Below are 114,839 nucleotides of genomic sequence, written 5' to 3'. Positions count from 1 at the left end.
AGCTGGCCAAGCCGTCCGGTTTGGCCGCAAATAAAAAAGCCTGAGTGCATGACACACTCAGGCTTTTTTACGTTGCGGCTCGCGTATTATGCGGCTTCAGTCTGCCGTGGTTTCACCACTTTCTTCTCTTCCTGCTCTGGCTTTTTTGCCGCCAGCTCGTCGGCTTCAAACTCGTCTACGTTGATAGAACGCAGGCGGCTCTCTTCGGCGCGGCTTAGAATTCGGGCTTCGTCCGGGGTCAGATGACCAGCATCCAGTCCTTTTTGCGCCAGAATATCCAGACGGGTGAATGACAGCTTTTTACCCATCGCGTCGGACAGACGTTTATGCACCGGCTCGGCGGCCAAAATGTCCATCAGGGCTTGTTCCAACTGACCAATCGGGTTGTGCTCGCTTGGCGTCAGATACTGGCCGCGACCAATGCGGCTGCGGGTGGCTGATGGCACTTGCAGAATGCGCGCCAGCTCGTGGTCCAGTTGGTCAGAAGGGGCGGCCTGAGCACGGCCCAGCGGGAAGATAACAAAGCGCATCACGCCCGCTACCAGTCCGTTAGGGAAGTTACGCAGCAGCTCTTCAATGGCGATTTCCGCCTGATTCAGGCAGTCCTGCACGCCCCAATGCACCAGCGGCAGGTCTTCCTTGTTGCGACCTTCCTCTTCGTAGCGTTTCAGAGTCGCCGTCGCCAGATAGATTTGGCTGAGGATGTCACCCAAACGGGCCGAAATGCGCTCGCGGCGTTTCAGGCTGCCACCCAGCACGCCCATGGAGATATCGGACAGCAGGGCCAGGTTGGCGCTCAGGCGGTTAATCTGCTGATAGTAGCGAGCCGTCGCGTCTTTGGCCGGCGTTTTGCTGGTGCGGCCGTTGGTCAGGCCCAGCCAGAAGCTGCGCACTTTGTTGCTGCCGACGTGGCCGATATGGCCGAACAGCGCGCGGTCAAAATCTTGCAGATCGTTGCTTTCTGCTGCCGCCATTTCACGCAGCACGTATGGATGGCAACGGATAGCGCCTTGGCCGAAGATAATCATGCTGCGAGTCAGGATGTTGGCGCCTTCTACCGTGATGGCAATTGGCGCACCCTGATAAGCACGGGCCACGAAGTTACTTTTGCCGAGCATAATGCCTTTACCGCCGGTGATATCCATGGCGTCCATCACGGCGCGCTGGCCACGGTGGGTACAGTGATATTTAACGATGGCTGACAGCACCGCCGGTTTTTCACCGAGCATAATGCCGTTGGTGATGAGCGTTGCCGCGGCATCCATGACATAGGCGTTACCGGCAATGCGCGCCAGCGGCTCTTCGATACCTTCCATTTTGCCGATAGGCAGTTTGAACTGGCGGCGAATATACGCATAAGCGCCGGTCGCCATCGCCAGTGATTTCAGGCTGCCGGTGGCGTTGGATGGCAGGGTGATACCGCGCCCAACCGACAGGCATTCAACCAGCATGCGCCAGCCCTGACCGGCCATTTTCGGACCACCGATGATGTAATCGATAGGCACGAAAATGTCTTTACCGCGCGTCGGACCATTTTGGAAAGGCACGTTCAGCGGGAAGTGACGGTGGCCGATTTCCACGCCTTGGGTATCCGTTGGGATCAGCGCACAGGTGATACCCAGCTCAGTGGTATCGCCCAGCAGGTGGTCCGGGTCTTTCAACTTAAAGGCCAGTCCCAGCACGGTAGCGATAGGCGCCAGCGTGATATAGCGTTTGTTCCAGGTCAGGCGCATGCCCAACACTTCTTTGCCTTCCCACTGGCCTTTACACACCACGCCAACGTCGGGAATGGCACCGGCATCAGAGCCTGCTTCCGGGCTAGTTAAGGCGAAGCAAGGGATTTCCAAACCTTGGGCCAGACGCGGCAGATAGTGATCTTTCTGCTCATCGGTACCGTAATGTTGCAGCAGTTCGCCCGGGCCGAGGGAGTTAGGCACGCCGACGGTGATGGCCAAAATGCCGGATACACCCGCCAGCTTTTGCAGCACGCGAGCCTGAGCGTAAGCCGAGAATTCGAGGCCGCCGTACTCTTTCTTGATGATCATCGCGAAGAAGCGGTGCTCTTTCAAATAGGCCCACAGCTCTGGCGGCAGGTCTGCCAGCTCATGGGTTATCTGGAAGTCATCCGCCATGCGGCAGGCTTCTTCCACCGGGCCGTCAATAAAGGCCTGCTCTTCTTCCGTCAGGCGCTGCTGCGGGTAGTCCTGTAACTTTTTCCAGTCAGGCGTGCCGCTGAACAGGTCGCCTTCCCACCAGGTGGTACCGGCTTCAATCGCCTCTTTTTCCGTGCGCGACATGCTTGGCATGACTTTACGGAAGGTGCGCAGAGCCGGCGCGGAGAACAGTGAACGGCGCAGAGCCGGAATGTTGAACGGCAGCAAGACAATCGCCAGCGGCACCAGCAGCCAGAGAGTCCACAGGTGAATTGCGCCCATGGCGGCGGTAAAAGCCAGAATAATCAAGCTACTAAGTTGTAAGTTCACGCGGTGATAGAACAACACACCGATGATAACGAGCAAGGCAACAATACTAAGAACCATCATGATGAATCTCCCCAGTTGTAGGAGGTCTGACCTGTTAGAGTGATATATTGGTTTTAGTTCAGGTCCATTTCTTTATCAATGTATTTACATCTTAATTACAACTTGGCTCACAAACCGATCGCACTAAGGGTCAAAATCACAAACATTCAGATTGATTACCGCTTCTTGGCTTCTCGCTGTTTCGGCAATCCGTTACACTGCGTGGCGGAACGTTTTATTGCTGAAAATGGACATAAAAAGAGGCTGCCATGTACCTGGATATTATCCGTAGTGAACTGAACGAAGCTGCTGACACACTGAATAAATTCATCAGTGACTCAGCAAATATTGAGTCAATTCAACGTGCTGCCGTGCTGCTAGCGGATTCTTTTAAAGCGGGTGGGAAGGTGATTTCCTGCGGTAATGGCGGTTCGCACTGCGACGCCATGCACTTCGCTGAAGAACTGACTGGCCGTTACCGTGAAAACCGCCCGGGCTATCCGGCAATTGCCATTTCTGACGTCAGCCACATTTCCTGCGTAGGTAACGACTTTGGTTTCGACCATATTTTCTCTCGTTATGTTGAAGCTGTAGGGCAGAAGGGCGACGTGCTGCTGGGGATCTCCACCTCTGGCAACTCCGCCAACGTGATCAAAGCGATTGAAGCGGCGCGCGCGAAAGGCATGAAAGTCATCACCCTGACCGGTAAAAACGGCGGCAAGATGGATGGCTCAGCTGACGTTGAAATTCGCGTACCGCACTTTGGTTTCGCGGATCGCGTACAGGAGATCCACATTAAAGTGATTCACATTTTGATTTTATTAATCGAAAAAGAGATGGCAAAAGCCTAAGGCTTTTGATGTAAAGGAGACTGGCAATGTGCGAATTGCTCGGGATGAGCGCCAACGTTCCTACTGATATCTGTTTTAGTTTCAGTGGGTTGGTGCAACGAGGTGGCGGCACGGGTCCGCATAAAGATGGCTGGGGTATTACTTTCTATGAAGGTAACGGTTGTCGCACCTTTAAAGATCCGCATCCGAGTTTTAATTCGCCCATTGCCCGTCTCGTTCAGGAGTATCCGATCAAATCCTGCGCGGTGATTTCGCACATTCGTCAGGCGAATCGCGGCGAAGTGTCGCTGGAAAATACCCATCCATTTACCCGTGAGCTGTGGGGCCGCAACTGGACCTACGCACACAACGGGCAGCTGCGCGGCTATCGCCAGCTGGACACCGGCACTCTAAGGCCCATCGGCCAGACTGACAGTGAATTCGCTTTCTGCTGGTTACTGCATAAATTGACTGAGCGCTATCCGCGCACGCCGGGCAACTGGCCTGCGGTGTTTCGCTATATTGCGTCGCTGGCTGACCAAATGCGGCAGAAGGGCGTGTTCAATATGCTGTTGTCGGACGGGCGCTTCGTGATGGCTTACTGCTCGACCAATCTGTATTGGATCACGCGCAGAGCGCCGTTTGGCAAGGCAACGTTGTTGGACCAGGATGTGGAAATCGATTTTCAGCAGCAGACGACACCCAATGATGTCGTCACGGTGATCGCTACCCAGCCATTAACGGGTAATGAAACCTGGAACAAGATTGCTCCAGGTGAATTCGCCTTATTTCACTGTGGTGAACGCCAACTGTGATCCCAGCGGAGTGGTTTGCACCGGCTGAGTCAGTACATACTTACCTGAACTGACTACCACGTTTGGCGGCGTATGATACTTCTGGAAGTAGTCATAGCCCGGCTTCAACTCGTTCCAGAAGCTGATGTAAGAAGAGTTTCTGTGCGACGCCATATTGGCATCCGTCATGCGGAACGGGTAAATGCTGATTTGCACGTTACGCTGGCCGTATTGGAAAGCCGCCTGCACATAAGTGAAAATTTCATCCATGTACTGATCGGTCATCGCATAACAGCCGATAGACTTACAGTTACCGTGGATCATTAAATATTTGCCGGAATAGCCCTGAGCCGTGTCGTAGGCATTCGGAAAACCGATGTTAATCGCGCGATAGAATTTGCTGTCAGGCTTTAAATGGTGAATATCGACGCTGTAAAAACCTTCCGGACTTTTGAAATCCCCTTCGCGGCGTTTATTTCCTAAACCGCCCGAGAAATCACAAATACCATAAGTGCCGATCAGGCGATATTCGCCCTGAAGTTCGGCATAAAGCTCAAGTTTGCGTTCCTGTTTAAAGATCTGGATATAAACCGGGGAACCCAAAAGTTTCTGTTTTAACGCTTGATCAACCGGGACAGGCTCACTGGCGGCCGCGGTGCCGAGGGTAAAAAGGGGCAAACTGAGGAGCATCGCAAGTAACAGCGCGATTCTGATCATTCTTATTCCTGCTTAACGATTCCCCTTGATAGTTGCTGTTGCTGCTGACATCGCGGCAATCTCAATTATGTGGGGTTTAGGTCTGATTATTTTGTCTACAGATACGAAGATCTTTAAGACCGCCACTGATATACAATCGGCATTAAACATGCATGATTCGATGCCATATTAATGCTGGTGGCTTTTTTAGCAATCCCACTAGGAATAAATTTACAGTTAAAGTGTGAAAAAATGATTTAGTTTACTTTTTGAACAGCTTTTTTGTGAATACCCCGACATTTCTGCCGGGGAATATCTTTAGCGAGGAATGTTTTTGAAGTCAGCCGGTGAGTTAACTAACACGCCGTCAGCCCCCAACGCTTTGGCCTGTTGATAGTCAGCCTGATTATTAATGCCGATCAGAATAATGTGCGCCTCTCCCTGTGAACGGAAGCAGTCCATCGCCTCTTTATCCCACGCCAGCGTTGCTTTAGAGCGCGCCTCACCCAAGGTGTATTTTTCCACCACTTCCACTTCACGTTTCATTTCCAACGCATACCAGCGGCTTTTGTCATCAGCTTTAATCTGGCACAGGTGCGCCATGGTGATATTAGCCAGCGCGGTGCGAGTGGTATCGCGGCTCTCAAAGCGTGGAATAGAGGCCGGAAGGGCTTCGAGATATTGGTTGTCGGTGGAGTAAATCCGCACTCTGCGCTGGCTATGCGTGTTGTCGAGCACCTTATTTAAGGCTTTCGCCATCTCAGCAGGGCTGGCGTCCGGCGTCTTGATATCAATATAGAAAGTGGTTTTTGGGAAGGCGTTGAGCACGGTTTCCAGACGAGGAATGCCGATGTTTTTACCACGATAAGGATGGTTATCGCCGCTGCCAAAGGCCCAGCCAGCGTCCATTTTTGACAATTCCAGTGCCGTGTACTGCGACACCGGCCCGTTCTGATTGGTCAGGGATTTTAAATCGGACGGGCGATACAGCACCGCGACGTTATCTTTGGAGAGCTGCACAGTGATCCAAATGGCATCCGCGCCATTTTTTAGCGCCAGTTCGATGGCGGGAACCGTGTTTTCTGGAGCATCAGCCGTGCCGCCGCGATGGGCAATGATCTGCGGCGCGCCGCTAATCGTTGCTGTAAAGCCAGTCAGCGGGAACAGAGCGCTGCATAACAACGTGGTGCATAACAATTTTCGATTAAAGCTGATCATAACTAATTCCTTTTAGAGACAATGGAGCAATTAATATACAGAGAGATTATGAAAAAAATATTAAATTCATACTCAAAAGCGATTATTTGTAAGTGTTCAATCTAAAATTGAGATAACTATTATTAGGATAAATAAGCGGCAATTTTAATATTTGTCTACTCTATGGGTTAACTCAGCAGACTTGAATTTCCATCTTGATACTGTATGCTTGTACAGTCATTGGGAGGGGCTATGCGTAAAATTATTCACGTCGATATGGATTGCTTCTTCGCGGCAGTTGAAATGCGCGACGATCCTTCATTGCGTGATATCCCCATTGCCATCGGCGGCAGCCGCGATCGCCGCGGTGTGATCAGCACGGCAAACTATCCGGCGCGCAAGTTTGGCGTCCATAGCGCGATGCCCACCGGCATGGCCCTCAAGCTCTGCCCGCACCTCAAAGTGATCCCCGGCCGGATGGAAGCCTATAAAGAAGCCTCCAACCATATTCGTGAAATCTTCTCCCGCTACACTTCGCTGATTGAACCCCTCTCGCTCGACGAGGCTTACCTCGATGTCTCTGAATCGACCCAGTGCAATGGCTCTGCAACGCTTATCGCCGCTGAGATCCGTCAGGCTATTTCTGATGAAATCAACCTCACGGCGTCGGCCGGGATCGCGCCCATCAAGTTCCTCGCTAAGATCGCCTCCGACTTAAATAAGCCCAACGGCCAGTTCGTGATAACGCCAGATAAAGTTGCCGACTTCTTGCAAGACCTGCCGCTGAGCAAAATCCCCGGCGTGGGCAAAGTGACGGCAAAACGTTTGCAGGAGCACGGCCTGATCACCTGTGGCGACGTGCAGCGTTATGATTTGGCGAAGCTGCTAAAAGGCTTCGGCAAGTTTGGTCGCGTGCTGTGGGAACGCTGTCAGGGCATCGACGAGCGCGAAGTCTCGTCAGAACGCCTGCGTAAATCTGTGGGGGTCGAACGCACGCTGGCCGAAGATATTCACAGTTGGGAAGAGTGCGTGGCACTGATCGACAGACTCTATCCCGAGCTAGAAACCCGGCTCAGCCGCGTTAGCCCTGATCTGCGAATTGCCCGGCAGGGTATAAAGCTGAAGTTTCACGATTTCCAGCAAACCACCCAAGAGCACGTGTGGCCGGTGTTGAATAAAAATGATTTGTTGAAGGTGGCGTATGAAGCTTGGGAACAGCGGCGGGGCGGTCGAGGTGTACGGCTAGTGGGGTTACATGTGACTTTGCAAGATCCGCAGATCGAGAGGCAGTTGCTGCTGCCTTGGGAGTAAGGCTGAAAACGATTTATCTTCTTTGGTTTTGGTTTTGATTCCTCCCCCTTTTCAGAGGGAGGAAAAGAAACTATTACTTACGCTCTGGGATCGCTTTCAGCAGGGCGGTCAGCAGCTTCCAGTACAGGTCAACGCTTTCGATCTCAACTTGCTCATCCGGCGAGTGTGGGCCAGTGATGGTTGGGCCGATAGACACCATGTCCATGTCTGGATATGGCTTTTTGAACAGACCACATTCCAGACCGGCATGGATAACCATGATGTTTGGCGTCTTGTCGAACAGCTGCTGGTAGGTTTCGCGTACCAGCGTCATGACCGGAGAGCTTGGCTCTGGTTTCCAGCCAGGATAGCTGCCTTTCGCCAAAGTTTTAGCGCCAGCCAGCTGGCCGAGAGAAGTCAGCATGCTGACTACGTACTCTTTGCCACTGTCGATCAGGGAGCGGATCAGGCAGTTGATCGCCACTTCGCCGTCGGTCATGGTGACAACGCCGACGTTCAGAGAGGTTTCAACTACGCCTTTCACGTCGTCGCTCATGCGGATCACGCCGTTTGGCGTGGCGTTGAGCAATGACAGGAAGTGGTGCTGGTTCTCTTTGTTCAGCGCTTTTGCGTCGCTTTGCGCCGCTTCTACTACGAAAGCAATTTTCTTCTCAACCGCAGCCAGTTCGAATTGAACCGTCGCCAGAAACTCTTGGGCAGCGGCTTTCAGCGCGTCGGCTTTGTCAGCAGCAACGGCAACGATCGCAATGGCTTCGCGTGGGATAGCGTTACGCAGCGTACCGCCAGTGAAGTCAATCAGGCGCAGGCCGTGAGCTTCAGCGTTGTCAGCCAGGAAGCGAGCAAGCAGTTTGCTGGCGTTGCCCAGACCTAAGTGAATGTCAGCGCCGGAGTGGCCGCCTTTCAAGCCTTTGAAGGTCAGTTTCAGCAGGCTGTAGCCCGCAGGAACGGCTTCGCGAGTCAGGGAAAGGGTAGAGGTGAAGTCGATGCCACCGGCGCAACCCATGTAGATTTCGCCTTCGGTTTCTGAGTCAGTGTTGATCAGAATTTCAGACTGTAACCAGTTTGGCTGAAGGCCGAATGCGCCTGCCATGCCGGTTTCTTCGGTCATGGTCAGCAGCACTTCCAGCGGGCCGTGCTCCACGGATTCGTCAGCCAATACTGCCAGCGCAGAGGCTAAACCGATGCCGTTATCAGCACCCAGCGTGGTGCCGCGTGCTTTTACCCAACCGTTATCAATGTACGGCTGGATGGGATCTTTGGTGAAATCGTGAACAGTGTCGTTGTTCTTCTGCGGCACCATGTCGAGGTGAGCCTGCAGGGCGACGGCTTTACGATTTTCCATGCCTTTAGTGGCTGGCTTACGCAATAATATGTTGCCGACTTCATCACGCTCAGCGTGAATACCTTTTTCCTGTGCCCATTCAACGATGTGTTTTGCCAGCGCTTCTTCATGATAAGAAGGGTGTGGAATCGAGCAAACTTTGGCAAAAATATCCCACAGCGGTTGTGGCGAAAGTTGAGACAATTCAGACACTATGAGTCTCCTGTAACAGTCAGCTCAGTCAGAAGGCATTGGCCGGTGAACTGATTGAGATGCTGTAGGTTTAAGGTTAATTATTCATCCGATCCAGTTGCCATCCTGTGTGGCGGCTGGTCAAACAGAATATCACTTAATCCTAAGCTGTGCGCGTAAGGCAGTGGAAAATCCTTGGGGTTTGCGGGGTTCCGGCCTCATAACCGCTGGTTTTTGTGAGCTGGACTCACTATAATCTCGCGCAACCTTTTTTCTTCCCCCCGAATACATTTTTAGAAGCCGTCATTTCACTGGCTGGGACACCTATATGAGCGAAAAATACGTTGTAACTTGGGACATGCTGCAAATCCACGCCCGCACCATGGCAAAACGCCTGCTGCCGGCAGAACAATGGAAAGGCATCATCGCGGTGAGCCGTGGCGGTTTAGTTCCTGCCGCCCTGTTGGCCCGTGAACTGTGCATTCGTCACGTTGATACCGTGTGCATCTCAAGCTACGACCACGACAATCAGCGCGAAATGAAAGTGCTGAAACGCGCCGAAGGTGACGGTGAAGGCTTCATCGTAGTTGACGACTTAGTAGATACCGGCGGCACCGCCAAAGCTATTCGCGATATGTATCCGAAAGCGCACTTCATCACCATGTTCGCCAAGCCGGCCGGTGCGCCGCTGGTTGATGACTACGTGATTGATATTCCGCAGGACACGTGGATTGAGCAGCCGTGGGATATGGGGATTGCTTTTGTCCCTCCTTTAGTCGGCAAATAAAATTCTCGTCATCCTTCGAGCCGCTCCTGCGTTGGCTGCCCTCGCGCATCCCAGTCACTTACTAATGTAAGCTCCTGGGCTTTGCTCAGTTGCCGCCTTGACGCGACTCGAATGATTTAGAGGATTACAGAGTTTGAAAACAAAACGCCCAGCCGATTGGTTGGGCGTTTTCGTTTGTCTTTCATTTCATCGCGCTTGACCTGCGTCCTGAGTTATCGCAACGTGTCCCTGTTATAATTCTCGTCCACGCAGCTGGTTAACGGAGGATTTTGCATCATGGCACCAGCCAACCTTACGGAAAAACTGTTCAAACCCACCTTCAAATATCCTGAAACCTCGACGCTGGTTCGTCGCGTGCACCACGCCGGAGTGAATACCCTGCACTCGGCGCTGGAAGGGGACTCGGCGCCTTGCTGGTATCGCACGATTAACCGTTTGATGTGGTTGTGGCGCGGTGTGGATCCGCTGGAAGTGGAAGAGGTGCTGTCGCGCATTGCCGTTTCTACCGCCAAGCGCAGCGACGAACGTTTACTGGATACCGTGATTGGTTATCGTGGCGGTAACTGGATTTATGAGTGGTCGCAGCAGGGTATGGCGTGGCAACAAAAAGCGCTAGAGGCGCAAGATTTGGCCCTTGCCAGCGAGTATTGGCTCAAAGCCGCCAACCTTTATAGCATTGCGGGCTATCCTCATCTGAAAGGCGACACGCTGGCCGAACAGGCCGAAGTGCTAGCCAACAAGGCTTTCGAGCAGTCTGCTTTAAACTCACCGTATCAATTGAAAGAGATCGACTTCGCCATTGAAGGCGGCAGTGCGATCACCGGTTTCCTGCATCTGCCCAATGAAGGCAAAGCGCCATTCCCAACGGTGTTGGTGTGTGGCGGTTTAGACACCTTACAGAGTGACCATCAGCGGCTGTTTCGCGACTACCTTGCGCCGCGTGGCATTGCCATGTTGACCATCGACATGCCGTCGATTGGCTTCTCCGCCAAGTGGAAACTGACGCAGGACACCAGCTTCCTGCATCAACAAGTATTGAAGAAACTGACCGACGTGGTGTGGATAGACTCGACCAAAGTCAGCCTGCTCGGCTTCCGCTTTGGCGCCAACGTCGCCGTGCGTCTGGCCTATTTAGAGCCGCGACGAGTTCGCGCTGTGGCCACCCTCGGCGCGTTAGTTCATACGCTATTATTTGACGCCAAATGTCAGGACAAAGTGCCCGACATGTATATGGACGTGCTGGCCAGCCGGCTGGGGATGTCCAATGCCAGCGACAGCGCGCTGAAGACTGAACTTAATAGGTATTCTCTGAAAACGCAGGGCCTGCTGGGGCGCAGAACGCCGACGCCAATTATCGCCGGTTATTGGGATCAAGACCCTTTCAGCCCGAAAGATGAATCGCGTTTAATCGTTGATTCTTCGGGGGATGGCAAGCTGTTGAGCTTTAAAAGAGAGCCGCTTTATCAGAATTTCGACAAGGCGCTCCATGATATTTGTGATTGGTTATCGGCTCACATGCGTTAAACGAAAAGGTTGCTAATTCTTAAGGGTTTGCTACAAATAAAGCCCCCAAAAAGGAGAATGTGTAATGACGTTACCAAGTGGTCACCCTAAAAGTAGGCTAATGAAACGTTTCGGCACGCTGGGGCCCTATATCAGGGAAGCCAAGTGCGAGAACGATCGCTTTTTCTTCGACTGTTTGGCGGTATGCGTTAACGTAAAACCCGCGCCGGAGAAGCGTGAATTCTGGGGCTGGTGGATTGAGCTTCAGGCTGAAGAAGAGCGTTTTACTTATGTTTATCACTTCGGGTTGTTCGACAAAGAGGGCGACTGGAAGGAGCAAAACATTAAAGATGCTGAAGTGCGTGACAAGCTGGAGACTACGCTGCGTGGCTTCCACAAAAACCTCAACGCCATGATTGTCGAGATGTCGTTGAAGCTCGAACCTGCAGAAGATTTTGGCGACGAACCTTTGAAACTGTCGGCCTAAAGTCCGCGATTTTCCCCTGTCTGAACCCTGCAATTTAGCGTTATGCCCTGCGGCATAACGCTGTTCTCCTTTTCCAAAGACAACAGTACACTTCATCATTTAAACTCTATTCAATTCTTCAAACGCAAACGGCAGAAAGATTATGAGTGGCAGCCAAACATTGGTTGTAAAACTGGGCACTAGCGTGCTCACCGGCGGCTCTCGTCGCCTTAATCGTGCTCACATTGTTGAGCTGGTTCGCCAGTGCGCGCAGCAACACGCGGCAGGGCACAGAATTGTTATCGTGACGTCGGGCGCTATCGCCGCCGGGCGCGAACATCTGGGCTACCCCGAACTCCCCGCCACCATCGCCTCCAAGCAATTATTGGCGGCGGTGGGGCAGAGCCGTTTGATTCAACTGTGGGAACAGCTGTTTTCCATATATGGCATTAATGTCGGCCAGATGCTGCTGACTCGCGCCGATATGGAAGACCGCGAGCGTTTCCTCAACGCGCGTGACACCATGAACGCGCTGCTTGATAACCATATCGTGCCGGTCATTAACGAAAATGACGCCGTCGCCACCGCCGAGATTAAAGTCGGTGACAATGACAACCTGTCGGCGTTGGCGGCGATTTTAGCCGGTGCAGACAAACTGCTGCTGCTGACCGACCAGCGCGGCCTGTTCACCGCCGACCCGCGCACCAACCCGCAAGCCGAGTTGATTCGCGAAGTGACCGCCATTGACGACGCCCTGCGCGGCATCGCGGGCGACAGCGTCTCTGGTCTGGGAACCGGCGGCATGGCCACCAAACTGCAAGCCGCCGACGTGGCGTGCCGCGCGGGCGTCGACACCATTATTGCCGCGGGTAACCTGCCGGGCGTGATTGCTGACGTCATCAATGGCGTGTCAGTGGGGACTCGCTTCCACGCCATGCAGACGCCGCTCGAGAACCGCAAACGCTGGATCTTCGGCGCGCCGCCTGCGGGTGAAATCACCATTGATGACGGCGCGGTTGCCGCCATGCTGGAGCGCGGCAGTTCGCTGCTGCCGAAAGGCATCCGTGAAGTGAAAGGCGATTTCTCGCGTGGGGAAGTGATCCGCATTCGCAACCTGACTGGGCGCGATTTGGCCCACGGGGTCAGCCGCTACAACAGCGACGCGATGCGCATGATTGCCGGTCACCACTCCCAGCAGATTAGCGAAATCCTCGGTTACGAGTATGGCCCGGTCGCCGTACACCGTGACGATATGATTGTCAGTTAAGACTGATTTTTAAGGATATACCCATGTTAAACGCAATGGGGCAGGCCGCCAAACAGGCCTCTTATACACTTTCCACACTCAGTACCGCGCAGAAGAATCACGCGCTGCAAGTGATTGCCGACATGCTCGAGGCCAACAGCCAGAGCATTATTCAGGCCAACGAATTAGACATGTCCGCCGCCCGCGCCAGCGGCATGAGCGAAGCCTTGCTCGATCGCCTGCTGCTGACCCCTGCGCGTCTGGCTGCTATCGCCAGCGATGTGCGCGACGTGTGCCGCCTGAGTGACCCAGTCGGCCAAATTATTGACGGCTCGACCCAAGACAGCGGGCTGAAGCTGGAGCGCCGCCGCGTGCCGTTGGGCGTGGTCGGGGTGATTTATGAAGCGCGTCCTAACGTCACCATTGACGTTGCCAGCCTGTGCCTGAAAACCGGCAATGCGGCAATTCTGCGCGGCGGCAAAGAGACTCACCACACCAATCAGGCGACGGTGAAAGTGATTCAGCAGGCGCTGGAGCAGTGTGGTCTGCCACGCGCGGCGGTGCAGGCGATTGAAAGCCCGGACCGCCAGCTGGTCGCCGAGATGCTGCGTCTGGATAAATACATCGACATGCTGATCCCTCGCGGCGGCGCGGCGCTACACAAGCTGTGCCGCGAGCAGTCGACCATTCCGGTGATCACCGGCGGTATTGGCGTGTGTCATACCTTTGTTGATGAGAGTGTGGATTTCGCCAAGGCGCTGACCCTGATTGAAAGCGCCAAAGTTCAGCGCCCAAGTGCCTGTAACAGCCTCGAGACCCTGCTGGTTCATCAGGCCATCGCGGCCCGCTTCCTGCCTGAGCTGAGTGCCAAAATGCATGCCGCAGGCGTCACGCTGCATGCCAGTGAGTCGGCGCTGCCTTATCTGCAAAATGGCGCGGCGAAGGTGGTGGCAGTGACGGAAGAAGATTATCAGGATGAGTGGCTGTCGCTGGATTTGAACGTCACGCTGGTGGCGGATATCGACGAGGCTATCGCCCACATCCGTAAATACGGCACCGAGCACTCCGACGCGATTCTGACGCGCTCTATCAGTCAGGCCGACCGTTTCGTCAATGAAGTGGACTCCTCGGCGGTGTACGTCAACGCCAGCACCCGTTTCACCGACGGCGGGCAGTTTGGTTTAGGCGCCGAAGTGGCGGTCAGCACGCAAAAACTTCACGCCCGTGGCCCAATGGGCTTAGAAGCCCTGACCACTTACAAGTGGATCGGCTACGGCGACGATTTAGTGCGCCCGTAAAAGCCCAAAAAAATAGCCCCGAATCACCGGGGCTATTAACAAAAACTATACAGAAATCATCATTTCCAAGCCTTCCGTCACCCGCTGTGACGAGAAAAGCAGCAGTCGATTCTTTGCCTCTTGACTTGCGACTCGGATTTCAATAATTTGTCACCCCGAAGTAACCCGCAGTAAAAATGCCGACTTAGCTCAGTAGGTAGAGCAACTGACTTGTAATCAGTAGGTCACCAGTTCGATTCCGGTAGTCGGCACCATTTCAAAGTAAGCCCCCCTCTAGATGTACCCTTACTTATTAATCACCACAGATTTGCGATGAGTAAACGCCAGATAGCTGTATTTCCCGTGATATTCGCCCATGCCCGAGTTACCGATGCCGCCGAATGGCAGATACGGTGAGCTTGCCTGCTGCATGACGCCATTGATGATGGCATCGCCAGATGGAATTTGGGTGGTGATTTTGCGGCCCTTATCAATATCATTGGTAAAGATATAAGCCGCCAGTGGTTTCGGGTGATGCTTATTCACGCTCTCGGCAATCTGCTCAATCTCAGTGAAGGTCATCACTGGCAGAACCGGGCCAAACAGCTCTTCACGCATTAATGCGTCATCCCAATTCACATTATCCACCACGGTCGCCTGCATGTGGCGCGTTGCGACGTTGGCCTCACCGCCATAAATCACTTTGCCTTTGGTCTGCTCAAGCATGCCGGTCAGTCTTTCAACCTGCTTGCTGGAAACCAGCTTACCTACAGAGTCAACGTTAGGAATGGTGCTTTTGATGCGCTCAACCAGTTTCGACAACAGGGCGTCTTTTACGCTTTCGTGAGCAAAAACGTAGTCCGGCGCAACACAGGTTTGGCCGCTGTTGGAGAACCGGCCGAAGGTCAGCATGTCCACAGCGCGGTCAAGATTGGCATCTTCCAACACGATAAATGGCGATTTACCGCCTAATTCAAGGATAACCGGCGTCAGGTTCTTGGCTGCGGCGGCCATGACAATCTTCCCAACCGCAGGGCTGCCGGTGAAGAAGATGAAGTCAAACGGCAGGCTCAGCAGGAATTCATTCTCGTCCCGGCCTCCTTGAATTACCGCAATGTACTCTTCATCAAATACAGACTGAATGATCTTCTGGATAACCAGCGCGGTTTCAGGAACGGATTCAGAAGGTTTGATAACCGCGGTATTGCCCCCGGCAATCGCCCCTAGCAGCGGGCAAAACACCAGATTAATCGGGTAGTTGAACGGGCCGATGATGTAGCTGACACCAAAGGCTTCGTGCTCAATAAAGGCTTCAGTGAAGGTGGTGCCAGGATAAGAAGGCACGGTTTCTGGCACCACCCATTCGTCGAGATGCGCCAGCGTGAAATCGAGTTCTGAGATGACCCGGCCTATCTCGGTGCGATCGACCAGATCCTTGGATTTCCCGAGGTCGCTATCCAACGCGGCATACAGGTCTTCAGTGTGACTGACAATAGACTGCTTGAGCTTTTGCAGGCTTTCCTTCCTGAAGGCAACGCTTTTGGTCGCGTCAGTTTTGAAGAAATTCTTCTGCTTAGTAAAAACGGCTTGAATGGTCGAGTTATCAGTTTTTAACATTTCAATCCTCCAGTGTTGGGTACCACTTCATGATCAATCTTAGACAGCGATGGTTCTGGCGGCTCTAAAGCCAAGTAGATTTTCGGTTTAGTGTACTGGGTGGTCATCGCGCTCGACTAGGTTCCATTTGTTACCAGTCTGTAATTAGGGTCATCTTCAGCCATACATCTCGCCCCATTCAGATGTTTGACAATCAATCTACCAACTAGTAGGTTGATTGCGTAATTCAATCAAATGATCCTTTTTGTTATTAGTGATGAGTGATTTTTGGAGAGAGTATGAGCAAAAATTCAGTGAGTTCAGCGAACCTTGGCCAAGAGCAGTGGCTGAAGCGTTATTACTATACCCGCGCGCTATTTTCAGTGTTATGGGTGGCGTCCGCCTTCACGTTGGGGCAGCACTCTTCGACCATAGGCGCGGTTTTGCTGGTGATTTACCCCGCGTGGGATGCGTTGGCAAACTACATTGATGCATCGCGCAGCGGCGGCCTCGGCAATAACCGTATCCAGACCACCAATATCATTGTCAGCGTGCTGACCACCTTAGCGGTGCTAGCGGCGCTGTCGATTAGCCGCAATTGGGTGATTGGAGTGTTTGGCGTCTGGGCCATATTGTCTGGCTTATTACAGTTGGGCGTCGCAGTGGGCCGCTGGAAAAGCTACGGTGCGCAGTGGACCATGATCCTCAGCGGCGCGCAGTCTTCACTGGCGGGCGGGTTCTTTATTCTACAAGCACAAATGCCGGTTCCCCCTTCGATTGTTAATATTGCCGGTTACTCGGCGGTCGGTGCTTTTTATTTCTTGGTTTCCGCCCTGTGGCTAACGGTGAGTCAGCGTCGTTTAAAGGCGGCTTAATGAGAGGACGGTAATGTGAATGTGATGGACTTTCCAACATACCGTAAAAATACACAGGGAAGTGAGCGAGATGATTTGATTGAGATAATTGACGAGCTTATTCACATCATCATCGAACTGAAATTTAACGCATCAACTCAATCCGATGAGAAGGGGAGTAAAGATATTCGTGAATTTGCGCTGTCTCTGGCAGTTAAAATTCTTAATGATTCCGAGTTAAATAAAAGCGCGCCGTTCTTAGTCGATAAAATGGTCATGCTGCTGATTAAAGAGTCGCGTCATTATTAATGCTAATTCAATATCTAATATCGCCAGACTTTACCTGGTCACGCTAACTGAACTATTAGCCTGAACAACCGAAGTCTGGCGAGTTATTATTTATGCCAGACCAATAAAGAACCCTGCAATGGTGGCACTCATCAAATTAGAAAGCGTTGCAGCCGCCAGTGCTCGCATCCCGAGTTGAGCAATTTCAGAGGTACGCTGAGGCGCTATGGCAGAAAATGCGCCGACCACCACGCCAATCGAGCCAAAGTTGGCAAAACCACATAGCGCGAATGAGATGATGGCGATGGTTTTAACATCTAATGTCCCGGCGGTTTGCAGATAAGGCGAAAAACTGAGATAGGCAACAAACTCATTAATCGCCAGCTTTTGGCCAATCAGGCTGCCTGCTAAGGTCGCGTCATGCCAGTCGACGCCCATCACCCAAGCGAGGGGAGCAAGGGCATAGCCTAATATGCCTTCGAGGCTTGCACCGCCTAGCCCAAACAGCCCGCCCACGCCGCCAATCAGCCCATTAATTAGGGCGATTATCGCGACAAAAGCCATTACCACGGTTGCGACACCGACGGCAATCCGCAGCCCGGTCATCGCCCCAGACGCCACGGCTTCAATGATGCTTTTTGGCGGCGTTTCGGTGAAGGAGAGGTTATCGAAAACAATCTGCGACTCCTCCGTGGCGGGGCTTAAGATACGCGCAAAGAGGATACCGCCGGGGATTGCCATTAATGACGCTGCCAGCAGATAGTCTATCGGCACGCCCAGCCCGGCATAGCCAATCATTGTCGACCCTGCGATGGAAGCCATGCCGCTACAAATCGCCGTAAACAGCTCATTGCGATTGAGGCGATGAATAAAAGGTTTAACGATCGCGGGAATTTCATTCTGGCCGAGGAAGATGGTGGTGACGGCAACAAAGGACTCAATCTTGCTGATATTCAACGCTTTTTGGAAAATGCCGCCAAGAACGCGAATCAGTAATTTCATAATGCCAATGTAATAGAGCAAGCTCACCAAGGCCGTCATAAAGATAATTGCAGGCAGAACATGGAAAGCAAAGACGAAACCCGCGCCGTTAAATACCCTATTCATATCTGGCCCGGCTAATGCACCAAATATAAATGCGCTGCCCGCATCACTGTAATTCATTATATTATGAACGCCATAGGCGACTTTTTCAGCTAACCATTTTCCTGGGGGTAAGTAGAGGATCGCGCCGCCGATGGCTATTTGTAAAACCAACGCTGCACCAATAGTCCGAAGACTGATTTTGCTTTTATTTACTGACAGAATAAATGCAATCGCCAGTAATACCACCATACCTAAAACACTTCTCATTATGTCCATAATGATTATCTCGTTATTATTAATTTTGGTATGCAGGATATCCAGATGGGCGACAGCAAACTGCCCATGAGTTTTTAGGCATGCAAAAAATAAGCATTATTTTGCATGCCTGATACAGAGTGTTTTATTTCCTTTGATTAGTTGTACATTCGCACGCAGTCTTCGACCAAATTCCAGAACCATTGGGTATCGATAGTGATCCCGACTTTGGCATTGGCAGGTTTACCAGTAACGCCCAACTCGTCGCACACGGTTCGGCCATAGCACGGGCCGCTATTCACGTCGACTTCGACATACATGTCTTGGGTTTTAATCCCATCAGGATTAATGAGATAGCCGATGCAGGTGGCGTCATGTACCGGGCCGCCTTCCAAACCGTAGTTCTCATTTTGCGTTTTCAGCGTGAAGTTCATCATGTCGCTGAATAGCTTGCCTGCAGGTCCGCCCGCTTTTTCCATGCGAGCAATCACGTCTGGAGTACAGGCTGTTTGGTTGGTCAAATCGAGGCCCATCATCACCAAAGGCGCGCCGGAGCTGAAGACAACGTGGGCTGCTTCCGGGTCAGCATAGATATTGAATTCTGCCGATGGGGTGAAGTTCCCCGTGCCGTAGGCGCCGCCCATCAGCACGATCTCTTTGATCTTAGGGATAATAGCGGGTTGCATGCGCATGGCGACTGCGATATTGGTCAGCGGAGCAACTGGCACCAGAGTGATATCGCCATCGCTCGCCATCAGCGTATCAATGATGAATTGCACGGCGTGGGTGCTTTCCGCCTTACGAGTAAGGGGGCCAAACACCGGACCATCAAGGCCTGTTTCACCGTGAATATTGTCCGCCACGATCTGCTTGCGCATAATCGGCTGTGGCATTCCGGCAAAAACGGGCACGTTGATATCTAATTGCTGGCACACGTTCAGGCCATTAACTAATGTTTTGTCCAGCGTCTGGTTGCCGGCCACAATGGTTATTCCAAGTAAATCAATTGCCGGATGTTTAGCAGCCATCAAAATTGCAATAGCATCATCATGACCGGGATCACAATCGAGTATAATTTTTCTCTGCGCCATCTCTCATTTCCTCTATTAGGGTTTAAATTGTCGATCTTTTTACATGCATGACAAAAGTGCAACGTCAACGCTTTAAACCTAACAGCGAAGATCGTATCTTAAATATGAGAAATCTCATGCTGGGAAACGATTGTGAAAGAAATCCATAATGAAAGTTTGAAACAACAATTAATAAAGAATTCTGCCTATCAGGAGCATTTTTCATTTAATGTTGAGCAGGAAACTCGGCTACTTCACATTATGGCGGGAGACTATATTGTGAAGGAGGGAGAGCGGCCGGTTTACTTGTTTTATCTCGCCCGAGGCCGGGCAAAGCTGTATGCCACCTTGGCCAATGGCCGGGTTTCGCTGATTGATTTCTTCGCGGCAAGTTGCTTCATTGGTGAAATTGAGTTGATAGATCAACAGCATGAGTCACGTGCCGTGCAGGCTATTGAAGAGTGCTGGTGTCTCGCTCTGCCTGCGAAACAGTTCCGCGCGCAGCTTCTAAATGACGCGGTTTTTTTACGCAATTTGTGCATGAGTTTAACGCAGAAAAATTATCGCAATATTGTCTCGTTAACCCGTAATCAATCATTTCCTTTGGTTAATCGTCTGGCTGCATTTATTTTGCTCACACAGCATGGTGATCTATATCACGAAAAACACACGCAGGTGGCGGAATATATGGGTGTGTCTTATCGGCATTTATTATTTGTGATTGCTCAGCTGGTCGATGACGGCTTTTTAATAAAACAAAAATCTGGCTATGCCATTAAAAATAAGCCTGCGATCATTGCACTAGCGCGGGAAATGGAACCGGATGCAACCCTATTTTCCACCTGACTACCAACTAGTAGGTTTACCTTGACAATAAAGCAGCAGATCCTTAGATTTGATATTAATTTAGTGGATATCAATCAGTTAAGTTTTCAGGAATTCTATGCCTACAGAGCGTTCGCCAAAAGCCAGAGAGATTATTTTTCACACCCGACAACTGCTGACCTCAGGCGGCTACAACAGCTTTAGCTATGCCGACATTGCAGAATTGGTGAAGATTCAAAAAGCCAGTATCCACCATCATTTCCCGAGCAAGGTCGAACTGGTGCAAGCCGTGTTGGCGGAATATCGTGAAGAGGCAAGGGGCGGGATGGCGGCGATAAGCCAGCAACTCAACGATCCGCTGGCGGAACTTAAAGCCTACGCCGGTTACTGGTCTACCTGCATTGAGAATGGCACTTCACCTTTTTGCATCTGCGTGATGCTTTCGGTGGAATTGCCCAAACTGCCACCGGAGATTTCTAGCGAAGTGACCGGGCATTTCACCGATCTCGCCAACTGGCTGGCCGCCTTGCTGCAAAAAGGGCAAAGCAGCGGCATTTTCCAACTGAATGACACGCCGGATATTCAGGCTAAATCCTTTATGTCCACGGTCCACGGCGCGATGCTGTCGGCCAGAGCCCTTGATAACACTGAACTTTTTCAAAAGATTGTGGATCCTGTCATCGACAATCTCACGTGCGCGCCAAACAAATAATCTCCTGCCGCTAGTGATCCAAATTCGCCAATAACAGCTCAATGGTTGGGTTGAGCTGGGCTTGAATGGCGTAGCAAATCCCGACGCGTCGCATCAGCGGGTGGCCGGGAAGCGGGCGTGAAGAGAGCTCACAGTGCGCCTCAACTAGCGACGCGGGTGCGATGGTTAAGCCAAAACCGGCTGCGACCAGATCCAGCGCCAGCGTGAAATTCCCCGCATTGGCGCGCGGGATCCCGCCAGATGCGCCGTAAAGCGGCAAAAAACGCTGGTGAGATTCATGCTCAGGAGACATCACCCAAGGCTGCTCGTGAAGCTGCTCGAGGGTTAATTTTGGTACTTGGCCAATCGGATGATTCTGCGGGAAAGCCAGCACATAGCTTTCATCAAACATCGGAATAAACAGCTCATCCTCGCAGAGCAGGTTTTCGCACCCCAAACGGATATCGCCGGTACAGCCCGGATCCAGCGTGACCAGCACCTCAGGCAGGACAAGGCTGATTCGGCCCATCAAGTTGCCAAGATGCGCAGCCGCAATGTCCTGCTCAATGCCGATATTGAGCTGAACTTTGTCCTGTTTTTTTCGGAATCTGCAGGCCAGCGCGCTCATGTCGCTAATCATGCGTCGGGCGTGCGGGTAGAGCACTCGCGCGTCTTCTGTTACCTCGACTCCTCGAGGTTTTCGTTCGAATAACTGGGTTCCCAGCTCCTCTTCCAGCGCCTTAATGGTGGCGGACAGGGCGGGCTGCGTCAGGTTAAGAAGGGCTGCGGCTCGGGTGATGTTACGTTCTTCAAATACGCACATGAAGGCTTTAAGTTGTCGCTTATCCATAATTTTATTTTATGACTTCGAAAGGAATAAACCATTTTTCATTAGATTTCGCCCAATTTAAAGTGAGGCACTGAATTTAGCTATCATTTTTATTTATGAGGACGAGTGATGAGTCATGCAGCCAAAGCGTTAATTGTGATCACCGGTGCCAGCTCAGGTATTGGTTTAGCGACGGCGAAATTGCTGTCATCTCGCGGCCACGCGCTGCTATTGCTGGCGCGCCGCGTTGAGCCTATGAACGCCTTAAACCTGCCGAATACGCTGTGTCGTTCAGTCGACGTCACGGACATCGACGCATTTTCGGCGGCAGTCAACGAAGCCGAGCAGCAGTTCGGGCCGGTAGACGCACTGGTGAATAACGCGGGCGTGATGCTGCTGGGGGGCGTTGATCAGCAGAACCCGGCTGAGTGGGAGCACATGCTCAATGTTAACGTCAAAGGCTTGTTGAACGGGGTTCACGCCGTCACCAAGGGGATGATTGAGCGCAAAGCGGGCACCATCATCAACATCAGTTCCGTGGCGGGGCGCAAGACTTTCCCGAACCACGTGGTGTACGTCGGCACTAAATTTGCGGTACACGGCATGTCCGAAAACCTGCGCGAAGAGCTTTCGCCGCACAATGTTCGCGTGATTGTGATTGCGCCGGGCGCGGTGGAAACCGAGCTGTTAAGTCACACCACCAATGACGAAATCAAAGCCGGATACCAAGAGTGGAAGCAAGAGATGGGCGGCAAAGTGCTGAGCGCGGAAGACGTGGCCCACGCCATTGACTATGCCTACTCCCAGCCGCAGTACGTCTGCGTGCGTGAAATTGTCTTGGCTGCGACCCGTCAGGGCGCATAACCCGAGTAATTCAAATTCAAGAGGGGCTTTGGCCCCTTTTCTAAGCTGGCAAAAAGAGGATATACCCCGATGGCTGACGACAATAATTCAGGTTTTGAGCAGAGACTTCAGGTTATAGAAGATAAATTAGCCATTTACGAGCTCATTGCCTCGCACCCGCCGAGTGCGGATACCGGCCTCGCGGAGTATACGGCTTGCGTCTATATGGAAGACGGCGTTTTTGATCGCGGTGCGGGTCTGGATGGTGCCAAAGGGGTTGACGAGATCGCGGCCTTTATCCTCCGACCGGCGCATGAAGAGGCTATCAAGAGCGGGCTGGCTCACTTTGCTGGTTTGCCGCTGATTGATTTGCGTGGCGATAAAGCGGTGGTGACTTCCTACTTGCAACTGCTACAGCTCGACAAGCAGGGCGAGCCGCGTGAAATGGCCAATCACGGCTTTTCCAACGGCTATCGGATTCACCGAGTGGTGGTGAATCGCTGGGAGTTGGAGCGCCATCAGGGCAAGTGGAAAATTCGCAGCAGAACCCTGCTGCCGGTAGATGGAACCGAGGCTCCGCGCCAGCTGTTAACCCGTGGTCTGTCAGACGTGCTTCACGGCTCGAATTGATTTTACAGGCATTATTGGCGATGAAAATGGCCGCCAGCGTTGTCGGCCATCTCACGCCCATCCTCAGTGCACCCCCTGCCTTTTTTCCGTGCAGTGCTAGCAATCATCGCCATTCACTCCGCCACTTCCCTTTGTTTCCCTCGCTGCTTCACGCCGCCAAAAACTTGTATTCAAGTCAGTATCCATAAGCCCGCTAGCTATTTCTCAGACCTGATTTTGAGAGGTGGATCAAATATTGGCCTGCTTTATGCATTTCTCACCACATTGGGTAGTCATGTGGGTTTGATAAGGCAGAGCGGCGATGAACGAGATCCTGAATTTTGATGCACACAAGCTGGCGCGGCTGATTCGCCAGCGCGAGCTGTCTGCGGTGGAAGTCACCACGGCGTCGCTTGAACAGATGCAGCAGCTTGAACCCACTCTGCACGCCTTCTGCACCCCAACGCCTGAGCTGGCGATGGCGCAGGCGAAAGCGATCGATCTCAAACTGGCGAAAGGTGAAACCGTCGGGCCACTGGCCGGGGTTCCTCTTGCAGTAAAAGACCTGATTAACACCGCCGGGGTGAAAACCACCTCCGGCTCATTCGTCTATGAACACTTTATTCCCGACGAAGACGACATCGTGGTCGAACGCGTGCGTAACGCCGGGGCGGTTATCCTCGGTAAAACCACCGCGCCGGAGTTTGGCTATAGCGGCGTGGGCCACAACCCGTTGTTCGAATCGCCGCGCAACCCGTGGGATATCAGCAAAACCCCCGGTGGCTCCAGCGCGGGTTCCGGCGTGGCGTTGGCGGCACGCATGTGCCCGCTGGCGCTGGGCAGCGACGGCGGCGGCTCGGTGCGCATTCCGGCAGCCCACTGCGGCGTCTATGGCTTGAAAGCCTCAATGGGGCGAGTGCCGCTCTATCCGGGATGCCGCGACGAACGCTATCCGGGCGTCTCTAGCTGGGAATCCCTCGAGCACATTGGCCCGATGACCCGCAGCGTGGCCGACGCCGCGTTGATGATGTCGGTGATGGCTGGCCCTGACGCCCGTGACCGACACTCGATTCCAGCAGGCGATGTCGACTGGCTGGGCGCAACCCAACGCGACATCAAAGGCCTGCGCGTCGCCGTCAGCGCCGACTGGGGATACGCCGCCGTTGACCCTGAAGTGCGCGACGTCTTTGCTCAGGCGGTCAGCGTGTTTGAACGCGAGCTGGGCTGCGTGGTGGAGTACGCCCATCCCGGCTTTAGCGACCCGCGCCGTGCCTTTATGGCGCTGGTGGCGATGGACACCGACCTAGTCGGCATGCGCCGCCTACTGCCGAAGTTCGGCGACAGGATGTCTCCCCATCTGGTGGACATGTTGAGCCGCAACTGGACGGCGGAGGACTTCACCAACGCCATCACCGAGCGCAAAGCCGTGACCAACCAGATGTGGCGCTTTATGCAGCGTTACGACCTGCTGCTGACACCGACGCTTGCCGTCGCGCCATTCCCGCTGCATATGCAGGGGCCGGAAGTGATTGAAGGCCGCATGGTCGCCAACAACGAATGGCTGAGCCTCTGCTTCCCAATGAATTTAACCGGCCAGCCAGCGGCCTCTGTTCCTGCTGGTTTTACCCCGTCTGGATTGCCCGTCGGCTTACAGCTGGTGGGGCGGCATTTGGATGATGCCACTGTTCTTGCCGCCAGTGCGGCGTTTGAGCAAGCGCAGCCGTGGAGCCACCTGCAACCCGGTGTTCTGTCGCGCTGATTTTTCATCTTATTGACCAGGAATCGCCACTATGAAAACTAACAACAAAAACGACGCAGCGGGAAAAGGGCTTGAGCAGGAGTTTGAGCACAGCCCGGTTCCGCTCACCCATCGCCACTCAACCCGCTCGGTGTCCGCCGTGTGGTTTGGCTTCCCGATGATCCTCACCAACGCGCTGTTCGGCGGCATCATCACCTGGCACCTCGGCTTTTGGCCCGCGATAGCCGCCATTCTGCTGGGGAACCTGGTGCTGTTTGGCTATGTCGGCGCGCTGAGTCACTTTGCCGGTTCAACCGGGCTGAACTTTGCGCTGCAAGCGAAAAAGACCTTTGGTACTAAGGGTTACGGCTGGGTGTCCGGTTTTCTCTCCACCGTGGTGATTGGCTGGTACGCCTTCCAGACGGGCTTAACCGGCACGGTTATTCATGAAACTTTTGGCTGGAATGAGCTGGGCGTCAGCGCCTTCGCCGCCGTGCTCTACATTGGCATCACCTTTCTCGGCGTGCGCGCGCTCTCCCTGCTGGGCATGATTGCCGCGCCGATGTACGTGATCCTCGGGCTGGTGGCGCTGTGGCTTATCTCCGGCACCCATGACTTAACGCAGATTGTGAACTGGCACGGTTCGGCGGCAGTGGCCGGTGGCATGACCATGGGGACGGCGGTGACGATGGTGGTGGCAGGCTTTGCCGACTCCGGCACCATGACCGCCGACTTCACCCGCTGGTCGAAGGACGGCAAGTCGGCGGTGATCGCCGCATTCTCGGCTTTCCCGGTGGCTAACGTGATTTCTTATCTGTTTGGGGTGGTGATTGTCGCGGCGGGCGCGGCTATCGATCCGCTGCAAAACGGCGGCAATTTCCTCTCTCTGTTGATGGGCCACGGCGCGCTGCTGGAAGTGCTGGCCTTCGTCTTCGTGTTCATCAACCTCGGCTCGGTCTGTACGCACTGCCTGTATAACGGCGCGATGGGCTTCAGCCACCTGTTCGGCAGCAAGATGCGCTTATGGACGGTGATTCTGGGCGTAATTGGCGGCGTGCTGGCGCTGATTGGCGTTTGGCACTACTTCCTCAACTGGCTGAGCCTGCTCGGCGTGGCCGTGCCGCCGTTTGGCGCGGTGATGATTGTTGACCTGATCCTGATGGGCGAAATCAGCCGCCTGCGCGCCGAGCAGCGTGTCCGCACCAGCGCCTTTGTGGCCTGGGCCATCGGTACCTGCTGCGCCACCGTCGCACATATCTGGTTCCCGTCAGTAGGCGAGGCCATTGTTGGGCTGGTGGCCGGTGCTGTCTCTTATTACGCAATCACCATGCTGGCAATTAAATCGCCGGTCGTCGCGCTGGAGAAGAAATAAATGGCCGAATTTACTGTTAACGCTGACCCGTACCGCTGGCCGTTCGACGGCTCGCTGTCTGCCGCGAACACGGCGCTTATCGTCATTGATATGCAAACCGATTTTTGCGGCAAGGGCGGCTATGTCGACACTATGGGCTACGACATTGCTCTGACTCGCGCGCCGATTGCACCGATTGCCTCGGTGCTGGCAGCGATGCGCGGGCTGGGCTTCACCATTATTCACACCCGCGAAGGGCATCGCCCGGATCTCAGCGATTTGCCCGCCAATAAACGCTGGCGCTCGAAGCAGATTGGCGCGGAGATTGGCTTCGCCGGGCCGTGCGGGCGTATCTTGGTGCGCGGCGAGCCGGGTTGGGAAATCATCCCCGAACTGGCCCCTTTGGCTAATGAAACCATCATCGACAAGCCGGGCAAAGGCTCGTTTTACGCCACCGATCTGGAGCTGGTGCTGCACACGCGCGGCATCAAAAACCTGATCATCACCGGCATCACTACCGATGTTTGCGTGCACACCACGCTGCGTGAAGCTAACGATCGCGGTTTCGAATGCATGGTGCTGTCCGACTGCTGCGCGGCGACGGAGCAAAAGCATCACGAAGCGGCACTCAGCATGATCAAAATGCAGGGCGGGATCTTCGGCGCGGTGGCGGATTCCGCCACGCTGCTGGATGCGCTCGCCACGGCGTAATCTTTTCCTGACAGCCTGGGCCAAGAATTTTAAACCTCAAAGCGTGAGCGCTTCGTTTGAATATTTTCACAATATCGAACAGAGTTGATTGAAGCGCTCACGTGAGTGAGAAAGGCCAATGTTGTCATGGAGAAGAGTCGAATGAACGCAGTAGGCTATGTCAGTAGCGATGCCATTCGCGCCAATTTTTCGCGCGCGATGTCCGACATGTATAAGACGGAAGTTCCGCTCTATGGCACCTTGATGGAGCTGGTGGCCGACACCAATCAACAGGTAATGACGCAGTCGCCGGAGATAGCCAGCAGTCTGGCGCAGACCGGCGAGTTGCAGCGTCTGGATATGGAGCGGCATGGCGCGATCCGCGTCGGCACCGCCGAGGAGCTGGCGACCCTGCGGCGGTTGTTCGCCGTGATGGGCATGGAGCCGGTGGGCTATTACGATTTGAGTTCTGCCGGAGTGCCGGTTCATTCCACCGCCTTTCGCGCGGTCCACGAAGCCTCGCTGCAAGTCAGCCCGTTCCGCGTTTTTACTTCTCTACTCCGACTTGAACTTATCGAAGACCCGGCGCTGCGCGACTTTGCCAGCAAAGTGTTGGCGAAACGCAATATTTTCACCCCACGCGCCCTTGAGCTGATTGAGCAGCACGAGCGCGACGGCGGCCTCGGGCCGCAGCATGCCGACGAGTTTGTGCAGCAGGCGCTGGAAACTTTCCGCTGGCACCCTACTGCGACCGTCACGCTGGAGGAGTATCAGCAGCTTAATGGGCAGCATCGCCTGATTGCCGACGTGGTGGCTTTTCGCGGGCCGCACATTAACCACCTGACGCCGCGCACGCTGGATATCGATCACGTTCAGGCCGATATGCCCAAACGCGGCATTCCGCCGAAAGCGGTGATTGAAGGGCCGCCGCGCCGTCAATGCCCCATCTTGCTACGCCAGACCAGCTTCAAAGCGCTGGATGAAAAGATCACTTTCAAGGGGCAGGCGGCAGGGGAGTCTGGCAGCCACTCGGCGCGCTTTGGCGAGATAGAACAGCGCGGCGTGGCGCTCACCACCAAGGGGCGGGCGCTGTATGACGAGCTGCTCAACCAGGCGCGAGAAGAGCTGGGCGCGTTTCCCAATGAGGCGAATGCGGCGCAATACGTGGCGATTCTGGAGAAGGTGTTTGCCGCCTTCCCCGACAACTACGCCGAGCTGCGCCAGCAGGAGTTGGCTTATTTCCGTTACTTCGTCGGAGAAAAGTCCGAGCAAAGTTTTGACTCGCTGGAGCAGGCGATTCAGGCCGGGGCAGTCTCTTTCGAACCTCTGGTGTATGAAGATTTTCTTCCCGTCAGCGCGGCAGGGATTTTCCAATCAAATCTGGGGGATAGCGCCCGTTCGCATTACGCAACTCATTCGAACAAGCATGAGTTCCACAAAGCGTTAGGGCGCGAAACCATCGACGAGCTGGCGCTTTATGCCGACACTGAGGGGCGCTCATTACAGGAGTGCGCGCGGGTGTTGAACCTTTCGAAGTGATCTTCTCGACGGACTCCTCATCTTACGGGTGAGGAGTTTTCGCCACATTGCTAAATGTTAACCCATTCATACTTCTCGCCATTTCACCATATAAGAAAATTCTTATCTATAACTTAAGTGATTAATTATGTTGATATTAAATCCATAATTAATGTCGCTGCTTTTCAATGTACTAAAAATCTTAGTTTACATTTTTTACAATTCTTTTATTTTTGTTGCGAGTTACTTACAGCAAGGGACGTTATCTCATGCATAAGAAAAAACCTTTATTACTTCTGGCGACATTGATTTCTACAGCCTTATTAACGGCTTGCGGTGGAGGCGGAGGCGGGGGCGGTGATGACGGCGGCTCTCAACCACAGGTGGTCGCCCCTACGCCGGTTCCTGATACCAATACCGGTAATTCGGGCAATGGCGCGACGGAGAGTGGAGAAATTCCTGCCTCTAAAGCGACATTGGGTTCAGTGTCCGGTTATACCTACGTCACGCCGGACGGCTCTTCCTACCTGATGCGTAAACCCGGCCTGATTGTCTCGGGCACGGTGACAGAAAGCCTGCAAGACGCCAACACCCGCGAGATTGTCAAAAGCACCACTTATTGCTGCGGCCGAATGAGCTACACCAATTACGGCACCTGGACGTCATACAGAGAAGATAAGCACGGCGTGTTCTACACGGGCGAAGCGACCCCGGCCAACGCGGTGCCAACACAGGGTAGCGCGACTTACACCGGCAGCGGTATGCGTGATGGTCAGCTTTCACCCGCCACTTTCCAGGTTGATTTCGCCGCCAAAACCATTAACGGCAATATCGCCGCTGGCGAAAAATTTGGTTCTGAAATCGCCATGCAGGGCCAAATTATCAATGGTGGCATTAAAGGCGCGGCACAAACTGCCGGGCAGGACGGGACCTTCGTCGGTCACTTCAATGGCCCCGCCGCGCAGGAGCTGGGAGGCTTAGCGCAGTTCGCCGATGCCAAGCTGGACGCCTCTTTTGGTGCGACTGCCGCTCAGTAAACTCGAACCCGGCGCGCTGCTACGGCGCCGGGTAATTTCTGCCTCACTCCGCTGACATGAATCTCTAAAAAAATGGAATTTCGCCGTTTCCCCTGGCTGTTGACCCTTTGCGTATGGCCCGCCGTCTCCGCGCTGGCCGTTCAGCCAGAAACGCAGGTCGTGCCCGCCGCATCCAATCTGCAAGTGCTGCAACCCATCGACCGCGCCACGGCGGGAGCCGGATCTCGAGGCCCGGTGGTGGATAACGCGATATTAAAAAAGAACCCGCAACTGGCGGGAGAGTTGCTCAATCAGGCGGTAGAAGAAAGCCAATGGCCGGTGGTCAGCGCCATCCTGCCGGTCTATGAAAATAGCCCACGGGCGGACAGGTCGCTGGTGCTGTATGCCCGAGCTGGGCTGGCGCACAGCCGGGGAGAATACCGACAGGCGATCGCTGCTTATCGCACGCTACTGGCTGCGCATCCCGAATATGTTCGCGTCAGGCTGGATCTGGCAAAAGCGCTGTTTGAAGACCGGCAATATCAGGCCGCGAGGTGGAACTTCGAGCAGGCTCGTAGCCAGAACCCGCCGCCGGAAGTGCAGAGTAACATTGACAGTTATCTCGAATTTATGGAGAAGCGCGCGGGGTGGACCGGCAACTTCAGCCTGAGCTATCTCAATGACAGCAACGTCAATAACGCCTCGAATGACAAATACATCACCATCGGCGAGCGGGTATTTCAGCGCAACCCCGACTCTTACCCGAAGCGCGGCGAAGGGCTTTACTTTGGTGGCTTAGCGCAGCGAGATTTCCAGTTCAGCGACCACCAGAATGTGCGTTTCAGAACCACGCTCAGTGGCAAATCCTATTGGAATAACCACGATTACGACGACATCACCTCGCGAGTTTATCTCGGCTACGCCTTCCTCAATGCCCGCCAGCAGCTGGCTTTATTGCCATTTTATGAGAAGCGCTGGTATGGCACGGACGCCTATTCGAAAGGGGCGGGCGTCAGGGCGGAATACAGCTATTTGCTGGCTCCTGACTGGCAGGCCAGTCAGGCGGTGGAATACCAGAAGCTTGATTATGATAATCAGGCTTATTCGGGACTGAAGGGCCACAACGGGCTGCTTTCTACCACGCTGGCGCACGCGGTCAGTGCGCGGCTTTCAGTTTTCACCGGGGTAGATTTGGGTCAGCAGAAAACCCAGATTGATGCCGAAACCAATCGGCGTCTGGGCGCACGTCTGGGGGCCGAAACGGCACTGCCTTACGGTGTTTCCATGGGGCTGATGGCGAATCTGGCACAGAAAAGGTATCAGGGGGAAAACGACATTTTTCAGGTCAAGCGCAAGGATAACGAACAAATCTACGCCTTATCGCTCTGGCACCGCGACTTCTATTTCTTCAACCTGATGCCCAAAATCAACGTGATCTACAAAGTGGTCAACAGCAATATCGACTTCTACAGCTACGATGAAACCAACCTGTTTCTGAGCTTCGATAAAAACTTCTAGTCCTGCACGAAATCACTCCCCGCCGGTGGGGAGTGTTCTGTTAATCGCGCACTTCATCCCACGTCAGGCCAAAACGGGTCAAATATTTGCGCAGTCGATCGGCGTCGTTAGGCTGCTTCTTCTGTTCCCGCGACACGGCAAACAGCCGTCTTCCCGCCTCAGAAAGCGACGCTGAGCTGCGGCACACTTCAATTACCGTCTCCATCTGGCGCTGATCGAACAGGTCGAGATGTGACAGCTTGGGGGCTGTTGCCGCTGGCTGGCCTTGCTGCCAGTGTAGACGCAGGCGTTCCATTTCCTCTTCGACCAGTGCTTGGTTGATTCGCCCCTGATCGGCCAGCGTCGCCATGCGGGCAATAGAGGCACTGAGTTCTCGGAAGTTGCCGCGCCACAGCGCCTGCGGCGAGCAGGCAAACGCCAGATAAAATGCCCGCGCCTCTTTATCAAAACGCACCTGCGATTTTTGGCTGCGAGAGAAGCGTTGCAGCTCGAAATCGATATTGGGTTCAATGTCTTCGCGGCGCTCTGTCAGCCCCGGCAGGCGGAAGGTCCACATGTTGATTCGTGCAAATAAGTCTTCGCGAAAACGCCCGGCGGCTACCCATTCCGCCATATTGCGGTGAGTCCCGGCAATCAGCTGAAAATCGCTGCTCACCTCTTTGTCAGAGCCAAAGGGCAAGAAGGTTTTCTCTTCGATGGCTTTCAGTAGCATGGCTTGCTCATCCAGCCCCAACTCGGCGATTTCATCCAAGAACAGCACGCCGCCGTTGGCCTCGCGCAGCAGACCCGCGCGGGCTTGCTGCGCGCCGGTGAATGCCCCTTTCACATGCCCGAACAGCGTCGACATGGCGTTATCGCCGCGCAGCGTGGCACAGTTCACTGCGATTAAACGGCCTTCCACCAGATGACGCGACTGGCGCAGCTCGAAAATTTTCTGGGCTAAAAATGATTTACCGGCACCCGTCGGCCCAGTTAGTAGCATCGGCGCGTTGGAGCGCAACGCCACGCGCTCGATCTGATCGATCAGGTTATTAAAGGTGTTATTGCGCGTCTCAATGCCTGACTTCAGAAAAGAGACCGAACGCTGCTGCTCGTGCAAAAAGCGGCTGGTCAGGGTGGCGTAGCGGCTGAGATCCAGATCGATAATCGAGTAGATGCCTTGCGGCCTTGGCGTGTCGGATTTCGGCCCCGGCGCTGTCTGTAATAGCCTCGCGGGAAGATAGCGTGCCTCGGTCAGTAGGAACCAACAGATCTGTACCACGTGGGTGCCGGTGGTGATGTGCACCAGATACTCTTCATTTTCTGTATCAAACGGATAGCGGCTGGAGAAATCGAGAAAGGCGTTATACACCACTTCGAAATCCCAAGGGTCACTTAGCTCGACTTCGTGCAGCACCACCTCGGTGTGCGGAGAGATTTTTGCGATGTCTTCAAGCTGTTGCTCGGCCATACCCCTGTCGCGCGGCTGGTAGAGCAACTCCAGACGATCAACCCGCAGATCGGGTTGTTGGCATAGCCCTACCGTCGGGCGCCATTTGGTCCAACGGTTTTGACGTTTGCCGCGCTTGTCGAGCGTCGTGCCCAACACGCCAATGACGACATTAGATTTCATCTTATCCCTATAAATAATCTTTTATCTTATAGGATAAGAATAAAGTCTTGGGCATGCGTTGGCTATGCACGCGCAGATAATATTTTATTGAGTATTTTCAAAATGTTGTCGATAAATAACCCAGACGGAACGAGTTTGGCACGCAATTCGCACTAGTGATAGCACCCAAACCAACAAAAAGAGTAATAAAAATGGCGAACAAACTTGTGATGGATCACCAACTTATGGCACAGGCCAACGGTGCGCCTATAAAAATGTGGACCAACGGCGTCCCGGTCTAACCTGAGGCGCGTCAGCAATTATTGAATACCGCGCAGATGCCATTCATCTTTCAACATTTGGCGGTGATGCCGGATGTGCATCTGGGAAAAGGCTCAACCATTGGCAGCGTGATCCCGACGCGTGGGGCGATCATTCCTGCCGCGGTGGGAGTGGATATTGGCTGCGGCATGATTGCCGTGCGCACTTCGCTGGTCGCCAGTGATTTGCCGGATAATCTCTCCGGGCTGCGCAGCGCTATTGAGCAAGCCGTGCCCCACGGGCGCACTTCAACCCGTTCGAAACGAGACAAGGGCGCGTGGGAAACGCCGCCGCAGGAAGTTAATCCGCACTGGGCGGAGCTGGCTCCGCGCTTTGCGCGTCTGACAGATAAATATCCGCAGTTGCTGAAAACTAATAATTATCTGCATCTTGGAACACTTGGTACCGGCAACCATTTTATTGAAATCTGTCTGGATGAGTCCCAGCAGGTGTGGGTGATGCTGCACAGCGGCTCGCGCGGCGTGGGTAATGCCATCGGCACGCTGTTTATTACACTGGCTCAGCAGGATATGCAGCAGCACATCGCCAACTTGCCGGATCGCAATCTCGCCTATTTCGAAGAGGGAAGCCAGCACTTTGATGATTACATGGAAGCTGTAGGTTGGGCGCAGGACTTCGCCCGCCGTAATCGTGAAGTGATGATGGAACGCACGCTGGCGGCCCTGTCGCGCATTGTCACCAAGCCGTTTGCTACACATCAGGAGGCGGTGAATTGCCACCACAACTATGTGCAGAAGGAAACCCATTTTGGCCAGCCGGTGCTGATCACCCGTAAAGGGGCGGTATCGGCGCAAAAGGGCGAAATGGGGATCATTCCCGGCTCGATGGGGGCGAAGAGTTTTATCGTGCGTGGCTTGGGTAATGAAGAGAGCTTCTGCTCATGCAGCCATGGCGCAGGCCGCACCATGAGCCGCACGGCGGCCAAAAAACGCTTCAACATTGAAGACCAGATCCGCGCCACGGCGCATGTGGAATGCCGCAAAGACAGCGATGTCATTGATGAAATTCCCATGGCTTACAAAGACATTGATGCCGTTATGGCGGCGCAGTCATCGCTGGTTGAAATTGTTCACACGCTGCGCCAAGTGGTGTGTGTAAAAGGATAAAAGAAAATGAAAACGGGATTAAATGGCGTGAGCGCCGAGATGCGCGACCGCGTTCAGCAGGCGCTGCGTGACATAGAAAAACGCTACAACGTGCGAGTACTGTATGCCTGTGAGTCGGGCAGCCGGGCCTGGGGGTTTGCTTCTCCCGACAGTGATTACGACGTTCGCTTTTTGTATGTCCATCAGCCCGAATGGTATTTGCGAGTGGACGAGGCGCGCGATGTCATAGAGATGCCAATAAACGCTGAGTTGGACCTGTGCGGCTGGGAGTGGCGTAAAGCCCTCGGACTGCTGAAAGGGGCCAACCCAACCTTACTCGAATGGCTGGTCTCGCCGATAGTGTATGAGCAAGATCCGTCAACTCTCGACGCCCTAAAGTCGGTGGTGCCGGATTGGTTTTCTGCTGAAAAAGCGCGCTGGCACTATTACTCGATGGCGCGGAAAAACTTTCGCGGCTATTTACAAGGGGAGGAGGTGCGGCTCAAAAAGTACTTCTACGTTCTGCGCCCTCTGTTAGCCGTGCAGTGGCTGGAAGCCGGGAAAGGCTTGCCGCCGATAGCCTTCGACCAGCTGGTGGCCGGTACGGTGACAGACTGCGAACTGCTGGACGAAATCAGCCAGTTGCTGGAGTTAAAGCAGCAGGTAGGTGAGGCGAAATACGGCCAGAGAATGCCGAAAATACACGCTTTTATCGAGCAGCAGTTGGCATCGGATAGGCAGAGAGTGCCACTTGAAGACAGCCGAAAGCGAGATGCGCAGGCTCTGGATGCTTTGTTATACCGCACAGTCATGGGTAGCAATGCCCCGCAGAATGTCGATTAAAAGGATCAATAAAATGATGCCATGGTTAAAGAAGATATTGGGTAAGAAGTCGATAGAGCCATCGGTAACAGAGTTAGTTTGGCCAATGGTGGAGGAGGTAAAGCCGCTCCCACAAGTGAGTTTTACTTCCCAGCGAACGGACCTTGATGTCTTAGATTTAAATTTGCGCACCTTACTGCGTGAAATAGATAAATTGATGGCAGAACCCAAAAATTGGGAGTTCTGGTTTCCCGAGCAGCGTGACATGGACCCGATTACGCGACTGGGAAGATTAACCTATCACTACAATGGCCATATCCGGCAGCATGCGGTGACTTGTTTAGGTATGATGCAGGGCGCTGTGGCATTGCCTTATTTGATTCATCGAGCAAATGACTGGGCTTGGCAGGTACGGGATGCCGCGCGTCAAAGCATTAGGCATTTTATGCAACCAATATATGCCGCTGATTTAGTGAATTGTCTGCCTGATTTATACAAATTGCTAAATGGCGAGCGTGATGATCACCAAAAGTTAATTAATGAAATCATTGAGTTTCTATGCCAGCTCGAAAATAGGCAGATGCTCATTTTGGGGCTAACGTTACCAACCAACAAAGTTGCTCGCCTTTGTTTACAAGTCGTGCTTGACCGTCAGCTTTTGGCTGAAGATGAGGTTTACCTAAGGGTTGAGGACCACAATGATGTCCTTCTGAGGCGTTCAGCGGTTGAGGCATTGCTGCAGAGTCCGCATAAACTCTCAGTGGAAATCGTCAATAAGATGCTGTGTGACAACTATGCCGCCATCAAGCAGTTGGCGCTCAATGTTGTGATGGAAAAGAACCTGGTTGTTCATCCGCAGTTGTTACTGCAATTGTTGTTTGATCGGAATGAAATAGTGCGCAGGCGCTCGGCAAACTTGGTTGATGCTCAGGGAATGTCTGCGACTCAGCTTTATTTAGCAGCGTTTAATGATGAATCAAAATCTGTCACCCAAAGGGGGATTGCGCTGTTGGGGTTAAGTGAGCAGAAATATGTTCATACTCTTGAGCTTGCCTTAAATCATCTTGAAAGCCAGCAGCCGAAAATGGTGAAAATCGCATTGCGCGTGGTGGTTCGTTATCAGCAAGAGGAGGCAAAACAGCACCTGCTGAATGCGTTGATTCATCCTGTTTACCCCATTGCAAAATACGCCAATCAGCAGATTGTGAAATTAAAGCTTTATGTGTCGTTGAATATGTTGCAGCACTGTTTTGATGCCGCGCCTTCTCCTAAGCATACACAACTCTGTGTTAGTTTGACTTATCGTTTGAACATTTGGGACGCCATCATTTTCTCACTGAGCAATCTTAAAACGAACAAGGCTGAATTCGCTCAAGAAACATTACTACGCAGTGAAAGGAGAATTAACCGCTTTAGTGCTCAGCCAAAAGAGGCGCAAAAAGATGAAATACAGGGGTTATTAAAACTACATCCAGAGATCACTAGCAAAGATAACGATTATTTTCAGCGGCTTTTAAGCCAGTAAGTACGTGGTGGAAAGGACTCCGCCCGTAAGCCTCACTCTTTCTTATATTGGGTCTGATCATGAACAAGACAGTTCCACAATACTTAATGGCATATAGTCAAAAACAAAACGAATATCACCCAGAGGTTACGGCTATTGTTCTTTTTGGCATGATGGGTGAGGACGGGGATATTATTTATTTGGAAATCCGCTATCAAAATTATGACGCAGGCATAGTGGAAGGAGACCACCTATTTCTTTCTTTGGGTGAGGCACTCTATTCATCCGAGACTTACTTCGGTATTTGCCGGGAGCATTGGAGAGACTTGTCTGCACATGAAATTGAGAATATTGATCAGGGGATATCCTGAGCCATCCCAACCGGAGCCATTAAATGTCTTATGACTTAAGCGTTTATTTAAAACGCAGCAATATGCCTTCTCCTGAGCAGTGGCGTCAGGCGATTCATGATGCGGGCTTTGCCGTCGATTTGGACGCGGATTTTGATATAGAGACGTTTGGTGGTTTTTTACCTTGCCCGGTAGACGGCAAGGTCTCGGGCTTTGAACTTACTTTTGCAGAGTGTGATCGTGAGGAAATCGAAGAGTCCGGTCTTCCCTCAGACCTCGATTTTACCGTGGTATTTTCCATTGGAAGTAACCCGATCGAGATGATCTCTGCGTTAATTGCTTCAGGCGTGTTGGCACAACTTAGCGAAGGTTGGTTGGTCGACCCGCAGGTCGGTCAGTCGATTCCGGCTAACGAAGCCCTTGAGCAGGGGAGACTATTACTGGCAGAGTCTTGCTCTGCAAATGAAGAACAGCCAGCGAAGACTTCATCAAATAAGAAAGTCTGGTGGAAGTTCTGGTAAACCCTCCATCAACGCGCTCAAACCCAACCCAAAAAAAGCCCGCACTGCTAGCGGGCCAAGTGTCCTTGCTTGAGATACGGCTCTTGGGCCGATGGGCTGCATTCTAAAGCGTCTGGGGAAAAACCAGCTATAACAGTGGATTAAAAAAACTAACGAACAGTGGCGGCAAATATTTGTTCACACTCGGCGGCTTCTTTTCGGCGTAATTAACGTTATCTTGATAAGAATTAGCACGCTTCGCCTTAGCAATATCAACCCCAGATGTAGCAACTAAAAGGATCATCATGTCTAAAATTTATCAGGCATTAGAAGACGCTGGTTGGGTTTTGCCGCCAGAGCTGGTTCCGCCTCCGGGCGTGGTTTTCCCGTTCAAAGCCGTGCGGATAGTGAATAACCGCGCCTACGTGTCGGGGCACGGGCCGCAAAATGCCGATGGCTCGCTGTATACCACGCTTGGCAAAGTCGGGCGGGAAGTGAGCGAGGAGCAGGCCTACAGAGCGGCGCAGCTCACCGCGCTATCGATTCTCGGTAGCCTGCACCGCGAACTTGGCTCACTGGACAGAATTGTGGCGTGGAATCGCCTGTTCGGCATGGTCAATGCCGCGCCGGGCTTCAACCGTCTGCCGCCGGTGATTAACGGCTGCTCCGACGTTATCCTGCGCGTCTTCGGTCCAGAGATTGGCGCTCACAGCCGCAGCGCCGTGGGGCTGGCGGAACTGCCGTTTGATATCCCGGTAGAAATCGAGGCGGAAGTCGAAATCCGTTAACCCTCAACTGGCCCGCGAGTTCTCCATTTTTACCACCCGATCCGCCCGGCGAAGCGTTGCCGGGCGATGGGCGATAAGGAGGATAGTGCGCTGGTGGCGCAGGCTCTCAAGCGCCCGCTGGAAAGCCAGCTCGTTAGGGTTATCCAGGCTGGAAGAGGCTTCGTCGAGAATCAAAATCGGCGCTTCGGTCAGCAGCGCGCGGGCAATGGCAATGCGCTGCCGCTGGCCGCCGGAAAGCTGCTTGCCGCCTTCGCCGCACTGGCTTTTATAGCCCTGCGGCAAGGTGCGAATAAAGGCATCTGCCTGCGCTAATCTCGCGGCTTCCACTACCTGCGCCTGACTGGCCTGCGGGCAACCAAGGCGGATGTTTTCCTCAATCGTTCCGGCGAAAAGATAGACATCCTGCGGCACCCAGCAGACGAGTTGGCGCAGCGTCGCCAGTGGCAGAGTGCGAATGTCGCGATCGCCAATGAAAATCGCGCCGCTGTCCGGGTCCCAAAAACGCAACAGCAGGTGGGTTAAGGTGCTTTTGCCCGCGCCCGACGCGCCGCTCAGCGCGACGATTTCTCCGCTTTTCACTTCAAAACTTAGCTTATCCAGAACGGCCTTTTGATGGCGGTCATAGGCAAAGCTCACCTGCTCGACGCGCAGGGATTTCTCAACCGGGGCCGATGCCTTGCCTTCATCACGGACCTGCGCCGACTGCTGCATAATGGTTAAAATCCGGGCTGCGCCAGCGCGCAACTCCCCCCACTGGCTGGCGGTCTGGGTGACGTCGACGATAGGCAGCAAAGCGCCGACGCTGAGCACCAGCACCACCGGCAGCATCAGCGTTTCAAGCTGGCCCTGCGCCAATAAATGGCCGGCTGATAACACCGTCGCCACCAACGTCGAGGCACTCAGCAGGTCAATTGCCGCCTGCTCCAGACCACTGCGCGAGCCGTATCGGCACTGGGCTTTGCTGAGATTCTGAGTGTCCCGCACCAGCCGCTGAACCACATTTTCACTTTGGCCGAAGACGGCCAATTCGCGCTGCCCGGCAATAAATTCGACCGTGTCGGCATTAAGCTGCCCGAACTGGGACATCACTTGCTTTCCCTGATGCGCCGCGAGCCGAGATAGCCATAGTGGCACGCTCGCGATCAGCAGCAGGAAAGGGGAAACGACTAACGCCAGTTGCGGATGAATGCCATACAGCACAGCCAGCGCGGCGAGCGGGACGATGACCGCGCCGACATAATCTGCCAGCGTATGGGCATAAAAACGCTCCATTAGCTCGGCATCGTGAGTCGCAATCGAGGCCAGATCGCCAACGCGCTGCCCCAGCAGCCTGCCCGGCGCGGCGCGTTCTAGCCCGTCAAAAATCCCTATCTGTAGCTTCTCAATCAGGGCGAAAGCCAAATCATGGGACGACCAACTCTGCAGCCAGCGCGCCGCGGCGGTCAACAGCACCAGGCCCAACATCCAGCCAATAATGGGGATTAAGCCGCTGACGGAGGGGGTAACGATGGCGCAGCCAGTGAGCCACGCCGCCAGCGCGATGCTCGCCAGCGTGCCGCTTTGTGCCACTATTCCCGCCAACAGGGTGAGCGCCAATAGGCCCTGTTGGCCTTTCATCAGGCGGACAAGTCCCCACATTTCGGTCTGCTTCGTGCTCATAACATCTCCTCCTGTGCGGCGAGCAGGCGGCCATAGCAGCCGCCGTTGGCGCTGAGTTGCGGATGCTGACCCTGTTCGACCAGTCGCCCCTTGTCGAACACCAGAATCAGATCCGCGTGTTGAATGCTTTCGAGCCGATGGGCAATAGCAATCACCGTGCGCCGCCCGCGAAACTGCGACAAGGCTTGGCGCAGCGCCCGTTCGCTGTCGCTATCAATGCTGGCGGTGGCTTCATCGAGCAGTAAAATCGGCGCATCTTTAAGCAATGCGCGGGCAATGGCTAACCGCTGGCGCTGGCCGCCGGAGAGCTGCGCCCCGCGCTCGCCAACCTGCGTCTGATAACCCTGCGGCAATTGTTCGATGAAATCGGCAATTTGCGCCGCTCGCGCCGCGGTGGCTAACTCCTCGTCGCTGGCATCGGGTTTGGCAATGCGCAGGTTGTCGGCAATCGAGCCGTGAAACAGAAACACCTCTTGCGATACTAAACTGATGCTTTGCCGCAGGGCCTGAAGCTCGAGTTGGCGTATATCCACGCCGCCGAGGCTAATAGCCCCCAGCTGCGGGTCGAAGCTGCGCAGCAGCAGAGCCATCAGGGTGGATTTACCGGCACCCGACGGCCCGACTATCGCCACGAACTGCTGTTCCTCAATGCGAAAAGAGACATCAGTCAGCGCGGGCTGGCCCTGCGGATAAGTAAATGACAGCTTATCGACGCTAAGTGAATAACTGTCGGCGCGCGCCTTAGGCTGGAGAGGATCAGCAACCGGCGGGCGGAGGGACAATAGCTCGGCAATAGGCCCCTGCGCGCCGCTGGCAGCCCATGCGGTATGAAAGGCATTTTCCAGCTTACCCAGCGGGCGAAACGCCTCGCGGGCGAGAAACAGGGTGAGCAGTAACACCATCGGCGAGAGCTGCTGCCCGGCGACGCGCCAGGCATTGAATGCCAGCACCAGCGCAATGCCGCTAAGGGTGATTAAGCGCGTGATGCCGCCGCGCATTAGCGTGACGTTTAGCGTCGCCATCGACGCGCATCGCAGCTCGGCGGCGTCCTGCGCCAGCTTTGCCCGCCAGCGCGGCGATGCGCCAAAGGCTTTCAGCGTGGCTAGCCCTTGCAGGGCATCCAGCAGCCGGTTGCTAAAGACGCCCATTGCGGCAAAAACGCCGGTTGCCTGCGGCCTCTGCCAGCGCATCCATCCCCAGTCGAGCAGCGGGAAAGCCAGCACAAACAGCGCCAGCAGTAAGCCCGAGGGCCAATCAATCCAGACCATCACGCCAAGCGCCAGCCCGCAGCCGAGCAGGGCGGTCCAGGCGGCAGGCAGGTAGCGGCTGTAGTAGCTTTCTATGGCTTCAACGCCGCCAATCACCGTGGCCTGTAAGTCACCGACCTTATGTACTAAGCCAATTCCCGGCCCGAAGCGCGTTAATTGTTGCAGTAAGCGTCGGCGCAATACCGTTTTGCAGGTTGCCGCCACCCGCTGGGCCGCGATTTCACTTAGCCACAACAGCCCGGCGCGAAGGGCTATCACGCCCACCAACAGCATGAGGGGAGTGGCTATCCTGGCCGAACTTCCTGCCATCATTAACCTGTGTAGCAGCAGAGCCGTCAGCCCGGCCTGAGCGAGATAACAGGCGATCACCGCCACATTGATGGTGATCGCCTGCGCCAGTGGCGGCAGGAGTGAAGCTGTTAATCCCTTAACCGGTGCTCTCATTGGGCCGGGCCGCTCCAGAAAGTGCCTCGCAGCGGGAAGGCCAGAAAGCGCTGATTTATTTCATCCAGCGTCTGAGCAGGATCCAGCTCGGCAAAGGCGCTTGGGTGGAACATTTTTGCCATCTCTTCAACGCCCACAAAGAACAGCGGGTTGTCGAAGAAGAACAGCCAGATCCCCGCCGCGCGCTGATTGCGAATTGCCGACAGGCTGGCGAGGGTCGGCTGCTCAATGATGGCTTGCAGCGAGCGCGCACTCTGCTCCGGCGTGACGTCAGGGCCAACCAGCAGCCCTTTGCGGGTGACGGTGGATCCACCGCCGGCCAGATAAAAGTCCGGCTTTTTCGCCAGCACGTATTCCAGATTCAACTTACCAATGCCGCTGGTCAGCGCTTCTGCACCTAAATTACGCCCGCCCGCCGCCGCGATAAAATCGCTCATATTGCCAGTGCCGGAGGTAAAGCAGCAGTCATCCCCGCCGGGATTAAGATGGAAAAACACCAGCGGGCGCGGCAGGTTGGCCAGCCGCTGGGCGAGGTTATCCATATGCTGCTGGTAGAACTGGGCAAAGGCTTCGGCCTCCGGCTGGTGGTCGAGAAGCTTGCCGAGCATCAACATGCTCGGCACGGTATTGATCAGCGGACGGCGGAAGAAGTCGACGAAAACATAGGGAATATGCGCCGCGTCGAGCTTATTCAGCCCCTCGGGGATGCGGCCATACAGGGTGAAAATCACCAGATCCGGCTTGGCGGCGATGGCCGCTTCCATCGAAAAGGTCCCACTGTTCAGATCACCGATTTCCGGCACCGTTGCTGCCTGTGGAAAACGCTGCTTCAGGGTGTCGAAGGTGGAAGGGGAGTAGCGTTGCAGGTCGGTACCCCACGCGACGATATTCTCCAGCGGGTCCTTTTCCAGCAAGGCCAAGGTGATGATATGGCGGCTTTCCGCCAGCACAATGCGCTTGGCGGGAGCAGGCAGCGTCACGCTGCGATTAAGCATATCCGTCACGGTGATGGGCGCGGCGGCGGCGGCGGTAAAGCTGGCGATAAACAGCAGCGAGGCCGCCAGCGCCATGAGTGATTTCAATCGGGTCATTCTTCTGTTCCTTACCAGCGATAGCTGACGGTTGCGGTGAGCGTGCGGTCAAAGCCTTGACTACAGCTGGTGGTGCCGCAACCTGAGTAATAATCTTTGTTAAACAGATTGTTAGCGTTAACCGCCAGTTTTACCCCGTGCAGCGAGCGGTCCAGTTCGCCAAGGTCATAGTGCAAGGCGGCATCAAACAGGGTGTAGTCCGGCACGCGAATGCTGTTGTTGGTATCTGCCCAGGTTTTGCCGACGTAGCGCACGCCCGCGCCGAAGCCGAGGCTGGTGAGCGGCCCCTGCTGAATGCTGTAATCAGCCCAAAGAGAAGCCATCTGCTCCGGCATGCCGGTCGGCGTCTTGCCCTGTGCGCCCGCCACCGTGCTTTTGGTGGTTTCCAAATCATTCCAGGTATAGCTGGCGATAACCTTCATGGCCGGAGTGAGATTGGCGGCGGCCGAGGCTTCAATCCCCTTCGACGTCACTTGCCCGGTCTGCACCGTATTCAGGTTGTTGTTAGGGTCAGTGGTGGAAACGTTATTTTGCTCGAGGTTGAACCACGCCAGCGTAAACAGCCCGTCAAAGCTGTCTGGCTGGTATTTCACGCCGGTTTCAATCTGCTTGCCGGTAGTAGGTTTGAAGGTTTCACCATAGAAATTGGTGCCAAGAACCGGCGCAAACGAGGTGGTGTAACTGACATAGGGCGCGACGCCGCTGTCGGTGAGCCACGTCAGCCCGGCTCGCCACGTGAAGTGGTGGTCATCCTGACTGGTTGAGGTACTTTTCAGCCGATTATCGGTGCTGACCGAGGCCCAATCCTCGCGTGCCGACAGGTCGAGCATCAGGCGCTCGGCCAGCGCCAGCGTGTTGCCCAAATAGACGCCGGTTTCATCGGCTTTTTGATAGGTCGAGGTGAAAGGCGTCGCGGCGGAGAAATTACCCCCGTAGGTCGGGTGGTAAATGTCCACCGACGGCGCTGCGCCGTAATTCAGATAGTAATCCTCCCCGGTGCGGCGATAACCCACGCCGAGTACCGTGGTTCCGGTCACCGAACCCGCGTCCCAGTGCGCTTTCACATTATTGTCCGTGGCCCACACTTTGCCTTTAATACCAAACTCATAGGCTGCGCGGTTCAGGGTGCGCATGTCCGCCGCCAGTCGGGTACCCGACCAGGTTTGGGTCAGCAGGTCGTTAGAGGTGTAGCGGCTGGCGGAGTGGAATGACCAAACGTCGTCGAAGCGGTGATCAAACTCATAGCCGATGTTGGTTTGGTTCATGTGATTGTCTAGCCCGCTGTTATCGAGATAGACATCGCGTGGCAGCTTGCCGTTCGGGTTGCTCAGCAGGGTGCCGTAAATCGGCGTGAAGTTGCGCGGCGGGCCAAACTTGTCGCGACTAAAGGAGGTCAGCAGGGTCAGCGTGGTATCGCGGTCGGGCTGCCAGGTCAGGGAAGGGGCTATGTATCCGGTGTCATCCGGCACGTTTTTAAACTGGGTGTTGCTGTCGCGACCCACGCCGACCAGCCGGTAGAGCAGGGTTTTGTCATCATTGACCGGTCCGGAGAAATCAAACTGCCCCTGATATCTGTCGTGATTGCCCACCTGTACGCCCACTTCGTGCAGCGGTTGTGCGGTAGGGTGCTTGCTGATGCCATTCACCACGCCGCCCGGCGAGCCGACGCCGTAGAGAAAACCGGTCGGGCCGCGCAGCACGTCGATACTTTCTAGTCCATAGGGCTGATAGCGCACATAGGATTGCGCGGTGGTGGAGCGCAGGCCGTCGAGCAGCGCGCCGTTCAGCGTGGCGTCGAATCCGCGCAGGCTGAAGTAGTCAAACCTTGAGCTGACGGCGGAGGTCGAGGCGAACACGCCCGGCGTATAGCGCAGCGCCTCGGTGGTGGTTTGAACGTTGCGATCGGTCAGCTCATCGCGGCCAATCACGCTCAGCGACTGCGGGGTTGCCAGCACCGACGCGTTGGTTCGGCTGCCGGTTTTACTCTGTTTCGCCACATAGCCTTCGCCGTGCGCCGAACTGCCGTCGGCGGTGACGGTCAGCGTCTCTTCTTCCCCGCTATTTTGTGCCCATCCTGGTATAGAAACGGCCAGCGAGCTTGCGCCAACGCACGCGGCCAAAAGAGTCATTTTATGTTTTTTATGCTTTAACACCGGTTATCTCCAAGGCGAATGAGAATTATTTCAGCGCTGGCTATTCTCACCCTGAGGATTTTTCTGGCAATGGCGAAGGCTTTCGCTGGCGGAACTCTTTCTTTCGATAAATAGCCTTGGGAACCTTGCGTGTAGCGCCTTGGCGCGCGATATCTGGAAGTGCAAGGCAAAGGCTGATAATGTGAGAATAAGAATTATTAGCAACAACTTGCGGCGGCGTCTCCCGCCCTTTTCAACAGGTCGTCAGATGAAAAACAGCAGCGGCGAAGTGGGTCAGTCGGCCAATGAGGCCATTTTTGAGGGTTCGATTGCCTTTAGCAGTGGTTCAATTTGCCCGCAGAACGGGGAATGGGAAACCGAACGTCTCCAGCAGGGGCTGAAAATCATTATTGTCGATCGCGGCGAATTGCTCTGTAAGTTGCCGGGCGCATCAGGCAGCCAGCGCATTAGCGGCCCCTGTCTTTGTGCGGTGTGGAACCAAGGTGAGAGTGAAGGGATGCAGCGCTTTGAGCCGGGGCGGGTGCTGGAGCATACCGCGATTTCGCTCTCGCCGTCGGCTATCGACAGCCGGCTGGCGGTTGAGGTGCAGCAGCAACTTCAGCACGCTTTCCAGCTGGAAACATTCACCGGCCCAAGGCTGATGGTGATGGCGTCCTCGCCGACGATTAAAGCCCTGCGCGCTCAGGTCGCCAGCTGCCCGCTGCAGGGGATTTCGCGGGCGCTCTATCTGTCTGGCAAAGCGCTGGAGATCATCGCCTATACGCTGGACGCCTTTGCAGCCCCTCCCGCGCTGACGGAAAACGACCTGCTGCGCCTCTCTTCGGCGGATATCGACAAGCTAAATCGCGCCAAACTGCTGTTGAGTGAGCGGATGCTCAATCCGCCGACGCTCGCCGAGTTGGCGCTCACCGTGGGGATGAACACCCGCAAGCTGACGGTCGGTTTTCGCCGCCTGTTTGGGGAAAGCGTGTTTGAATATCTGCAATCGCTGCGCCTGCAAACGGCATGGCAAATGTTAACGGCGGGGGACGTGAGCGTCTCCACCGCCGCTTATCAAGTGGGTTATAGCCCCGCGCATTTCTCCGTCGCGTTCCGCAAGAAGTTTGGCGTGTCGCCAAAATCGCTGAGGGGCTGAGTTAACCTCTAACTCACTTCTTATCCAGCGACCAGGTGGCGCTAGAGACATTCACTTTGACCGGCAGCAGGCCGATTTCACTGAATTTGTCGGCCAGAGCTTGCTGCTCTTTGAACACCTCCGGGGTCATGCGCTCGGCGCCAAACGGCATGCGGGCGACGGCTTTGGCCCAGATGGCTTTATCAAGACCGGTGGATGTCGACAAAATATCCGCCGCGCCGTCCGGGTTTTTGTTCGCCCAGTCGCTCAGCTGTTTCAGCTCGTCCACCACTTTTTCGGCGGTTTGCGGATAGGTGTCGGCAAACTTACGGCTGGCGAGATAGAAGGTGTAGTGCGGCACCAAACCTTCGGCATTCTTCACCAAGCGCGCTTTTTCATGAGTTTCCACTTCGGCCAGATACGGGTCCCAAATCACCCATGCATCCACCGCGCCGCGTTGAAATGCCGCTCGGGCATCGCTTGGCGGCAGGTAAACCGGGGTCACGTCTTTATATTTCAAACCGGCATTTTCCAGCGCGCTGACCAGCAGATAGTTGACGTCAGAACCCTTGTTCAGCGCCACGCGCTTGCCTTTCAAATCCGCCACGGTTTTGATTGGCGAGTTCTCCGGCACCACGATGGCTTCAGTTTGCGGGTTGGCCGGTGAGTGCGCCAGATAGACTAAATCCGCCTTGGCGGCCTGAGCGAACGTCGGCGGCGCGTCGCCGGTGGCGGCTAAGTCGATGCTGCCGACGTTCAGCCCTTCGAGCATCTGCGGGCCAGCCGGGAATTCCACCCAGCGCACGGTAATCCCCTGTTTGCTGAAGTCGCTGTCGAGGGTGCCACGGTACTTGAGCAGGGCGAAAATATTGGCTTTCTGATAGCCAATATTGACGGTTTTCGGGGCGTCTTCGGCCCATGCCGCGTTGAAAGAGCCGAGCAGAATGGCGGCACTCAGGCCGCTGAGCAGTAATTTTTTCATGAGGTTTCTCTGGTAACCGGATTATGTCAGCGAACATAGCAAAGGCTGAAAAAAGTGCTTAATGAGAATAAAACCTAAGCTTTGCGAATTTTTTGCTTACCGCCGCGCTACTGGTTCCACACCGCGTCGCGCACTTTAATGGCGCGAGGCAGCAGCCCCAGCGCGTAGAAACGGTCGGCGATGGCCTGCTGGTCGCGAATGATCCCCAAGTCCATGCGCTGGGTCTGGTGGCTGCGCCGCGCCAGCGCGTGCAGCAGCGAGCTGGTTTCCAGCCCCAGCTCGTCGGAGAGCAGGGCGGCGGCCTCTTCGCGGTTGGCGTCGATATAGCGCCCGGTCTGCTCCAGCGCGCGCATCAGGGTGTGCAGCAGGTCCGCCGAGCGAGCCGCAAACTCGCGGTGTGCCAGATAAAACTGGTGATTGTTGACCCGCCCACTGCCGTTGGCGATCACCCGCAGCTTGCCGCCGTGCTCGGCGTCGCTCAGCAGCGGATCCCACATCATCCAGGCGTCCACGGCGTGATGGTCGCTCGGCGTCAGCGGATATTTCGGCGGCGCGTAGACCACCCGCACGTCGTCAAGCGTCAGCCCGGCCTCATCCAAAATCTGCACTAACAGATAATGCACATTGGAGCCTTTATTCACCGCGATGCGCTTACCGCGCAAATCTTCAATAGAAACAATCGGGCTGTCCTGCGCGACGAGCAGCGCCACGCTCTGCGGCGCAGCGGGTTCCCACGCCACGTAGGTCAGCATGCTGCCGTTGGCTTGGGCGAATACCGGCGGCACTTCGCCGGTGGTGCCGAAATCGATCTCGCGGTTATTCAGCGCGTGCAGCAGCTGCGGGCCAGCGGGGAACTCACTCCACAACACGCTGATATCGCGGTCGGCGAACTGCGCCTCCAGCGACTGGCGGGCTTTTAAAATGCCGAGATTGCCAAACTTCTGATAACCAATGCGCACTTCGCGCTCGTGCTGCGGGCGCTCGGTCACGCCGCGCGGGCCGAGGCCGGTGACGCTTCGCCGGGCCTTAATCAACCCGAGATGCCCGAGGTGGGTGCGCAGGGTATTGCGGCTGACGCCAAGCAGGGCGGCGGTTTGCAGCTGATTGCTGTTACTCAGCTCAAAGGCGTTGCGCACCAGCGCGTCAATCACGCGTTGGTACAGCGGGTTGTCGCTGTTCTGCTCCTGCTGGCGGGTAAGCTGCTGGCGCATAAACTCATCCAGCCCGTCTTGCCCCGTCGGCAAGTGGTCGATACCCACCGGGCCGAGCCTTAACTGGCGCGGGGTGATCAGCGGATCTCTACTCAGCAGGACCGCGTTGTGCAGGGTGTTTTCCAGCTCGCGGACATTGCCAGGCCACGGGTATTCCATCAGTTGGTCGAGGGTGTCGTCGGCCAGCCGCAGCTGTGGTCGCCCCAGACGGCGGGCGTAGAGGGTCAGAAAGTGCTCTGCCAGCAGCGGGATATCTTCCCGGCGCTGGCGCAGCGGCGGCAGGGTGACGGCCGCCACATTGAGGCGGTAATAGAGATCTTCGCGAAAGCGCCGCTCGCGAATGGCGTGGGTTAAGTCGACGTGGGTGGCGGCAATCACCCGCACATTCACTTTGACCGGGCTGCGCGAGCCGACCCGCGTTACCTCGCGCTCCTGCAACACGCGCAGCAGTTTGACCTGCAGCGGCAGGCTCAGCTCGCCAATTTCATCCAGCAGCAGCGTGCCGCCCTCGGCCGCCTCGAACCAGCCCTGATGGCGCTCCGTCGCGCCGGTAAACGCCCCTTTCTCATGCCCGAACAGTTCTGACTCCGCCAGACTTTCGGTCAATGCCCCGCAGTTAACCGCCAAAAAAGGCTCATTACGCCGCAGGCTGTGATGATGCAGATAGCGCGCCACCACCTCTTTCCCGGTGCCGGTTTCCCCGACGATCAGCACCGTGGCGTCAGTGGGCGCAAGGCGGTCAAGCACGCTTTGAAAAGCTATCGATGCGGGATCGACAAGGGTTGGGCCGTGGCTTTGCATCTGAATCACTCCTGCGGGGTAGGGGAAGAAAACCATACCGCTGTCCAAGGGCGTCGGCGAGGGGGTAAAACCGCCAGTTGTTGCAAATGCATCAGTTTGCGTTCAACGCCTGCTGCATTTGCAGCAAAACTTCAAACAGTGAAAATATTTAACTTACTGATAATAAATAGGAAATTAAATTGTCACGATTGGCACACTTCCTGCTCATGGGGTTATAACCAAACAGTAACTTTCTATCAAATAAATTTAGATATCGTTATATAGGAAAGAGATAATGAGCGACGCAACGCAGGACAACATCAACGTATTCTGGTTTTTGCCCACTCACGGTGATGGCCGCTACCTTGGCACCACCGAAGGCGGGCGCGCAGTCGACTTGCCGTATTTACAGCAGGTTGCCATTGCTGCCGACAATCTGGGCTACTACGGCGTGTTGATCCCAACCGGCAAAAGCTGCGAAGACTCATGGCTGGTGGCCTCGGCGCTGGCCCCTATCACCAAGCGTTTACGCTATCTGGTGGCGGTTCGCCCGGGCCTCCAGCCGCCAAGCCTCGCCGCGCGCATGGCCGCCACGCTGGATCGCCTCTCCGAAGGCCGCTTGCTGATTAACGTCGTCACCGGCGGCGACCCGGTAGAAAACAAAGGCGACGGCATTTTCCTCAGCCACGCCGAGCGTTATCAGGTCACTCGCGAATTTCTTGACGTCTATTCCCGCCTGCTGAAAGGCGAAAAAGTTGATTTCAACGGCGAGCATATTCGCGTCGAAGGGGCCGAAGTGCTGTTCCCGCCGGTGCAGGAAAATGGCCCGCCGCTTTACTTTGGTGGCTCTTCCGAAGAAGCCATCGACGTGGCGGCCAACCAGATTGATACCTACCTGACGTGGGGCGAGCCGGTGGAGCAGGTGGCGGAAAAACTGGCCGTGGTGCGCCAGCGCGCCGAAGCGCAGGGTCGCAAACTGACCTTCGGCATTCGCCTGCACGTGATTGTGCGTGAAACCGAAGAAGAGGCGTGGGCCGCGGCTGACCGCCTGATCTCCCATCTTGATGACGACACCATTGCCGCCGCACAGAAGATTTTCGCCCGCATGGATTCCACCGGGCAGGCTCGCATGAGCGCGCTGCACGGCGGTTCGCGTGAGGGCTTAGTGATTGGTCCGAACCTGTGGGCTGGCGTTGGCTTGGTACGCGGCGGCGCAGGCACCGCGCTGGTCGGCAACCCGCAACAGGTGGCCGAGCGCATCCGCGAATATCAGGCGCTGGGCATCGAAAACTTCATCCTTTCCGGCTATCCGCATCTGGAAGAAGCTCACCAGTTCGCCGATTTAGTCATGCCTTTGCTGCCGCTGGCCTCCAACGCGGAGAAGCGCCAGCGCACGGTAAACACTGGCCCGTTTGGCGAAACCATCGGCGGCGACCGTCGCCCGGTTAAGCATTCCAGCGCCAGTTAAGAGGAGCAAGATCATGGCTGAACGTCACATTGTGATTGTGGGCGGCGGGTTTACCGGCACCGCGTTAGCCATTCATCTGGCCCGTCGCGGCGCGGCCGGTTTGCAGGTGACGGTGATTGAGCCGCGCCCCGCGCTGGCTCGCGGCGTGGCTTATGGCACCCAAGACCCGGCGCATCGCATCAACGTTCCCGCCTCGCGAATGCAGCTTTCTGCCGCCGAAGAGGGCGAGTTTGACCGCTGGTATCGCGCCTCACAGGCCTTTCCGGCTGACCCAGACGCCCAATGGCAGGATGGAAAAGTCTATCCGCAGCGCGGCCAGTTCGGGGCTTATATCGCCGAGCAGTTCGACAAAGCCGCCGAGCATTCGGCTGTGAAGCTCACTCACGTGCGCGACCACGCGGTGGCCCTGCGCCACGGCGGCGTGGTGACGGCGTCGGGCGCGGTTTATCAGGCTGATGAGGTGGTGCTGGCTATCAGCCATCCGCCACCGGCAGTGCCCAAGCCGATTGCCCACGCGCTGGGCCAGCATCCGGCATTGATTGCCAACCCGTGGCGCGCCGACGCGTTGGCGGCGGTGCAGCCTCAGGACCGGGTGGCAATCATCGGCACCGGTTTGACTATGTCTGACGTGGTGGCCTCGCTTTACCGGCAGGGGCATCGCGGCAGGGTGCTGGCGTTCTCCCGACGTGGTCAGCTGCCGCGGCCCAATCTGAGTGGCGATTTCCCGCTATGGACGCTGGACTATCAGCGCCCGCAGGCCGACACCGCCCGCGGCTGGCTGCACCGCGTTCGTCAGGAAGTGGCGCAGGCGGCGGCCTCCAACCTGCCGTGGCAACTGGTGTTGGATGATATGCGCGGCAACGGCCAGCACATCTGGCAGCGGCTGTCGCTGAAAGAGCAAAAACGTTTTCTGCGCCACCTGCGCCCGTGGTGGGACGTTCATCGCTATCGCATCGCGCCGCAGGTCAGCGCGGTGCTGGCCCAGTCGCAGGCCGACGGGCGCTTACAGGTCTTGGCGGCAAGGCTGCAACAGGTCAGCGCCGAAGGGGAGCAGGTGCGGCTGACCCTGCAACCGCGCGGCGCGGCGGCGCAAAGCCTGCTGGTCGATAAAATCATCGTCACCACCGGCCCGGCCCACGGCGCGCTGCTGGAAAGCGACGCGCTGCTGCAACAGCTGGCGGCCGACGGCCTGATTCAGCCTGACCCGCTGGCGCTGGGCATTCTGGTCAACCGGCACTCGCAAACGGTGAATCTGCATGGCGAGGCCAATCCGCATCTGCACGTGGTCGGCCCGGCGGCGCGCGGTCGCTTTGGCGAACTGATGGGGCTGCCGCAGGTGGCCGAACACGCCGAGTCGCTGGCGCACCAACTGCTTGAACCGCAATCACTTTCTGCCGACGGGCGATGTCCGGCTTCGCTTAAAACCTGCTGATTTATCGAATTTTCGAACTATCCCTTTAAACATAAAAATGAGGACGCGGGCGGCTCGGCCGGACCACGTCTCCAATGGAGTAACGCTATGTCATCGCAACGTGAAATTCGCCTTAACGCATTTGATATGAACTGTGTCGGCCACCAGTCGCCGGGGCTTTGGGCCCATCCGCGCGACCGTTCATGGCAATACAAGGATCTGGAATATTGGACAGATCTGGCGCGTTTGCTGGAGCGCGGCAAGTTCGACGGCCTGTTTATCGCCGACGTGCTCGGGGTGTATGACGTCTACAACGGCAGCAACGACGCGGCCATTCGCCATGCGACACAGGTGCCGGTCAATGATCCGCTGGCCTTGGTGACGCCGATGGCGCTGGTGACTGAGCATCTCGGTTTTGGCCTGACCGCCTCGCTATCGTTTGAGCACCCGTATCCTTTTGCACGCCGCCTTTCGACGCTGGATCACCTGACCAAAGGCCGCGTGGGCTGGAATATCGTCACTTCTTATCTGGAGAGCGGCGCGCGCAACATTGGCTACAAGGCGCAAACCGATCACGACGCGCGTTATGACTACGCCGACGAATACCTGCAGGTGGTGTACAAACTGCTGGAAGGCAGCTGGGAAGAGGGCGCGATTCTGCGCGACCGCGAGCGCCGTATTTTCAGCGACCCGAGCAAAATCCACCCAATTAACCACGAGGGCACCTTCTTCCAGGTGCCGGGCATTCACCTGTGCGAACCTTCGCCGCAGCGCACGCCGGTGCTGTATCAGGCCGGGGCGTCGAGCCGGGGTAAAGACTTTGCCGCCGGACACGCCGAGTGCGTCTTTGTCGCCGCGCCGTCCAAAGTGCTGCTGAAAAAGCTGGTGGCAGATATCCGCCAGCGCGCCGCCGCGCTGGGCCGCGACCCTTACAGCATCAAGATCTTCAACCTGCAAACGGTGATCGTCGGCGAAACCGACAAAGCCGCGCAGGCCAAATGGAATGAATACAAAAGCTGGGTGAGCTATGAAGGTGCGCTGACGCTGATCTCCGGCTGGACCGGCATCGACTTCAGCCAGTACCAGCCGGATCAGGTGCTCAAGCACATCCACACCAACGCCATTCAATCGGCGGTGGAAACCTTCTCTACCGCCGACCCCGATCGCCAGTGGACGGTGCAGGCGCTGGCCGACTGGGTTGGCATTGGCGGCTTTGGCCCGCTGCTGGTCGGCAGCCCGGAAACCGTGGCCGACGAGCTGCAAAGCTGGGTGGAAGAGACCGACGTCGATGGCTTCAATCTGGCCTACGCCGTGACTCACGAAAGCTTTACTGACGTGGTTGAACTGCTGATCCCCGAGCTGCAAAAGCGCGGCGTCTACAAGAAGGATTACCAGCCAGGCACCCTGCGCGAAAAACTGTTCGGCGCAGGCCCGCGTCTGGCGGCTCCGCATCCGGGCGCCAGCTACCGTCGCACTTCTAACAGCGAAATCCCGGTCGGGGGCGAGGTGGCGTCATGATTGAAATCGACAATCTGCATAAACAGTACGGCGCGCCGGGCGGCAAGGTGGTTGAGGTGCTGAAAGGCATTTCGCTCACCGTGCCCGACGCCTCAATCACCGCCGTGGTTGGCCCGAGCGGCGCGGGGAAATCCACGCTGGCGAAGTGCATCAGCCTGCTGGAAAAGCCGACTTCTGGCAGCATTCGCGTCAATGGCGAAGACCTGTCGCGGCTGTCAGGGGAAACTCTGCGCCGCGAACGTCGCGCCATTGGCACGGTGTTTCAGTCCTCGGCGCTGCTGCAACGCAAAACCGCGTGGGAAAACATCGCGCTGCCGCTGGAGTGGCTGGGCGTGGTGCCGGGCGACATCAAGCGCCACGTCGGCCAACTGCTGGACAGCGTCGGCCTGAGCGAAAAGGCGCACTACTACCCGTCGCAGCTCTCCGGCGGCCAGCGTCAGCGCGTGGGTATTGCCCGCGCCTTGGCGTTGAAACCCTCGGTGCTGCTGGCGGATGAGGCCACTTCGGGGCTGGATCCTGACGCCACTACCTCGATTCTGACCCTGCTCAAGCAACTGCGCGAGCAGTTTGGTTTGTCGATCATTTTAATCACTCACGAGATGGACGTGGTGCGCCGCGCCGCCGACGCCGTGGCAGAAATTCGCGACGGCCAGCTGCTTCAACAAGGTTCACTGCGTGAACTGCTGGCGACGCCGGGTTCACGTATCGGCCAGCAGCTGTTTCCGTTGCAGCCGCTGGCGGCCAATGGCGACCTGCAATTGCAGCTGACCTACGGCGACCGGGCGATTGCCACCGACTGGATCAGTCAGGTCAGCCAGCAGCACCAGATTCAGGTGGACGTGCTGGCGGCGCACGTCGAGCAAGTGGGGGAGAGACTGGCGGGAAGAATGCGGGTTGGCGTGCGCTTCAACCAGCGCCCGGTCGGCTTGCAGGTGCTGATTCAGCAGCTTTACCAGTTGGGAATTAATGCCGAACTGATTGAAAGCCAAAGCGAATTCAAGGAGGCAGTATGAAGCCCGCGGTGGATGTAATGAGTCAGGACACGCCGTGGAGCCAGCTGCATACGCTGATGCTCCCGGCCTATTTGGAAACCTGGCTGATGGTCGGCATCGTGATGCTGTTTGTGGTCACCCTCGGCGGGCTACTGGGCATTGTGCTGTTTAACACTTCGCGTCGCGGGCTGTTTCCGCGTCCGGGGATCAACCGCACCCTGAGCTGGATAGTCAATATGGGGCGATCGCTGCCGTTTCTGGTGCTGATGGCGGCGATCATTCCGTTTACCTTCTGGCTGACCGGCACCACCATCGGCATCCCGGCGGCGGTGATCCCCATGGTCGTGGCCGGGACGCCGTTTTTCGCCCGTCTGCTGGAAAACGCCCTGCGCGAACTGCCGTCTGAAGTCACGGCGGTCGGGCTGGTGTCCGGCGGCTCAACCTGGCAAATCATCGTTCATGCCCAGCTAAGCGAAGCCTTGCCCGCCATCGTCGCGGCCATCGTGCTCAATGTGATTTCAATGATCGAGTATTCGGCCATCGCCGGCACCATCGGCGCGGGCGGTATTGGCTATCTGGCGGTGGTGTACGGCTATCAGCGTTTCGACAACCACATCATGATCGCCACCATCGTGGTGCTGATCGCCACCATTCAACTGGTTCAATTTATTGGTGATCGTTTGGTCACCGCGTTGCAACACTCCAAGGGATCTTACGCATCATGACACAGCACGATTTTGAAATTAAAAAGAAGAAAAGCTGGCCGTGGCCAGTGGCCGCTATCGCAGTGGTGGTGATTGCCGGATTGGGTTGGCACTTCGCGTCGCAGAAGAGCGGCGCCGTGACCTTTGGCACCACGCTGAAAGTGCATTTCGAACCGGCGATGGCCGGGGAAGAGCACATTATTCAGTACGTCGGTGAGCACATCGCGCCGGATTACGGCATCAAGCTGGAGGCCGTCGGCTTGCAGGATCCGGTGCAGTCGGACCGCGCGGTGGCAGAAGGGCAGTACGCCGCGACGGTGTATCAGCACCAGTGGTGGCTCAAGCAGGTGGTGGATGCTAACAAGTTCCAGCTGACCTCGGCTCTGCCGATTTTCCAGTGGGCCTTTGGGATCTACTCCGATCGCTACCGCTCGGTGTCTGACCTGCCAAACGGCGCGCTGATCGTGGTGCCGGACGACGGTGCCAATCAGGGGCAGGCGCTGTGGTTGCTGCAGCGCATTGGCCTGATTGGGCTGGATCCGGCGGTCGAGCCGCGCACCGCCAAGCTGAAAGACATCAAGCAGAACCCGCACAACTTCAAGTTCAAAGAGCTGGACCTGCTGACCATGCCGCGCGTGCTGAACTCGGTGGACGCCGCCATTGGCTATGTCTCGGAATTCGACGCCGGTAAGGTGCCGCGCGACAAAGGCATTCTGTTCCCGCCTGCGCCGAAAACCTTCGCCTCACAGCTGGTTATCGGCACGCCTTATTTGAATGACGAAAATATCGTGAAGCTGAAAAAAGCCTTTGCCGATCCAAGGTTGCAGCAGTGGCTGAAAGAGACCACTGACCCACTGGTGAAGGATGTTTTAGTGCCCGTTTCAGCCAACTAAATTCTGGATTTTACCTTTGCTCTCACCGGATTAGCCCTAGGTTAATCCGGCTTTTGTGTTTGTTGAAATTAACATTTAACTTATTGAATTTGTTAATTTTAATAGCCATTTTTGTTGTTTGTTTTCCGCCTTTATTCCCTCTATAAATCCTCGTATCACCTGCCAATAAAAAACAAGAGGGTATGATGAGCACGATAAATCTTGACGGCGACGTAACGTCTCCGCTGTCGCATTCAACACCCGTTCGTTCCGTCAGCGACGTGGCGAATTTGATCAATAGCAGTACCAGTAAAAACAGCTACGCGCGCTGGATTGTCTTTTTGGCGCTCGGCGGCGTGTTCCTTGATGCTTATGACCTGACCACCTTGTCCTATGGCATTGACGACGTGGTGAAAGACTTCGGCCTGACGCCCACGCTCACCGGCCTGGTGACCTCTTCCATCATGATTGGCACCATCGTTGGCAACCTGCTGGGCGGCTGGCTGACCGACAAATATGGCCGCTACTCGGTGTTTATGGCCGACATGCTGTTCTTCGTGGTGTCGGCGATTGCCGCCGGATTGGCGCCCAACGTCTGGGTGCTGATTGGCGCGCGCTTCCTGATGGGCGTTGGAGTTGGGATAGACCTGCCGGTGGCGATGGCCTATCTGGCGGAGTTTTCCAAATTCACTGGCAAGGGCAATAAAGCCGCGCGCTTAGCCGCCTGGTGCCCGATGTGGTACGCCGCCTCGTCGGCCTGCTTCTTCATTATCTTCGCGCTCTACTTCCTGCTGCCAAAAGAGCATATCGACTGGCTGTGGCGCGCCTCGCTGCTATTTGGCGCGGTTCCGGCGCTGCTGATCATCGCCGTGCGCAGCAAGTTTATGAATGAGTCTCCGCTGTGGGCCGCCAACCAAGGGGACCTGACCGGCGCGGTGCGCATTCTGCGTGACTCTTACGGCATTTTGGCTCACGAGGCCAAACCGGAGCAGCCGGAAGTCGAGAGGAAAGCGCCGCCAAAAGTCAGTTTCCGCGTGTTGTTCCAGAAGCCATACCGCGAACGCACTATCGTCACCGGCGTGATGAACGTCTGCATCTCTTTTGAATACACCGCCATTGCCTTCTTCCTGCCGTCGATTCTGGCGCAGTTCCTCGGCGCGGGCGTGTTCGAAACCATTTCGGCCTCCCTCGGTCTGAACGCGCTGTTTGCCTTTACTGGCGGCCTGCTGGGTATGCGTCTGGCGTGGAAATACCCGTCGCGCCACGTGGCCATCGCCGGTTTTGCTTTGCAGTTTGTCGCCCTGGTGGCGCTGGCCTTGATTGGTCACCCGCAGGCGGCGCTCGGCGTGGTCTTCGCCATCGCCATGCTCGGCCTGTGGCTGTTTGCCGAAGGCTTTGGGCCGGGCGCGCAGTTAATGATCTACCCGGCACTCTCTTACCCAACCCACATTCGCGCCACCGGCGTCGGCTTTGGCCGCTCGCTGTCTGGCATTGGCAGCGCGGCGGCGCTGTTTATCCTGCCGATCCTGCAAGCCCGTTTCGGCACCAACATGTTCTGGATAGTTTCCCTGAGCGCCATCATTCCTATCGTCTTCCTGTTGGTTATTCGCTTTGAGCCAACCCGCCAGGATATTGATTCACAACCAGAAATTGGAGAATACCATGTCTGAATCCACCACCCCTGAATACCTCGCACTGGCGGAGCGTTTCCGCCCGATTTTCGCCCGCATCGCCGAAGGGGTTGTTGAGCGCGAAAACAGCCGCACGCTGCCGCTGGAGCCGCTGCGCTGGCTGAAAGAGGCCGGTTTCGGCACCGTGCGCATTCCGGTGGCGGACGGCGGTTTAGGTGCCACCTTGCCCCAGCTGTTCCTGCTGCTCACCGAGTTGGCCGAGGCGGATTCCAACCTGCCGCAGGCCCTGCGGGCGCACTTCGCGTTTATCGAAGACCGGCTGAACCAGCCCGACAGCGAGGAGCGTCGCGGCTGGTTCCGTCGCTTTGCCGACGGCGAGCTGGTGGGCAGCGGCTGGACGGAAATCGGCAACCTGAAACTGGGCGAAGTGCTGACCAAAGTCACCCCCGAGGAGAACGGCTGGACGCTCAACGGCGAGAAGTTCTACAGCACCGGCACGCTGTACGCCGACTGGATTGACGTCTACGCCCAGCGCTCGGACAACGCCCGCGACGTGATTGTGCTGGTCAACACCCATCAGGACGGCGTGGAGCGTGACGACGACTGGGACGGTTTCGGCCAACGCCTGACCGGCAGCGGCAGTACCCGCTTCAAGCAGGCCAGGGTGGAAGCGCCGCACGTCTACGACTTCAGCGAGCGCTTCACCTACCAGACGGCCTACTACCAGCAAATCTTGCTGGTGACGCTGGCGGGTATTGCCCGAGCCATTACCCGCGACGCGGCGCAGGCCGTCGCCAGCCGTAAACGTGTTTATAGCCACGGCAACGCCAAGCAGGTGCGCCACGACGCGCAGGTGTTGCAGGTGGTGGGGCAACTTTCCAGCTGGGCGTGGGCGGTCGATGCGGCGGTGCAGCAGGCCAGCTATTCGCTGCAAAAAGCCTTTGAGCTGCATACCAGCGGCGACCAAGCCTTGATCAAGCAGGCCAATATCATTGCCGAGGTGGAGTCCGCCAAGGCGCAGGTGATCGCCACCGAACTGGTGCCGCGCGCGGCGACCGAGCTGTTTAACGCGCTGGGGGCTTCCGACACGCGTATCAGCAAGTCGCTGGACCGCCACTGGCGCAACGCGCGCACCATTTCGTCGCACAACCCGGTGATCTACAAAACGCGCAACGTCGGCGATTGGGAAGTTAACCGCGCCGAACCGACGTTTATCTGGCAGATCGGCAACGGCGAGTGATCAGCACTTTTTCTAGCAATGTCGGCGGGCCAATACCTGCCGACTTTTAAAACAACAACACCAATCAGGGTTAACTAAGATGATGGCAAAACAAAAAACCAATAAAAAATCGTGGCTGCAACACGGCTTAAAAACCTCTGCGGCGCTGGTCGCCAGCGCCATGCTGCTGCTGACGCTCCCGGCCCATGCCGATGATCAAGACGTGCCGTCGCTGAAAGGCAAGCGCATCGGCATCACCGTGGCGGGCACCGACCACTACTGGGACTTAAAGGCTTATCAGGGGCAAGTGGATGAAGTCAAACGCCTCGGCGGTATTCCGATTGCGCTGGACGGCGGCCGCAAAGAAGCCCAGCAAATCTCACAAATTCAGACGCTGATCGCCCAAAAGCCGGACGCCATTATCGAAACGCTGGGCACGGCTTCGGTGCTTGAGCCGTGGCTGAAGAAGATCCGCGCCGCCGGGATCCCGCTGTTTACCGTGGACACCGCCAGTCCGTCGAGCATCAACGTCACCACCTCGGACAACTTCTACATCGGCGAGCAGCTGGCGCTGAAACTGGTGAATGACCTGCGCGGCGAAGGCAACATTTTGGTGTTCAACGGCTTCTACGGCGTGCCGGTGGTGGCGATGCGCTATGACCAGCTGAAAGCCGTGCTGAAATGGTATCCGAAAATCAAAATCATCGAGCCTGAGCTGCGCGACGTGATCCCGAACACCGTGCAGGATGCCTATGCGCAAATCAGCCAGCTGCTGAACAAATACCCGAAAGGCTCGGTGCAGGCGATTTGGGCCGCGTGGGACGTGCCGCAGATTGGCGCGACGCAGGCGGTGGATGCCGCAGGGCGCTCTGAAATCAAAACTTACGCCGTGGACGGCAGCCCGGACGTGGTTTCGCTGGTGAAAGATCCGAAATCCAGCGCCGCCGCCGTGGTGGCGCAGCAGCCTTACCTGATCGGTAAAACGGCGGTGCAGAACGCCGCGCGCTATCTGGCGGGTGACACCTCATTGCCGCCAGCCACCTACGTGCCTGCGCTGGTGGTGACCAAAGAAAACGCCGCCGAGGCGCAGAAAACCTTGGGCCAGACCGATGCAAAATGAGTCGCCACTGCTGGCGCTTAATCACATCAGCAAGGCGTTTGACGGCGTACCGGCACTGCGTGACGTCTCCCTCGAGCTGCGCTCGGGGGAGATCCACGGCCTGATTGGTCACAACGGTGCGGGCAAGTCGACGCTGATTAAAATTTTGGGTGGCCTACACCGCGCCGACCACGGGCAGATCTCGCTCGCCGGGCAGGCGGTGGGGATAGATTCCCCCCGCGTGGCGCAGGCGCACGGCATTGAAATCGTCCATCAGGAGCGGCTGCTCGCGCCAACCTTAACCGTCGCCGAAGCCCTACTGCTGGGGGAAGAGACGGCGTTGCGCGGCTTGCCGCTGGTCAACCGTCGTCGCCTGCGGCGCATCGCCCGCGACGCCATCGAGCAGCACTTCGGCCTGCACATTAACCCCGACAGCCTGATTAGCGACCTCAGCGTGGCGGAGCAGCAGGTGGTGCAGATCACCCGTGCGCTGCGCCACTCGCCGCGCATTCTGGTATTCGACGAGCCAACCGCCGCGCTGGCCCGCCATGAGGTGGCGTCGCTGTTCCGCGCTATCAAAGCCCTGCGCCAGCGCGGGTTGGCCATTCTCTACGTCTCGCACTATCTCGACGAAATCAGCGAGCTGTGCCAGCGCGTGACCGTGCTGCGCGACGGGCAGGACGTGGCGCGTCACGATGTCAGCCAAGTGACCACCCAGCGGCTGATCACCGACATGCTGGGCGACGAGCAAAAATCGCTGGTCGAGCGGCAGACGCATCGCCGCGACGAGGTGCTGCTCAAGGTGAGTAATCTGGCGGCGGCGGGGCGTTTTTCGGCGGTGAGCTTTACGGCGCATCGCGGGGAGATCCTCGGCGTCACCGGCCTGCTAGGCTCCGGCGGCAAGGCGCTGGTGCGCTCGCTGTTCGGGCTGGAGAGCGGCATCAGCGGCAGGATCGAGCTGGCGGGAGACGCTTTTTTACCCCGTTCGCCACGCGACGCGGTTAAACGCGGCATTGCCTTTGTGCCGGAAGACCGCCGCGCCAACGGCATCGCGCCGGAACTCAGCGTGCGGGAGAACATCGCCCTGACCAGCCTGAGTTCGCTGGTTAAAGGGCTGTTTGTCGACCGCGCCCGCGAGCAAAAACTGGTGGCGGCCAATATTGCCGATTTAGGCATTCGCACGCCGGGGCCAGAGGCGCCGCTGCGTTCGCTGTCGGGGGGCAATCAGCAAAAGGTGGTGCTGGCCAAGTGGCTCAACACTGACGCGCAGGTCTACTTACTGGATGAGCCGACGGTCGGGGTGGATATTGGCGCGAAAGCCGAAATTTATCAGGCGCTGCAACGGCTGGCGGCCAAAGGGGCGCTGGTGGTGATTTTCTCCACCGACCTGCTGGAGCTGCAATCGCTGTGCGACCGGGTGCTAGTGATGGCGCGCGGCAGGCTGGTGAAATCCTTGCAAGGAGCCGACACCGACCACCATGAAATCCTCGCCTGGGCCTCTGGCGCGGTGCTGGAAGAAGCAGTTTTGGCCTCTGAAGGAGAGGTGATATGAGTGAATTAACGTCGCGCGAGACAGTGGCCGATGCCGCGCCGCCCGCGCCGAAATCCGAGCGCAGCGCCCACTGGCTACAGGGCGGCGCGCTGCTGATTATCATCGCCGTGCTGGCGGTGTTTGTGTTTCTGTCGCCGATCTTCCTCACAGCGGGCAATCTGGGCAACGTGCTGCAACAGACGGTGGTCACCGGCACCCTGGCTTTCGGGTTGACGCTGGTACTGAGCGGCGGCGGTAGCCACTCGCTGACCGGCGGCATTGACCTGTCGGTGGCGGCCAACATGGGGCTGAGCGGCGCGGTGTTCGCCACCCAACTGAGCCACGGCGCGCCCATCGGTTCCGCCATTCTGCTGGCCCTGCTCAGCGGCGGTGCGCTGGGGCTGCTTAACGCGCTGGCGGTGGTCTGGCTGCGCATCTTGCCGCTGCTGGCCACGCTGACCACCATGAACATCGCCATCGGGCTGGAAATGGTGCTCACCGAGAACGCCACGGTACCGGTCAGCGGCCCGCTGTTTGACACTTTGATTGGCGCGGGGCCGCTGGCGCTGCCGTGGCTGGCGTGGATTTTTGCCGGAGTGGCGCTGGTATTTATCGTGCTGGCGCACTTCACCTCATTTGGCCTGCGGCTACAGGCGGTGGGCAGCCACCCGATCGCCGCGCGGGCGCAGGGGCTGTCGGTGTCGCGCTACGTGGCGGCGAGTTACGTGCTTTGCGGGCTGGCGGCGGGGATTGCTTCTCTGGCTTCCGTGACGTTACTCAGCGGCAGTTCCCCGGGAGCCAATGACAGTTTATTGATGGTGATCGCCTCGGCGCTGCTCGGCGTGGTGTTCTCACGGCGCTTGGTGCCAACCGTCGGCGGGACGCTGGTTAGCGCGCTGTTTCTTAGCCTGATTGCCAATGGTTTTCAGTTAATCAACATTTCAAGCTACTGGATAAACGGGGTCGAGGGTTTGCTGATCCTGCTGGTAGTGTCGCTGACCGCCGTGCTGCGCCAGCGTCAGCAGAGGAGAAAAGTCCGTGTCTGAGCTATCTGCACCTGTCAACCATTCCGCCACTGGCAGAGGGGGCGGCAACCTGCTGCGCACTTTATTGATTCTGACGTTTACCACGCTGCTGGTGTTTTTCAGCCTGTTCGCGCCGGGCTTTTTCACTTTGAGCAATATCGAAAGCGTGCTGCTCAATAACGTCGCGCCGCTGGCGATTGCCGCGCTGGCGATGACGCTGGTCACCTCGATGGGCGCGGTGGATTTGTCGATTGGCACCTCCATCGACTTCGCCTGTCTGGTGCTGGTGACGCTGGTGCTGCATCAGGTGGCGCTGCCAATTGCGCTGTTCGCGGCGCTGCTGGCGGCCCTCGGCGTTGGGCTGTTTAACGCCTTTTTGGTGGCGATTCTGGGCGTCGAGCCTTTTCTCGCCACCCTCGGCACGCTGTTTATCGGCCAGAGCGTGCAACAATTATCTTCCAACGGCGGCCAGCCTATCTATCTGTTAAGTCAGGTGTTACCGGATGGCTTCTCGGCCATCAGCCACGGCGCGCTGCTCGGCGTTCCTCTGCCGCTGTGGTACGTGCTGGTGCTGGCGCTGGTGCTGCATTTATTACTGCATCGCACCCGACATGGACGGGCGTTGACCTTTATCGGCACGCAGGCCAGCGTCGCGCGCTACTCGGGGATTGGCGTCGGACGCCTGACCGCCGTGGCTTTTGTGCTCGGCGCGGTGATTGCCGGGGTGGTCGGGCTGATGCTGGCTTCTAACGTTAAAGCTTGGGTGCCGCTGTCGGGGAATGCCTATCTGCTGAATGCCATCGGCGCGGCGTTTATCGGCACCACTTTCTCCAGCTCGCGCCGCGCCAACGTGCCGGGCACGCTGCTCGGGGTGATCCTGCTGAGCTTTGTCGCCAACGGGCTGCTGCTGATCGGCTGGAATTTCTACTGGCAGCAGGTGGCTTCCGGCGTGCTGATTTTCGTGGTGCTGGCGGCGGGCGCGCTCAGTGCTCGCCAGAAACATTGAGGAACAAGCCATGAGCAATCAAAGCGGCCAGCGGCCCTTTATTTTGTTTGGTTTTATGATGAATGTGGTGGGACATATTTCCGCCGGGCTGTGGCGGCACCCTGAGGATCAGGCGCATCGTTATACCGATATTCATTACTGGGTGGAAATCGCCAAACTGCTGGACGACGCGGGCTTTGACGCGTTGTTTATCGCCGACGCCCTCGGGCAGCTCGACGTCTACCAGCAGCAGCCGAACGCTGCTCTGCGCCATGCCGCGCAGATGCCAGTTAATGACCCGATGCTGCTGGTGTCAGCCATGGGGGCGGCTACTCGCCACTTGGGTTTCGGCATCACGGTCTCCACCACCTATGAGCAGCCTTACCTGCTGGCGCGCAAATTCACCACCCTCGACCATCTGACCAATGGCCGGGTGGCGTGGAATGTGGTGACGTCTATGCTGGATTCCGCCGCGCGCAATTTGGGGCTGACCCAGCAGCTTCCTCATGACGAAAGATATGACCGCGCTCAGGAGTTTCTCGACGTGGCGCGCAAGCTGTGGGAGTCGTCGTGGGAGGAGGGCGCGGTGCTGCGCGATAAAGCCGCCGGAGTCTATACCGACCCCGCCAAGGTGCACCCGATTCAACATCACGGGCGCTATTATCAGGTGCCGGACGCCCATCTGAGCGAGCCCAGCCCGCAGCGCACGCCGGTGCTGTTTCAGGCCGGGACCTCTTCGCGCGGCAGCCAATTTGCCGCCGCCAATGCCGAAGTGGTATTTATGGCCGGGCTGACGCCCGAGGCCATTCGCAAAGATATCGCCACCATTCGCACGCTGGCGACAGAGATGGGCCGCGACCCTAACTCGCTGCGGTTTATCGCCGCCGTAACCGTGGTGACGGGCGCGACGGATGAGCAGGCCGAGGCGCGGTATGAGGATTTCCAGCAGTACATCAGCGAAGAGGCGGCGCTGGCGCTGTTTTCCGCCTGGACCGGCGTCGACTGGTCAAAGTACGACCTCGACCGCCCGCTGGAATATATTGAAACCGACGCCTGCCGCTCGGCGCTTGCTAGCTTGACGCGCATTGATGCCGGTCGCCAATGGACCCTACGCCAAGCCGCGCGCTACATCGGTATTGGCGGATTACATCCCACTTTGGTCGGCGGCCCAAGCTCCATTGCCGACCAGCTAGAGAGCTTCGCAAGCCAGTCCGGCGTCGACGGTTTCAACCTCGGTTACGCCATCAGCCCCGGCAGTTTCGAAGATTTCGTGCAGTTCGTCATGCCAGAATTAACCACCCGAGGTCGGGTGAAACCCCGTCCTGCAACGCCGGAGACATTGCGGGGGAGGTTGTTTGGGGGATTGGTTTAATCATTCCGCGTATCCTGCCCGCCAAAGATATTTTCCTGGCTGCTCGAGGAGCGGCCGTCGCTGTAGCGGATATCTTGGCCGCCGAAGATATTGGCTTGGCTGGTGGAGCTGCTGCCGTCGCTGTTTTGGGTGTCTTGTCCGCCAAAAATATTCGACTGGCTGCTGGACGTGGTGCCATCGCTAAAGCGCGTATCTTGGCCGCCGAAGATGTTGGCTTGGCTGCTGGAGCTGCGCCCGTCGCTGTAACGGGTGTCTAATCCGCCAAAGATATTTTTCTGGCTGGTGGAGGTGGTGCCGTTGTCATAGGTGCAGTCGTAGCCGTCGAAAATGTTCTTCTGGCAGCTGTCGGCGAAGGCGGCGTTGGCCACGCCCATGGTAAATAATGTAGTTAGAAATATTGCTTTGAAACGCATAGCTTCCCTCTGCTCAATGAGCCTCAACACACTGATTCAGATGCTATCTCTTTCTTTAAAATCTACGATGTAATGGAATCATCAAAGTATGTAAATCTCGGTATTGAAACACCAAGATGTTTAGAACTATGGAATTTCCGTCGAAAATAATCTGAGAGATTCGTCTTATTCCGAGTGCGCTGGTGAAGGATCTGGCGGAAGGCTTACAGCTGTATGACGTGCGCAGCCTGTCCGCTGACCCGAGCCTGAAGTATACCGATGGTTATCATCAGCCGACCTCTTTCGATGCCATGAGCAGCAGCCAGCTGGCGGGGAAAATGTCGGTAGTGCGCGAGTACAACCAAAAAGTCAGCAGCAATCCGGGGCTGTATGGCCGTTTTAAAGATGTCTAAACGCCGTTGAACGCAGCAAATGTGCCGCCACGCCCGTGGCGGCATTGTGCAAACTGCTTAGGCACGTGGCTGGCGCCGATAGTGGATCAGCACGTGGCTATTGTCATCTCTGTCATTGAGCGAGCAGCCCGTGCCTCCCTGAGTGTTGGCAAAGGCGACCACAGGGCCGGGGCGCATGTCTTTAGGGCCATTTTCGAAGCTATTGACGAAGTGCCCGGTGCCCGCCCAAACCAAGGTTTTTGACGCGCCAATCGCACGCTCCTCCCTCTCCGCCGCGGCGTTCCACGCAATATTCAAGGCTAATCGCCTGTTCATGTAGCTGATGGCTTCCATTGGGTTTTTCGGCGCGCCGCCCGCCATATGGCGGTCAATCCCCGCGATGGCAATCCCGGCGTTATGCACTTCAGCGAGTGCGCTGGCGATGCTGTCGACCCAAGCCTCGCCGTGCATCGGTGCCCAAGCATTGTAGATGAAGTTTTTGATGGCGTTTTTGCCGCCAGCCAGTGCTTCGCGGAACGCCGCGTTGTCGCTATATTTAACGAATTCTATGGCCAGTAAATCGACCCCGGCCTGTTTCAGCTCTTTAGCCGATCTACCCACTAACTCGGGAATAAAACACTGGCCGTGGACATCACCCAAGTAGGTGACTTTGTTGTCTTTACACAGCGTCGCCAGCATTTTGACCGGGTCATTCACCGGCGGCCTGATTTTGATAAAGGGATGAATGCCACCGCGAACGATCTGCGGCGTGTACTGAATTCGGTTCGATTGACCGATGGAGGAAAACATAGTTCTTGCACCTGTAGGGGAGTGTCTTTGTTAGTGGCGGGTGAGGAATTTAGTTCCTTTTTTTGGCGGGTCGAATGTGTAACCTGGGTCGAGGTTTTGTGATGTCTGATGAATAGAGAGTGCCGCCGCGACAGGTCTAACGGCACTCTCAGGTGTGAAAGGATTAGAACGGCGTTGGGCCAAGCACGGTGACGGCGAGGCTTTCACCTATCGCGCCAAGGCGCTCGAAATCCTGCGCGGCGATCAGCCGCAGGGCAATTTCGACGCCCCCCGGCGTGCAGGTCATCAACAGTCGTATCGGCTGGTCAGTTCGGTTGGCCCACGCGTGGGGAATACCTCGTTTTAACAGCAGGCTGTCGCCGGTTTTGGCATCAATCACTTCATCGCCATAGGCAATGCGCGCGGTACCTTCCAGCACCAGCGCGTATTCATCTTCATTGGCATGCACGTGCAGCGGGGTACCGTCGCCGGGCTGCGAAATAATTTCGACTACTGAGTAAAGCCCGCCGGTTTCCTCAGCAGAAACGCGGATCAAACAAGATTCGCCGGGACGGGTTTGCAGCCATTCCGGCTGAGCTTCGAGGGAGGCAGAGTGTGAGGATGTGTTCAAAGTCGTGGCCCTATATGAATAAGTAGAGTGGGTCGTGAAATTGTGTATAAAACAACCCACTCTATGCTGTTACTGGCTCCGGGCTTATGGCGGCAATGTAATTATCTGCAACAAAGCGTGTGGGAGTTATTTGCGCGGGGAATATTCAAATAATAATGTTTTATCAGCAGCTTACTTTGAACACTTTTGTCACAAATCGGCAGTAAGCTGGGGAGTGGCGCTGAAGCAGTCGATTGATATACTGCGGCGCAGGCATTCGTGATGCCGACCCTACGCATAATCAAAATTTCTAAGACCTATCACCTGAATCTGGAGAGTACCGTGTCAGACATCCTTGCCAAAATCATCGCCGTGAAGCGTGAAGAAGTCGCCTCAGCGAAAAAAGCGGTTTCCGTGGCGCAGCTTACCGAGCAGGCTGCCCAGCAAAATCACCGTGACTTTGTGGCGGCTCTGCGCAGTAAGCGCGACGCGGGCGTGGCGGGGGTGATTGCCGAGGTGAAAAAGGCCAGTCCTTCGAAAGGTTTGATTCGTCCGAATTTCATTCCCCAAGAGATTGCCGCTTCTTACGAGAAGGGCGGCGCAGCCTGCCTGTCAGTGCTGACCGATGAGCAGTTCTTCCAAGGCAGCGCGGCTTATCTGGCCGAAGCCCGTGCCGCCTGTGGCCTGCCGGTGCTGCGCAAAGACTTTATGGTTGACCCTTATCAGGTGCTGGAAGCGCGTGCAATGGGCGCTGACTGTATCCTGCTGATTGTCTCCGCGCTGGAAGATGCTCAGATGCAGGAGCTGGAAGCGCAGGCCCACGAGCTGGGGATGTCGGTGCTGGTGGAAGTACACGACGCCGAAGAGCTGGAGCGTTCGCTGAAGCTGACCACGCCGCTGATTGGCGTCAATAACCGCAATCTGCGCACTTTCGAAACCACCATTGAAACGACCATTAGCCTGCTGACTCAGCTGCCGTCAGATCGCATGGTGGTCACTGAGTCGGGCATTGCGACCCGCGAACACGTGATCCGCCTGCGCGAAGCCAAGGTCAACAGCTTCCTGGTGGGCGAAGCCTTTATGCGTGCGGAAGATCCGGGCGCAGAACTGGCGAGAATGTTCTTCTGATGAAATAAATCATTGGGGAAATTGATTTTACAAGGTTATGGCTCCGCACTGCGCGGAGCCATTTTTTTATGCGGTTTTTAGGCCGCAGGAAATGGTTGGATTGTGTCTTAGCGTATGTCGGCCGGTGAGCAACCGAAACGCTGTTTAAAACGCAGGGAGAAGCGCGAACTGGCGCGATAGCCGCAGGCATCGGCGATCTGCGACAGGCTCCAGCGGGTGGTTTGCAGCAGGGTCATGGCGTGGTGCATACGGATGTCCTGCAACAGAGTGCGGAAGCTGGTTTGCTCTTCCACCAAACGCCGCCGCAGGGTGGCTTCGCTCATCGCCAACTGCTGGCTGGCACTGGCCGCCGTCCAGGCAAATTCGGGAGCGGCGGACATCAGCGCGGTCAGTTTACTGCTCAGCGGTTCTGAGGATCGCGGCATAAACAGCACGCCGCGTTCGGCCAACGCAATCAAGATGCCGGTCAGGCGATGCTGCTGCACGGCGGGGCTGGGCAGCGGCTGTGCGTCATTGCCGATGCCGCGCAGGCAGTGCTCTAAGGTGTCGCGCAGTTCATCATCCAGTGGCACAGTTTTGAAGCCCGCCAGTGGCGTAAGGCTTGCGACCAGCGCCGAGTGATCGCGGTAAAACGCGGCGATCACGGCGGGAGAAAACCCCAGATAGAGGGAAGAGAAAAAGCCTTTTTCGGCATCGGGGCGCTTACTGACGTGGGTCAGCGTGTGCTGGGCAACCACTACAAGATGCTCGGCGTTATCCAGCTGGAGGAAAGCGTTTTGCTGATGGCGCAGGGTCAATTGCCCTGAACGCACCAGCAGGATCGACGGCTCGAAAAAGCGAAAATCGGCGATTTGGTGTGGGTGCTGCAAGTAGGGCTGAGCCATGGAAAATAGCCGGCTGTGGTCAGCCGGCCACTGAACGGGCAGGGGAGCGCTGCTATTTTCTTGATTTGAAGGCTGCATTCTCTCTCCTGCCTAAAGGCTTAGCGCACGTTCGGGTTCAGGCTGTAAGTGCCGGTCAGGCTGGCGGAGGCCAGAACGTGGCCTTCCAGCGCGGCCAGTGCGTCCGGGCCGTAGAACTTGGTTGGCAGTTCCAAATGTGGAATGTCCAGTGCGTAAAGGGTGAAAACGTAATCATGAACGATTTCATCATTCCACGGCGGGCAAGGGCCGTCGTAACCGTGGTAGTCGCCCCCCATGTTTTCGTCATCGCCGAACCACGCGGTGTAGCCATTAATGCCGTGGCGCATTGCCGACTCGGCAGGCAGCGCCGGTTTACCTTTTGGCGTGACGGCGTCGCTGTGGCTGCCTGCGGCAATGTCTCGCAGGTCGGCAGGAATATCGACTAACACCCAGTGGAACAGGTCGGCGCGCGGCAGGGAGGCGGGCACCACTTTGCCTTCCTGATTCACATTGTCGAGGCTGGTCGGCACGTGCGGATCAACACATACCAGTGCGAATGACTGGGTGTTGGCCGGTACGTCGCTCCAGGCCAGATGCGGGTTCTTATTGCTGGAAAGCGTCAGATGAGTAGCGGCATCCGGTACGGCAAAAGCAAATTGGCCGGGAATAGCGGCACCATTCTCAAAACTTTGGCTGGTCAATTTCATGGGTAAATCCTTTATAAGCCGGGGGCGAGACTTCCCCGACAGAGCGTGACTGTGAGCCATGAGTATAAAGAGAATGCCGCCGACGTGAGTCACTTAACCCGTCAGATTACTCACCGTTTCACTCAATATGACGGGAAAGGTGATTTTGCCCGGCTTATTCCAGCGATCTACGCCAAAGATAGAACGCCAGCGCCGCCGGAGGCAGGAAGATCAGCAGCATAATGGGTAACTCTTCGCCCACGCCGTAGCCCGCTTGCAGCACGCCGCCCAGCATGTTCGCCAGCGCCACGCCCAGCCACACCACAATAAATGTCCACAGCCCCCAGCCATTCAGGGCGGGAGTGCGGCGCGAAAATAATTTAACCACCAGATAAAACAGTGCCAGCAGCAGGTAGCCACTCAGCAAAAACAGCAGGGTGCGCATCGATAGTTTGACTCATTGTGAATTTGAATAATTCCGTTTGTAACTATATTGCCACTGAATGAAAAATACGGGAATGGGGCGCAACATCTTTCTTCGCTATCAGCGTGATAGAAGGGACGAATTCAAGTTAATCTGATTGCTGCCGTTATCTACTCTTTAGAGAGTGCTCACTTTATTTGGAATGATTATGAAACCTCACAGCCTTTTGGTGATTGCCGCCTGCCTGCTGGCGGGCTGTTCCAGCATTGATAAGCCAGTGGGCGCGTCGGTTTACCGGCCACTCAACGCCAGCGGCATCACCGGCGAAGCCAGTTACACCACGTCAATCCTGCCGCCGCTAGAGCGTAGCCGCCGACAGGACACCTTTAAGAAAGTCCACGACTTCTGCGGCGGTAAGTACGACATCACCGGCGAAAGCAATGACGGCCACGACGTGCACCTGGCGTTCTTGTGTACCAATAAGGTCAGTTATCAGTAGGCCTCGGCAGCCTCTTTTTATGCAGTGCGTGATCGTCCTCATACGATTAATCTTAGGTCCATGCTTTTGTTTAAAAGTTTGTAATACTAAGAGCATCTTGAGGTTGAACATGTTTGCAGTGAAAAGGAAAAACCATGTCCGAACAAAACGTTAGCCACAGAGGCCACTGCCGCTGTGGCAAGGTGGAGCTGACCATCACCCACCCGCCAATCATGACCGCCGCCTGCCACTGCACCGGCTGCCAGCGTATGACCTCTAGCGCGTTTTCCATGGGAGCTTTAGTCCCCGCCGACGCCTTTGCCGTCACGCGCGGTGAGCCTGAGATTGGCGGCCTACACGGAGAGTCCAATCACTATCACTGCGGCCATTGCAAAAGTTGGCTGTTCAGCCGACCAACCGGCTTTGAAACCATTGTGATTGTCAAAACGGTGATGTTCGACGACCTGCGAGATTTGCCACCCTTTATGGAAACCTGGACCAGCGAGAAGCTGCCTTGGGCCAGCACGCCTGCCGCCCACAGCTACCAGCAATTCCCGCCGCCAGCCGACTTACCTAAGCTTATCCAGCAGTTTGCCAGCCGTTAATCGGCTGCGCTAAACGCGCCAAACAAAAAGGGCGCAGCCGGAATTGCCGACTGCGCCCTTGTTATTGCTGCTAAACACTTACATTACAGCACCGGATCATCCTGATAGCGCGAGGCGAACAGTTTCTTCAACTGAGCCAGCTTCGGCATATCGTTGATGGCGATATAAGGGTTGTCCGGGTTGAGCGTCATGTAGTTCTGGTGGTAATCCTCTGCCGGATAAAAGTGATTTTGGCTTTCGATTTTCGTCACCAGCGGCTTAGAAAACGCATGGCTGGCGTCTAACTGGGCGATGTACGCCTTGGCGACTTTCTCCTGCGATGCACTCAGTGGGAACAGCGCCGAGCGATACTGCGGTCCGCTGTCCGGCCCCTGACGGTTCAACTCGGTAGGGTTGTGCGCCACGGAGAAAAAAACCTGTAGCAGGTCGCCGTAGGAAACCTGCGTCGGGTCGAAGGTCACCTGCACCGACTCGGCATGCTCGGTTTTGCCACTGCTGACAGTTTCATAATCTGCCGTTAACGCCGTGCCGCCGGTGTAACCCGCCACCACGTTGGTTACGCCTTTCACATGCTGGAATACCCCTTCGACACCCCAGAAACAGCCACCGGCGAACAGCGCGGTTTCACTGTGCGAGGTGGTAGCAGGCGCTTCGTTTTGCACCGGCGGGGCAATGGCGACGGCCTCTTCCGCGCCGCCAAAGGACCAGGCAATGCTGCACCACATCAGCGCGGTGATGGCGATAAAGATGCCCCAGACACCGGATCGGCGCAGGGAAGAAAATCGTTTATGAGTCGTTTGCATTCGGGTTGCCTCGCAGGTTTTTAACCAAAGGTGAAGGCGTAAGCCGCCACGCCGCTGTCTAAGAATTCAATGGTGAAGCTGTGGTCGCCCTGATTATCCGACTGGCGGATCAGCTGATATAAACGCTGGTCAGTCACCACGCCGTCACCTTCTGGAGAGATATCCGTGCCGTGCATCGCGCCCGGCGCTTTGCCGTCGAGCAGCACTTTGAAATGCACCGGCTTGCCGTTTTTCCCCGGACCCAGCACAAAGTGCAGATCACGCGCATGGAACTGGTAGGAGATGCGCCCGGCCGGGCCATTCAGTTGAATGTTCTCGCCGCCGATGGTCCAGCGACCTGCCAGCCCCCACGAGTTCAAATCCAGATGCGTTGGCAGGGTGTAATCCGCCGGGGCATCGCTCACCGCGCTCTCTGAGACAAAGTTCTCGGCGCGCATATAACCCAAATAAGTCTCTGGAGAGAGTGGGGCGCTGTTCTGGTCAGCCGCCTGCTCGACGCCTTGACCCTGCACCTGACTGAGGGTGGTGGTGACGTTTTTGGCTCCCGCTTCGCGCAATAGCTGTTGGATCACCTGCTCGGACTGGGCGTAATCCCCTTCACCGAAGTGGCTGTGGCGAATCTGCCCCTTGGCGTCGATAAAGTAGTGCGCAGGCCAATATTGGTTGTTGAAGGCGCGCCAGATGCTGTAGTTGTTGTCGATAGCAATCGGGTAGTCGATGCCCAGCTTCTGCGCTTCTTTGGTGACATTATTGATGTCGCGCTCGAAGGCGAACTCCGGCGCGTGGACGCCAATCACCACCAGGCCCTGATCGCGATATTTGTCCGCCCAAGCTTTAACGTAGGGCAGGGCGCGCAGGCAATTGATGCAGGAGTAGGTCCAGAAATCGACCAGCACCACCTTGCCGCGCAGAGACTCCGCCGTCAGCGGCGGCGAGTTCAGCCACTGTACCGCGCCGTCGAGGGAAGGCATCGGGCCTTGGTTATCCAGCAGCGGCGCGCCGTTTTCAGTGCTGACCGAGGCGGTTTTAACAGGGCCATTGGCGCCGAATTTGTTGATTAAGCTCTGCTCGAAGCCCCCCGTAGAGGCGGTGGAAATGCGCGCCAGCACGCCGGTATCCAGCCCGAGGGAGATTGCCACCACGCCGAGCAGCATTGCGGCACCCAAGCCCCGGCGGATCCACTCGCCTGCGCCCAAAGAGCGTTTCATGGCGCTAAACACTTTGCCGCCAATCAGCAGGGCCAGCGTCAATGACGTCACGGCCCCCGCCGCGTAGGCCAGCAGCAGCAAGGTTGAGCCAACGTTAGCCCCTTGCAGCGCCGCGCCGGTCAACACCAAGCCTAAAATCGGTCCCGCGCAGGGTGCCCACAGCAGGCCGGTGGCGATGCCGAGTAAAAATGATGTACCGACCTGCGGCTTCTTGCCGACGGTCAGAGCATTGGTCATGCGATTTCCTGCTGATACCAGCGGGTGCATCATGCGTTCGCCAATGCTTGGGAACAGCAGCGTGACGCCAAACACCGCCATCAGCACCAGCGCCAGCCAGCGACCATATTGGTTAGCCTGCACCACCCAGCCGCCGCCCACTGCCGCCAGCGTCGCCACCAGCGTGAAGGTCAGCGCCATCCCCGCCAATAAAGGCAGGCCGGTGCGGGCGAAGGATTGGTCTGAACGCGCAAACACGAAGGGCAGCACGGGTAAAATACAGGGGCTGGCGATGGTCAGCACGCCACCGAGGTAGGCAAGGATAAGGATCAGCATGGTGTTTCCTCACAGCAGGATAAGGGCACAAATTTTTATTGTTTTGGACGGTGACAGCTTCGCACGCTGTTATCCTGCCAAACCAACAAGGGCCAATGAATGACGGCTGAATGACAAAAATGTCATAAACACCGCTCTGATTTTATTCTGCCTGCAATTGAGGTGTTAAAGGGGGGGGGCACGAAAAGTTTAAGGTTGTCACTGATGTATAAACGGTTGTTTTTGGAGTTGTTTGTGGCGCGAGGAGTGGGGCAGAGAGTGATCGAAGGAGAGGGAGGATTAAACAAAAAACGCATCCCAACATTGTCCAAAAATGGCTAATGTTGGGATGCGTTTACAATAACGCTGGGCTGCGCCCGCGATTAAAACACCGCGTCGTCAGGCGTAATGCCGACCACCAGTTCCAGCGCGTTGCGCAGGATGTCGAGCTGAACAACATCGTTGGTAGTTTCAAGCTGCATGATCAGATGCAGAATAATGTCTTTATTCGTCACTTTGCCGCGCTGGGCCAAGATGGCGCGGATGGCGCCGCCCAGCGCTTCAGTTTCGGAGGAGTACATATCTCCTGATTTAGCAAAGTGTTGGTAAACATGGTGCTGTGTGACTTCGTCGGAAATTGACCCCATGCCTCGCGTGGCGTTGGTGTCTTGGTGCTCAAGCATATCCAAATCGGTGGTGTTAGTGCTTTTTACGTTCATCGGATGGCCCTTCAGCATTAAAAAAGTGTCGCACGTTGTCCGTGCTGTAGATTTCGTAAGTGAACCGCCCCTGCTGGTCTTTCGCACCGTGGCGGATCTCGTTTATGACCTGTTCGCACATCCGTTTCCGTTGAGGGTCATTCTCGCGGCCAGCCATAAATTGCAGCTGGGTGAGAAGACGCTCAATGGAAATGGCGCTCTTAGACTTGAGCAGGGCGACGACGGCTTCGCCCAGAAGCAGGTCCGTCAGTTTTTCATCTTCACTTCTAAACATAGTAATGACCTCTAATGCCTTACCTGGACAAACGCATATCGGTGTCAGGCTCAGAGTTGCTCTCTAGCCCCTCTCCCTAAACGCACGTGCGTTAATGGGGAATGACGGTGCATCAAGAGGAAATACGGTCGTGCCAACATCTCAAAGTGGTTTGATTCTAGGCGTCGCGCTCAAGTACCAGCTGCAGGCAGGCTAAATAGTGTTTTTCCTGCTCGCCAGACTTGGCGGTTTCAATTCGGTTTAACAGCTTATCGCACAGTGCTTTACGGTTAAGATTTCTGCCAGCCGTTAAAATCTCAACGACGATCTGCCCCATGGTTTCTTCTTCTGAAAACAGCACCTCGGTGGAGAAGTGTGCCGCATCCATTACAGACAGATTTTGCTTCGAATTTGATTGCTGCATATGTTCCCTCACCCTTCAAATATATGGCTAATAGTCACCTGCGTGACGACAAAGCTATACAAGAATCTAAAACCTGTACAGGCTTGGTCGCACTAAATGATCAAGAATCGCGCGAGGGTGGGAAGATTTGTAAGCAAAGTAACTATTGTATCTTTATGAAATCATTCATTTATTTTTGAAGGATACAGAATAGTCTTAAAGCGGGGAACCGACCTGAGGGGCCTTCTCCTTTTTAGGGAGAAGGCTGAGATACGCTGAAATAGGGAAAGTGAATTACTCTGCCAGCCAGACCTCCACCTGATGATTTACGCCATCATCCCGCGCGGGGATCATACCGTCAGATACAGGTTGCCCGTCCATCACCACCTGATAGCCATTTTCGCCGCGTTTCACCGTGATGTGGTACTGGCTGCTGCCCTGTTGATAGGTCAGGCTGACCTGCGGCCAGTCGGCGGGCAGGCGGGTATGGATGGAGATAAACTCGCCGTGGCGCTTAATGCCCAGCAGCGACTCGGTGATCAGGCGATAGGTCCAGCCCGCTGAGCCGGTGTACCAGCTCCAGCCGCCGCGCCCGTTGTGCGGATCGACGGTGTAGATGTCGGCGGTGATGACGTAAGGCTCGACCTTGTAACGGTCTACCCCTTCGGCATTCAGGCTGTGGTTGATCGGGTTGATGAGCGACATCAGCTGCCACGCCCGTTCAATATCGCCCATTTCGGCGAAGGCCATTACGGCCCAGATCGCGCCGTGGGTATACTGCCCGCCGTTCTCCCGCACGCCCGGCAAGTAGCCGCGAATGTAGCCGGGGTTTGGCCCGTCGCCGTTAAACGGCGGGGTGAGCAGGCGAATCAGCCCGGCCTGATCATCCACCAAACGGTTATCCAACTGTTTCATCGCCAGCTGGCTGCGTTCGGGGTCGCCCGCGCCGGAAAGTACCGACCAACTCTGGGCGATGGCGTCAATCTGGCACTCATTGTTGAGATGAGAACCCAAGGTTTCGCCGCTGTCGAAGTAGCCGCGCAGGTACCATTCGCCGTCCCACGCGTTATCGTGCAGGTTCTGTTTCAACGTCGCCGCCTGCTGCTGGCACAGGGTGACGATGTCGGATTTGCCCAATCTTTCGGCCAGTGCCGCAAAGCGCTGCAACACGTTGTAGAGGAAGAAGCCCAGCCAGACGCTCTCTCCCTGCCCCTTAATGCCGACGTTGTTCATGCCGTCATTCCAGTCCCCCGCGCCCATCAGCGGCAGGCCGTTTTTGCCGAAGTTCAGGCCATGTTTGATGGCGCGCATCCCGTGTTCGAACAGTGATTCATTGAGGTTGCTGAGGGTCGGCTGCTCGTAGAAAGACTCCTCTTCCGGTGCCAGCAGCCGCGCTTCGATATAGCCCACCGGCTGGTCGGCAATCGCCACGTCCCCCGTCACTTCAATGTAGTGGCACATCGCCAGCGGCAGCCACAGATAGTCGTCAGAGCAGCGCGTGCGCACGCCGTTGCCTGACGGCGGATGCCACCAGTGCTGGACGTCACCCTCGGCGAACTGGCGGGACGCACAGAGCAGGATCTGTTCGCGCATCCGCTCCGGCGCGGCGTGGGTCAGAGAGAGGGTGTCCTGCAACTGGTCGCGGAAACCAAAAGCGCCGCCGGACTGGTAGTAGCCGCTGCGCGCCATAATGCGGCAGGCCAGCGTCTGGTAAATCAGCCAGCCATTGGTCAGTAGGTTGACGGACGGCTCCGGCGTGTGGATCTGAATTTTATCCAGCACCTGATGCCAGTGGTGGTGAATGTTGTCCAGCTCGCGGCGGGCCGCGTTTTCATCAAGGAACTGGCGGATCAGCTGTTCAGCGTCCTGCGCGTTTTGCCCAAGGCCGAGGGTGAAGACGAAGGTGCGCTGGTCGCCGTCAATCAGCGTGGTGGCCGACTGCACTGCGCCACAAGGGTCAAGCCCAGCGCCGGTTTTGCCGGACAGACGCTGAAGCTGCATCGCCGCCGGGGCGCGCGGAGAGCCGTTGAGAGCCGTTGCGCCCCAAGAATTCGCGCCGGTCGCCACTCACCGAGCAGTGAACGCCGGTGACGGCGAAGAAGGCGGTGCGCTCCGAGCCATTGCTGCCGTAGTAGTTGGTCGCCAACACGCCGCAGCCTTTGTCCACCGAGGCGCTGCGCGTCATCACGTGCATGGCGGATTTCGCCCGCAGATCGGCCATGATCCATTCGACATAGCCCGTAGCCGACAGCTTACGCGGACGGCCCGAGCTGTTGCTCAGAGTTAGAATAAACAGTTTCACCGGCGCGTGTTCCGCCACCAGCACGGTTAACTCGCTGTCGATGCCACTCTGGCGATGCTCAAAGCGGCTGTAACCAAAGCCGTGGCGGGTTAAATAGTCGCCGTCGCCGCGAACTGGCAGCGGCATGGGCGACCAAACTTCGCCACTCTCTTCGTCACGCAGGTAGAAAGCCTCGCCGGAGCCGTCGGTCACCGGGTCGTTTTCCCACGGCGTCAGGCGATATTCGTGGGCGTTTTCAAACCAGGTGTAAGCCTGCCCGCTTTCGGAGATCACCGTGCCGAAGTTGGCGTTGGCTATCACGTTGGACCAAGGGGCAGGGGTGTTTTTGCCCTCTGGCAGCAGGATTTGGTACTCGCGGCCATCCGGCGAGAAACCGCCCAGGCCGTTGAAGAAGCTCAGCGAGTGAGTGTCAAACTCGCGCGGCGCGTGCAGGTTCTTCGGCAGAATCGACATCGGCACCAGCAGCGGCTGAATGTTCTGCGGCTGCTGCATTTTTTGGTTGAACTGGTCAAGCAACCCGCCGTGGCGGTCGTCGAACCAAATGCTGGCGACGCTCATCAGCAGGGTGCGGTCTTCCGAGGTCATGTGCTCGCCTTTGCGCACGAAGATGCCGCCCGGCTTGTCCATCAGGCTCGACTCGGCACCGGCCGCCACGCGGCTCATGATCTCATTGTGCAACTCTTGCTGATAGCCGCCCTGATCGTTACTCAGGATCACCAAATCCACGCTCAGCCCTTTTAGACGCCAGTAGTTATGGGCACGAATCAAATGCGTGACCATCAGGATGTTCTCCGCACTGGTGATCGACAGCAGCACGATCGGCAAGTCGCCGGAGAGCGCGTGGCCCCACAGGCCGGACTGCCCGCGACGGTTCCGACCCAAGGTTTGGGCATCGGCGCGCAGTTCGGCGCTTGGGAACAGCACCGCGCTGGCCAGCCGATTGTAGAAGTTGGCGTCATCCTCATTGGCGTTTATCTGGCGCAATGTCACCTGACTGTGCGACCAGGCCAGCTCGAACACGCGGTCGGCGATGTTGTGGTCACGGTATTTCTCCATCATCGCCAGACTAAGGTGGCGCTCAGGGGTGATGCCGTAAACCATATCGATCACCAGCGGCACGCCGGGCTTGAGCACCACCCGCTGGCGGATAGCGACGATAGGATCCAGCACCGGCCCCGCGCTGTTGCCGAGCGGGCCGGGGTTGGCCAGCGCCTGTGGGTCAGCGGAAGTATGCCCACGGCCAATAAAGGCGGCGCGGTCAGTTTCAAACGAGGTTTCGCGGTCGGTCGGGCCATGAATAGCCAGCATGTGGAACAGCCACGGGCAGGCCTCGTTCTCCTCACGCGGGCGGCGGTGGCACAGAATGCCTTCGCGATCGGCCACCAGCTCGGTCTGGATAAACAGGTTGCTAAAGGCCGGGTGGGTGAGGTCATTGGCGGCCGGGGCCAGCACCACTTCCGCGTAAGTCGTTATCTCAATGACGCGCGGCTGGCGGCCTCGGTGAGTCAAGGTCATGCGGCGAAGTTCGACGTCATCTTCCGGCGATACCACGATTTTGGTGTGCATGATCAGCTGGCCTTCGGTGCGCTTGAACTCCACGCTGGCATCGGTAAACACTGCCTGATAAAGACTGGCCTTTTGCCCCATCGGCTGCCATGCGTTGCTCCACACCTCGCCGGTCTGTGGGTCACTGATATAGCAGAAGGTGCCGCGCTGGTCACTAGTGGCATCTTCGCGCCAGCGGGTCAGCGCGAGATTGTGCCAGGTGCTGTAGCCGCCGCCCGCCTGCGTCAGCATCAGGTGGTAATGGGTGTTCGACAGCAACTGTACTTCGGGAATAGGGCTGTCCACATTGTTGAATTCGCGAATATCCACATTCACCGCCTGTAGCGAACCCTCCACCGATTCAAACTGGCGGCGCGGGCTGTAGAGATCTACGGCGTCAGGCACGCGCTCTTGCAGCAGCAGGCGCGCCGACTGGAATGAGGTATTGGCGGCGAAGCGATCGACCATCGGCGCGTCGAGCAGCAAATGCGACAGCGCGAGGAAGCCCATACCCTGATGGTGCGCCATATAAGAGCGCACAATCACGTAGCTTTGCCCACGGTTGAGGCGCGACGGGGTGTGGTCCAACGCCTCGTAGAAGCCATACTGGCCGCGCGCGCCCAGCGCCTCCAGTTCCAGCAGGTTGCCGCAGGCTTTTTGCGGCTCGACTACCAGCGCCATCAGCGTGGCATACGGGGCGATCACCATGTCTTCGCCCAAGCCGCGCTTCAGGCCCAGGCCCGGCACGCCGAACGCGTGATACTGGTAGTTATGGTTGGGGTCGAAGGAGGCGTAGGCCGATTCAGAAATCCCCCACGGCACGCCGTGCTCGTTACCCCAGTCAATCTGGCGTTTCACGGCGGCGCGGCACATCTGCACCAGCAGGGTGTCGGGATAGCCCGGCATCACCAGCTGCGGCATCAGATATTCAAACATCGAGCCGCTCCACGACATCAGCGACGGCTTTTTGTCTATCTGGGTAAACAGCCTGCCGAGGGCAAACCAGCTTTTCTGCGGCAGTTGGTTGGTGGCAATGGTGAAGTAGTTGGTGAGGCGAATCTCCGAAGGAAGCAGGTCGTAATGGCCGCTATCCAGCTTATTAATGTCGCAGTTATAGCCGACACTCAGCAGGCTGGTGGTGGTGTTGTAGAGGAATTTGAAGTCCATCCGCGCATGGTCGGCGAGGCGTTTTTCCAGTTCGCTAATCAGCACCAGCCGCTTGCGCGCCAGGGTGACGGTCAGCGCGATTTTGGCCCGGTTCAGCCCCGGCACCTTGCCTTCCAGCTGAGACAGCCAGACCAGCGAAGGCAGCACTTTGCCCCTTGGCTCTTGCTGCATCCAGCCATAAAGCAGCGCCCACTCTTGGCAAAATTCGCTCAGTTGTACCTTGAGCGCACTCAGCCAGCGCATGTCGCCATTGGGTTCTAGCAGCAGCGTCGAGGTCAGAGTCAGCATGGCATTTAGCTCATTGAACACCTGATGCTGCGGCAGTCCGCTGGCGTTAAGCCAGTGCTGACGCAGCGGCTTGAGGGTTTCCCGTTTGCCGGTCCCCGCGCCGCTTTCCACCAGATAGAGGGTGTCTTCGATCCCCGCCAGTACCTGTTTGATGTCAATCGCGGGCAGATGGCGCAAGGCCGCCAGCCCGGTGCTCAGAGTGAGCAAGTGCCCGGCCAGATTGCCGCTATCGACGCTGGAGATATAGCGCGGATTGAGCGGCGCGAGGGTGCGGGTGTCATACCAGTTATAGAGGTGGCCGCGATAGTGCTCGAGCTTGTCCAGCGTATCCAGCGTATTGGTGGTGCGCAGCAGCAGATCGCCCTGCGTGATATAGCCGAAGTCCATCGCCGTCATGTTGGCCAGCAGCGACAGGCCGATATTGGTCGGCGAGGTGCGGTGAGCAATCACCGGCTCCGGCACCTCCTGATAGTTATCCGGCGGCAGCCAGTTCTCGTCTTTATTCACGAAGGTGGCGAAGAAGGCCCAGGTTTCGCGGGCGGTCTGGCGCAGGAAGCGGCGCTGTTTCAGGTTGATATCCGCCTGAGGCTTGCCCGGCGTTTTGCTCATCCAGCTCAGCAGGCGCGGCGCGAAGAACCACAGGACGCCCAGCGGCACGGCGAGCGTCATATACAGCGGGTTGAAGTGCAGGGTCAGCAGCACAAACAGCACTCCGGCCAGCGGATTGACCCACATGGCGCGGTAGAAGTTTTCCGGCGACAGCGAATAGCGGGTTTTACTGGCGTCGAAGCTGGCCCACTCGTTGAGATGCTTATGGCTGACAGCCAGTCGCCACAGGGTGACCACAATGGCTTTCAGGTTGTAATAGCTCTCGTGCGGCAGCGTGCTGAGGGTCAGTAACAGGTGCGACAGGCGGGTCAGCGTCGAGGCCAACACGGTTTTGACATGCTGCAACAGCGGGCGTCGCGGACCTTTATTCAGCAGGTCTAACAGCAGCGCCACCGCCGTCGGGAATAGCAGCAGCGTGGCGATAAAGCCCAGCCAGTAGGCCGGATTGGGCACTATCGTGATAGTGCAAAACAGCATCACCAGCAGGCTTGGCGCCACCAGACTGCGGCGCAGGTTGTCGAGCAGTTTCCAGCGCGACAGGGTACTTAGCGGGTTGGCGTGGCGCGTGCCATCGGCCCGCCGCACCCGCAGGCGCAGCCAGTTGAGCAACTGCCAGTCGCCGCGGATCCAGCGCGAACGGCGCGCCGCGTCCACCAGATAGTTGGCCGGATATTGCTCATACAGCACCACGTCGCTCAGCATGCCGGAACGGGCGTAGCAGCCTTCCAACAGGTCGTGGCTGAGCACCAGATTTTCCGGGCAGGTGTTGTGGGTGGCCTGAGTGAACATATCGACATCGTAGATGCCCTTGCCGACAAAAGATCCCTCGCCAAACAGGTCCTGATAGATGTCTGACGACATGGAGGAGTAAGGATCATTGCCCGGCTTACTGCTGCTCAGGGCGGCGTAGCGCCCCTGACCGTAGCGCGGGATCTCCTCGGCCAGTCGCGGTTGCAGGATGGCGTAGCCCTCGACCACTCGACCAAGTTCAGCGTCAAAAATCGGATGGTTGAGCGGGTGGGCCATGGCGGCAACCAGCTGATGGGCCGTGGCGCGGGGCAGCACGGTATCGCTGTCGAGGGTAATGACGTACTTCACCTTGGAGAGCTGTTGCTGAGTGGCACCAATCACGGTGGAGAAGGCGTTGCTCTGGCCACGCAGCCAGTGGTTAAGGGCGCTCAGCTTGCCGCGTTTGCGCTCATAGCCCATCCATACGCCTTGCGACGGGTTGAACTCACTTTCGCGATGCAGCAGGCTGAACAGTCCGTCGGGTGCCTGCGGATAGCGGCGATTGAGCAGCTCGATTTGCGCCGTGGCGTATTCAAGCAGGCGATCGTCGGCGTCGCGATAACGGGTGTTACTGTCGTGAAAATCGGCGATCAGGGCGAAATAGAGGTGAGCGCGGGTGTTACCGAGATAACAGACTTCGAGGCTGTTGACCAAGGTGTCAATCCCCGCGCGGCTGCCGAGCAGGCAGGGAATGGCCACCAGCGTGCTGAAGCGTTCGGGGATCTCTTTGGAGAAATCCAGCCGTGGCAAAGGGTGCGGCGTGCGGCTGCGGGTGGTGGCTTCGCTCAGTAAACTCATCACAAACTGGCTACAGACAATCACAATCGGAATAGCCAGCAGCCACAGCGGCCAGGTCATGCCTCGATCGTGGGTGTGCAGCAGCAGATCGGCGGTGAGGGCGGTGATTAGCAGGCTCAGGCTGCCCAGCCATGAAAGCAAAGGGGTTTTGTTGAGCTGCTGGCGAAAACGGCTGAGAGCTGAATAGCGGATATCCAGATGCTTCTCGAGCGCGTCGCGGCCTTTATCCACCAGAAAATAGCCGACGTGGCGCATGCGGCTGTCCGGCGGCGCGGCTTGGGTCAGGGCAATCACCTGCCGGGCAACGCCGGCTTCATCATAAATACAGTGGCGCGCCAGCATCTCAATCACGTGGCGATAATTATCGCGGGTGTCGAAGTGCATGGTCGGATAAATGCCCGCCGGGTCCTGGTGCAAGATGCTCTCCACCAGACTCATGCTTTCGGCGAAGTCCGCCCAGTCCATCTCATTCAACTGGCGCAGGCCAATAATGCTGTTACTGACGGAGAGCTGGCTGACGGCTAACTGCTGGTTGAAACGGGCAATCAGCTCAGAGGTGGTCAGGCCGACCTCGGTCAGACGCTGCTCAATCCAGGTCAACGGCAGGGCCAGCATCGAGCCGTGGCCTTGCAGTCGGCGCACTAACTCGGCGACAAAGGCACTGGTGCGCGGCGGGTTGGTGCGCGCCATGTCGGCGATCACGATGATCAAACGCGCCGGGTCGTTTTCGGCGGTGTCCTGCATTTTGTTCACCCAGCGGTCGGCCAGATTGCGCTCTTGCTGGGCCTTCGCCACGTCGATACTCACTCGCCGCAGATTCTCAATCAGCGCCAGACGCAGCATGCCGGGCAGCGCCCACAGCTCGCCCAGTTTCAGCGGCGTGACTTTCTGGTAGGCGGTCATAAAACGCGTCAGGGTGGTGGCATCCCAGTGGCCGTCGCTGTGGGCGATAACCTCGGTAGCGATGTCATAGATGCGCGGGCAGTTGTGCGGCGCAGCCAGCGCGGGCAGGCCTTTACCGAAGTTTTTCGGCAACAGCTGACGCACCAGGCGAATCTGTTCTTCAATCAGATAAAAGTTATCGAGCAGCCACTCGCCAGCCGGGGCGATGCTTTTTTTGTCGCCCGTGCTGAGGATCTGACAGTTACGCGTCAGCATGGTTTCATTGGCATCCAGCCGTTTGAGCAGGTAATAAGGCGCTTTTTTGCTCGACAGCTTATGGGATTGCGCCAGTTTTCGGCCGTAGCGCTCCATCTGATCTACTGAGAATAACTCCGCTTGAATGGCGGAAGTTTCCTGATTTTCTTTCGTACTACCGGCTGAAACCGGCTGATCTTTATGACTTTTAAACCAATCACTGAACGGGATTTTCACGCAAACATTCCTTATGCGTACGCAAAAGGACAGGCTTAGACACGACGATGTGGGTACGCAAATTGAGTGAAGAAATAGCGAGGAAGCTTCACGGATGAACGGTGTAGAAAATAACCGGTTGGTTTAAGCTTAGCAGTGTTCTGCGTGGTGCTGAGTTTATATTACAGAGTTGCGAATGGGCTTGGCTTTGCCTTTGACGATTTTCAGAGCTTTATCCGGGTCGCCCGCCACAAATTCAAAGGTCGGTGAATAGTAAAAAGGCAGCCAGCCGCCGTAGCCGCTTTCCCATTCCCAACGGACCGGGCAAGGCCACAGAATATCTTCATACATAATGTAGTAAGTCCATCGTCCGTGAGGGCGACGTGGTTTGGGTGTTTTCATAAATTGGCCGGGCGGAGTTCCTACAGGACACAGGTTATATTTTGAACCCCTGAGCCCTAGGTTTCAAGCCTTGTACCGCGCGCGGCGTCAGACGATCGGACGCGTCCCTCGGGCTTAGCCCACCGCATCAGTGCCTGTGAGCTTCAGGGTAAGTCGAACAACGAGATCAGCCAAATTCTCAATCGAAGCCCGAAAACAACCAGTGCGCAGAAGAAAAGCGTGCTGCAAAAACTCAACGTAGGCAGCATTGCCGAACTGATTTCCGTCAGCGCTATTAATCAGCGGGTGAATCCGCTCTGAAGTTAAAAATGCTATCCTTATCTGACTCACTTAACCGTCAGTCTGATAGAGGAGGGCAAACGATGCAGGGCGTACCGGAGCTTTTTCCCTACGATAAGGACTGCGCGCAGTTTAAGACCTTGCCACAGCTGCCCGGCGTGGAGCTGTATCACGCGCACATTGATCGCTATGCTTTTGAGCCTCATTCCCACGAAGCTTTTGGCATTGGCGCCATTGAACAGGGTGCCGAGCGTTTTCGCTATCGCGGTGCCGAGCATCTGGCGTCGGCGGGTTCGCTGGTGATGATGAACCCGGATGAGATTCACACCGGCCAGTCGGAAACCGAAGGCGGCTGGCTCTATCGCATGATTTACATCGAGCCGCAGGTGTTTGAAGCGCTGTCCGGCGAACGCGCTCGCTGGTTCACCGACGCCGTGCGCCACGACCCGCGCGCTGCGCGGCAGCTGTCGCAACTGCTCTCCGGGTTGTGGGAAACCGACGATGCCCTGACCCGCGATGGCCTGATGCTGGCGGTGACTGACCTGCTGCGCCCGCACTCTCACGTCGGGCATCGGCTGCGCTCCGAGCCTGCCCACCGTTTTGACCGAGTGACCGAGTATCTGCGGGAAAACTTCGCCAACAGCATCACCCTGGATGAGCTGGCGTCGCTGGTGAGCCTCAGCCCGTACCACTTCCTGCGGAAATTCAAACAGCAGATGCACGTTACCCCGCACCAGATGCTGATGGCGATTCGCCTCAACGAAGCCAAGCGCATGCTGAGTTTTGGCATCCCTGCCGCGCAGGTGGCCTTCAGCGTTGGCCTGACCGATCAGGCGCACCTGACCCGCGCCTTCTCCAACCGCTATGGCTCGACCCCGGTGCGTTATCAAAAGCAGGTCGCGGCCGGTAAATAACCCTCCAATGCGTGAACTCCTCGCTTTACCCTTCTTCGCCAAGTGCGCAATTTCCTACAATACAGCCCCGACGCCTCTCTTTACCCTGACGGCATGTAAATGTTTTCTAGAGGTTAAAAATGTTAAAAGGCGTCCTGTTCGCCCTGGCTTCGGGTTTAATGTGGGGACTGATTTTTGTTGGGCCGATGATTGTGCCGGACTATCCGGCGTCGATGCAGTCCACCGGCCGTTACGTGGCTTTTGGCGCGATTGCGCTGGTGGTGGCGTGGATCAAACGCGACGCGCTGCGCGAGCTGTCGCGCGCCGACTGGATTGAAGCGCTAAAGCAGACGGTGATCGGCAACCTGATCTATTACTTCTTCCTCGCCAGCGCCATTCAGCGCACCGGCTCGCCGATTTCCACCATGATTATCGGCACGCTGCCGGTGGTTATCTCGGTTTCGGCCAACCTGTTTTATGGCCAGAAGGAGGGCAAGCTGTCGTGGCGTAAGCTCACGCCGGCTCTGCTGGTGATTGCGTTGGGTCTGGGGTTGGTCAACGTGGCCGAGCTGAAAGGCAATACCGAGCCGTTTGACCCATGGCGCTACGGCACGGGTATCGCCATGGCCTTAGCCGCGCTGGCCTGCTGGACCTGGTTCCCGCTGCGCAATGCCCGCTGGCTGCGCGAAAACCCGGACAAGTCGCCAATCACCTGGTCGGCGGCGCAGGGCCTCGTGACCCTGCCTCTGGCGACGGTCGCTTTCCTGCTGGTTTGCGCCCAGCTGTCGATCAGCCACTCCGGCATCGCGCTGCCGTTCGGCCCGCGCCCGTGGGTGTTTATCGGCCTGATGATCGCTATTGGCGTGTTCTGCTCATGGGTAGGTGCACTGTGCTGGAACGAAGCTAGCCAGCGCCTGCCGACCGTGCTGCTCGGGCCGCTGATAGTGTTCGAAATTCTGGCCGGTCTGGGCTACGCCTTCCTGCTGCGCCAGCAGTGGCCGCCGCTGATGACCTTAGCCGGTATCGCCTGTCTGGTGATTGGGGTGATTGTTGCAATGCGCATCAAACCTGAGCCGGTGCAGCCACTGGCGCAAAAGAATCTGCATACGCCATAATTAAGCGTCAGCCCGCTTGCGCCCTGATGTCACCTTGCTGTCAGGTCGCTGTCGGGCTTCTGTCGTGTTGCTTTTTCGCGCCAGGCGGCATGCTGTTGCGGTGTCCTGCATTTTCTAAAGGTGAAATGATGAATCAGAACCGTATTAAGCAATTAAGACTCTCCCGCGCCTGGTCACAGGAGCAGTTGGCCGAGCTGACCAGCCTCAGCGTGCGCACCATTCAGCGTATTGAGAATGGCGAGCAGGCCAGCCTAGAGACGCTGGGCGCGCTGGCCGCCGCCTTTGATATTAAAGTGGCCGAGCTGGTGGGGGAGCAGGGGGCTGCGAGTTCGCCCGACAACGCGCTGGACCTGAATATCGAAGCCGCGCGTCATCAAGTCCGCAGTGAAAGTCGCTTTTACCGAGGCATGATTATTTATCTGCTGGTCAGCGTGCTGCTGATTGTGATTTGCCGCGTGACTTCGCCCGAGTACAACTGGTTCTGGTGGCCAGTGGGTATCTGGGGCGGGTTGATGGTGATTCGCGGTTTGCGGGTATTTGTCCTGCGCGGCTGGTTCAGCCGCTGGGAGCAGGCGCGATTACAGAAAATTTTGCGTAAATAGCCGCTTTTTCCACATTTCCTCCCTGCTTTTTTTCTCATTCTGCATAAACTGCTGACAGGGCAGTGAGTTAAATAACGGGGGAGAGATGGCAGCAGAGAGCAAAGTGACGATAGCGCGGTTCGAACCGGAGGATTCTCCGGCGATCACCGCGCTTATTTTACCGATTCAGAATCAAGAGTTCGGCGTGACGATCACCGCCGAACAACAGCCCGATTTAAGCGATATTCCCGGCTTTTACCAGCAAGATCACGGGGATTTTTGGGTCGCGAAGGTTGAAGATGAGGTTGTCGGCTGCATTAGCCTGAAGGATATTGGCCAGCAGCAGGCGGCGCTGAGAAAAATGTTTGTAGCCAAGCCGTGGCGGGGCAGCGAATATGGGGTGGCGAGTCGCTTACTTGAGGCTCTGCTGGACCACGCGCGAACGCAGAAGCTGCGGGATATTTATCTCGGGACTACCGAAAAATTCCTCGCCGCACATCGTTTCTATGAGAAGAAAGGTTTTGTTGAAGTGGATGCGTCAGCACTTCCGGCGACTTTTCCCCGCATGTCCGTGGACGTGAAGTTTTATCATTTTTCAATTTGAGAATTGAGTGATGTTAAGTTGGCGTAGGATTCAGGCAAGAAAAGCGTTGTTGTTGCTGGTAGGAGCCATGATGTTGACGGGGTGCGTGGCCGATAGCCGTTTGTGGGGATTGATCCCTAACTCGTCGGATGTTTGCGCGCACGGCAAAGACAGTATTACCGGCAATTGTCGCGATTAATCGCGTAAAACGTCAGGCCAGCAGTAAAGCGGCCTGACGTTTTTTATGCGTCGCAATAGCTTAGGCTTTGGTGCCCGGCAGCAGGGATTGCGCACATTTGAACACGTCGTCGCGGAATTTCTTCGAGGCGTCGTCGAGATCTGGCGTGTTGGCCAGCTCGGCTTTGCCCGCGTCAATCGTCTCATTAACGGCGATGGTGAAGGCATTTTCACTCTCTTGGTTAATGACGCTGCCTGCGACGCCAAACAGAATGCGCATGGCAGAAATCTGCACCAGCAATTCGCGGTTCACGCGCTCGAGTTGGTCAATACGTTTTGACTGAATATCGTCGCTCATGGTGTTCTCCTTCAAAGTAGTGGCGCACACCTTAACAAAATTGCGCGGCCAAAAAAAACCGCCATGGGCTGCCAGACCCCGGTTGCGCGATTAATGCACCATTTTCTGCATTTCGCCGCTGAGCTGAATCAGGTCGGCATTCAGCGGGACAAGTTGCTGCTGAATGGCATTGTATTTGTCGAGCGTGGCCTGTTTATCGAATTGCAGCCGATTGCCAGAAATAGTGACGTTTTTGCCCTGCGCCTTGATGAAATCTGCCTTGGCGACCACCAGAGTCAGTACTTTTGGCAATAAGGTGAAGGCCTGCTCGGCCACGGCGCTAGGCTGGACCACCACTTTTTCATAAGCCTGGTCATAGACCTTTTTCAAATCATCCGGCTGCTTCAACGCGGCGTGACGGGTGTCCGCCTGTTTGCGCAGCACCACCAATTTTTCCCGCCAGTTGCTGCTGCTCTCCGCCATTTTTTGCAGCTCATCGCGTTTTTCCAGCAGCTTATTCACCGTCACGGTTTCATTCAGGCTGGCAAACACCGGCCCCAGCGACGCATTCATCTCTTCACTCATCTGGCGATGAAAATCAGTGATCAGCCCATAGTCATCACTGTATTTGCCGAAATCTTTACGCTCTTCTTCGGTCAATTGCGGCACGGCGACGGTTTGCACCGCCAGAATCCGAGTCTGTAAGAAGTCGATAAAGGCTTTGCGCTGGGCGGGCTCTTTATCGCCACAGCCGCTGAGGGCAAGCAGCAGGGCCAGCATAATTAAAGGCAGCAGCAGATAACGCAGGGCGATGCCCCGACTTGATGAAAAGGGCAAAGATGACGTGTGCATTGAAATTTTCTTCCTTATTTGAAACATTTCAACCTACAAACATAGACTATAACCTCTGCAACGCGTATTGCGTTGCGCATTCCTGCCAGTGGGTAAAGCTCTTCACCTGCTCTCGGCGGGATAATGTAATGATCAACAGGGAAACTATGATCCGACGTAAAAGTAAGTACTGGCTTTCACTCACTGCCTTGCTCGTTCTGGCAGGGTGTAGCACCAAGAAGCAGTCGGAGACGGCAGTCACTCGCCCGGCAGACACCAAAGCGCAGATAGTTCGATTGATGCCGGCTAGCGTGCCTGACCGTCAGGGCTGGGCGACGGATATCACGGCGGCTTTTAGCGCGCAGAACATTGCGCCGACTACCGAGAACATCTGCTCGGTGCTGGCGGTGGCGCAGCAAGAGTCAAATTTTAGCGTCGATGCGCCGGTGCCGGGGCTGGGGAAAATTGCCTGGAAAGAGATCGATAGGCGCGCCGACGCGGTGCATGTGCCTAATTTTCTGGTCCACACCGCGCTATTAATAAAGTCACCAAATGGCAAATCCTACAGCGAGCGACTGGACAAAGTGCGCAGCGAAAAAGAGCTGAGCGCGATTTTCGATGATTTCATCAGCATGGTGCCTATGGGGCAGAAGCTGTTTGGCAATCTCAACCCGGTACACACCGGCGGGCCGATGCAGGTGAGCATTGCCTTTGCCGAAGCCCACGCCAAGGGCTATCCGTATCCTATCGACGGGAGCATTCGCCACGAAGTGTTTAGCCGCCGTGGGGGGATCTATTTCGGCACGCTGCACCTATTGGGCTATCCGGCCAATTACAGCCAGACGCTTTATCGCTTCGCGGACTTCAATGCCGGTTGGTACGCCAGCCGCAACGCCGCATTCCAAAGCGCGGTGAGCCGCACTTCCGGCATTCCACTGGCGCTCGATGGTGATGTCATCAATTACGGCACGGATAAGGCTGGCTCTACCGAGCTTGCCGTGCGGGTACTTGGCAAACGGCTGGGAATGAGTAATTCTGCTATTCGCCGCGCATTGGAAAAGGGTGACTTGCCGGAGTTTGAGCAAACCTCCCTCTATAAGCAGGTTTTCGCCTTGGCGGATAAAATGGCTGGTAAGCGCTTACCTCGCGAAATACTGCCGGGTATTCAGCTAGAAAGCCCGAAAATTACCCGTAAACTCACCACGGCGTGGTTTGCCAAACGGGTCGACGAGCGTCGGCAGAAATGCGTCGCCAGCGCAGGCTAAAACGTAAATTTTATTCGGCTGGTTTTGTGACAGCGCAGAGCGATAGGTCCATGGGCGCCTGCATAATGATCGTGTTGGTTTGAACCTCAATCCTTAACCGAGAATTTTACATGAAGAATGTCGCCGCCCTGACGCTATCCACGCTGTTCCTTTATGGATGTGATACGCAAGCCAGCCTCGAGCCGGTAAACCCGATTTTTGCCAGCTACTCCAATATCTTTGGCTTCGAGCCGATTCGCGGCAAAGTAAAAAGCTTCCTGCAACAGCAGCATGATGAGCAGGGCAAAGTCAGTTCCTTGTTTCAAGGCGCGCTATCGGCAACCGGCTGTTTTAATGAGTTAAAAGTGGTAGCACCCCTGATGGGGCTGGATGTCGATCTGCTCAAAGAGGGCAACTTTCTGGTGAATCGAGGAGATAAGCAGAAGCGTTATGCTTTGAAAGATAACTGCTTACCCGAACGGGATCTCACCGACGACACGCGCTATGAAAGCAATGATAAAGGCTATGTCACGGCTGCTATCAACGAAAAGGATGCGAGTAAAAACAGTTATTTTGAGTATGACGCCTCGGGATTCCCTTCGAAAATATCTCAACCGACGCCGACCGGGCCTTTTGTCGCCATCATTAAAGCGACAGAATCCGAAGAGAAAAAACGCAATAACACCATCGAAACCCGAGTTAAAGATGTCCTGCTTGGGGAAGTGATCAGCCGCTGTGACTATGACGACCATTTCAACGCAACTCACTGTAAGATAACCAGTAAGTCAGCAGAAAAAGACAAACCTTTGCCGAAGAGACTCGATGATCCCGAGACAACTACGATAGAGTATTACTAAAAAGACGAGGGGGCAGAGGGACATAAAAAGGCTTTCAACCTGCTTAATTTATTCTCTGTGATTAGCCGTCTGGCAGTATATATCGCTGTAGAATAAAAACCGGCTAAATAAAGTTAATCTGAAATAAAGCTTGCGTCTAAAAGTTATCTATGTGTAAATAGCGTCAACGGTTTGTCGTTAAGACCTATTTATGAAAGACATTTTAGTAAAGCAGTTCCTAGTTCAAGTGATATAGCAAATCTCTTCTCCGACGAATTTTCTTCTCTAGTGCCCCCATAAGTAACTCATAATAAAAACAGACCCTCATTGCCCTATGGCATCTAAAAAATAAAATTCAAGAAGGTATTTCTTATGTCTAATAAAATGACTGGTTTAGTAAAATGGTTTGATGCTGGTAAAGGTTTTGGTTTTATCAGCCCTGCAGACGGTAGCAAAGACGTGTTCGTTCACTTCTCTGCAATCCAGAGCAATGATTTCAAAACCCTGGATGAAGGCCAAAACGTTGAATTTACCATTGAAAATGGTATGAAAGGCCCTTCAGCTGGCAACGTAGTCGTACTGTAACAATCGTCTGTCATAATGGTTTTAACCTGCAATAGCGATGATGGGCCAGACCCGGAGCAGACAGGAAAATAATTAAGACAGCGTTACAACGATTCAAATAAACCTCGATGAATATCGAGGTTTATTGCTCTCTGGAGCATGTAAAAATTTCAGAATATATTATTCACTGCTCGTTTAATAAAATTATCGTTTACCAACAGAAAAGACGATTTGCGAATTTTCCTAACGATTATCCATTTTTAAAAAATAGGGTTTTGGGAGATTGCCTGAAATAGGCGAAGTCGATTTTTCTGTTGTGAAACAGTTTTGCTCAGACTGCGCAATGTTGGAGTGTTCGATGGACGCTTGCGCCACAATATGACGGCCGGGAAAGTAACCGGCACTCATTTTTAACCTGAATACTTCAGATTGCAGATGCGTTGGGTGGACGAACTTGTCGCCTTCCGTGCAACTCGATTTTTGGGTGAAATCAAAACCGCACTCTGTTGCGGTTTTTTTGTGCCCGAAAATCACCACCGGCTCTGAGATTGGCAAAAAACAGATAAAAAAAAGCCCGCACGAAGCGGGCAAAATAACAGGGTTCTACAGGGGTTTTCTACACAGGGACATCACACAACATCTTGATGGCTCTAAGGTATCAAACGCTCTGTATGGTTTTGTCATCGCTCGGTAAGGTTAGGGCAGGAGTTGTAAAATCCAGCGTTACTCGAACGATTAACGCGATGCGTGATATGAACTAGAGCAATTCCATGAGCATGGCCATCACATAACCTATTGCCATCGAACCGCCAGCCATCGTCAGCCAGAATACTGTTGCTTTCATAACTCCCTCCATGAGACGGGGAAAGTGGCCCCGGTGTCTATCGAGCTTTGGCGCACGGCTCGTGCCAAAGTCCTACTGAACTCGCGAATTTATATTCATTTCGCAAATTCATGATAGCAAACCCATACTAAAAGCGGATGAATAGACGGCGTTTCTTTGACCTGTCCCGTGCTTTTAGCTTTAGGGGGCCGTTTTCGCCTTATTCACAGAAGGCTCAGTTCAGGTAATCAGTATGTGCTGACAACTTGTTGTAAGCGCTTGCTTCAACCGTTGTGCAGTGCGGGCGGCCGCCTTCTTTAGCCTTGCGGCTAAGCTCGGAGGCAACATCTTTAGCGTTGGTCGGCTGTGCTGCCGCGAGATTGAAGCTCAGGGTGCCAAGAAATAGGGAGAAGATAATCAGGGTGATGCGGTTCATGTAAAGCTGTCCGGTTAATGCGAGATCCTTAAAGGTGCAGCCAGCTTCTAGTCATAACAGTTGTAGTAATAAGAAACGGGAGCGATTTATGCTCCCGTTCATCATTTTAACTGCATGTAAGAACTACGCTACACGTGCTGGAGCGCATTATGCCCTTGTTCGGCTTTGTTCGGAAGGCGAATTGTGGCAGAAAGCACCAAAGAGAGCACTAAAAGTACAGTGATGAAGGTGAAGGTCACGATGAAGCCGCCGAATAGGGAGGCGATAAGTGAACCCATGACGCTGCCGATGCCGAAGCCGAGATACAGCAAACCGTAGTTTTTGGTCAGGTTATTCAGCCCGAAGAAGTCACTCACCAGCGATGGATAGACGGTGATGGTACCGCCGAAGCTGAAGGCCACACAGGCTACGGAGATGAAGAACAGCGTCTCATTCATATTGGAAAACAGCAGAATGCTCATGCCGACCAGTGAGATGACCTGCGCCATGGAAATTACCCGGATGCGCGCCATTTTGTCTGACAGCACTCCTAGGATCAGTCGGCCGCTGAGGTTAGCAATGGCAATCACGGTGACGGCGTTGGCGGCGGTGACCGCGTTGAGATGCACCAGACCTTCGCCGATGTCCTTCGCCACGCCGATAACATACAGGCCGCTCATGCAAGAGGTGAGGAACATCATCGCCAGCATCCAGTACTGTGGCATGCGCACGGCTTCTGACAGCGTGAAGTCACGGCTGCTGGTCAGGTTGTCTTCATTACAGTTGATGGTCTGAGGAGCCTGCTTAGGCGCGTCTGTCATCATTAGGCCGCCGATGATAATCATGGTCATCGCCAGCAGACCCCAGATAATAAAGGTGCTTTCCAGAGAATAAATGCTGAGTAGGTGGCCGCAAATGAATTTAAAACCTAAGCTGCCGAGGCCGTAAGCACCGATGGCACAGGCTGAAATTACCCCTTTACGCTCCGGGAACCACTTCACGCAGTTGGACAGAGTCATCAAATAGCCCGCGCCGTCTGCCAGCCCGACCAATACTCCCGCGCTGAGATACAGCATGATTAAATTGTTGGATTGGGAGGTGAGCGCAAAACCTATCGCCATCACCACGCCTGCCGCCATCGTGACTTTCTTAACCCCGAATCGGTCTTGCAGCTTGCCCGCGACAGAAGAAGCAATCGCCAGGCCCAGGCTCAGTAAGCCGAAGGAGAAGGCCACGCGGCTGATCGGTTCATCCAGCTTTTGGGACAGCTGTCCGTTAAACAAACTCCACGTATACACAGAGCCAAGAGCAAATTGGGTAATGATGGTGCCAAACAGCGTTAGCCAGCGTGTGCGGTTGTCGTTTTGCATTCCAGATTTGTCACTCATAGTGGGTTCTCCCGAGCGAAATAAAGTCAATTAAACTGTTTGTATGATAAATCTTTCGCCGCACAGCGATCGGTTTCGGGCATGAGATGCCTTGGTACAGGAATGAAATGCACAGGGGAGGGTATGAAACACATTTTTTGCTGAAAAATAGCCCATAAATTGCGCTTAAAACGCCTTTCCAGCCCAGTCTGGGCGCGGGTTTTGTTTGATCTGAGTCATGCTTTTAGCTTTTATTTTTTCGCCAGCCTAAGGATGCCCATAACAGAGGGTAGCCGCCGCCGACTCCCGCTACGCCATCAACTCTCCTGACAAGGGTGGGAAATTGAATGAGGCGCACGCCTTTTACACCCCCTCATGAAGTTTTGATTAAACATAGATTAAGTAGTTGGGTTTTTCTTATTAGTCGTCTTCTTATTAAGATGACGGGAATTTTGTGACGTTTAAAAGAATACAGAGAATATATAATTATTTTTTAAATCATTAATCGATTCGAATAGGGAACATAATGCAATGAGAAGAAATATGGCACGTTTGTTAATACTTTTTCCGCTTCTTACCTTAATTGGGTGTACAACGCCGAAAGCAGGAATAAAAGGGAAAGTGGCAAATGCCAGTGAACAATCCTGCATTAACGAATTTAAAGCGCTAAAAAATATTGATCCTGCTTCCTACGAAATCTATCAGAAACAATTCTCCAAGGTAAACCAAGCCTATGAGGTTTACCGAACTAACAGTCTGAATATTAACAAGGATTCTAAAGATATCCTCGGTATGGAGTTGAGTAACAAGATTAAATTGATCTGCGCGCGGGTCAAAGATGCGTCATTTAAGAACATGGAAAAAAGATCACAGGAAATTAACAATCTATGATGAAGCGTACTCTTTGTATCTGCGTTTTTCTTGCTCTTGCTAGTATGAGAGGGGCAGTGGCGGAAGATAATACTAATAACCTCAATCTTCTAAATAAATTACGAGAGGAAAAATTAGTAAAACCGGCTCTTCAGCCAGTATTTAGTTCATCTGGCGTTAGCGAACAGGATTCGTCTGGGGAATTATCCAAGGATATTCCGAAAAAAAAAGATAACTCGCAGAATACTCCGCTAACTGCTCAATGGTATAAGCAGCAGCTTTCTGAACTCAATAATAAAAATAAGAAGCTTCAGTCTGAAATTATTACCATTAGAAAAAAGCTTGCGGCGATCAGCGGTGAGCCAGTACCTGAAACGCTCGAGGTGCAAGCCAAAGAGACCGCGCGGCAGCTGAGTGATGCACAGCAGGCATTGCTGAAGGCCAATGAAGATAACGCCCGACTGTCAGCATCGGCCAGACAGGCCGAGCAGGAGAAAGCCAAGCTGGATGCGCAGATTGCCAAACTGACTGCGCAGCGACAGCAGGATTCTTCCCAGTCGGCTAAGCAATTGGCAGATGCTCAGGCAGCAGGGAAAAAGGCCAGCGATGAAAACAGTCGTCTGCAGGCAGCCGTCAACCAGGCTGAGCAGGATAAAGCCAGGCTGGATAAGCAGATTAGCGAATTGACTGCGCAGCAACAGCAAGGAGCATCTCAATCGGCTAAGCAATTGGCAGATGCACAGGCGGCGGGGAAGAAGGCCAGCGATGAAAACGCTCGTCTACAGGCAGCAGTGAAACAGGCCGAGCAAGACAAAGCCAAGCTGGATAAACAGATTGCCGAACTGACTGCGCAGCAAACCCAAACGGCTGCGCATGCTGCTAAACATTTGGCAGAGGCACAGGCTGCGGCGAAAAAATCTGCAGATGAAAATCTTCGTCTACAGGCTGAAGCCAAACAGTCTGCGCAGGGCAAGGTTAAGCAGGATAATCAGATCGCCGCTCTGACCGCCCAGCAGTCTCAGATAACCAAACAGCTGGTGGAATCTCAGGCCGCAGAGAAGAAAGCCAGTAATGAAAATCTGCGCTTACAGGCGGTAGAGAAACAAGCCGCGCAGGATAAAACCAAGGTTGATGCGCAGATTGCTTCGCTCAACACAGAGAAAACTCAGCTTGCTGCCCAAGTTGCCAAACAACAGGCAGATGCACAGGCTGGCAGTAAAAAATGGGCCGATGAGCAAGCCGCGCTGGCGACTGAGTTGGCCAATGTGAAGAAACAACTGGCAGAGAAATCAGCGGCTAAAGCGACCTCTGGCATACCAAGCAGTGAGCAGGTCAAAGCAGCAATTACTGCCGATAGCAAAGCTGGAAGACTGGCGAAACGCGCCTATTCCTTGGGGTATTTCATCGGGCTGGAGTCTGAGCAGGAGTTGAGAAAGATCACTGCTTACACTACCCCGGTGGATCAAAATATCGTCCTCAAAGGCTTGTTGGATCGTTTTAATCACACCCCGTTGCTGACCGATAAAGAGATCGAAGCTTCTCTGGCGGTAGTCGATAAGGAAATTAATGAGAATACGGCTGATAAAGGGAACAAAAACAGAGCTATAAATGAGCAGGTTATGGCCAAGGCTGCGAAAATGAAGAACGCCGTGAAAGCGAAAAGTAACTTCATTTATGTCATCACCAAGCCGGGTTCTGCGCTAAAAGTGAAACCGACTGACAGCGTCCGTATCAAAATTATCGAGAAATTAGGTGACGGTACGATCATTGCCAGCGAAAAAGACAACAATGTCATTGCTGCTGCCGTTAAAGATATTCCACTTACCTTGCAGGAGGTGATTGTGAAGATGGGGATTAATGGAGAAGCGACGCTCTATATCCCACCTAATTTAGCGTATGGAGAAAAGGGCATTGCGGGGAAAATCCCACCTAACTCATTGTCCATTATGACAATTAAGGTTCTTGGCATTAAAGAAGATTAATAACCATCCGCAGCAAAATGCTTAAGCAGGCTAAATTACCGGCCTGCTTAAGCTTGGGTGGTTTAATTACCGCCTTAATCCAAATAAGGCTGAGACTTAGGCTTTTTTTCTCAGACCTCTTCCTATAAAAAGCGCAAGTGATAGGATGTGCCGCAACTTTACAGGGTAGGACTATTCTCATGTTCAGGTTGGGTGCTTTCTTTGCAATTTTGCTGGCGTTGACTTCCTTTTCAGCGTCCGCCGTAACGGCCTATAAATGTGTGTTAACGCATAACGTACAAGCCGCGGATGGTACAGAAACCGCCGATGTGATTAATAAAGACGCGCACGTGTTTGACGCTGGCAATACTTTCACCTTCTCCCCAGACGGTACCAAAATGATCACCAGCCCGGAGCTGACGGATATCATTGGTCAGAATAACCAGCCTATGAAGGCTGGGGCGCAAGATAACCTGATGTATATTCACGTTAAAAACAACTTTGTGGTCGCGACAGAAACCGACGGTTATGTGTATGGCGACTGTGTAGAAATCGCAACGAAATAAGCCCTGCTGACTTATCCCTTCTTCTGCGAATCTGGCTTTTGATAGCGGGATTCGCATCTCAATTTGTTTTAACTGTTACTTTTTCCTCTTACATTTTCATAAATAGAAACATTACTGCCAGTTCATTAGCACACTTCTTATAGTCGGGGTATGCCTGAGCCGATAGACTTGCGGCCTTTTCACCATTCCGTTTCCGCCACTGCTTTATAAGCCGATTAGAAAGGGTTTTGCGCGCCTATGGCTCTACTTAATGACGAAATTCGCGACCATACCGCTGAGTCCGTCCTTTTTGTCCGCCGTGCCGTCATCGCCTTTGTGGTCGTGGTGCTGCTCTCTTCCGTACTGGTTTATAACCTGTATCGTTTACAGATTGGGATGCATGATTTTTACCAAACGCGTTCCAACCAAAATGACATCAAAATGTTGCCGATCGCCCCGAGCCGCGGGCTTATCATGGATCGCAATGGTGTGGTTCTGGCGCAGAATATCACCCTGTATCAGATAGAAATTATTCCCGGCAAGGTGGATGATCTTCAGGCCACGCTAAAAGCCTTGACCCCCATCGTGGATCTTACGCAGGACGATCTGGATAACTTCCACGATGCCATGATCCACGGCCGTAAGTTCGCTGAGATCCCGCTGAAGCTGGCGTTGACCGACGTCGAGGTGGCGCGCTTCTCAGTCAATCAATTCAATTTTCCCGGCGTGTCCATCAGCACCTACCAGCAGCGGCAGTACCCTTACGGGGCGGAGCTGGCGCACGTCGTCGGTTATGTGTCGAAAATCAATGACAAAGACGAAAAACGTCTCGAAAAAGAAGGAATTGCCGAAAACTATGCCGCTGACCATGACATAGGTAAGCAGGGCGTGGAGAAGTATTATGAAAATATTCTCCATGGGCATACCGGCTATCAGGAAGTCGAAGTGGATAACCACGGTCACGTGGTGCGCCTGCTGAGGGAAGTGCCTCCCCAGGCTGGGCAAAATATCTATCTGACGCTGGATTTAGGTCTACAGCAATATATTGAGAAAGTGTTGAAAGGCCAGCGCGCCGCGGTCGTCGTGATGGACCCGCGAGACGGCGGCATTAAGGCGATGGTTTCCAGCCCGAGCTACGATCCCAACCCCTTCGTCAACGGCATCTCCAGCAAACAGTACAGCGCGCTGCTGAAGAACCCTGACCTTCCGCTGATTAACCGCGTGACTCAGGGCCTTTACCCGCCGGCGTCCACGGTTAAGCCATTTATGGCCACATCGGCGCTGTTTGCCGGGGTTATCACGCCGCAAACAACTTTCTTCGGCGCGCCGACCTGGACACTGCCGGGCACGGAACGCCGCTACCGCGACTGGCTGAAAACCGGCCACGGTATGCTGAATGTGACTAAAGCTATCGAGGAGTCAGCGGATACCTTCTTCTATCAGGTGGCCTATGAGATGGGTATCGACCGTATTCACGAGTGGCTGAGTAAATTCGGCTATGGGCAATCGACCGGGATTGACCTCGACGAGCAGTACAACGGCGTGCTGCCAAGTCGCGAGTGGAAGCAGAAAGTCCATAAGAAGGGTTGGTATCAGGGGGATACTGTTTCCGTAGGTATCGGCCAGGGTTACTGGGTCGCGACGCCAATCCAGATGGTGCGAGCTCTAAGTGCCTTGGTGAATAACGGTAAATTGCAAACGCCGCACCTGCTTTACTCAAGCCAGAGTGGCAAAGTGATCACGCCATACGTGCAGCCGCCGACCACACAGATCGCTGATCCTAAATCACCTATCTGGGGAATTGTGCGCAACGGCATGTTCGGCATGGCGAACTTCCCTAACGGGACGGGCTACAAACTGTTCCATACCGCGCCTTATCAAATCGCTGCGAAATCAGGGACATCGCAGGTGTTCAGCCTGCGTGAAAACCAAATCTACAATGCCAAAATGACGCCAATCAGACTGCGTGACCACATCTTCTACACGGCCTTCGCGCCATATAAAAATCCCAAAGTCGTGATGGCGCTGATCCTCGAGAACGGCGGGGGAGACGGCGTGGTGGCCGGGCCGACGGCGCGCGCTATTCTCGACCATATCTTCTTGCCGCCGGAAGTGGTGGCGAAATGTGACCCGGCCAAGGTCGATAATCCGGCCAACTGTGAGCAAGATGTGCCTGCGCCCAATGCGCTGGGTTTTAGCGAACATTAATAATGCGCTGAGTGTCGGAAAACAGAGACAAATCCCTAAGAGTGGTGTCTCTAAAAAGAGACATTTAACTAATTGATATTGAATATCTTTATTCTTATGATTGTGAAGTGTTGTTTTTTAGCGACACTTTGTTGAATAAATGCACTTTCTTTTAAGGCAGCAGACAACGATTAAAAATAAAAGGAATTATTTTCCCTCTACTAATCAATCATTTATTTTTGAAGTTTAATTTTTGGCACGAAGCATGCATAATAAGCGCAGTTGCTCATTCAATTGATTATGATAGCCTGCGCTAATCCGCAAAATATGCCCATAATGCCCGAATGACGCCAAAGCAAGGTGCCTATCGTTCACCAGACCGATAATCGTTGCGCAAGCACGTTATCAAACATCGAACGACACGTTGAGTGAGGCACCACCTATTCTGGATGACTGAACACCTTCGCCTTGAAGGGTGTTCAGTCCCCCTCCTAAAAGTGCTCCGACACTCCTTTTAATTTTACTCTTTTCTGGCTGTAAATCAGTTACTCAGTTAGCATTTAGACATCGGTTTACCAATGAGATAAATGCGTTGAAAAGAGGAAGAATATTTCCCGGCTCCCTGCGCCAACTCGTGTTGATGGCCTTCCTGTTTGTGCTTCTACCCCTGCTGGTATTGGCTTATCAGGCATATCAAAGTCTGGATCACCTCAGTTCTCAAGCCGCTGAAATCAATCGCACCACGCTAACCGATGCGCGTCGCAGTGAAGCCATGTCCAGCATTGCTTTAGAAATGGAGCGCAGCTATCGGCAATATTGCGTGTTGGATGACCCTACCTTGTCTCGTTTATACGACAGCCAGCGCAAACGCTACGCGCAGATGCTCGACGCTCACGCCTCCGTGCTACCCGACGTTCGCTATTACCAATCGCTGCGCGGCTTACTGACCCAACTCGCCCAATTAAAATGCCAAAATAACAGCCCGAACGCCGCCACCTCAGCGCAACTGGAAGACTTCGCCCGTTCGAATGCCGAAATGGTTCAGGCGACGCGTGAAGTGATTTTTACCCGCGGCCAGCAGTTGCAGCGCGCCATCGCCGAGCGTGGCCAGTTCTTTGGCTGGCAGGCGTTGGTGCTGTTCTTGCTTAGCGGGGCGCTGGTCTTGCTGTTTACACGGATGATTATCGGCCCGGTTAAGCGCGTAGAGCGGATGATTAACCGGCTGGGTGAGCGAGGCACGCTGGGCAATGCCGACAAGTTTAAAGGGCCACGAGAAATTCGCTCTCTGGCTCAGCGTATCGTCTGGCTCAGTGAGCGTCTGGCGTGGCTCGAGTCACAGCGCCACGAGTTTTTGCGCCATATTTCTCATGAGTTAAAAACCCCCTTGGCCAGTATGCGCGAAGGCACCGAGCTGTTGCAGGATGAAGTCGCAGGCCCTTTAACGGCCGATCAAAAAGAGGTGGTGGCGATCCTCGATGACAGCAGCCGCCACTTACAAACGCTGATTGAACAGCTGTTGGACTACAACCGCAAACTCGCCGATGCGCCGATGGAGAAGGAGCGCGTGGATTTAGCGGCCATGGTCGACAGTATCGTGGCGTCCAACAGCCTTCCTGCCAGAGCCAAGCAAATTAGCACCGAGGTCAATATGGCGGCCCAATTCTGCTGGGCGGAACCGACTTTATTGATGCGCGTGCTGGATAATCTCTATTCCAATGCGGTGCACTATGGCGCTGAATCCGGTACCATTTGGGTCCGCAGTCGGCAGTCACAAAACCAAGTGATCATCGACGTTGCCAACACGGGAAATACCATCCCTGAGGCCGAAAAAACGATGATTTTCGAACCTTTTTATCAGGGAAGTCAGCAGCGCAAGGGTGCCGTAAAAGGCAGCGGTTTGGGGCTGAGCATTGCACAGGATTGCATCCGCAGAATGCGCGGAGAATTACGGTTGGTCACTATTGACCATGCCGACGTGTGTTTTCGTATCGAATTGCCATTAACTGCTGAGAAAAATGATTAAAAAACGCCAAATTAAGCAGGACGGCCTGTTAAAAAGCGCCGCATCTTTTTTATTCCGTATTCAGCACGGGTTGAAAACCGCAGTATGCCGCGCCACTTTGGCGGTCATCGTTGCTCCAACCCTCCTCGCAGGCTGTACTTTGCACTCTTCCAGTGACAGCTATTATCGTCCGGTCGAAGATGTGATCCCGACCACCAAAGTGGTGGATTTCCGCCTCGCGCCTTGTGAAACCCTGTGGGCGCTGGATGATAGCGACGCCATAAATAACTCGCTTTTCTGGCTGCGGGCGATGGATTGCGCGGACCGAATGAATGACGCTCAGGCGCGCTATCAGGCTGAGAAAATTAAAGCTAACTCGTGGGATACCGTGTTCAAGCAGAGCATCCTGCGCGCCGGGGCCGATCCGGACCAGCAGCAGCGTCGCGCGCTGTTAGCCCGCGTTAATGAATACCGCGTCCAGATGCCCGGCTCCATTCGAACCTTGGTGCAACTGTGGCGCGAGCGGCAAACCCTGCAAGTGACGCTGGGGGATGAGAAAGCGCGTAATGCGCGGCAGGCCGCCGTGTCCGAAAGCAAAATAGGGCAGCTCACCGAGCAGCAAGTGGCATTGCAACAGAGCTTGACGGATACTCAGCGTAAGTTAAAAAACCTGACGGATATTGAGCGTCAGCTCTCTTCGCGCAAGCAGATGCAGAGTGATTTGCCGGACAACGATTCGGCCTCTGCAACGGTTAAGCCGGAAGAGACTTACCAGCCACCGATTAAAGGGCAGAAGAAACCATGACGTTACGCAAAGCCGCCAGCCTGTTGCTGGTCGATGACGATCCGAGCCTGCTGAAGCTGTTGGGCATGCGCCTGACCAGCGAGGGTTTCCGCGTCACTACCGCCGAAAGCGGCGCCGAGGCGCTACGTCTGCTTAATCGTGAACGTTTTGACTTAGTGATCAGCGACTTGCGCATGGATGAAATGGACGGCATGGCGCTGTTCGCCGAGATCCAACAGCATCAGCCGGGCATGCCGGTGATTATCCTCACCGCCCATGGTTCCATCCCCGACGCGGTTGCCGCCACCCAGCAGGGGGTGTTTAGCTTCCTTACCAAGCCCGTTGATCGCGACGCGCTGTATAAAGCGATTGATGCCGCGCTGTCTCTCTCCTCGCCGAGTGGTGATGAGAGCTGGCGTGAGGCGATTGTCACGCGCAATCCGGTGATGCTGCGGCTGCTGGAGCAGGCCAATATGGTGGCGCAGTCTGACGTCAGCGTGCTGATTAACGGCCAAAGTGGCACGGGGAAAGAGGTGTTGGCGCAGGCGATCCACGCCGCCAGCCCGCGAGCCAAGAAGGCTTTCACAGCGATTAACTGTGGCGCACTGCCAGAGCAGCTTCTGGAGTCTGAACTCTTTGGTCACGCCAAAGGGGCCTTTACCGGCGCGGTCAGTAGCCGGGAAGGACTGTTTCAGGCGGCGACGGGGGGGACGCTGTTTTTAGATGAAATCGGTGACATGCCGCTTTCGCTTCAGGTCAAACTGCTGCGCGTGCTGCAAGAGCGCAAGGTGCGCCCGGTGGGCAGCAATCACGACATCGATGTGGATGTGCGAATTATCTCCGCGACCCACCGCAATTTGCCGAAAGCCATGGAGAAGGGCGAGTTTCGCGAAGACTTGTTCTATCGCCTGAATGTCGTTAGCTTAAAATTGCCGGCATTAAATGAGCGTGCAGAAGATATTCCCTTGCTGGCGAACCACCTGCTGCGGGTCGCCGCGCAGCGACATAAACCTTTTGTACGCAGCTTCTCAACCGACGCCATGCGACGCCTGATGGCTGCCAGCTGGCCGGGCAATGTTCGCCAGCTGGTTAACGTAATTGAGCAGTGCGTGGCGCTGACCTCCGCGCCGGTGATTGGCGAAGCCTTGGTACAGCAGGCTTTGGAAGGGGAGAACACCGCGCTGCCGACCTTCGTCGAGGCGCGTAATCAGTTTGAACTCAATTACCTGCGCAAGCTGTTGCAGATAACCAAAGGCAATGTGACCAACGCGGCGCGCATTGCCGGGCGCAATCGAACCGAATTCTACAAGCTGCTTTCTCGTCACGAGTTGGAAGCGACCGACTTTAAAGAGTGACCACGACGCTCTTCGACTATGTTACCTTTACCGTCTGCCTGTGCATTGCCGCTGGCAATCAGAATGTGAACCACGCTGCCGCTCAGGAAGGCGGAGAGCAAATGAATGATTATAAGGGTCCGCCATGAAGAAAATTGATGCGATTATTAAGCCGTTTAAACTCGATGATGTCCGTGAAGCCTTGGCCGAAGTGGGTATTACCGGCATGACCGTGACAGAGGTGAAGGGTTTTGGGCGTCAGAAAGGCCATACCGAACTCTACCGCGGCGCTGAGTATATGGTGGACTTCCTGCCTAAAGTGAAGATTGAGATCGTAGTGGCTGACGATATCGTTGATACCTGTGTCGAAACCATTATGACCACTGCCCAGACCGGCAAAATCGGCGATGGCAAAATCTTCGTGTTCGACGTGGCGCGCGTAGTACGTATCCGTACTGGCGAGCAGGATGAAGAAGCGATCTAATTGCCGTTTTCAGTCTTATGACCAGAAAACGCCAATAAAAAAGGCTGACGCGATGTCAGCCTTTTTTTATGCATCTGTTTTAATTACAGCACTTTATGCGGGCCGAAGCATTCGTAATGAATGTGGTCGACGGCAACCCCGAGCGCCACAAGCTGCTGGGCCGCGAACTGCATAAAGCCCACCGGGCCGCAGAGATAGAATTCGGTCGTCGGGTCGGCGAGCTGGCTTTTCAGCAGGCTAAGGTCCATCAGTCCCTGAGACTGATACTGCTCGCCCGGCAAATCTTCCGCCTGCGGCTGATTATACCACACGTGGCTTTGCAGCTGCGGCAGGCAATTTCCCAAAGATTTCACTTCATCCGCGAAGGCGTGAACCCGGCCATTTTCAGCGGCGTGCAGCCAGTGAATAGGGGCCTGATGTTGATTGGCGGCCAGCACGTTGAGCATGCCGAGCATGGGCGTTTGGCCGACACCGGCGGAGATCAGCGCGACGGGGGTTTGTGGCGCGACGTCGAGGAAGAAATCACCGTGCGGCGCGGCCAGATGTACCACATCACCTTCCTGTGCTTGGTTATGCAAGAAGTTCGACACCTGACCTTGCTCTTCACGCTTCACCGCAATGCGATAGGTCTTGCCGTTCGGGGCCTGAGTCAGGGAATACTGGCGAATTTCCTGATTTTCCAACTGTTGGCTGCGAATATACACCGCCAGATACTGCCCGGCGTTGAAGTCGGCCACCGGCTTGCCGTCTACCGGCTCTAGCAGGAAACTGGTGATCAACTCACTCTGCGGGCGCTTCTCTTTGATACGGAATTCGCGCGTGCCTGACCAGCCGCCGTTCTTCTCGGCGCTCTCTTTATAGATATCGGCCTCACGCTGAATAAACACCCCAGCCAGCACGCCGTAGGCTTTGCCCCAGGCATCCAGCACTTCCTGACCTGGGCTAAACATCTCATCCAGCGTCGCCAGCAGGTGAGTGCCCACAATGTTGTACTGCTCGGGTTGGATGGTGAAACTGGTGTGTTTTTGCGCAATACGCTCGACGGCAGGCAGCAGCGCGGCGAGGTTTTCGATGTTAGCGGCATAGGCACAGATGGCGTCAAACAGTGCCTGACGCTGATCGCCGTTGCGCTGGTTGCTCATATTAAAAACGTCTTTCAGCTCAGGGTTATGCGCGAACATGCGATCATAAAAGTGGGCGGTTAATTTCGGTCCGGTGGCGGCGAGCAGGGGGATGGTGGACTTCACGGTGGCGATAGTTTGGCTGTCTAGCATGGTGTTAGCTCCCTGGGCTTAGGCCCGTATCTCAGCGATAAATTCTTAAACATGTATTTTTAATGCATCTTATAGCGAGGATTTATTGTTGTAAATAGCCATGCCGGAATCATGGGTTTCATAAAGCGTGCGGGCGGGGTCACAAAGCTGAAAAATATGCATGTTATGGTGAAGAAAACTCCCTTGATTACGCTAAGTCCCTAACGGATAAAAGCCTTGCTGTGTCTGAAGCCAATCGATTGCCTAAAAACATTAAACCGACTCTATCCGCAGGCGTCTTAAACATTTACACTGTTGCGCAGAACCCGGAAGGGGCATTTATTTTTTAGTTTGTTGAGTCAGGAGATGCGGATGTTAAAGCGTGAAATGAACATTGCCGATTATGATGCTGAGCTGTGGGCAGCAATGGAGAAGGAAGTTGTTCGTCAGGAAGAACATATCGAGCTGATTGCGTCAGAAAACTACACCAGCCCGCGCGTCATGCAGGCTCAGGGTTCGCAACTGACTAACAAATATGCCGAAGGTTATCCGGGCAAACGTTATTACGGCGGCTGCGAATACGTGGATATCGTAGAGCAGTTGGCTATCGACCGCGCGAAAGAGCTGTTTGGTGCAGACTTCGCTAACGTGCAGCCACACTCTGGCTCACAGGCTAACTTCGCGGTGTACACCGCGCTGCTGCAACCAGGCGACACCATCCTTGGGATGAACCTCGGCCACGGCGGTCACCTGACTCACGGTTCTCCAGTGAACCTGTCCGGTAAGCTGTACAACGTGGTGCCTTACGGCATCAATGAAGGCGGCGATATCGACTATGAAGACGTTAAGCGTCAGGCCGAAATCCACAAGCCAAAAATGATCATTGGCGGCTTCTCTGCATTCTCTGGCGTGGTTGACTGGGCCAAGATGCGTGAAATCGCAGACAGCGTTGGCGCGTACTTCTTCGTCGACATGGCACACGTTGCCGGTCTGATTGCCGCAGGCGTTTACCCGAACCCAGTGCCACACGCACACATCGTTACCACCACTACCCACAAAACGCTGGCGGGTCCTCGCGGTGGTTTGATTCTGGCGAAAGGCGGCAGCGAAGAGTTCTATAAAAAACTCAACTCAGCCGTATTCCCTGGTGGTCAGGGCGGCCCGCTGATGCACGTGATTGCCGGTAAAGCGGTAGCCCTGAAAGAAGCGATGGAGCCTGAGTTCAAAACTTACCAACAGCAAGTGGCTAAAAACGCCCAAGCTATGGTGGCCGTGGTGATGGAACGTGGTTACAACGTGGTTTCAGGCGGTACGCACAACCACCTGTTCCTGATGGACTTGGTTGATAAGAACCTGACCGGTAAAGAAGCCGACGCCGCGCTGGGCCGTGCTAACATCACCGTCAACAAAAACTCCGTGCCAAACGATCCGAAGTCTCCTTTCGTGACCTCTGGCGTGCGTATCGGTACTCCGGCTGTTACCCGTCGTGGTTTCAAAGAAGCCGAAGTTCGCGAACTGGCTGGCTGGATCTGTGACGTTCTGGACAACATCAACGACGAAGCCACTATCGAACGCGTTAAGAAAAACGTGCTGGATATCTGCGCACGCTTCCCGGTTTACGCGTAATGTCGTGACCGAGTCTGAGTGTGATCACTCAGGACTTGCAGCGTTTTGATCTGAATAAATAAACCCGCCTCGGCGGGTTTTTTGTTAATAGCCAGCCATAACTGTGAGCCGCCTTACATTCCTCTCTTAACACCTTCACTGCTGATTGCTAGCTAGTGTGACCTCTGTCAAAGTATCGCCCATAAAAACCGGAGGAACTATGGTATTGCGTTCAACGTATTGGCTAGGGCTTAGCTATTTCACCTACTTTTTCAGCTACGGTATTTTTCTGCCTTTCTTTGGGGTTTGGTTAAAAGGCGAGGGTATCTCTTCTGAAAATATCGGGTTATTGCTGGGGGCCGGCTTAGTTTCACGTTTCCTCGGTACCTTAATCATTTCTCCTGCCATTAAAGATCCCGCCCATTTAATTACCGGCCTGCGCATTTTGGCACTGCTGACACTGGCCTTCGCGGTGGGCTACTGGTTTGGCAACGGCTGGGCGTGGTTGATGATCAACATCGCCGGGTTTAGCATCTTCTTCGGCCCGTTAGTGCCCCTGACCGATGCCCTTTCTGGCACGCTACAGCGCCAAATCACCATGGATTACGGCAAAGTCCGCGTCTGGGGATCAATAGCCTTTGTGATAGGTTCGGCGCTGACTGGCAAGCTGGTGTCGGTATATGGCCATAATGCGATTCTTTACACGCTGACGGTCGGCATTGCCGCCATGCTGCTGGGGATGCTGTTCCGCCCGAGCGTTAAGCCGGTGGGAGCCAAGCGCGAAAACAACGAGCCGGCCATTTCCTGGAAAGCCTTGCTGAGTGAAACGCCGGTCTGGCGCTTCTTACTCTGCGTCTCCTTGCTGCAAGGTGCCCACGCGGCCTATTACGGTTTCAGCGCGATTTACTGGCAGGACCAAGGCTATTCCGCCTCGGTGGTGGGGTATCTATGGTCGCTGGGCGTGGTGGCGGAAGTGCTGGTGTTCACCTTCAGCAATAAGCTGTTCCGCCGCTGGAGCGCGCGCGATTTGCTGCTGCTCTCCGCCTGCTGTGGCGTGGTGCGCTGGGCATTGATGGGGGCATTCATCGAGCTACCTTGGCTTATCCTGATTCAAATCCTGCACTGCGGCACTTTCACCGTTTGCCATCTGGCGGGGATGCGCTTTATTGCCTCGCGCCCTCGGGATCAGGTAATTCGCCTGCAATCTGTTTATTCGGCCTTAGCCATGGGCGGCGGCGTGGCGGTGATGACCATGATTTCCGGCTTCTTGTTTGAGCATCTGCACGCCGGGCTGTTCTTCGTGATGGCGCTGGTGGCGGCACCGGCCATTTTCCTGCGGCCGAAAGTGACGCCAGTCGCGATCGATTAATGGGCTTCGAGCAGCGAGCGAATGCGTTTTCGCTGCTCTTTTGCCAATGGCAGTTGGGTGTGAATGACCAGCGGGTCGGCGTCGGTGATCCGTGTTGCGTAAGGCGTGACAATCATGGCGACGCCGGCCGGTGCGCCGAGCTGCTGGAAATCCGCCAGCGTCTGATATTGAATATTAAGTGGCAGCAGTGTCGCCTCGCGGATCTGCTGCTCCACCGCCTCTTCAAGCTGCGGATTGTTGTCGGTCAGCAGTAAAATCTGCTTTTCGTGCAGGGCGTTACCTTGCATCAGCCATGCGCCGAAGGTCACGGCGACTAAGCCCACTTCCTCCTCCGAAAGCCGAATCTGGTACTCCAGTTGGAAATCCTCCAGCGCCTCGCGAGTGGTACGCACCAACCTTGGGTACATGCGGGTAACTTCATCTTGCAGCAGATTGTCGATACCAATCGAAAAATGGCAGCGTTCAATTGCCGGGCCAAGATGAGCAAAAAGCTGGCGAGCTAGCCCCTCATCGCTGCTGAACTTCATCCCGGCAACTTCTTGGAAATTGGCAATTAATTTCGCCACTTGCTGGGTGAGCTGTTCATCTTCCAATGAGCCGCTGCTGCTGTACTGATGGTTTTTCAACAATCTCAGCAGCAGGGTGAAAAAGTCGCGCTCCCCTTCGGCTAACTGCCCACCGCTGATGTGCTGTAGCTGAGTGAACAGGCGGCTGGCGGAGGCAAACTCCGGTTTTTCGCGCAGCCACTGGCACTGTAAATCAGTCAGTTTGGCCGGTTCAAAGCTGTTATCCCCTTGAGACAGGTTCTGCCACAGGCAATACTGCAAATAGACGCGCAAAAAAGTCTGGTCGCGCTCACTGAACTCCCGGCTCAGCCGGGCGGCGCACTGGCTTATCAGCCGATTCAGCTCGTGCTCATAAAAATGGCTGTCGGCGAAGCGATAGGGGGCCAGTGCCTGATGTAGCCACGGCGAGAAGTGCTGATTAATAAAGGCCGGAGAGGTGCGCAGGGCGCGGCGCAGGCCGTGAAACAGACACAATCGCAGGTCAAGCTGTTCGCCCTGTAACTGGCATGCAGACTCGCCAAACTCCAGAATATTCAATCGATGCAGGCGGTTTATATCACGGTGGACATCGGCAAGATCCTGCCGAGTGGTGGGGAGGTCAGTGCCATTTATTTGGCTGATCGTCTCCAGTTGCATTGCCGGTAACGGCGCATACAGCATCAACAAAACATGGCAGCGCCGTTGTTGACCGGAGAGCTCAGGCACGGGGGCGGTGTCCAGGCTCATAAGACCTTCTATATACTTACGCGTGAAATTATATGCAAAGCATAGCAAACCACGGGTTGAGCGACGCGGCGAAGCTCACGGTTTTACACCGGCTTACAACTCTGATCACAGTTATTTTTCTCATCCGCTTAATTGCACCAGCAAAAACTGTTACTTTGTAACAATTAGCAGCAGGTATTCACTGACTTTACGGGCCTTAACCATGGAAAAGACCTTTATTCGCGCCAGGAACCGGCGCTCTTCCTGCCTGAAAATTAGCTTATTGGCGTGCAGTCTGTCACTGCCGTTGGCCGTTCAGGCACATCCCCACAGTTTTATTGATATGCAAACCACGCTGGTGACCAAGGACCAGCAGCTTACCGGCCTGAAAATGGTCTGGACGATGGATGAAATCACCTCGGCGGACCTGCTTTATGACGCGCAGAAAGCCAAATCGGATTCTACCGTGTGGAAGAAACTGGCCGCCGAAGTGATGGCGCGGGTGCTGAGCCAGCACTACTTCACCGACTTCTACCGCGACGGCAAGCCGATTAAATATCTCGATTTGCCGAGTGAATATCAGCTGTCGCGCAAAGGCGATCAGGCGGTGCTGGAGTTCGTCATGCCTTTGGCGGCCCCGCAGCCACTGTCCGGTACGCCGATGATCTTCTCCACCTTCGATCCCAGCTACTTTGTCGATATGACTTATAAAGATAAAAACGCGCTGCACATCCCGCCGGAGCTGGCGCAGAGCTGTAGTTTGGCGCTCTTCACCCCGAAGCCGGACGCGTCACTGCAAAGCTACGCGCTGTCGCTGGATAAGGCCGACGCGCCGCCGGAAGACATGGATTTGGGCCAGCAGTTTGCGCAGAAGGTAACTTTGCAATGTCATTGAATTTGATGGAAAACCGCAAGCGCCACTGGGCGTGGGATCTCTGGCCGCTGGCGGTGTTCTTACTGCTTTTGGCCGTCGGCGCTGCCGCCCTCTGGCAATACTGGCCGCGCATTCTGCTCAACAGCATTATCTGGCAGCGAGAGTTGCACCAGGAGCTGGCCGGGCTTTTGCAGCAGGTGAAGGCCAATCCGCAAAAAGCCGGGCTGACATTAATGGGCTTCAGCCTGATTTACGGCATTGTTCACGCTATCGGGCCGGGGCACGGCAAAATCGTCATTACCACCTATTTGGCGACTCACCCCTCGCGGCTAAAAAACAGTTTAAAGCTGACCTTCGCCTCCGCCGTGGTGCAGGGCTTAGTGGCGGTTTTACTGGTGACGCTGATGCTCGGCGTGTTGCAGCTCTCCTCGCGGCAGCTGCATCAAAGCAGCTTCTGGCTGGAGCGGGGGAGTTTCATTCTGGTGATGCTGCTTGGGGTTTTACTCTGCTGGCGGGCAATTAAGCGTTGCTACTTCACCTTGAAAAGCTTGAAACCGCGCCAAGGGCTGACCATCAACAGCCTGCGCCCGTTGGGTGATAACCACGTACATGACGAAAATTGTGGTTGCGGGCATCAGCATCTGCCGACCGACCAGCAGTTGCAAGCCGGGAGCGACTGGCGCACTCAGGCGACTATCGTGCTGGCGATGGGGCTGCGGCCTTGCTCCGGGGCTATCATGGTGCTGCTTTTTTCCAAGGTGATTGGTGTCTATTTGTGGGGCGTGCTTTCCGCGCTGGTGATGGCTTTGGGAACTTCAATCACCGTCTCGATGATTGGCTTATTGGTGTTTTACAGCCGGGCGATGGCGGTAAAGCTGAGTGCCAAACGCACGCCTGCCGCGTGGCAGACCGTGGCGTGGTCGGCACTGGCCTTGGCGGGAGGATTAATCTTGCTGTTGGCTGGCGTCCTGCTCTACACCGCGGGCGGTGCTGCGCCAGATGGCGGTATCGGCCCATTTGGCCGTGGCTAAGGGCTGACAATAGACATAAAAAAAACGGACGCGCAGGGCGTCCGTTTTTCATGGCGAGGCGGAAGGAATTAACGCTTCAGGGCTTCGCTCAGTTCTTCACGCATGGTATTCAAAATACCTTTAACGACGCGCGGGTTGCCAGCAACCACGTTGCCTGACAGGTAGTGGTTGTGGCCGCCAACGAAGTCAGTCACCACGCCGCCAGCTTCACGAACCAGCAGTTCGCCACCGGCGAAATCCCAAGGTTTCAGGCCGATTTCGAAGAAACCGTCAACGCGGCCAGCTGCCACGTAAGCCAGGTCCAGCGCAGCAGAACCGGTGCGGCGGAAGTCAGCGCACTCGTTGAACAGCTTGCCCAGCACGTTGATGTAGCTGTTAGCGTGTTGCTTGGATTTGAACGGGAAACCGGTGGCCAGAATGGTGCCATCGAGATCTTTTGCATTGGTGCCGCGCAGGCGATAACCGTTGAGCTGTGCGCCCTGACCGCGAGTGGCGGTGAACAGTTCGTTACGCATTGGGTCGTAAACTACCGCAACTTCAGTGCGGCCTTTGATGCGCACGGCGATAGAAACAGCGAAGTGAGGGAGACGTTTAACGAAGTTGGTAGTGCCATCCAGTGGGTCGATAATCCATTGTACGTCTTTGTCTTCGCCAGCCAGTTCGCCACATTCTTCACCAATGATGGTGTGTTTTGGGTAGGACTTGCGAATAACGTCAATAATCAGATGCTCAGCATCGCGATCAACGTTGGTAACGAAATCGTTAGTGCCTTTCTGAGTGGTTTCGACAGAATCAGGCGTTTCATAATGTTTGGCAATTAAGTTACCGGCCTTACGCGCAGCGCGCACGGCGATGGTTAGCATCGGATGCATGGATATCTTCCAACTAGGATGTTAAAGAACGGGAATACGGGAAACGGCGCGCAGTATAGCAGGGGTTCTGAAAATTGACTACCGTTGTGTTAAGCTGCTGTGATTTTCCGCTACGCTTAGAGTCTGTATGCTGCACAATATCCGCATCGTTTTAGTAGAAACGTCCCACACGGGCAATATGGGTTCCACTGCTCGTGCCATGAAAACCATGGGCTTATCGAATTTATATCTGGTAAATCCGTTAGTTAAGCCAGATTCCCAAGCCATTTCTCTGGCCGCCGGTGCCAGTGATGTCATTGGTAACGCCACTATTGTCGACACCCTCGACGAAGCATTGGCCGGTTGTAGTCTGGTGGTTGGCACCAGTGCCCGATCGCGCACCCTGCCTTGGCCGATGCTCGAACCGCGCGAGTGCGGCGAGAAAAGTGCCAAAACCGCAGAAACCGCGCCGGTAGCCTTGGTATTTGGCCGCGAGCGCGTCGGGTTGACCAACGAAGAGCTGCAAAAATGTAACTACCACGTCTGCATTCCCGCTAATCCTGAATACAGCTCGCTGAATTTGGCGATGGCGGTGCAAATCATCGCTTATGAAGTGCGCGTCGCTTACCTTGCTCTGCAAGAAGCTGGCAAACCTCAGGTCGAATATGAAGAAACGCCTTATCCTTTGGTGGATGACCTCGAGCGTTTTTACCAACATTTGGAGCAAACCTTGCTGCAAACCGGGTTTATTCGCCAGTCGCATCCTGGTCAGGTTATGAGCAAATTGCGCCGATTATTTACCCGTGCGCGTCCTGAATCTCAGGAGCTAAACATCCTTCGCGGCATTTTGACCTCGATCGACAAGCAGCATAAAGACGCGGAATAAGCCTGAAATTAGCAAGGATTACTCATTTTAATCTATATAAATCAATGGATTGATTTTTCCTTGCGGGCGGCAAAAAAGACGCGCTACCCGTAAGGAATAATACTTGAGTAAATTACTGGGTTAAATAGTTGACTGAAATACTCGGGAATGGCAGACTCGTTTGCATGTTCTACCCCCAACGTATTTTTTCAACAGGTAACCATGCTATGAGACTGACATCCAAAGGCCGTTATGCCGTAACCGCTATGCTTGATGTAGCACTGCATTCACAGGAAGGTCCGGTTCCTTTAGCCGACATTTCCGAACGCCAGGGCATCTCTCTTTCTTATCTGGAACAGCTGTTTTCGCGTTTGCGTAAAAACGGTCTGGTTGCCAGTGTGCGTGGTCCGGGCGGTGGTTATCTGCTGGGTAAAGACGCCAGTGAAATCGCAGTAGGCGCGGTGATCACGGCTGTTGACGAGTCAGTCGACGCCACCCGTTGTCAGGGTAAAGAAGGCTGCCAGAACGGCGAACGTTGCCTGACCCACACCCTGTGGCGCGACCTGAGCGAACGCATTAGCGGCTTCCTCAACAACATCACGCTGGGTGAATTGGTGAACAACCAAGAGATTCTGGAAGTGGCGGATCGCCAAAATGGTGAAACGCGTCGCCATCCTTCAGGCCGCATCCTGGAAACGATCAATGTGAATTTAAGAGCTTAAGCCCTGCACCAAATGGCTTGAGGTCGAAAATCGCGAAAGGGCTGCCATGGGCAGCCTTTTTTATTCCTGTAGAGAATGTCAGTAGGGCACTATTTTCCTTTTAAGATTCAGTGCAGCCGTTTTAAACTAGCCCTCGTTTTTAACTCTCTCGTTCGCTGTTGAACGTGCAGTACGGAGCATGCCCGCCATGAAATTACCTATTTATCTGGATTATTCAGCCACCACGCCTGTTGACCCGCGGGTAGCCGAGGCCATGATGAAGTGTCTGACTTTTGACGGTACTTTTGGTAATCCAGCATCCCGTTCCCACCGTTTTGGCTGGCAGGCGGAAGAGATTGTCGATGTCGCTCGCAACCAGATTGCCGAACTGATTAATGCCGATCCGCGTGAAGTGGTGTTCACTTCCGGCGCAACCGAGTCCGATAACCTCGCCATTAAAGGCGCGGCGCATGCCTATCGCGACAAGGGTAACCACATTATTACCAGCCAAACCGAACACAAAGCGGTGCTCGATACCTGCTTGCAGCTGGAAAAAGAGGGTTTCGACGTCACTTATCTGGCCCCGAATGCTCAAGGTGTGATCACCCCAGCGGCTATTGAATCCGCACTGCGCGAAGACACGATTTTGGTGTCAATCATGCATGTAAACAATGAGATAGGTGTGATTCAGGATATCGCGGCTATTGGCGAACTCTGCCGCAGTCGTGACATTATCTTCCACGTCGATGCCACCCAAAGCGTCGGCAAGCTGCCGGTAGACCTCAATGAGCTGGCGGTGGA

Annotated in this window: 100 protein-coding genes, 1 tRNA gene and 2 pseudogenes (1 of these 103 cut by a window edge); 68 read left to right on the top strand and 35 right to left on the bottom strand. The window is 55.5% G+C overall.

Annotation, left to right across the window (positions count from 1 at the left end; genetic code table 11):
• Positions 1-86: 86 nt before the first annotated feature.
• A complete protein-coding gene (gene fadE / locus ACT3RT_RS09675) occupies positions 87-2,543 on the bottom strand; it encodes an acyl-CoA dehydrogenase FadE (protein WP_496202879.1) in 2,457 nt (818 codons plus the stop codon).
• Positions 2,544-2,791: 248 nt separating this feature from the next.
• Here fadE and lpcA point away from each other — a divergent pair, with 248 nt between their 5' ends.
• The gene (gene lpcA / locus ACT3RT_RS09670) at positions 2,792-3,373 is read left to right on the top strand and encodes a D-sedoheptulose 7-phosphate isomerase (protein WP_353501160.1); all 582 of its coding nucleotides are present in this window, start codon (positions 2,792-2,794) and stop codon (positions 3,371-3,373) included.
• Between the two features lie 26 nt (positions 3,374-3,399).
• Positions 3,400-4,167: a class II glutamine amidotransferase gene (locus ACT3RT_RS09665; protein WP_034787904.1), complete on the top strand. Its 768-nt coding sequence runs from the start codon at positions 3,400-3,402 to the stop codon at positions 4,165-4,167.
• Here ACT3RT_RS09665 and dpaA read toward each other — a convergent pair.
• A complete protein-coding gene (dpaA, locus tag ACT3RT_RS09660) occupies positions 4,138-4,863 on the bottom strand; it encodes a peptidoglycan meso-diaminopimelic acid protein amidase (protein WP_034787907.1) in 726 nt (241 codons plus the stop codon). The two genes, ACT3RT_RS09665 and dpaA, sit on opposite strands and share 30 nt — an antisense overlap.
• A gap of 297 nt (positions 4,864-5,160) precedes the next feature.
• The gene (locus ACT3RT_RS09655) at positions 5,161-6,060 is read right to left on the bottom strand and encodes a glycerophosphodiester phosphodiesterase family protein (protein ID WP_353501161.1); all 900 of its coding nucleotides are present in this window, start codon (positions 6,058-6,060) and stop codon (positions 5,161-5,163) included.
• A gap of 231 nt (positions 6,061-6,291) precedes the next feature.
• Here ACT3RT_RS09655 and dinB point away from each other — a divergent pair, with 231 nt between their 5' ends.
• Positions 6,292-7,350 carry a DNA polymerase IV gene (gene dinB, locus ACT3RT_RS09650; protein ID WP_353501162.1) on the top strand — a complete coding sequence of 353 codons (1,059 nt, stop codon included), beginning with the start codon at positions 6,292-6,294 and terminating at the stop codon, positions 7,348-7,350.
• 73 nt (positions 7,351-7,423) lie between these two features.
• On the opposite strand, the gene pepD is transcribed toward dinB, so the two are convergent.
• A complete protein-coding gene (gene pepD / locus ACT3RT_RS09645) occupies positions 7,424-8,884 on the bottom strand; it encodes a beta-Ala-His dipeptidase (protein WP_353501163.1) in 1,461 nt (486 codons plus the stop codon).
• A gap of 307 nt (positions 8,885-9,191) precedes the next feature.
• Here pepD and gpt point away from each other — a divergent pair, with 307 nt between their 5' ends.
• From gpt to ACT3RT_RS09615, 6 genes are all read left to right on the top strand, one after another.
• A complete protein-coding gene (gpt, locus tag ACT3RT_RS09640) occupies positions 9,192-9,650 on the top strand; it encodes a xanthine phosphoribosyltransferase (RefSeq protein ID WP_353501164.1) in 459 nt (152 codons plus the stop codon).
• Between the two features lie 276 nt (positions 9,651-9,926).
• On the top strand, positions 9,927-11,174 hold the full coding sequence (gene frsA, locus ACT3RT_RS09635; protein WP_496202878.1) for an esterase FrsA: 1,248 nt from the start codon (positions 9,927-9,929) through the stop codon (positions 11,172-11,174).
• Between the two features lie 64 nt (positions 11,175-11,238).
• Positions 11,239-11,640, top strand: coding sequence for a sigma factor-binding protein Crl (crl, locus tag ACT3RT_RS09630; protein ID WP_034787922.1), 402 nt, complete (start codon positions 11,239-11,241; stop codon positions 11,638-11,640).
• Positions 11,641-11,782: 142 nt separating this feature from the next.
• A complete protein-coding gene (gene proB, locus ACT3RT_RS09625) occupies positions 11,783-12,886 on the top strand; it encodes a glutamate 5-kinase (protein ID WP_034787925.1) in 1,104 nt (367 codons plus the stop codon).
• Positions 12,887-12,909: 23 nt separating this feature from the next.
• Positions 12,910-14,163, top strand: coding sequence for a glutamate-5-semialdehyde dehydrogenase (gene proA, locus ACT3RT_RS09620; RefSeq protein WP_353501167.1), 1,254 nt, complete (start codon positions 12,910-12,912; stop codon positions 14,161-14,163).
• Between the two features lie 178 nt (positions 14,164-14,341).
• Positions 14,342-14,417 (top strand) — tRNA-Thr (locus ACT3RT_RS09615).
• 31 nt (positions 14,418-14,448) lie between these two features.
• Here the strand turns inward: ACT3RT_RS09615 and mdlD are convergent.
• The gene (gene mdlD / locus ACT3RT_RS09610; protein WP_485901838.1) at positions 14,449-15,759 is read right to left on the bottom strand and encodes an NAD(P)-dependent benzaldehyde dehydrogenase MdlD; all 1,311 of its coding nucleotides are present in this window, start codon (positions 15,757-15,759) and stop codon (positions 14,449-14,451) included.
• A gap of 278 nt (positions 15,760-16,037) precedes the next feature.
• Between mdlD and ACT3RT_RS09605 the strand changes: the two genes are divergently transcribed.
• On the top strand, positions 16,038-16,613 hold the full coding sequence (locus ACT3RT_RS09605; RefSeq protein ID WP_496202877.1) for a DUF308 domain-containing protein: 576 nt from the start codon (positions 16,038-16,040) through the stop codon (positions 16,611-16,613).
• A gap of 15 nt (positions 16,614-16,628) precedes the next feature.
• Positions 16,629-16,901 carry a hypothetical protein gene (locus ACT3RT_RS09600; protein ID WP_496202876.1) on the top strand — a complete coding sequence of 91 codons (273 nt, stop codon included), beginning with the start codon at positions 16,629-16,631 and terminating at the stop codon, positions 16,899-16,901.
• Positions 16,902-16,991: 90 nt separating this feature from the next.
• Here the strand turns inward: ACT3RT_RS09600 and ACT3RT_RS09595 are convergent, their stop codons facing one another.
• Both ACT3RT_RS09595 and rihB read right to left on the bottom strand, forming a co-directional pair.
• Positions 16,992-18,242: a NupC/NupG family nucleoside CNT transporter gene (locus ACT3RT_RS09595; RefSeq protein WP_496202875.1), complete on the bottom strand. Its 1,251-nt coding sequence runs from the start codon at positions 18,240-18,242 to the stop codon at positions 16,992-16,994.
• 137 nt (positions 18,243-18,379) lie between these two features.
• On the bottom strand, positions 18,380-19,312 hold the full coding sequence (gene rihB / locus ACT3RT_RS09590; RefSeq protein WP_486031969.1) for a ribosylpyrimidine nucleosidase: 933 nt from the start codon (positions 19,310-19,312) through the stop codon (positions 18,380-18,382).
• A gap of 132 nt (positions 19,313-19,444) precedes the next feature.
• Here rihB and yeiL point away from each other — a divergent pair, with 132 nt between their 5' ends.
• Positions 19,445-20,137 (top strand): transcriptional regulator YeiL, encoded by a 693-nt coding sequence (yeiL, locus tag ACT3RT_RS09585; protein ID WP_034787962.1) that lies wholly within the window; start codon positions 19,445-19,447, stop codon positions 20,135-20,137.
• Between the two features lie 97 nt (positions 20,138-20,234).
• Positions 20,235-20,828 (top strand): TetR/AcrR family transcriptional regulator, encoded by a 594-nt coding sequence (locus tag ACT3RT_RS09580; protein WP_485901826.1) that lies wholly within the window; start codon positions 20,235-20,237, stop codon positions 20,826-20,828.
• A gap of 10 nt (positions 20,829-20,838) precedes the next feature.
• On the opposite strand, the gene ACT3RT_RS09575 is transcribed toward ACT3RT_RS09580, so the two are convergent.
• Entirely contained in the window at positions 20,839-21,657 is an 819-nt protein-coding gene (locus ACT3RT_RS09575; RefSeq protein WP_485901824.1) for a LysR family transcriptional regulator, read from the bottom strand.
• Positions 21,658-21,765: 108 nt separating this feature from the next.
• On the opposite strand from ACT3RT_RS09575, the gene ACT3RT_RS09570 reads away from it, so the two are divergent.
• The 8 genes from ACT3RT_RS09570 to ACT3RT_RS09535 all read left to right on the top strand — a co-directional run bounded on the left by ACT3RT_RS09570 (position 21,766) and on the right by ACT3RT_RS09535 (position 30,919).
• The gene (locus ACT3RT_RS09570) at positions 21,766-22,500 is read left to right on the top strand and encodes an SDR family oxidoreductase (RefSeq protein ID WP_485901822.1); all 735 of its coding nucleotides are present in this window, start codon (positions 21,766-21,768) and stop codon (positions 22,498-22,500) included.
• A gap of 69 nt (positions 22,501-22,569) precedes the next feature.
• Positions 22,570-23,109: a nuclear transport factor 2 family protein gene (locus tag ACT3RT_RS09565; RefSeq protein WP_100937880.1), complete on the top strand. Its 540-nt coding sequence runs from the start codon at positions 22,570-22,572 to the stop codon at positions 23,107-23,109.
• A 301-nt stretch (positions 23,110-23,410) separates the two neighbouring features.
• Positions 23,411-24,847, top strand: coding sequence for an amidase (locus ACT3RT_RS09560; protein ID WP_496202874.1), 1,437 nt, complete (start codon positions 23,411-23,413; stop codon positions 24,845-24,847).
• Between the two features lie 31 nt (positions 24,848-24,878).
• Positions 24,879-26,198: a purine-cytosine permease family protein gene (locus tag ACT3RT_RS09555; protein WP_485901818.1), complete on the top strand. Its 1,320-nt coding sequence runs from the start codon at positions 24,879-24,881 to the stop codon at positions 26,196-26,198.
• Positions 26,199-26,888 carry a biuret amidohydrolase gene (biuH, locus tag ACT3RT_RS09550; RefSeq protein WP_496202873.1) on the top strand — a complete coding sequence of 230 codons (690 nt, stop codon included), beginning with the start codon at positions 26,199-26,201 and terminating at the stop codon, positions 26,886-26,888. It abuts the gene before it with no gap.
• Positions 26,889-27,029: 141 nt separating this feature from the next.
• The gene (gene hglS, locus ACT3RT_RS09545; RefSeq protein WP_496202872.1) at positions 27,030-28,406 is read left to right on the top strand and encodes a 2-oxoadipate dioxygenase/decarboxylase HglS; all 1,377 of its coding nucleotides are present in this window, start codon (positions 27,030-27,032) and stop codon (positions 28,404-28,406) included.
• A gap of 248 nt (positions 28,407-28,654) precedes the next feature.
• Positions 28,655-29,422, top strand: coding sequence for a Slam-dependent surface lipoprotein (locus ACT3RT_RS09540; protein WP_485901812.1), 768 nt, complete (start codon positions 28,655-28,657; stop codon positions 29,420-29,422).
• 72 nt (positions 29,423-29,494) lie between these two features.
• A complete protein-coding gene (locus ACT3RT_RS09535; RefSeq protein ID WP_496202871.1) occupies positions 29,495-30,919 on the top strand; it encodes a surface lipoprotein assembly modifier in 1,425 nt (474 codons plus the stop codon).
• A 40-nt stretch (positions 30,920-30,959) separates the two neighbouring features.
• Here ACT3RT_RS09535 and rtcR read toward each other — a convergent pair whose 3' ends face one another.
• Entirely contained in the window at positions 30,960-32,531 is a 1,572-nt protein-coding gene (gene rtcR, locus ACT3RT_RS09530; RefSeq protein WP_496202870.1) for an RNA repair transcriptional activator RtcR, read from the bottom strand.
• A gap of 209 nt (positions 32,532-32,740) precedes the next feature.
• On the opposite strand from rtcR, the pseudogene ACT3RT_RS09525 reads away from it, so the two are divergent.
• The 6 genes and pseudogenes from ACT3RT_RS09525 to ACT3RT_RS09500 all read left to right on the top strand — a co-directional run bounded on the left by ACT3RT_RS09525 (position 32,741) and on the right by ACT3RT_RS09500 (position 37,901).
• A pseudogene (locus ACT3RT_RS09525) lies at positions 32,741-33,958 on the top strand (RtcB family protein).
• Positions 33,959-33,964: 6 nt separating this feature from the next.
• Positions 33,965-34,780, top strand: a complete 816-nt coding sequence (locus ACT3RT_RS09520; protein WP_496202869.1) for a nucleotidyltransferase domain-containing protein — start codon at positions 33,965-33,967, stop codon at positions 34,778-34,780.
• Between the two features lie 13 nt (positions 34,781-34,793).
• A complete protein-coding gene (locus ACT3RT_RS09515; protein WP_496202868.1) occupies positions 34,794-36,284 on the top strand; it encodes a HEAT repeat domain-containing protein in 1,491 nt (496 codons plus the stop codon).
• Positions 36,285-36,343: 59 nt separating this feature from the next.
• On the top strand, positions 36,344-36,634 hold the full coding sequence (locus ACT3RT_RS09510; protein ID WP_496202867.1) for a hypothetical protein: 291 nt from the start codon (positions 36,344-36,346) through the stop codon (positions 36,632-36,634).
• 23 nt (positions 36,635-36,657) lie between these two features.
• Positions 36,658-37,134, top strand: coding sequence for a hypothetical protein (locus tag ACT3RT_RS09505; RefSeq protein WP_496202866.1), 477 nt, complete (start codon positions 36,658-36,660; stop codon positions 37,132-37,134).
• Between the two features lie 284 nt (positions 37,135-37,418).
• The gene (locus ACT3RT_RS09500) at positions 37,419-37,901 is read left to right on the top strand and encodes a RidA family protein (RefSeq protein WP_353501175.1); all 483 of its coding nucleotides are present in this window, start codon (positions 37,419-37,421) and stop codon (positions 37,899-37,901) included.
• A 3-nt stretch (positions 37,902-37,904) separates the two neighbouring features.
• On the opposite strand, the gene ACT3RT_RS09495 is transcribed toward ACT3RT_RS09500, so the two are convergent.
• The 4 genes from ACT3RT_RS09495 to ACT3RT_RS09480 are packed head-to-tail and all read right to left on the bottom strand — an operon-like array spanning position 37,905 to position 44,492.
• Positions 37,905-39,560 carry an ABC transporter ATP-binding protein gene (locus ACT3RT_RS09495; RefSeq protein ID WP_496202865.1) on the bottom strand — a complete coding sequence of 552 codons (1,656 nt, stop codon included), beginning with the start codon at positions 39,558-39,560 and terminating at the stop codon, positions 37,905-37,907.
• A complete protein-coding gene (locus ACT3RT_RS09490) occupies positions 39,557-41,272 on the bottom strand; it encodes an ABC transporter ATP-binding protein/permease (RefSeq protein WP_353501177.1) in 1,716 nt (571 codons plus the stop codon). Before ACT3RT_RS09490 ends, ACT3RT_RS09495 begins: the two co-directional genes overlap by 4 nt.
• On the bottom strand, positions 41,269-42,363 hold the full coding sequence (locus tag ACT3RT_RS09485; protein ID WP_496202864.1) for an ABC transporter substrate-binding protein: 1,095 nt from the start codon (positions 42,361-42,363) through the stop codon (positions 41,269-41,271). Before ACT3RT_RS09485 ends, ACT3RT_RS09490 begins: the two co-directional genes overlap by 4 nt.
• 11 nt (positions 42,364-42,374) lie before the next feature.
• Positions 42,375-44,492 carry a TonB-dependent siderophore receptor gene (locus tag ACT3RT_RS09480; RefSeq protein WP_485901804.1) on the bottom strand — a complete coding sequence of 706 codons (2,118 nt, stop codon included), beginning with the start codon at positions 44,490-44,492 and terminating at the stop codon, positions 42,375-42,377.
• 271 nt (positions 44,493-44,763) lie between these two features.
• Here ACT3RT_RS09480 and ACT3RT_RS09475 point away from each other — a divergent pair, with 271 nt between their 5' ends.
• Complete coding sequence (locus ACT3RT_RS09475) at positions 44,764-45,651, top strand: helix-turn-helix domain-containing protein (protein ID WP_485901802.1); 888 nt, start codon at positions 44,764-44,766, stop codon at positions 45,649-45,651.
• A gap of 13 nt (positions 45,652-45,664) precedes the next feature.
• On the opposite strand, the gene ACT3RT_RS09470 is transcribed toward ACT3RT_RS09475, so the two are convergent.
• On the bottom strand, positions 45,665-46,612 hold the full coding sequence (locus ACT3RT_RS09470) for a sulfonate ABC transporter substrate-binding protein (protein WP_100937870.1): 948 nt from the start codon (positions 46,610-46,612) through the stop codon (positions 45,665-45,667).
• Positions 46,613-46,719: 107 nt separating this feature from the next.
• Entirely contained in the window at positions 46,720-48,624 is a 1,905-nt protein-coding gene (locus ACT3RT_RS09465; RefSeq protein WP_496202863.1) for an aliphatic sulfonate ABC transporter substrate-binding protein, read from the bottom strand.
• Between the two features lie 274 nt (positions 48,625-48,898).
• Between ACT3RT_RS09465 and ssuD the strand changes: the two genes are divergently transcribed.
• From ssuD to ACT3RT_RS09400, 13 genes are all read left to right on the top strand, one after another.
• Positions 48,899-50,071, top strand: coding sequence for an FMNH2-dependent alkanesulfonate monooxygenase (gene ssuD / locus ACT3RT_RS09460; protein ID WP_353501182.1), 1,173 nt, complete (start codon positions 48,899-48,901; stop codon positions 50,069-50,071).
• Between the two features lie 13 nt (positions 50,072-50,084).
• On the top strand, positions 50,085-51,503 hold the full coding sequence (locus tag ACT3RT_RS09455; protein ID WP_496202862.1) for an FAD/NAD(P)-binding protein: 1,419 nt from the start codon (positions 50,085-50,087) through the stop codon (positions 51,501-51,503).
• An 87-nt stretch (positions 51,504-51,590) separates the two neighbouring features.
• On the top strand, positions 51,591-53,000 hold the full coding sequence (locus ACT3RT_RS09450) for an LLM class flavin-dependent oxidoreductase (protein WP_100937868.1): 1,410 nt from the start codon (positions 51,591-51,593) through the stop codon (positions 52,998-53,000).
• A complete protein-coding gene (locus ACT3RT_RS09445; RefSeq protein WP_486031998.1) occupies positions 52,997-54,013 on the top strand; it encodes a methionine ABC transporter ATP-binding protein in 1,017 nt (338 codons plus the stop codon). The genes ACT3RT_RS09450 and ACT3RT_RS09445 overlap by 4 nt, the downstream gene beginning before the upstream one ends.
• On the top strand, positions 54,010-54,717 hold the full coding sequence (locus tag ACT3RT_RS09440) for a methionine ABC transporter permease (protein WP_034787998.1): 708 nt from the start codon (positions 54,010-54,012) through the stop codon (positions 54,715-54,717). Before ACT3RT_RS09445 ends, ACT3RT_RS09440 begins: the two co-directional genes overlap by 4 nt.
• Complete coding sequence (locus ACT3RT_RS09435; protein WP_485901794.1) at positions 54,714-55,589, top strand: MetQ/NlpA family ABC transporter substrate-binding protein; 876 nt, start codon at positions 54,714-54,716, stop codon at positions 55,587-55,589. The genes ACT3RT_RS09440 and ACT3RT_RS09435 overlap by 4 nt, the downstream gene beginning before the upstream one ends.
• Before the next feature lie 185 nt (positions 55,590-55,774).
• Complete coding sequence (locus ACT3RT_RS09430; protein WP_485901947.1) at positions 55,775-57,238, top strand: MFS transporter; 1,464 nt, start codon at positions 55,775-55,777, stop codon at positions 57,236-57,238.
• On the top strand, positions 57,231-58,439 hold the full coding sequence (locus ACT3RT_RS09425; protein WP_496202861.1) for an acyl-CoA dehydrogenase family protein: 1,209 nt from the start codon (positions 57,231-57,233) through the stop codon (positions 58,437-58,439). The genes ACT3RT_RS09430 and ACT3RT_RS09425 overlap by 8 nt, the downstream gene beginning before the upstream one ends.
• A 79-nt stretch (positions 58,440-58,518) precedes the next feature.
• Positions 58,519-59,538, top strand: a complete 1,020-nt coding sequence (locus tag ACT3RT_RS09420) for a sugar ABC transporter substrate-binding protein (protein ID WP_353501187.1) — start codon at positions 58,519-58,521, stop codon at positions 59,536-59,538.
• Positions 59,528-61,069 (top strand): sugar ABC transporter ATP-binding protein, encoded by a 1,542-nt coding sequence (locus ACT3RT_RS09415; protein ID WP_496202860.1) that lies wholly within the window; start codon positions 59,528-59,530, stop codon positions 61,067-61,069. The genes ACT3RT_RS09420 and ACT3RT_RS09415 overlap by 11 nt, the downstream gene beginning before the upstream one ends.
• A complete protein-coding gene (locus ACT3RT_RS09410) occupies positions 61,066-62,094 on the top strand; it encodes an ABC transporter permease (protein ID WP_486032008.1) in 1,029 nt (342 codons plus the stop codon). Before ACT3RT_RS09415 ends, ACT3RT_RS09410 begins: the two co-directional genes overlap by 4 nt.
• Positions 62,087-63,079 (top strand): ABC transporter permease, encoded by a 993-nt coding sequence (locus tag ACT3RT_RS09405; protein ID WP_496202859.1) that lies wholly within the window; start codon positions 62,087-62,089, stop codon positions 63,077-63,079. Before ACT3RT_RS09410 ends, ACT3RT_RS09405 begins: the two co-directional genes overlap by 8 nt.
• Positions 63,080-63,089: 10 nt before the next feature.
• The gene (locus ACT3RT_RS09400; RefSeq protein WP_496202858.1) at positions 63,090-64,430 is read left to right on the top strand and encodes an LLM class flavin-dependent oxidoreductase; all 1,341 of its coding nucleotides are present in this window, start codon (positions 63,090-63,092) and stop codon (positions 64,428-64,430) included.
• Here the strand turns inward: ACT3RT_RS09400 and ACT3RT_RS09395 are convergent.
• Positions 64,427-64,843, bottom strand: a complete 417-nt coding sequence (locus tag ACT3RT_RS09395; RefSeq protein WP_496202857.1) for a hypothetical protein — start codon at positions 64,841-64,843, stop codon at positions 64,427-64,429. The genes ACT3RT_RS09400 and ACT3RT_RS09395 overlap by 4 nt on opposite strands.
• Positions 64,844-65,025: 182 nt before the next feature.
• On the opposite strand from ACT3RT_RS09395, the gene ACT3RT_RS09390 reads away from it, so the two are divergent.
• Positions 65,026-65,235: a hypothetical protein gene (locus tag ACT3RT_RS09390; protein WP_353501193.1), complete on the top strand. Its 210-nt coding sequence runs from the start codon at positions 65,026-65,028 to the stop codon at positions 65,233-65,235.
• Positions 65,236-65,292: 57 nt separating this feature from the next.
• On the opposite strand, the gene ACT3RT_RS09385 is transcribed toward ACT3RT_RS09390, so the two are convergent.
• Both ACT3RT_RS09385 and ACT3RT_RS09380 read right to left on the bottom strand, forming a co-directional pair.
• On the bottom strand, positions 65,293-66,024 hold the full coding sequence (locus ACT3RT_RS09385; protein ID WP_496202856.1) for a Type III secretion system effector HopBA1: 732 nt from the start codon (positions 66,022-66,024) through the stop codon (positions 65,293-65,295).
• A 163-nt stretch (positions 66,025-66,187) separates the two neighbouring features.
• Positions 66,188-66,634, bottom strand: coding sequence for a cupin domain-containing protein (locus ACT3RT_RS09380; RefSeq protein WP_496202855.1), 447 nt, complete (start codon positions 66,632-66,634; stop codon positions 66,188-66,190).
• Between the two features lie 321 nt (positions 66,635-66,955).
• Here ACT3RT_RS09380 and trpC point away from each other — a divergent pair, with 321 nt between their 5' ends.
• Positions 66,956-67,741 carry an indole-3-glycerol phosphate synthase TrpC gene (trpC, locus tag ACT3RT_RS09375; RefSeq protein WP_485901776.1) on the top strand — a complete coding sequence of 262 codons (786 nt, stop codon included), beginning with the start codon at positions 66,956-66,958 and terminating at the stop codon, positions 67,739-67,741.
• 107 nt (positions 67,742-67,848) lie between these two features.
• On the opposite strand, the gene ACT3RT_RS09370 is transcribed toward trpC, so the two are convergent.
• From ACT3RT_RS09370 to ACT3RT_RS09360, 3 genes are all read right to left on the bottom strand, one after another.
• On the bottom strand, positions 67,849-68,703 hold the full coding sequence (locus ACT3RT_RS09370; RefSeq protein WP_496202854.1) for a helix-turn-helix transcriptional regulator: 855 nt from the start codon (positions 68,701-68,703) through the stop codon (positions 67,849-67,851).
• A 20-nt stretch (positions 68,704-68,723) separates the two neighbouring features.
• On the bottom strand, positions 68,724-69,350 hold the full coding sequence (locus ACT3RT_RS09365) for a YbhB/YbcL family Raf kinase inhibitor-like protein (RefSeq protein WP_396130121.1): 627 nt from the start codon (positions 69,348-69,350) through the stop codon (positions 68,724-68,726).
• Positions 69,351-69,504: 154 nt separating this feature from the next.
• A complete protein-coding gene (locus ACT3RT_RS09360) occupies positions 69,505-69,774 on the bottom strand; it encodes a hypothetical protein (protein WP_154146284.1) in 270 nt (89 codons plus the stop codon).
• 187 nt (positions 69,775-69,961) lie between these two features.
• On the opposite strand from ACT3RT_RS09360, the gene ACT3RT_RS09355 reads away from it, so the two are divergent.
• Together ACT3RT_RS09355 and ACT3RT_RS09350 are read left to right on the top strand one after the other, a co-directional pair.
• The gene (locus ACT3RT_RS09355; RefSeq protein ID WP_485901769.1) at positions 69,962-70,252 is read left to right on the top strand and encodes a hypothetical protein; all 291 of its coding nucleotides are present in this window, start codon (positions 69,962-69,964) and stop codon (positions 70,250-70,252) included.
• Positions 70,253-70,386: 134 nt separating this feature from the next.
• Complete coding sequence (locus ACT3RT_RS09350; protein WP_485901767.1) at positions 70,387-70,836, top strand: GFA family protein; 450 nt, start codon at positions 70,387-70,389, stop codon at positions 70,834-70,836.
• A gap of 83 nt (positions 70,837-70,919) precedes the next feature.
• On the opposite strand, the gene msrA is transcribed toward ACT3RT_RS09350, so the two are convergent.
• The 7 genes and pseudogenes from msrA to ACT3RT_RS09315 form a co-directional block, all read right to left on the bottom strand.
• Positions 70,920-71,639 carry a peptide-methionine (S)-S-oxide reductase MsrA gene (msrA, locus tag ACT3RT_RS09345; protein WP_496202853.1) on the bottom strand — a complete coding sequence of 240 codons (720 nt, stop codon included), beginning with the start codon at positions 71,637-71,639 and terminating at the stop codon, positions 70,920-70,922.
• Positions 71,640-71,659: 20 nt separating this feature from the next.
• Entirely contained in the window at positions 71,660-73,399 is a 1,740-nt protein-coding gene (locus ACT3RT_RS09340) for a cytochrome c biogenesis protein DipZ (RefSeq protein ID WP_496202852.1), read from the bottom strand.
• Positions 73,400-73,761: 362 nt separating this feature from the next.
• The gene (locus tag ACT3RT_RS09335; protein WP_353501202.1) at positions 73,762-74,097 is read right to left on the bottom strand and encodes a biofilm/acid-resistance regulator YmgB/AriR; all 336 of its coding nucleotides are present in this window, start codon (positions 74,095-74,097) and stop codon (positions 73,762-73,764) included.
• Positions 74,078-74,371 (bottom strand): hypothetical protein, encoded by a 294-nt coding sequence (locus ACT3RT_RS09330; RefSeq protein WP_353501203.1) that lies wholly within the window; start codon positions 74,369-74,371, stop codon positions 74,078-74,080. Before ACT3RT_RS09330 ends, ACT3RT_RS09335 begins: the two co-directional genes overlap by 20 nt.
• A 157-nt stretch (positions 74,372-74,528) precedes the next feature.
• Positions 74,529-74,774 (bottom strand): regulatory protein YcgZ, encoded by a 246-nt coding sequence (ycgZ, locus tag ACT3RT_RS09325; RefSeq protein ID WP_100937849.1) that lies wholly within the window; start codon positions 74,772-74,774, stop codon positions 74,529-74,531.
• Between the two features lie 273 nt (positions 74,775-75,047).
• Positions 75,048-83,625: pseudogene (locus ACT3RT_RS09320) on the bottom strand (GH36-type glycosyl hydrolase domain-containing protein).
• A 156-nt stretch (positions 83,626-83,781) separates the two neighbouring features.
• On the bottom strand, positions 83,782-84,006 hold the full coding sequence (locus ACT3RT_RS09315) for a hypothetical protein (RefSeq protein WP_353501205.1): 225 nt from the start codon (positions 84,004-84,006) through the stop codon (positions 83,782-83,784).
• A 126-nt stretch (positions 84,007-84,132) separates the two neighbouring features.
• On the opposite strand from ACT3RT_RS09315, the gene ACT3RT_RS09310 reads away from it, so the two are divergent.
• From ACT3RT_RS09310 to ACT3RT_RS09290, 5 genes are all read left to right on the top strand, one after another.
• On the top strand, positions 84,133-84,306 hold the full coding sequence (locus tag ACT3RT_RS09310; protein ID WP_353503913.1) for a helix-turn-helix domain-containing protein: 174 nt from the start codon (positions 84,133-84,135) through the stop codon (positions 84,304-84,306).
• 62 nt (positions 84,307-84,368) lie between these two features.
• Positions 84,369-85,199 carry an AraC family ligand binding domain-containing protein gene (locus tag ACT3RT_RS09305; RefSeq protein WP_496202851.1) on the top strand — a complete coding sequence of 277 codons (831 nt, stop codon included), beginning with the start codon at positions 84,369-84,371 and terminating at the stop codon, positions 85,197-85,199.
• 119 nt (positions 85,200-85,318) lie between these two features.
• Entirely contained in the window at positions 85,319-86,293 is a 975-nt protein-coding gene (locus ACT3RT_RS09300; RefSeq protein WP_396130130.1) for a DMT family transporter, read from the top strand.
• A 125-nt stretch (positions 86,294-86,418) separates the two neighbouring features.
• Entirely contained in the window at positions 86,419-86,895 is a 477-nt protein-coding gene (locus ACT3RT_RS09295; RefSeq protein ID WP_185688382.1) for a 2TM domain-containing protein, read from the top strand.
• Between the two features lie 85 nt (positions 86,896-86,980).
• Positions 86,981-87,478, top strand: coding sequence for a GNAT family N-acetyltransferase (locus ACT3RT_RS09290; RefSeq protein WP_496202850.1), 498 nt, complete (start codon positions 86,981-86,983; stop codon positions 87,476-87,478).
• Positions 87,479-87,716: 238 nt separating this feature from the next.
• On the opposite strand, the gene ACT3RT_RS09285 is transcribed toward ACT3RT_RS09290, so the two are convergent.
• Together ACT3RT_RS09285 and ACT3RT_RS09280 are read right to left on the bottom strand one after the other, a co-directional pair.
• Positions 87,717-87,992: a hypothetical protein gene (locus ACT3RT_RS09285; RefSeq protein WP_051899391.1), complete on the bottom strand. Its 276-nt coding sequence runs from the start codon at positions 87,990-87,992 to the stop codon at positions 87,717-87,719.
• A 90-nt stretch (positions 87,993-88,082) separates the two neighbouring features.
• A complete protein-coding gene (locus ACT3RT_RS09280) occupies positions 88,083-88,823 on the bottom strand; it encodes a DUF3053 domain-containing protein (protein WP_496202849.1) in 741 nt (246 codons plus the stop codon).
• Positions 88,824-88,969: 146 nt separating this feature from the next.
• On the opposite strand from ACT3RT_RS09280, the gene ACT3RT_RS09275 reads away from it, so the two are divergent.
• The 3 genes from ACT3RT_RS09275 to cspE all read left to right on the top strand — a co-directional run bounded on the left by ACT3RT_RS09275 (position 88,970) and on the right by cspE (position 91,467).
• Complete coding sequence (locus ACT3RT_RS09275) at positions 88,970-90,067, top strand: DUF1615 domain-containing protein (RefSeq protein ID WP_396130135.1); 1,098 nt, start codon at positions 88,970-88,972, stop codon at positions 90,065-90,067.
• A 110-nt stretch (positions 90,068-90,177) separates the two neighbouring features.
• Positions 90,178-90,903, top strand: coding sequence for a YnfC family lipoprotein (locus tag ACT3RT_RS09270; protein ID WP_485901749.1), 726 nt, complete (start codon positions 90,178-90,180; stop codon positions 90,901-90,903).
• Positions 90,904-91,254: 351 nt separating this feature from the next.
• Positions 91,255-91,467: a transcription antiterminator/RNA stability regulator CspE gene (gene cspE / locus ACT3RT_RS09265; RefSeq protein WP_034788110.1), complete on the top strand. Its 213-nt coding sequence runs from the start codon at positions 91,255-91,257 to the stop codon at positions 91,465-91,467.
• Positions 91,468-92,504: 1,037 nt separating this feature from the next.
• Here cspE and ACT3RT_RS09260 read toward each other — a convergent pair.
• Both ACT3RT_RS09260 and ACT3RT_RS09255 read right to left on the bottom strand, forming a co-directional pair.
• Entirely contained in the window at positions 92,505-92,705 is a 201-nt protein-coding gene (locus ACT3RT_RS09260) for a hypothetical protein (RefSeq protein ID WP_353501213.1), read from the bottom strand.
• Between the two features lie 128 nt (positions 92,706-92,833).
• Entirely contained in the window at positions 92,834-94,072 is a 1,239-nt protein-coding gene (locus tag ACT3RT_RS09255; RefSeq protein WP_496202848.1) for an L-lactate MFS transporter, read from the bottom strand.
• 522 nt (positions 94,073-94,594) lie between these two features.
• Between ACT3RT_RS09255 and ACT3RT_RS09250 the strand changes: the two genes are divergently transcribed.
• The 8 genes from ACT3RT_RS09250 (at position 94,595) to glnB (ending at position 104,218) form a co-directional block, all read left to right on the top strand.
• Positions 94,595-94,942 (top strand): YuaE family lipoprotein, encoded by a 348-nt coding sequence (locus ACT3RT_RS09250; RefSeq protein ID WP_396130137.1) that lies wholly within the window; start codon positions 94,595-94,597, stop codon positions 94,940-94,942.
• Positions 94,939-96,903 (top strand): FKBP-type peptidyl-prolyl cis-trans isomerase N-terminal domain-containing protein, encoded by a 1,965-nt coding sequence (locus tag ACT3RT_RS09245; RefSeq protein WP_496202847.1) that lies wholly within the window; start codon positions 94,939-94,941, stop codon positions 96,901-96,903. The genes ACT3RT_RS09250 and ACT3RT_RS09245 overlap by 4 nt, the downstream gene beginning before the upstream one ends.
• Before the next feature lie 260 nt (positions 96,904-97,163).
• The gene (locus tag ACT3RT_RS09240) at positions 97,164-97,448 is read left to right on the top strand and encodes a hypothetical protein (protein WP_353501217.1); all 285 of its coding nucleotides are present in this window, start codon (positions 97,164-97,166) and stop codon (positions 97,446-97,448) included.
• A gap of 237 nt (positions 97,449-97,685) precedes the next feature.
• Entirely contained in the window at positions 97,686-99,635 is a 1,950-nt protein-coding gene (gene mrdA, locus ACT3RT_RS09235) for a peptidoglycan DD-transpeptidase MrdA (RefSeq protein WP_353501218.1), read from the top strand.
• A gap of 562 nt (positions 99,636-100,197) precedes the next feature.
• A complete protein-coding gene (locus ACT3RT_RS09230) occupies positions 100,198-101,637 on the top strand; it encodes a sensor histidine kinase (RefSeq protein WP_496202920.1) in 1,440 nt (479 codons plus the stop codon).
• Entirely contained in the window at positions 101,630-102,421 is a 792-nt protein-coding gene (gene qseG / locus ACT3RT_RS09225; protein ID WP_485901742.1) for a two-component system QseEF-associated lipoprotein QseG, read from the top strand. Before ACT3RT_RS09230 ends, qseG begins: the two co-directional genes overlap by 8 nt.
• Positions 102,418-103,755, top strand: coding sequence for a two-component system response regulator GlrR (gene glrR / locus ACT3RT_RS09220; protein WP_353501220.1), 1,338 nt, complete (start codon positions 102,418-102,420; stop codon positions 103,753-103,755). The genes qseG and glrR overlap by 4 nt, the downstream gene beginning before the upstream one ends.
• Positions 103,756-103,879: 124 nt before the next feature.
• Positions 103,880-104,218, top strand: a complete 339-nt coding sequence (glnB, locus tag ACT3RT_RS09215) for a nitrogen regulatory protein P-II (protein ID WP_013574351.1) — start codon at positions 103,880-103,882, stop codon at positions 104,216-104,218.
• Positions 104,219-104,301: 83 nt separating this feature from the next.
• Here the strand turns inward: glnB and hmpA are convergent, their stop codons facing one another.
• Positions 104,302-105,492 (bottom strand): NO-inducible flavohemoprotein, encoded by a 1,191-nt coding sequence (gene hmpA, locus ACT3RT_RS09210; protein WP_496202846.1) that lies wholly within the window; start codon positions 105,490-105,492, stop codon positions 104,302-104,304.
• 351 nt (positions 105,493-105,843) lie between these two features.
• Here hmpA and glyA point away from each other — a divergent pair, with 351 nt between their 5' ends.
• Both glyA and ACT3RT_RS09200 read left to right on the top strand, forming a co-directional pair.
• Positions 105,844-107,097 carry a serine hydroxymethyltransferase gene (gene glyA / locus ACT3RT_RS09205; protein WP_353501222.1) on the top strand — a complete coding sequence of 418 codons (1,254 nt, stop codon included), beginning with the start codon at positions 105,844-105,846 and terminating at the stop codon, positions 107,095-107,097.
• 199 nt (positions 107,098-107,296) lie between these two features.
• Positions 107,297-108,445 carry a 3-phenylpropionate MFS transporter gene (locus ACT3RT_RS09200; RefSeq protein ID WP_353501223.1) on the top strand — a complete coding sequence of 383 codons (1,149 nt, stop codon included), beginning with the start codon at positions 107,297-107,299 and terminating at the stop codon, positions 108,443-108,445.
• On the opposite strand, the gene csiE is transcribed toward ACT3RT_RS09200, so the two are convergent.
• Complete coding sequence (csiE, locus tag ACT3RT_RS09195; RefSeq protein WP_496202845.1) at positions 108,442-109,737, bottom strand: stationary phase inducible protein CsiE; 1,296 nt, start codon at positions 109,735-109,737, stop codon at positions 108,442-108,444. The two genes, ACT3RT_RS09200 and csiE, sit on opposite strands and share 4 nt — an antisense overlap.
• Positions 109,738-109,939: 202 nt before the next feature.
• Between csiE and ACT3RT_RS09190 the strand changes: the two genes are divergently transcribed.
• Together ACT3RT_RS09190 and ACT3RT_RS09185 are read left to right on the top strand one after the other, a co-directional pair.
• Positions 109,940-110,611: a DUF1007 family protein gene (locus tag ACT3RT_RS09190; protein WP_496202844.1), complete on the top strand. Its 672-nt coding sequence runs from the start codon at positions 109,940-109,942 to the stop codon at positions 110,609-110,611.
• Positions 110,602-111,621: a nickel/cobalt transporter gene (locus tag ACT3RT_RS09185; RefSeq protein WP_496202843.1), complete on the top strand. Its 1,020-nt coding sequence runs from the start codon at positions 110,602-110,604 to the stop codon at positions 111,619-111,621. Before ACT3RT_RS09190 ends, ACT3RT_RS09185 begins: the two co-directional genes overlap by 10 nt.
• 68 nt (positions 111,622-111,689) lie before the next feature.
• Here the strand turns inward: ACT3RT_RS09185 and suhB are convergent, their stop codons facing one another.
• Entirely contained in the window at positions 111,690-112,493 is an 804-nt protein-coding gene (gene suhB / locus ACT3RT_RS09180) for an inositol-1-monophosphatase (RefSeq protein ID WP_034788147.1), read from the bottom strand.
• A gap of 127 nt (positions 112,494-112,620) precedes the next feature.
• On the opposite strand from suhB, the gene trmJ reads away from it, so the two are divergent.
• From trmJ to ACT3RT_RS09165, 3 genes are all read left to right on the top strand, one after another.
• Positions 112,621-113,358 (top strand): tRNA (cytosine(32)/uridine(32)-2'-O)-methyltransferase TrmJ, encoded by a 738-nt coding sequence (trmJ, locus tag ACT3RT_RS09175; RefSeq protein WP_034788150.1) that lies wholly within the window; start codon positions 112,621-112,623, stop codon positions 113,356-113,358.
• A gap of 206 nt (positions 113,359-113,564) precedes the next feature.
• A complete protein-coding gene (iscR, locus tag ACT3RT_RS09170) occupies positions 113,565-114,059 on the top strand; it encodes a Fe-S cluster assembly transcriptional regulator IscR (protein WP_353501227.1) in 495 nt (164 codons plus the stop codon).
• A gap of 187 nt (positions 114,060-114,246) precedes the next feature.
• Positions 114,247-114,839: the 5' portion of an IscS subfamily cysteine desulfurase gene (locus ACT3RT_RS09165; RefSeq protein WP_353501228.1), read on the top strand. It continues 577 nt past the right edge of the window; the window shows 593 of its 1,170 coding nt (coding positions 1-593); the start codon lies at positions 114,247-114,249; the stop codon falls past the right edge of the window.

It is taken from the genome of Ewingella sp. AOP9-I1-14 (assembly GCF_052375995.1).
Taxonomy (GTDB): domain Bacteria; phylum Pseudomonadota; class Gammaproteobacteria; order Enterobacterales; family Enterobacteriaceae; genus Ewingella; species Ewingella allii.
Note: the sequence above shows the minus strand (reverse complement) of the source record. Positions and strands in the feature narration are given on the sequence as shown.

Excerpts from the sequence above, each read along its gene's own strand:
- ACT3RT_RS09665 (WP_034787904.1), top strand. The coding sequence starts at position 3,400 with ATGTGCGAATTGCTCGGGATGAGCGCCAACGTTCCTACTGATATCTGT.
- glnB (WP_013574351.1), top strand. The coding sequence starts at position 103,880 with ATGAAGAAAATTGATGCGATTATTAAGCCGTTTAAACTCGATGATGTC.
- ACT3RT_RS09385 (WP_496202856.1), bottom strand. The coding sequence starts at position 66,024 with ATGTTTTCCTCCATCGGTCAATCGAACCGAATTCAGTACACGCCGCAG.
- ACT3RT_RS09450 (WP_100937868.1), top strand. The coding sequence starts at position 51,591 with ATGTCATCGCAACGTGAAATTCGCCTTAACGCATTTGATATGAACTGT.
- rtcR (WP_496202870.1), bottom strand. The coding sequence starts at position 32,531 with ATGAAATCTAATGTCGTCATTGGCGTGTTGGGCACGACGCTCGACAAG.
- ACT3RT_RS09315 (WP_353501205.1), bottom strand. The coding sequence starts at position 84,006 with ATGAAAACACCCAAACCACGTCGCCCTCACGGACGATGGACTTACTAC.
- qseG (WP_485901742.1), top strand. The coding sequence starts at position 101,630 with ATGATTAAAAAACGCCAAATTAAGCAGGACGGCCTGTTAAAAAGCGCC.
- ACT3RT_RS09495 (WP_496202865.1), bottom strand. The coding sequence starts at position 39,560 with ATGAGCACGAAGCAGACCGAAATGTGGGGACTTGTCCGCCTGATGAAA.
- suhB (WP_034788147.1), bottom strand. The coding sequence starts at position 112,493 with ATGCATCCGATGCTAACCATCGCCGTGCGCGCTGCGCGTAAGGCCGGT.
- ACT3RT_RS09485 (WP_496202864.1), bottom strand. The coding sequence starts at position 42,363 with ATGACCCGATTGAAATCACTCATGGCGCTGGCGGCCTCGCTGCTGTTT.
- ACT3RT_RS09580 (WP_485901826.1), top strand. The coding sequence starts at position 20,235 with ATGCCTACAGAGCGTTCGCCAAAAGCCAGAGAGATTATTTTTCACACC.
- rihB (WP_486031969.1), bottom strand. The coding sequence starts at position 19,312 with ATGGCGCAGAGAAAAATTATACTCGATTGTGATCCCGGTCATGATGAT.
- ACT3RT_RS09410 (WP_486032008.1), top strand. The coding sequence starts at position 61,066 with ATGAGTGAATTAACGTCGCGCGAGACAGTGGCCGATGCCGCGCCGCCC.
- dpaA (WP_034787907.1), bottom strand. The coding sequence starts at position 4,863 with ATGATCAGAATCGCGCTGTTACTTGCGATGCTCCTCAGTTTGCCCCTT.
- ACT3RT_RS09355 (WP_485901769.1), top strand. The coding sequence starts at position 69,962 with ATGAAACCTCACAGCCTTTTGGTGATTGCCGCCTGCCTGCTGGCGGGC.
- dinB (WP_353501162.1), top strand. The coding sequence starts at position 6,292 with ATGCGTAAAATTATTCACGTCGATATGGATTGCTTCTTCGCGGCAGTT.
- ACT3RT_RS09445 (WP_486031998.1), top strand. The coding sequence starts at position 52,997 with ATGATTGAAATCGACAATCTGCATAAACAGTACGGCGCGCCGGGCGGC.
- ACT3RT_RS09300 (WP_396130130.1), top strand. The coding sequence starts at position 85,319 with ATGTTAAAAGGCGTCCTGTTCGCCCTGGCTTCGGGTTTAATGTGGGGA.
- proA (WP_353501167.1), top strand. The coding sequence starts at position 12,910 with ATGTTAAACGCAATGGGGCAGGCCGCCAAACAGGCCTCTTATACACTT.
- ACT3RT_RS09365 (WP_396130121.1), bottom strand. The coding sequence starts at position 69,350 with ATGAAATTGACCAGCCAAAGTTTTGAGAATGGTGCCGCTATTCCCGGC.
- ACT3RT_RS09260 (WP_353501213.1), bottom strand. The coding sequence starts at position 92,705 with ATGAACCGCATCACCCTGATTATCTTCTCCCTATTTCTTGGCACCCTG.
- ACT3RT_RS09190 (WP_496202844.1), top strand. The coding sequence starts at position 109,940 with ATGGAAAAGACCTTTATTCGCGCCAGGAACCGGCGCTCTTCCTGCCTG.
- ACT3RT_RS09415 (WP_496202860.1), top strand. The coding sequence starts at position 59,528 with ATGCAAAATGAGTCGCCACTGCTGGCGCTTAATCACATCAGCAAGGCG.
- ACT3RT_RS09440 (WP_034787998.1), top strand. The coding sequence starts at position 54,010 with ATGAAGCCCGCGGTGGATGTAATGAGTCAGGACACGCCGTGGAGCCAG.
- ACT3RT_RS09505 (WP_496202866.1), top strand. The coding sequence starts at position 36,658 with ATGTCTTATGACTTAAGCGTTTATTTAAAACGCAGCAATATGCCTTCT.
- ACT3RT_RS09565 (WP_100937880.1), top strand. The coding sequence starts at position 22,570 with ATGGCTGACGACAATAATTCAGGTTTTGAGCAGAGACTTCAGGTTATA.
- ACT3RT_RS09480 (WP_485901804.1), bottom strand. The coding sequence starts at position 44,492 with ATGACTCTTTTGGCCGCGTGCGTTGGCGCAAGCTCGCTGGCCGTTTCT.
- ycgZ (WP_100937849.1), bottom strand. The coding sequence starts at position 74,774 with ATGCAGCAATCAAATTCGAAGCAAAATCTGTCTGTAATGGATGCGGCA.
- ACT3RT_RS09250 (WP_396130137.1), top strand. The coding sequence starts at position 94,595 with ATGGCACGTTTGTTAATACTTTTTCCGCTTCTTACCTTAATTGGGTGT.
- ACT3RT_RS09500 (WP_353501175.1), top strand. The coding sequence starts at position 37,419 with ATGTCTAAAATTTATCAGGCATTAGAAGACGCTGGTTGGGTTTTGCCG.
- ACT3RT_RS09475 (WP_485901802.1), top strand. The coding sequence starts at position 44,764 with ATGAAAAACAGCAGCGGCGAAGTGGGTCAGTCGGCCAATGAGGCCATT.
- ACT3RT_RS09400 (WP_496202858.1), top strand. The coding sequence starts at position 63,090 with ATGAGCAATCAAAGCGGCCAGCGGCCCTTTATTTTGTTTGGTTTTATG.
- ACT3RT_RS09570 (WP_485901822.1), top strand. The coding sequence starts at position 21,766 with ATGAGTCATGCAGCCAAAGCGTTAATTGTGATCACCGGTGCCAGCTCA.
- ACT3RT_RS09330 (WP_353501203.1), bottom strand. The coding sequence starts at position 74,371 with ATGTTTAGAAGTGAAGATGAAAAACTGACGGACCTGCTTCTGGGCGAA.
- ACT3RT_RS09340 (WP_496202852.1), bottom strand. The coding sequence starts at position 73,399 with ATGCTGATCCTTATCCTTGCCTACCTCGGTGGCGTGCTGACCATCGCC.
- ACT3RT_RS09430 (WP_485901947.1), top strand. The coding sequence starts at position 55,775 with ATGAGCACGATAAATCTTGACGGCGACGTAACGTCTCCGCTGTCGCAT.
- ACT3RT_RS09435 (WP_485901794.1), top strand. The coding sequence starts at position 54,714 with ATGACACAGCACGATTTTGAAATTAAAAAGAAGAAAAGCTGGCCGTGG.
- glrR (WP_353501220.1), top strand. The coding sequence starts at position 102,418 with ATGACGTTACGCAAAGCCGCCAGCCTGTTGCTGGTCGATGACGATCCG.
- hmpA (WP_496202846.1), bottom strand. The coding sequence starts at position 105,492 with ATGCTAGACAGCCAAACTATCGCCACCGTGAAGTCCACCATCCCCCTG.
- ACT3RT_RS09425 (WP_496202861.1), top strand. The coding sequence starts at position 57,231 with ATGTCTGAATCCACCACCCCTGAATACCTCGCACTGGCGGAGCGTTTC.
- ACT3RT_RS09465 (WP_496202863.1), bottom strand. The coding sequence starts at position 48,624 with ATGCAAAGCCACGGCCCAACCCTTGTCGATCCCGCATCGATAGCTTTT.
- ACT3RT_RS09540 (WP_485901812.1), top strand. The coding sequence starts at position 28,655 with ATGCATAAGAAAAAACCTTTATTACTTCTGGCGACATTGATTTCTACA.
- mrdA (WP_353501218.1), top strand. The coding sequence starts at position 97,686 with ATGGCTCTACTTAATGACGAAATTCGCGACCATACCGCTGAGTCCGTC.
- csiE (WP_496202845.1), bottom strand. The coding sequence starts at position 109,737 with ATGAGCCTGGACACCGCCCCCGTGCCTGAGCTCTCCGGTCAACAACGG.
- ACT3RT_RS09490 (WP_353501177.1), bottom strand. The coding sequence starts at position 41,272 with ATGAGAGCACCGGTTAAGGGATTAACAGCTTCACTCCTGCCGCCACTG.
- trmJ (WP_034788150.1), top strand. The coding sequence starts at position 112,621 with ATGCTGCACAATATCCGCATCGTTTTAGTAGAAACGTCCCACACGGGC.
- ACT3RT_RS09305 (WP_496202851.1), top strand. The coding sequence starts at position 84,369 with ATGCAGGGCGTACCGGAGCTTTTTCCCTACGATAAGGACTGCGCGCAG.
- gpt (WP_353501164.1), top strand. The coding sequence starts at position 9,192 with ATGAGCGAAAAATACGTTGTAACTTGGGACATGCTGCAAATCCACGCC.
- crl (WP_034787922.1), top strand. The coding sequence starts at position 11,239 with ATGACGTTACCAAGTGGTCACCCTAAAAGTAGGCTAATGAAACGTTTC.
- hglS (WP_496202872.1), top strand. The coding sequence starts at position 27,030 with ATGAACGCAGTAGGCTATGTCAGTAGCGATGCCATTCGCGCCAATTTT.
- lpcA (WP_353501160.1), top strand. The coding sequence starts at position 2,792 with ATGTACCTGGATATTATCCGTAGTGAACTGAACGAAGCTGCTGACACA.
- ACT3RT_RS09420 (WP_353501187.1), top strand. The coding sequence starts at position 58,519 with ATGATGGCAAAACAAAAAACCAATAAAAAATCGTGGCTGCAACACGGC.
- ACT3RT_RS09285 (WP_051899391.1), bottom strand. The coding sequence starts at position 87,992 with ATGAGCGACGATATTCAGTCAAAACGTATTGACCAACTCGAGCGCGTG.
- ACT3RT_RS09245 (WP_496202847.1), top strand. The coding sequence starts at position 94,939 with ATGATGAAGCGTACTCTTTGTATCTGCGTTTTTCTTGCTCTTGCTAGT.
- ACT3RT_RS09350 (WP_485901767.1), top strand. The coding sequence starts at position 70,387 with ATGTCCGAACAAAACGTTAGCCACAGAGGCCACTGCCGCTGTGGCAAG.
- ACT3RT_RS09370 (WP_496202854.1), bottom strand. The coding sequence starts at position 68,703 with ATGCAGCCTTCAAATCAAGAAAATAGCAGCGCTCCCCTGCCCGTTCAG.
- ACT3RT_RS09360 (WP_154146284.1), bottom strand. The coding sequence starts at position 69,774 with ATGCGCACCCTGCTGTTTTTGCTGAGTGGCTACCTGCTGCTGGCACTG.
- ACT3RT_RS09185 (WP_496202843.1), top strand. The coding sequence starts at position 110,602 with ATGTCATTGAATTTGATGGAAAACCGCAAGCGCCACTGGGCGTGGGAT.
- mdlD (WP_485901838.1), bottom strand. The coding sequence starts at position 15,759 with ATGTTAAAAACTGATAACTCGACCATTCAAGCCGTTTTTACTAAGCAG.
- ACT3RT_RS09515 (WP_496202868.1), top strand. The coding sequence starts at position 34,794 with ATGATGCCATGGTTAAAGAAGATATTGGGTAAGAAGTCGATAGAGCCA.
- ACT3RT_RS09270 (WP_485901749.1), top strand. The coding sequence starts at position 90,178 with ATGAAGAATGTCGCCGCCCTGACGCTATCCACGCTGTTCCTTTATGGA.
- ACT3RT_RS09470 (WP_100937870.1), bottom strand. The coding sequence starts at position 46,612 with ATGAAAAAATTACTGCTCAGCGGCCTGAGTGCCGCCATTCTGCTCGGC.
- msrA (WP_496202853.1), bottom strand. The coding sequence starts at position 71,639 with ATGCAAACGACTCATAAACGATTTTCTTCCCTGCGCCGATCCGGTGTC.
- ACT3RT_RS09560 (WP_496202874.1), top strand. The coding sequence starts at position 23,411 with ATGAACGAGATCCTGAATTTTGATGCACACAAGCTGGCGCGGCTGATT.
- ACT3RT_RS09280 (WP_496202849.1), bottom strand. The coding sequence starts at position 88,823 with ATGCACACGTCATCTTTGCCCTTTTCATCAAGTCGGGGCATCGCCCTG.
- ACT3RT_RS09290 (WP_496202850.1), top strand. The coding sequence starts at position 86,981 with ATGGCAGCAGAGAGCAAAGTGACGATAGCGCGGTTCGAACCGGAGGAT.
- ACT3RT_RS09275 (WP_396130135.1), top strand. The coding sequence starts at position 88,970 with ATGATCCGACGTAAAAGTAAGTACTGGCTTTCACTCACTGCCTTGCTC.
- biuH (WP_496202873.1), top strand. The coding sequence starts at position 26,199 with ATGGCCGAATTTACTGTTAACGCTGACCCGTACCGCTGGCCGTTCGAC.
- ACT3RT_RS09605 (WP_496202877.1), top strand. The coding sequence starts at position 16,038 with ATGAGCAAAAATTCAGTGAGTTCAGCGAACCTTGGCCAAGAGCAGTGG.
- glyA (WP_353501222.1), top strand. The coding sequence starts at position 105,844 with ATGTTAAAGCGTGAAATGAACATTGCCGATTATGATGCTGAGCTGTGG.
- ACT3RT_RS09575 (WP_485901824.1), bottom strand. The coding sequence starts at position 21,657 with ATGGATAAGCGACAACTTAAAGCCTTCATGTGCGTATTTGAAGAACGT.
- ACT3RT_RS09535 (WP_496202871.1), top strand. The coding sequence starts at position 29,495 with ATGGAATTTCGCCGTTTCCCCTGGCTGTTGACCCTTTGCGTATGGCCC.
- iscR (WP_353501227.1), top strand. The coding sequence starts at position 113,565 with ATGAGACTGACATCCAAAGGCCGTTATGCCGTAACCGCTATGCTTGAT.
- ACT3RT_RS09255 (WP_496202848.1), bottom strand. The coding sequence starts at position 94,072 with ATGAGTGACAAATCTGGAATGCAAAACGACAACCGCACACGCTGGCTA.
- ACT3RT_RS09200 (WP_353501223.1), top strand. The coding sequence starts at position 107,297 with ATGGTATTGCGTTCAACGTATTGGCTAGGGCTTAGCTATTTCACCTAC.
- ACT3RT_RS09655 (WP_353501161.1), bottom strand. The coding sequence starts at position 6,060 with ATGATCAGCTTTAATCGAAAATTGTTATGCACCACGTTGTTATGCAGC.
- ACT3RT_RS09510 (WP_496202867.1), top strand. The coding sequence starts at position 36,344 with ATGAACAAGACAGTTCCACAATACTTAATGGCATATAGTCAAAAACAA.
- proB (WP_034787925.1), top strand. The coding sequence starts at position 11,783 with ATGAGTGGCAGCCAAACATTGGTTGTAAAACTGGGCACTAGCGTGCTC.
- cspE (WP_034788110.1), top strand. The coding sequence starts at position 91,255 with ATGTCTAATAAAATGACTGGTTTAGTAAAATGGTTTGATGCTGGTAAA.
- fadE (WP_496202879.1), bottom strand. The coding sequence starts at position 2,543 with ATGATGGTTCTTAGTATTGTTGCCTTGCTCGTTATCATCGGTGTGTTG.
- ACT3RT_RS09455 (WP_496202862.1), top strand. The coding sequence starts at position 50,085 with ATGGCTGAACGTCACATTGTGATTGTGGGCGGCGGGTTTACCGGCACC.
- ssuD (WP_353501182.1), top strand. The coding sequence starts at position 48,899 with ATGAGCGACGCAACGCAGGACAACATCAACGTATTCTGGTTTTTGCCC.
- ACT3RT_RS09395 (WP_496202857.1), bottom strand. The coding sequence starts at position 64,843 with ATGCGTTTCAAAGCAATATTTCTAACTACATTATTTACCATGGGCGTG.
- ACT3RT_RS09520 (WP_496202869.1), top strand. The coding sequence starts at position 33,965 with ATGAAAACGGGATTAAATGGCGTGAGCGCCGAGATGCGCGACCGCGTT.
- ACT3RT_RS09335 (WP_353501202.1), bottom strand. The coding sequence starts at position 74,097 with ATGAACGTAAAAAGCACTAACACCACCGATTTGGATATGCTTGAGCAC.
- ACT3RT_RS09595 (WP_496202875.1), bottom strand. The coding sequence starts at position 18,242 with ATGGACATAATGAGAAGTGTTTTAGGTATGGTGGTATTACTGGCGATT.
- frsA (WP_496202878.1), top strand. The coding sequence starts at position 9,927 with ATGGCACCAGCCAACCTTACGGAAAAACTGTTCAAACCCACCTTCAAA.
- ACT3RT_RS09295 (WP_185688382.1), top strand. The coding sequence starts at position 86,419 with ATGATGAATCAGAACCGTATTAAGCAATTAAGACTCTCCCGCGCCTGG.
- ACT3RT_RS09555 (WP_485901818.1), top strand. The coding sequence starts at position 24,879 with ATGAAAACTAACAACAAAAACGACGCAGCGGGAAAAGGGCTTGAGCAG.